Raw genomic sequence first — 108,603 nt, 5'->3', positions numbered from 1 at the left:
CCAGCTCCCTCCCCAACACCGAGTTGATAGACGTGGCCCCCAACCTAGACGGCTCCTGGGCTAAGTTCGAGGCGGGGGCGGGCCGCTGCATGTTCGCCTACGTCCCCTTCCTCATCGGCAAAGGCCTCCAGCTTAGGCCCGCCGGCGGCGGCACTATGTACTGGGAGCCGTACACGGCCGAGGCGGGCGGGAGGACCTACTACGTGTACGTCTTCAAGCCGCCCTACGACTTCGCCGAGGACCCGCCCATCAAAGCCGTGGCCGTCCTCCTCGGCCCGCCGGCCAAAACCATCAGAGTGGGCCACTTCGAGGCCTTCGTGGCCTCCTACACGGAGCTAGGCAACTGCGTCATAGAGTCGCTGAAGAAGATGGATCTGTCGAAGTACGGGTTTATCAAATGAGGAGCCGGCTAGAGGCTTGACTTTTGGAGGATCTGGGGAGCTACGACTTCTAGGCATCGGGAGTCTGAGGGGGGTTGCCCAGCTCTTCGCCAGGGAGGAGGCGGTGGTGGCCGGGTCTGAGGAGACGGCTGAGGTGTACAGGCTGGCGGGCTGCGGGGAGGTAGAGGTGGTTAAGAGGGGCGGCCAGCTGGCGCGGAGGGGCGACGTTGTGTTGCGGGCGGTGGGGGAGGCCCGGTGTCTACACGCCACCTGGAGGACGGCCCAGGAGGTCGTTGCCTGGGCCCCCAGGGGTCGCCACGAAGACGAGGAGGCTGGTGGAGCTGGCGCGGCGGGTCAACCCAAGGGTCGTGGTGGCGGCTACGCGGAAGACGCCGCCCGGCCTGAGGGCCCTGTATCACAAGGCGGTGCTGGCGGGAGGGGGTATGGTCCACAGGTGTTACCTCTCCGACGGCATACTCGTCTTTAGAAACCACTTGGTCTTCCTGGGGGGCTCTGCAAAAGGCCGCAAAGGCGGCGGCAGTTAGGCCAGCCGGCGTGGAGGTGTCTATTGTCGAGGAGGCCGTTGAGGCGGCGAAGGCGGGTTTTAGCTATATCCAGCTGGAGCGGATGACCCCGGAGGAGATGGCGGAGGCGGCGGCGCTTGCGGCCCTCGCCGCAGTCGGCGCGGCAGTAGTCGTCCTAATGGCGAGAAGGAAAACTTAGCGATCTGCTTGACGCTATGGGACATATTTTGCCTTACGATAGAGGAGTATTATGCCGGCTACTGCCACCGTGGCGGTTGCTATTAAGGCTATTTTTACAATAGCCCCCTCTCTGACTGCCAAGCCCTCTGTGAGCTTTTTCCTTTCTCCCGCATACGTGGCTTTTAGTTTTTCAAGCTCCGTAGACAGTTCGTTTAGCTTTCTCCCCAGTTCTACAGCTCTCCTAGTCCATGTGTCAACCTCTTCACGACATATGCTTAATTCGCCTTTCGTTTGAACCCTGTCTTTAGGCACTAACAATTATAAACTTCTTTTATTGCTGTCGGAGCTTAGCAATTGCTGTAGCCGGAGTATAGCCTGTGAAACTAGCCAAGTTTGATAACGATCTCATACCCCCCGACTATCCCCGTCCTTATGTGTAGCCGCTCTGGCTTCTCACCGGCTGGTATTTGGAAAAGCACGTCGCCTTCGGCAGCGGAGCCGGGAGCCACACGCGCCGTGGTGTCTAACGCTCTAAATTCGACGGCAGATTTTTATAACCTCGTCAGAGACTCTCCACATGAAGTCTAGGCTGAAGGGGTATATCCTCTCATAGCTCCTCCTGGCGTCTGTAACAAGCACAAAGCCGTATATAGGCGGCGAGTTAGTTTCTCTACCCACGTTTTCAACTCTCAACCTGACGACTACGAGCTTGTGGCCTTCCTTCGCCTTGTAGTAACTACTATCGCTTCTAATATACGCCGCCTCTCTCACATCCACTGCGGTGATAACCCAGTCCCCAGCTTTCACCCCCCGGCCTAGAGTCCCCGTCAGATTCACAACCTTTGACGCCTCTCTGGCGGCCTCAGCCAGAGACCATAGGGCGATGTGTACGATGAAAGTGCCTAATAACGCCAGGAGAGAAAATATCATCAACACCACGCCCAATATCAATGGCAGTTTTGCAGACTCTCTCTTTGTTACCATATACGCCCCAATGACTATGCCGGCGATTGCAAAGAGATACCCCAACAAAGCAGACGTAGCCCACGCCACTGGAAACGCGAACAGAGCTAGAAAAAATCCCAGGAGAAACAACACAACAGCCTTCCACACTCTCATAATACCTACAGATTAACGTAGATTTATATTTGAGACTACAACAGTCGAGCTCCGAGACGTCATGGAAACCTATAGTGGCCACCGCAACGGAACCGCTCGCCTACGCCATCTTGGGGCCGAGAGACGTGTACGAGAGACGTGGGAGCTCGTTGACAAAGGCAAGGTCATACAAGCCAGAAAAGTTCTATAAAGTTGGCAGAGATGGTTGGCCGAACTACATAACCCTAGGAAAACCATGCAAAGTCGGGGAGGTAGAGCGCGCTGAGGCTATATAACGCGGCTAAAGAGCTGGTCTTAATATATGACGGCGTCTACAGGTCTTAGAATATATGACGTGTTGCACATACGCAGATTCCGGGCTCTCAGCTGAAGACGTCAAACGCAACATAGGCCCTAGAGGACATCGTTGCAATACTCTGGAACAAAGTCAGAAAGACATAATCCACAACTTAATCGCCGTTGTACAAGCCGCTCTTAACGTACGCCGCTCTCCGATTGAGTCTGTATTACAAGCCCTATCGACTTGGCCGGTGGCCGCCGCCTCCCACAGCTTAGTCTCTCTATGCCTTGCCGCGCCCCGCCGGGGTCTAGCGGGGGCTTCGCCGAGGTCCCTCCGCCTATCTGCAGGCGCCTACGGCTTCGCAGAGGACCTTGGCATCTCCGGCCAGGAGTATGCCGCTGGCGATTTCCTCGGCGAGTCTGGTGCCCGCCATCTTTCTGAGCTCCTCCACCGTGTAGACCCGGGGCTCTAGGTCGATGGGAAACGACGGGTCGAGGAAGTCCGGTATCCTGTCCATAGGCCTCCTCCCGTCCTCTCTCACCACTATCACCACGTCGGCGTCTGAAAACGCCGTGTAGTCCCCCCTCGCCAGAGAGCCGATAAGAACCACCGCCAGGGCCCCCCGCTCCACAGCCCACCTAGCGTACCGGAAAAGCTCCCTAAACACCCTCTCCACATCTAGTCTGAAGAGCCTCACCGACATATCTCACAATCCTCTCCGCGGCGTTGACGGCGCCCTCAGCGTCCCCCCTGGTGAAGTAGTCCATCGGAGCTCCCTCGGGGTGCGCGTTGGGGTATCTAGACGGTATGTAGAACTTGTCAAGCCCCTTCGCCGCATCGACGAGGTCGCCGGGCGGCTTGACGTGCGCCGGGAGGCCCGCCAGAAGCCTAGAGACGGAGTGGCCCCACGCCTCCACCCCCAGACATTGGTAGAGGGCCTTAACCGCCTTCTCAGCGGCTTGATGCGCGGCGAAACACGCCCACTCGTAGTCTCCAAACTCCAGAGACCTCCTGGCGTGCTCCAGGTCGCGGAGGGCCTGCCTAAACCAGTCACGCGCCCTAGACACCACACAGCTGTGTACACACCGCTTTTTAAAAATCTCGTCGCTGTGTACAAACATCGACGAGATGCCTCCGAGTCCTCAAACAGACGGAAAGCTACTGCAACTCTTCAGCGTTCCTCACCCCCAGCTCTCTATATACGGAGCGCTTTATCCTCCCACCTCGACCAAACCCCGTGCAGAAGAGCCACATACTCCCCCAGCTCCACAAAGAGATAAACTCCCCTTTAAAAAGAACTTAATAGAATTTCCGACGTAAACGTCAACCCACAAACCGATGGTCGCGGTGCCAGAGGCGGCGGCCTCCGGAGCCGTCGGCAGGATGGATTTCGCCCCGAAAGGCTTATATAAGGGGGCGGCGGATTGAATGTGGCTGAGAACTTAATTGCGGTCGTTTTGGGCAAGGCCGCCAAGGAGGCCCTAGAGACCGCTGTGCAAGCCTATCTGCAGAAGAAGATCTCGAGGGAGGACTTCCAGACGGCCCTCCTCCTCGTCACCGTCAAGATGATGGGCGACATGAACAAAAAGTTGGACATCGCAAACAAAAGGCTGGATGATGTGAATAGAAAGTTGGATGACATCAAGAAGGACATCGCCGCTATAAAAGAGAACATGGCCCGGGCCAGAGAAGAGCTGGTGAGAATCAGGGAGAACATAGCAAGTGTGGGCATCCGAATATAGGTCTCGCCGGATCGGCCGGTTTGCACAAAACACTCCACGGCAAACACCGCAGTCAACACAAAAGGCGGCTAGACATGGGCGAGGACGTTCATCTAGCATTCTCCCACCTCCCAGTCGCTGGGCAGTCGCTGATGTAGCCTTGCTTCTCTTTCTTGTTGTGGTAGGAGGTAATGATCAGTTTAACGACCCTGCAGTCCGGAGGTAGGGACTGGTCTTGTACGACCCCCTCCCTGCCCTAAAGGGCGAGGCTTGTAGTTTGCGTTGTCAAATCAGAGAGGAGGCACCGGCTCAGAAGTTGCTGAAAAGACGACGTTGGTAGCCCCCCACGTAGAGCCTGTCCCCCTTCTCTGAATGTCAAGACGCCTTAGACGGCCGCCCCCTCGCGGCGGTGGAGCGGAGGAGGACCTAGAAAACCCCCCTCGGAGCCAAAGAGCGGCTAGCCGGGCATGCCGGCTGTGGAGATAAGCACACCCCCGCCCGGCGCGGCCGGGAGGCATCCCCTCAGCCTGACGCCGAAGTGTCGTTGTGGAGTTGGAGAGGCGCGGATTTGTTTTTAAATTTCGGCTCACCCAGCTAGACGTGGGCCTCGACTTGAAACGGGAGCTTCTGAGGCCGTTGAGGGAAGACGAGGAGTTTAGATATGCGGTGGTGGGGTTGCTGGGCATCGCGGACCTGAGGACGTCCCTGGACAGCCTAATCAAGGCCGTGGGCGAGCTGAGAGACGTCGTGGCTAAACACAGCGAGGAGATCGACAAGCTGAGGAGCGCAGTCGAAGAGCTGAGGAAGGCCGTGGAGGCGTTGACTGAGGACGTCAGGAGGCACAGCGAGGCCATACACGCCATGCAGAACAGCATCGAGAGGCTGACGTCGTCGGCGACGGCGCTTGGCTACCGCCATGGGTTGTTCACCGAGGAGGCCTTTAGGGAGTCCATCAAGTAACTGCTTGGCGACCTGCTCAAGATCTACCAAATCAAGCGCTGGACTTACTACGACGGCGAGGGCTTCGTGTCCGGCCGCCCCTCGGCCATCGACGTTCTCATCAGGGACGGTGAGCACATCCTCGTCGAGTACAAGGCCAGTATCGACCGCGGAGACGTGGCCGAGCTATACAGAGAGGGCCTCCTCTACGAGAGAGTTAACAAGGTGAGGCTCAAGCTCCTCACCGTAGGCCCGGCGATTAGAAAGAGGGCCCTCGAGCTGGCCAGAGAGCTGGGCGTCGAGGTAAGAGCCCCCAAGGTGGTGTAGCACCCACAAGGCGGCCCCCAGCCGCGGCCCGCCGAACAGTCCAACGCGTCGACGCATAAAACCCACCGCATGCCCACCGGGCGTAGCAGGCGATGGCGGAGGAGCGCCGGTTGCCGCCGCCAGCCGGGCCCCCCACGGCCAGGGGCGGCGCCAGCCGCCACGTTGAGCCGGCGGCGGAGGGGGACCGCCCTCTGCACTGGCGGCCCGTCGCAAGGCCAGGTCAGCCAAGCTGACGCAGGGGCACCCAGCCCGCTGGGGCAGCCGCCGGCCTGCGGCGGAGGCCCAGGCGCCGGGGGCCTTGAGTCGCTCCGCGGCGGCTTTTGCTAAAAGCGGCTGGCGGCCCACCACGGCGGCCTGGAGCCGGGGGAACAGTTAAAAGGCGGCGGGCGACTGGTAGTATGCGGCGACACATGGCGGCTCTAGGCCTAGAGAGGTTCTTGAGGGGCTTGGCCACGGGCTATCTGGCAGTCGTCGTGCCCCTCCATCTGAAGAGCTTGACGGGGAGCGCCTTTGCGGCGGGGGCGGCCGTCGCGGTGGCAAGTCTCATCTCTCTGGGCTCCTCTGTGCTCTACGCCGCGTTGGGCGACGTGGTGGGCCACGCCAGGGGCCTCGCCATAAGCGAGACCGCCTTCGCCGCCGCGCTCCTCGTGTTGGGCGCCGCGAAAAACCCCTGGGCGATCGCCGTAGCTCTGGGACTCGGCGGCTTGGGCATGTTGGGCCCCGGCGCCGCCAGGGGTAGCTTCGCGCCCCTCGTCATGGCGCTGGTGAGGAGGAACGCCCGCGGCGCCCTCGAAAGGACGAGGGATCTGGGCGTCATAAACTTCCTCTCCACCTCAGGCGGGATCGCCGGCTCGCTCCTCGCGGGCTTGTTGAACCTGCGTGAGGCCGTGGCGTTTTTCGCCGGCTCAGTCTCGGTGGCCGCCCTCCTCGTGCTACTCCTGCTGGGGCGCGACGAGGCACTGCGGCGCGTAAACCCCCTCGCTGGAATCGCCAAGAGGGCCGACACCGTCCGGGTCTACTCCCTCAGCCAGCTCCTGGCGGGAGTAGGCGTGGGCCTCTCCAACCCCCTACTCTCCCTGTGGATAAATGTCTACCTGGGGGTGGGCAGGGCCGCCATCGGCGCCATCTTCGCCATGGGCAACCTAGCCTTTTCCACCGCCTCGCTCCTCGCCCACGCCCTCGTCAGAAGGCTCGGGATGGTCAAGGCCTCGGCCGTGAGCAGATTCGCCTCGGGCGCCCTACTGGCCGCCCTCCCCCTGGCCCCCAACGGAGCCACATTCATCGCCCTCTACATGCTCTACAACGCCATGGTCGGCATAGGCGGAACGGCGCGCTCTTCCTACATCTCGGGCGCAGCGGCGGAGGGGAGCGAGGCCACTACCCCCGCGGTGGCCAACATACCCATGAGGATAACGGCGACGCCCTCAGCCGCCCTAGCCGGATACCTCATAGAAGCGGACCCCGCCCTCTTGATGCCAATCGCAGCCGCCTTCACAGCAACCGCAGGCTACCTATTCCTCAAACTAAGAGAAGAAGACGGAGCCTAGCGACGACACGCCGCAACCCCCTCCGCACTACTGTGAAGGAGACCTCCGCATAACACGCCGACGTCTCCGCACGGCGCCCCCCAACAGCCAAGGCGAGACTTAACGCGAGATATGGCAATATTCTCAAGAGGCAACAACCGCCGCGTCTACACACGGAACCGGCTCACTCCGGCGGTAGATAGCCGTGTCTACGAGAGGCCGCCTAAGACGAGGCCTAGCTCCCTACCAAGTTGGCCCAAGGACAACAGCGTTCCATAGTGCTCCTAAAGCCCAGGCCTATGGCTTGCCTACTGCCGAGGGCAACACCCCAAATGACCCCAGGTATCAGCACTTGCATCTCATCTTCTCTCGCCAACCAGATCTCGTGCCCACAGCTAGCCATCGCGTGCCCCCTCCTAAACACGCGAACATACTCCTCATGATAGCCAAAAGCACCCACCTCATCTTCGACACGGCACTCCCACCCACTCCCTAACCTGCCTCACCCACCCCCCTCTGCCAACCGCCAACTCGTACTTACGCTCCATAAGCTCGGCCACCACCTCCGCAAGCCAATTCTAAAACTGCTAACGCACCGTTGCCTTACTCTTAGGCATCCCCACACCCCTCCCCCTAACCTTAACATCAGTAGGCACACCCCTCACCTCAACAACCAAAAGTCCCCCCTCTATACGCCACAACCTCTGGCCCCGACCTGACGCCCAAAAACACAACATATAGCCAGCCCCCACTAGAAACCTCCGCACAACCTCAACAACCTCACCCTCCCGAAACACACACAACTCCCCAACTACCAAAGGCGATGTGAAAGCACAATACCACCGGCCTAGAAGACCCCCATGGCTTATCATAGTGGCGTATAAGCTCGGGCTCGTCAAGAAGCTAGATGTTAAGTTCATCCGTTGGGTGCATGAATACGTCGATCTTGCCGACCTCCGGTGCCCCAGGTCCAGCTGCGTCGTGAAGGTAAAGTACGACGTAGGAAGGTCGCTCTACGGCTTCTACGGCACCGCGAAGTACGTCGTCCAAGACGACAGATACATGGACAAGCTCTCGTACTATGTTTCACTTGCCAACTTTCTGGGCTTGGGCAAGAGCCGCAGGATTGGGCTAGGCGCCGTACAATTCGGAGTAGCCGTAGGAGACGGCCGAGAGTCCCACGGAAAGAGCTGAGTCATCGCCTATAAGAAATATCCAACTGCTTATCGCACACAGAGCTCGGTCGGCGTCATGTGTGCTCTACTATGAAAATAGCGCTGACAGCGTTACCCAACGCGGAATGTCAAATCGGAGCTAGCATGTGGAACAGACTTTTGCCGTATTAAGCCGTAAAATGTCTGTCCCTTGGGGGCGCGAAGCAACGTTTACACTTTTCGCATGTCGTATTTACGCCTAGCTCGTTTGGGCAGATGTACTGGCTGTATTTCTCCAGGGCTTGTCTCAGCTGTGAGAGTCTTCTGTGTTCTAGGAATATGATGAGTCTCTTGCCGTTTTGGGCGGCCCACTTAGCCAGGGCTTCTATCGTGGGGATCTGGCTCTTTGCGTCTTCGCCAGCGGCGAGATATGTAATGTGGTCGAAGTAGGCTCCGTATTTCTCATAGGCCTTGTAGTTGGCCCCGTCTAGAGACATGAGGACTACTAGGTTGGGTGGCCGCTCTGGCGACGCCGCCACTATGGGGAATGACCGCGTGTAGAGGTAGAACGTCACGTGGGGGAAGTCGGACGCCAGCCTCTTAAGGTAGCCCCAGTACCAGTCTGAGAATACGTCTCCGCCTACGTGAAACCTAATTATCTCCGCCCCCCTAAACTCCACGACGAAGCGGGTCCAGTCTCTAAGCCAGCTGTAGCCCTCCCTCACGACGTGGATGAAGTTGATGTACTCCCTCAAGAGGTGTAGGGGGTTGTACCTGGCGATGTTTATGTCGTAGCATACCAGCCCCCTCCCGCGGTAGAGCCCGGCGGACCCCGGCCTCCCGCAGAAGGTGGCGTAGGGGCATGTCAGAACCGGCGGGAGGTCGAAGGTCCATATCCTCCCCACCTTCCTATTGCCGGGGACATACGGCATTTTGGGCACCGGCATGCCCCCCGAGATCCTCCTCTGGATTTGGACCAGTTGGGCGAGCTCCAGCTCAGAGCGGGGCGGCCTGTAGGCCCCACCTCTGTAGAGCTCCCAGGCAAGCTCCCTCAACGTCCTTCCGCCGATGCGTCTGTCAAATAACGTTAACACATATTAGATCGGCTTTTAATTTCAACTTTATGTGTTTTATAATAAGGGGCACGGCCACAAACTGGCACTTCGCGCTATCGCAGATCGCCGGCGAGCTCAAGCCGCGCTATCCAGACCAGTGCGATCCCCAATGTCTAGAGGTTTTAAAGGCAAAGAAGAAAGATGGCAAAATCCTATGGGCGTTTGCCCAGTATAAGGACTTTAAGAAGCTAAAGGAGACCGTTGAGAGACTGGGGGAGGTGTATGTGTTGGCAGTGCCAACGTCAAGTGGATCGCCGGGGTGGTACCACTCAAGGGTGGTAGCTATCGGCAGAGTTTCGAAGGAAGACCTTGTGGATTGGTGCCGGTGCGAGTACTGGCCTGACAGACGCGAAGAGGGGTGGAACTACAAATTTTTCATCGATGTCCTTGCCTATCTAGAGGGCGGGGAAGGCTTTCTGCTTAAGATTGAGGCGCCTGGGTCGCTTCACGAGGTGGACTGTAGGATAGTTGAAGCTGTCTTAGATCTGGCGAGGAGGAGCGGGAACTATGTTGTACCTAGGTGTAAAGGCGGCGTAGAGGTGGCCCCCTTCAAGATGGCCGTTGAGGAGCTACGCGGCATGTATCCCGGCGTGGCAGAGAAGGTGGGGGCGGCGCTGTACGCTGGTAACGTGTTGCTTGTCGGTCCGCCAGGGGTGGGGAAGACGACGTTGGCAGTGGAGTTTGCCAAGAGGCTGACGGGGGGCGACTATATCTTGGCCACTGCGAACGCGCTGTGGTTTAGGCGTGATGTGGTTGGAGGGGAGACCATAAGGGAGGGCTCCGTCGTCTGGAAGAGCGGCTTGTTGATTAAGGCGTACAACAGGGCCGCCAGAAACTGCGGGAGGCCCCTTCTCCTCATAATCGACGAGATAAATAGGGCAGATGCAGATAAGGCCTTTGGCGAGTTCTTCTCTATCTTCAGATCGCCGAGTCCCGAAGACTGGGAAATACCCAAGACGCTGGTGGAGGAGATCGAGGGATATGGCGATAAGGCCGACGAAGAGGCGAGGGCCTTCCTGCGAAACTATAGAGAGATGGGAGACGCCCCCCTCAAGAGGATCAGGGTGTTAGCTACGATGAACACACGCGACGTTAGAAACTTGTTTCTGCTGGGGGAGGCTCTCTTGAGGAGATTCACTATCGTGAGATTCGAGAAGATCGGAGAGGATGTTCTAAAGGCCGATGGCGAGCTCTACAGCGCATATCAGAACATGAATAGAGGTGGCGACATTCCGCCCAGCGCGTTAATTCACGCCAAGAGGCTTAGAGACGCATACAAGGTCCTGGGTCTTGCTGAGCCGCGGGCTGAAGAGCTGATCGAGATGTCGTCTGGAGGATTCGCCCTGAGGAAGAGACACAGGGCGTAGCCCGTGGGGTCCGCTGAGTGGCGGCGTAGAGATAGACGGTTGTTGGAGCTGGCGGCGCGTTGGTATGTAAAACACTACGTCGAGTGGAGAAAAGTCACGAAGCTCCTGGGCGAGTCGGAGGAAGAGAGATACGCAGTAGTCTCTGCGTTGTTGGCCGTGTTTGTAAATGCGATGACGGGAGTGGTGAAGGCCGCACTTAGAGACCTCTTGGTTTATAGGGAATTCGCTGTCGTATACGGTGACGAGATCTTCGGCGCCTTAGACGTGGGGAGGACTGTGGCTGTTCTTCCTGCGGGAGTATATGCCTCGTTGACGTACCTCCCTTCGCTTCAAGCGCCTGAGTATGGGATACTGCGGCGCATGGCCTTGAAAGTATCGAAGTGGGGGAGGGAGGCCGCTGTCGACGAGGAGGTGATGAAGGCTGTCAAGAGGCTAAGGCGGATCGCCAAGAGGTTGCCCAAGGCGTATGGCAGAACGACAGTAGACGTAAGAGAGGGGCCGCCTTGGCTGAGACAGGGTTGGGCTATCTACAGGGCAGCCAAGGCGCTTGTGGAGGGAGAAATATACGTGGGGAGGAGGAGGGGCGTTGGAAAGGCGTTGAAGTTCGTCAACTGGCGCCTATACGAGATGTATATAGCTATGCTTGTGTTAGAAGCCCTACGGCGCTTGGGTTGGAGGACGGTGGGCGTAGACGTGGAAAAACGCGCCGTCTTAGTTGAAAGGGACGGTAAAACCCTGGCGGTGTATCTTAACAGAGCGTTGCCGCACCACTCCATAATAGAGGAGGTCGCCGGGGACGAGGTGAGGGGGAGGCCGGATTTAACTGTCGCAAACGCCGATGTGAAAGCTGTGGTGGAGTGCAAATACTCAGACAGGCCGGGCTACATCGCAAGAGGCCGCTTTCAAGTGATGACATATATGTGCGAATACGGTGCAAAAATTGGGATATTGGTATATCCAGCCGTGTCGGAGGAAGAGGCTGAGGATGAAGAAGAGGAGGCGGCAGTTAGATGGGCAAACAGCGGCAAGCCGATCCGTATGAAAGACGGCCGCGCCATATACCCCCTGAGGATAGACCCGGCTTATGGAGCTACCGCAGATGAGGCCAGGGAAAAACACATCGGCGATGTGATGAGACTGTTGGAGAGGTCATTATAAGATTTATATATCTATGTAGTGCTTTTCATGGATTTGCTTAGAGTTTGTGTGGCTCTGGTGGGGGTGGCGCTTCTCATCATCGCGTTGGTGGCCCTGGCCTTTTATCTTGATGTGCGGGGGAGGATGGCGGCTCCGCAGGCGCCTTTTTCGGCCTTCTGCTATGGGGGTATGTGGTGGTGTCTGCCTACGTGGATCTGCGTAATGTGACTGTGGCTGATGGGTCGGGGAGGGTGCTCTGCGCCTTCGACTTCTTGAGGGCTGGGTCAGAGAGGGTGTGTAGGGTGGGCAACGGGACTGTTGCCGTGGTGGAGGCGGGGGGCTACAGTAGGGTGGTGGTGTGCCCCGGGCCGCCCCGGCCGGTAAGAGATTAAAACTCCTCTCTTTTTCCCACTATGCTTAGGGTGGAGAGGCAGGGCCCTGTGGCTAGGCTTGTCTATAAGTCTGGAGATAGAGAGGCTGTGGCGGTGGGCCCCGTGTCTGACCTCCCTACGCTCCTCGGCCTCTTTGTGGCTCAGATGGCGAGAGAGGGCTTCACAGCCGAGGACATCTGCTCCGCCCTGAGGAAGGCCTTGGAGGAGTTGAGGGTAGAAAAAGGGGGCTAGGCCTTTTTCCCTCTGTATCTGGTGAGAATTACTGCGAGCGCTACAATGAGTATGGCCAGTATGATTAATCCGCTTTCTATCATCGGGCTCTCGGATGGCTTGGAGGTTTGAGTAGGTGTGAATGTGGCGAGTTGGGATATTTCGGATGCTATGGCTTGGTATTTTTCTCTAGCGGCATCTCTCCACGCGGCGTATATCTTGTCGCGGTAGGCCGGATCCTTGAGCTTGTCGTTGATCTTCATGGCGTACTCCAGCGTCAGTTTGACCATCTGGCCGGTGTCGGGGTCCTTGAAGGTGACGGGCTCGCCCAGGCGCCGGGCCAGCTCCAGGGCCTTGGCTCTGTCTATCCTCCCGCCGAGGTAGGCCTTGACCAGCTTGGCCCAAGTGTCCTGGAGGAGCTGGGCGTTGTCCGTCACAGCAGCGTCGAAGTAGTACATCACCACGTTCTCGGTTGCGAGGGCCAGGGTGTCGTTGAAGTTTATAGTCCTGAGGTGGAGCATGTAGTCGTAGACGGCCTTTAGGTCGGCCCTCTTCTTGCCCTCGGGCGTATCGAAGGCGCTGGGGTTGACCGGCATCCTGTTCACCTTGGGGTCAAACACCACCACCTGCCCCTGGGTGATGACCCAGGCCACGAAGGCCTCGGCCGCCCGCCGGCACTTTGTGCCCTTCACCACGGCGATGGGGTCCCCGTTGACGGAGGTGTCGTTGGGCACGATGTACCTCGTCGCCGGGTTCTGGAGCTGGGCCGTGTAGCCGAAGAAGTCGATGGTCCACCCGGCGCCTATCTCGCCGGCGATCACGGCGTCTCTCACGCCCTCGCTACTGCCGTATATCCTGCCGTTGGCCGCGGTGAGAGTAATCACCCTCCACCCCTCGTCCCAGCCGTAGGCCTGGAGGATGATTTCGGCGATCCTCGTGTTGCTGGTGGACTTAGTCAGCGACGAAAGGCCGGCGGCCGGGGTACCCCTCAGCACTGCCTTCCCGTACTCAAACGAGGCAAGGTCTGCCCAGCTCTTCGGCTCGGGGAGGCCGAGGTCCTTGAGAACCTGCGTGTTTATGGTGATGCCGAAGCTGGACACGGCCCAGGCCACCCAGTAGACCTTGCCGTCTGGCCCAACGCGCATCATGGGCATCCCCGCGATGGTCTTGGGTATCTGGGCTAGCGCGCTCTTCACCTCGTCCCCCTCCAGCGGCAAGAGCAAGCCGTCTTTATACAGCGAGTCGAAGAGCGTCGGCCCCCCTCCCCACGCCACGTCCGCCTGGCCGGCCTGGATCAAGGCCCTCCACTGCGCGGCGGGGACCGGCTTAAACACCACGTCTCTAATGCCGTATCTCTTTGCCACGTCGCTCTGTAGGAAAAGTTTTCTCGTGGCGTCTAGGATATCGGTTGGATGTCTCGTTATCACCACAATGGTGTCGCATGTTTGGGGTTGTGGCGCGGTAGTGGCGTTTATATTTGTTTGGTTTGTCGATGGGACCTGGGCGGCTACGAACGCTATCAGCATCAAAAAGGCGGCTAGACCTACGGTTAGGTCTCGGTTCATGGATTTTTCTTACTCCATAGATTTTAAATGTTATCTTGCGATAAGCGCGTCAGTACCTAGAGGACGAAGCCGTATCTTGTCTTGAGCACCTTTGTGGTTAGGGCTATGGCGGCGGCTTGTATCACCACGAGGACGAGGCCTAGGGTGGCGGCTTCCTGGACGCCGTAGAGGCCGCTTTCGAACCTCTCCAGCATGAAGGCTGTTATAGGCATGGCGGTGTCTTGCCCCACGCCTTTGAGGGCGCCGAGGGTGACGCTGAGGGATACCTCGCTGGTGACGTAGACGAAGCCTATCAGCGCCCCGCTGAGTATGTTGGTCTTGAGGAGGGGCACCAGTATTCTCCTCAGGACGCCTAGGTAGCCGTCGCCGAGGTTCATGGCCACCTCCTCCATGGAGGGGTGGATCTGCTGTAGCCCGGCGTATATGCTACGGACTACGAAGGGGAGCTTTCTGACGGAGTAGCCCACGATTAGATAGAGCTCGGGGTGGCGGAGGGGGTCGAGGGCTTGGGCGAGGGCGGGGGCCGTGGGCTTGAGAAATGTCGACACTTGGAGTGAGGTGAGGAAGTAGGCGTAGGCCACGACGAGGCCAGGTATGGCTATGGGCATCGTGGCCAAGGCGTCTAGGGCGTCTGCGGCGGGTCCTCTAGATCTAGCCGCGGCCAGAGCGATTAACAGCCCTATACCCACCATTATGAGGGTGGCCGTAACTCCGTAGTAGACTGTGTTTATCACGCCTCGGAGGAATAGTGAGTTTTGGAAAACCTCGGCTATGCGGTCCGCGGCGTTTTGTAACGAAGGCGCCTCTGGGAGTGGAGTAGTAGTCCACCTCTCTGCGAAGACTAGCGCTATTGCGCCTATGAGGGGGGCCGCCGCTGTGAGGACTAGGGGAAAGGCGATTAAATATATTGCGGCTTTGCCCAGGGGGCCTGGCCTGTAAACCCTCGGCCTGAGCTGTCTAATCAACATGGCGTATTGTCTCAGCCCGACGTATTTCCTCACGGCAAGGAAGGCTGTTATTGAGATTGTGAGGAGGATCAGGGCGAGGAAGGCCGCAGTTGGGCTTATCTGCCCACGTAGTTGGTCTAGAAACTTAGAGTAGACTTGGTATGAGAGGAGTTTCCGAGCGGCTGGGTCGTCTTGGAATATTATGGGGGCTGCCACATCGTCTATGGCGAAGATAAAGACGAGGACGAAGGCGGCGGCGAGACCTGGCGTGGAGAGGGGGAGCACTACGTCGCGGATTGTCCGCCGTTCGTCTGCGCCTAGATTCGCAGCCACTTCCTCTAGCGTTGGGTCGACTCGAGTGAGTGCGGCGTAGATATTTAAGTACGCTATGGGAAGGAACATTAAGATCTGTACGACAGCTACGGCGGCTAAGCCAGAGATCTCTATCCGGAGGGGGAGGAAGGCGCTTAGTATCCAGTTTAAAGTGCCCCAGCGTGGGTCTAAAAACTTCCTCACGACGTAGGCTGTGGCAAAGGGCATAACGATTAGGGGGAGGGTGGCTAGGAGGCCTAGGGCTGTTCTGCCGGGGAAGACGTATTTGGCGAGGATGTAGGCGAGGGCGAAACCCAGCGTTGTGTCGACGGCGGCGACGAGGAGGGCGACCCAGAGGCTGTTTATAATCACACCGAGGTCTGGCCCCCGTATTACAAGAGTAGGCGGGTCTGTCGGCCTGATATATATTGCGTTAGAGAAGGCGTCGGGAGAGAGGTTTATGTAAAAGGGGTCTGTTATCGATGTGTATATCTCGCCTATCCCTGCGAGGACTTGCCAAAAGATAAAGACTATCGGCGCCACTAAGAAGAGCCCTAGGTATGTATACCCCAATGTCGTCGAGAGTTTGATAAATCTCATGTCTTAAAAGCCCACGCTCTGGCGATTTCTATTTGGATCTCTTCGCCGGAACGCGCCGGCGGCTTCGGCCCCTCGGCTTTGAGCGTCTTGTTGCTACATCTCAGAGTTGTCTGGTAGAATCTGCCTAGGAACACTACGTCTTCGATAGAGCATCTCACGCCGCCGGATCCCATATATATATCCTCTGGCCTTATTACTACATACACCTCGTCTCCTTGCGAAACTTTCTGTGGGGCCTCTGCTGTTATAATAAAGCCGATGTCTATTACGGCAACTTCTCCCTTGGCCTCTACGACGCGCCCACGGAATAGGTTTGACCTGCCTAGAAATGTGGCGACAAAGAGGTTTTGAGGCTTATGGTATATCTCTTCGGGGGTTCCCACTTGTAGTATTCTCCCGGCGTTCATCACAGCAACGCGGTCGGCTACGGCCATAGCTTCTTCTTGGTCGTGTGTGACATATAGCGTAGTGATAGAGAGTTTTTTTGCTATTTTCCTAACCTCTTCTCTAAGCTCCACCCTGAGTTTTGCATCTAGATTTGCCAGAGGCTCGTCTAAGAGGAGGACCTCTGGCTGGACTACCAACGCCCTCGCCAGAGCCACCCTCTGTTGTTGCCCCCCAGACAGTTGGAAAGGCCTTCTATTGCTTAATTCAGCAAGCCCCACTAATTCTAAAACCTCCTCTACCCGTCTCTTTATCTCCCTCTCTGTAAGGTTAAGTTGGTTTTTCTTTAAACGGAGGCCGTAGGCGACATTTTCAAAAACTGTCATGTGAGGCCAGAGGGCCCAGGTCTGGGGGACTATCGCCGTGTTTCTCTCTTGGGTTGGTATTTTTGTAACATCGCGGTCGTTGAAGTATATTCTGCCGGAGGTGGGCTCCTCTAGCCCGGCCACGAGACGGAGGAGTGTGGTTTTTCCACAGCCAGACGGCCCCAACACGGCTAGTATCTCCCCGTCGTTTATTACGAGATCTACGTCATCTACAGCCACTACTCTGTTGTCAAAAACCTTCCGAAGTTTTTCAAGACGTACAATAGTCACATTGTCAATATGGCTAAGATATATAAACTATGGCCTGCGAGTTAAGTATATAAACAGTGTCGTAGATGCTGCCATGACATTTGTCTATCCAGACGCCATAATCTCCACGGCGGGTCATGTCGACCATGGGAAGACCCAGACTACATATGCTTTGTCTGGCGTGTGGGTTATGAAACACAGTGAGGAGATTAAAAAGGCCATGACTATAAAGTTGGGCTATGCCCAAGTCGGTATTTACGACTGCGGCGAAGAGTATTACTATACAGACGGCATATTGATAAACAACAAATGTCCAAACGGCTCTGAGCCCAAGCTTGTTAGAAGAATTTCTATATTAGACGTGCCGGGGCATGAGGTGTTAGTGGCGACTATGGTCTCTGGCGCAGCTGTTGTAGATGGAGCTGTGCTTGTAGTAGACGCCTCCCAGCCCGCCCCCCAGCCTCAGACAGTGGAACACTTCGCCGTCCTTGACATTATCGGCGTGAGGAGGCTAGTTGTCGCACAAAATAAGATAGATCTGGTGGCCAAAGAGAAGGCGTTGGAAAACTACGAACAGATAAAGAAATTTCTAGCTGGGACGTGGGCAGAGGGGGCTAAGATAGTGCCTATTTCTGCTCTACATAAAGTAAATATAGACGTCTTAGCCACCTATATCGCCAAGACTGTGCCGCCTCGTGAAGCAGAACTTGGAAAACCCGCGAGGTTTTCTGTACTCAGGAGTTTTAACGTAAACCCGCCGGGCACTCCCCCCGAGAAGCTCAGAGGCGGAGTACTCGGGGGCACTCTCCTCCAGGGGGTGTTAAAAGTTGGAGATGAAATCGAGATTAGGCCTGGGCTAAAGGTGGATAAACCCAAGCCCGGCTACCAACCGATAATGACAAAAGTCTTGAGTATTGAATACGGCGGTTATAAAGTAAATGAGGCGAGACCCGGGGGGCTTGTCGGCATTATGACTGGCCTAGACCCAGCGCTTACTAAGGCAGATGCCCTCGCTGGGGCAGTCGCTGGAAAACCCGGCGCCCTCCCCCCCGTGTGGACTACTGTTGAAATAGATACCAAGCCCATCCCTAGATCTATAGAGGGTAAGACAGAGCCTTTTAGACAGGGAGAAGTTGTATTAATTGCCGTGGGCCCCGCCACAGTGTTTGGCGTAGTACAAGCTGTCAAGAAGGATTTGGTTACTATAGCTTTGAAAAAAGCTGTATGTGCCGAACAGGGGTCAAAAGTTGTTGTTATTAGACAGGTCAGAAATAGGTGGATTGTGACAAACTACGGAGTCTTAAAGGGAGGCACAGTAGCGCTCGAATAGCCGCATTGGGCTCAGTCCGCGGAATAGATCTCACCAATCGAGAGGGGGCAAGTCGTCTTCATTGCCATATGGACTTAAATGTATATATTTGAATTTTCATATTCTTAGTGTGTCTACTTAGGGTAAACCACGCCGGGGGGCCCGACTGGGCGGCTGTGGGAGTGTTGCTAAGGAGCGGAAAAGTGCTGTTAATTAAGCGGGTGGAGAGAGATGGAGACCCCTGGTCTGGCCATGTCGCATTTCCCGGAGGCAGGTGGAGACCTGGCGAAGATCTTTTGGGGACAGCCGTTAGAGAAATCGAGGAGGAGGTGTCTATACAAGCAACAGACGTCGCAGGGGCCCTCCCCCCGTTTTCTCCAAGAAACGCACCCTGGCTTAAAGTTGTCCCATTTATATTCACGAGGTGGGTCGGAGAGCCTAGGCCAAATCCGAGGGAGGTTAGAGAGGCGCGTTGGGTTGGCAGAGATGAGCTTAGAGAAATCACTTGGAGGGGAGAGACCGCCTTTGAAACAGGCGGGTGGATCGTCTGGGGCCTCACCTACAGGATTTTGAAAAAACTTATCGACTGCGGCTTGTTTTAACTATTCATAGCGCAGAGCGTCGACAATATTGAGTCTACTGGCTCTGTAGGCGGGCGGGAGCACGCCGAGGATATTGGCGCCGATCACCACGGCGGTGGCCGCCCCAACCGCAACTGGCGATATGGCCAGCTTGAGGTATAGGCCGGGGCCTAGCGATATTGGGATAGCCGAGGCCGCGGCCAACACGGGAAGCGCCGCGACTACGCCGATCCCCATTACTATGAAGGTCTCCAGCAGTAGCATGGCTATGACGTGTCTCCTCTTGAACCCCACTGCACGCATGATGCCTATCTCCCTAGTCCTCTGGAGGATAGATATTGTCACAGTGTCGTAGAGCCACATCGCGGTGACCAACGAGCTGATGCCCGCCAGCACCCCCAGGCCCACCTGTACAACAGAAACCAGCTGGCCGACCTGCCTAGCCAGAGTTTGGGGCGTGATCACCACGGCGTCTGGGAAGTAGGGCCTCAGCGCCTGGGCCAGCGCCTCGGCGGCCTGGGGGCTCCTGGCCGCTATGTAGAGGATTATATACCTCCTCTCCGGGTACAGGGCGTTGTCTGCCAACACGTCTGCGCCTCCGATAAAGCCCGTTGACTCGAAGGTGCCCGCCGCCACCACCTCGACGACACTTCCGTCGCTTTTCGTCAGCGTCATGGGGGACCCGGGCGCCGCCGGCCTATCGCCGGCCATACGAACGCGGCTGTTTACCATCACCAGGGGCCCTCCGACGTAGAGCTGGCCGCTTCTCAAAGCCTCCTTAGGCAGGAGGAGCCCTAGGTACTGAGGCGGAATGTAGTACACCGTCACGGCGCGCTCCGTCCCGTCCGGCAACCTGAGTACTCCAAAGTCCTGTGCTATGGGTATCACCACCCCCTCCTTCGCCACAGCCGCGGCCGTGGCCGCGTCCGCCTCCGTGAAATAGCCCCTCTGGGCCATAACCCATACTGTGTTTAGGCCTAGTTGCTGGAAGGCCGACTCCACAGCCGACTTCGCCATCTCCCCCACAGACAGCGCCACGGCCAGCGCCAGAAAGGCCACGAAGACGCCCATAGCCGCAAGTGCCGACCTTCCAGCCCTCTCTCTGACAGACTGCCAAGCCAGCCTAGCGAGGTCTGGCAACACGCCCCCTCCACAAGCCGACCACCACTACCGCGGCTTCCAATGCTGTGAGCGCGGCCAAGACGAGCCACGTCTGTTCCGACCCGCCGCTCTGCTGAGGTGGTGTGGCGGCAGACGGCGCGCTGGCGTTGACGTAGAGAGCTACGGCGCTTCGCGCCGCGTAGGACCCCCCAAGACGTCTTTGTAAATAGCCGTGATGGTGATATTGCGCAGCCCCGCCCCGTCGGCTACTAGGGTGAAGACTGCGTCTTTGCTCCCCTGCGGCTGTATTGCTCCCAGCGGGGGCGGGGCTTTTACAACTTTTGCGCCTGTTACATTTACAACGACGTCTCTCGCATCGACTCCCCCTGCGTTAAAGAGCCTAACCGCCAGGTAGAACGGCTCTCCTGCCCTAGGCGTCTCCGGCACCACCGAGGTCTGTATGTAGAGTTGCGGTCTCTGGAGCGCCACTAGGTAGAGAGTCCCGCTGTATTCGCCAGAAACCTCCGAGGCCAGGGTGTAGGCGGCTCTGTAGCCAATGGCCACGTTCCCCACCACATCTGCGGGGATTTGTATGGGGAGCTCCACGGCCCCTCCCCGGGCTCCGAGACGGAACGTGGTCTGTGGAAACACCGCCCCAGACACTGGGTAGAGGGTGATCACGAGATAAGATATGTTCACCCTAGGCGTCACCGTCACCTTCACCACATGACTACCGCCGGCCGCCACCTCCTGCGGCTCAACATACACCTCTAGAGGCGCCTTCTGCGACGTCACAAGCGCCACCGAGCTTCTCGCAGTGTAGCCCCCAGCAGACACGGCCATGTCGATGGTGACGACGCCGGAGGTGGGGATGAGCAGAAGGTCGACTCTCGTCGTGCCGTTTCCCGAAAATCTGACAGGCGTCCCCGTGAGAGAGGCCGCCCCGGCGACAGACAGCTCCCCCACGTAGGGCCCGGGAGCTGTGACGTAGATAGACACCTTGTTGATGTCCCCCGCCGTCAAAACACCCGGTTGCGCAGTGACGTTGAGGGGAAACGGCGAAATTGGGTATACGGGCAACTGCAGCTCTGCTCTGTCCACCGCCCCCGTGTCCAGCTGGACGGTCACGGGGACGGTGGCGTAACCTCCTGCGGCGCAGACAGTAGTGTACACCACGCCGTGTCCCCCGGTCAGCGGCGCGGACCCGTCAGGCGTATACACCGTGCCGTTAAGGGGATGGGGTAGGACACCGAGATGCGCACCCTCCCGCACCCCCCGGCCGGAAGCCACAGGGGGTAAGCCTCTAGCCTAGGGGCGGGCCTCGGCTGTACAGAAAGAGGCACTTGCCTAGAGACGGCGACCTCCCTCCCCAAGGCGTCCCTAGCCTTGACGGTGACCACAAGCGATGCCGAGTAGTCCAGCGGCGCTACGTCTAAATACGCCGTGAGATTGTCGACGTCGCCATAATACACCGCGGGACTGTAGAGCCTTGCGCCAACTGCCGAAACCTCCACAACCCCCAGGTAGCGGTAGCTGTCCCAAACCCTAAGCAGAATCCTCCCCTGGCCCCCAGATATAGAGAGCCCACGGCCTCCGCCTTGGGAGGCGGGTAGTTGGGCACTTCCACCTCTAGGTAGTCCACCCACTCTACGCCGTCTGTTAAAACCCCAGACTTGTACCTATACCTCGACTTAAAAACCACGGTGCAACCTTCCCTCTGCCCCAGCCTGTTGGCTCTTACTTTCAGCACGGCCTCAAACACGCCGGGGCCGGCCGAGGCCGCCCTATAGGGCTCTGCCTTGAGGCCGCACCTAGAGAGCGAGATAGAAACGTCTATGTGCTAGTCGGCGAGGTAGTAAGACAGCTTGAGCAGACCGACGTCGCCGGGGTATTTCGGCACGTCTATCCACTGGCCCCCGAGAAAAAGCTGCTCCACGGCAGGTTGAAAAGCCACCGCCTGGCCTAGGGCTAGGAAGACGCCCGCCAGCAGGACCAGAACCGCCCTAGGCACGGCTCTTACGCTCCAGCAGCCAAGCTAGGAAGATAGGCCCGGCTAAATCCAGTGCCCACTTTGCTTATAGATACGCCACGGGCGGAGTCGGCACACCGGGAGGAGGATGTACTACCAAACTAGGCGCAGCAAATATTAGGAGAAACACCACGCCGAAGAGAGCGCCCTTTGCGTACCAAGGCATCTTCAGCCGCTCCCATAAGACGGCCAACACAACGCCGACGATAATATATATAATTAGGCCGACGATTAATCCGCCTACAATTGTCAAAAGATTTCTACAGTCGTTTGTGCCGCCCGACGGGCTATCTCTGGCGAAGCTCCCTGCGCGATCGCCTCGCGGTATATATAGTCGGCCAACTGATTTTTTATAGCGTCGATCCCGAAGTAGTCGACAATTCCCGTGGCGAGGCCGACTATGAGCCCCGCTACAAGGCCCCACTTGGCGCCCGTGGAGAGCTTCATACGTCAATAGGCGCCAGTATATATAACCTTTGCCAGTTGCATCACGCCGTTGTAGACGGCGGCGCTATGCCAGAGGGCTAGGGCGAGGGCGGCGTAGTCCAGCCAGGGGTAGCGCCTCCTCCTCAGGGCTAGGTACAGCACGCCGGCGTTTTTGCCGGCCGCCACCAGCCATATAGACTCGGGGTGGTGGTTCACGAACCGCAGCATCACCTCGTAGGCGCCGAGGTGGCCCACGGCTATGTAGGTAAGGAGGGCGTCGAAATATATGAGGAAGGCTAGCGCGGCGTAGACCAGAGGCCGCATGTGGCTGTATAGAAGAGTATATATATTAGTTTCGGGAGTTTTTACGTGTCTTGTGAAACTGAGGCGCTTGGGAGGTACCACATGTTGGAGGGGCCCAAGATCAAGATTAGGGCCTCGGCGGCCCGGGCGCTGATAGAGCGGCACTACGGCGTGGCGGGCCACGCCACAGTAGAACTCTGTAAGTGGACTAAGGAGGCGCTGGAGACCGGCAGATCTTGCTACAAGGTGAAGTTTTACAACGCCCCCGCCGGCGGATCCCACAGATGTGTTGAGATGAGCCCCGTGGGGCTGGTCTGTAGCAACCGTTGCGTCTACTGCTGGCGGCCTACTGAGGAGTTCGACGCATTCCAGCTAGAGGAGAGGTTCTACATGGAGCCGGAGGAGATCGTGAGGGAAGTCCTCGAAGAGAGGAGACGGCTTCTCTCCGGCTACTGGGGCCACCCACAGGGGAGGTATAGGATAAAGGAGGCCCTCGAGCCGACCCACTGGGCCATCTCCCTTTCGGGGGAGCCCACCATGTACCCCAAGCTCCCCCAGCTGATAAAGCTTGTGAAGTCACTCCCCGCTACGAAGTCGGTCTTCCTCGTCACCAACGGCCAGCACCCCGAGATGCTGAGGCGGCTCGTCGAGGAGGACGCCCTCCCCACCCAGCTCTACCTCTCCACCAACGCCCCCAACAGAGAGCTGTACTACCTAATAAACGTCCCCGTCTACCGCCGCGAGGACGCTTGGGAGAGGTGGCTGGAGTCGCTGGACATTCTCGCCAAGATGCCTACCAGGACGGTCCTTAGGATTACCCTGATCCGCTCTCTGAACTACGACGAGAGGTACATACCCGAGTTCGCCCAGATAGTCAAGAGGGGCAACCCGCACTTCGTGGAGGTCAAGAGCTACATGTACCTCGGCCACTCCACCCAAAGGCTGAAGAAGGAGGACATGCTAAGCCACCAAGAGGTGAGGGAGTGGGCGTTTAAACTTCTGGCGGAGCTCGAGAAGATAGGCGCCAGGTTTAGATACATGGACGAAGACGAAGCGAGCCGCATCGTCGTGATCCAGAACATGGACCGGTACGTCGACAGGTGGATCGTCCCCCCGGGCAGGTAGGGCTGTGGGGCTGGAGGACTGGATCGAGCGGGCGGTGTCCTTCATGAAGATGGCGCGGATGGCGTATAACGCCGGCGTGTACAACCTGGCGTGTTTCAACGCGCATCAGGCGGTGGAGATGTTGCTGAAGGGCGTTGTCACAGACGCCGTGGGCTCGCACCCCTTCACCCACAGCTTAGTAGAGCTCCTGGATGTGCTGAAGAGGCTGGGAAGAGAGGTGCCGGAGGAGGCCTATAGGGAGGCCGAGTGGTTGGAGCCCCACTACATACTGGCGAGGTACCCCTCCAGAGGCGTAAAGCCGTACGGCCCAGGGACAGCCGCTCGCTGTATTTCGGCCATGGATATCCTGATCTCGCTGGTGGAGAGATGGTCTGGGAGATCCTTGCCGAGAGAGTAAGGGAGTATCCCCAGAGGTTCGCCCAGTGCGTGAGGGCGATAGTGGAGAAATACAGCGGCGAGGTCTCCGTCTTTCTCTTCGGCTCTCGGGCTGCCGGGACACACGGCGCGGCAAGCGACTTCGACATCCTTGTTGTGGTCCCCAACTACGGAGACTACTTCGACACGGCGGCTGAGCTCAGAAGGCTCTGCCGGGGCGTCCCCGTCGACATAGTCCTCTACGCGAGGGAGGAGCTCGCGGTAGACGGCGTCTTGGCCCAGATGCTGAGGAGCTGCAAAACACTACACGACGGCCTAGGGCTGGGCCTCTGTGTAGAACATAAATAGAGATCTCCTTACTAAAGAGTTATGGAATACGACGAGGTGTCGGCGGGCGCCGTGGTATTCTACAGGGGGGAGGAGGTGGAGTATCTCCTCCTCCACTACCCCGCGGGCCACTGGGACTTCCCCAAGGGCAACGTAGAGCCGGGGGAGACGCCGGAGCAGACAGCGCTGAGAGAGATCAGGGAGGAGACGGGGCTGGAGGTAGAGCTCATCCCTGGCTTTAGAGAGGAGGTGGAGTACGTCTACACCAGAGGGGGGAGGAGGGTGAGGAAGAAGGTCATATTCTTCTTGGCGAGGGCTAAGTCTAAGGAGGTCAAGCTGAGTTGGGAGCACACAGGCTACGCCTGGCTCCCCTTCGACAAAGCCTTGGCGAGAGTGACCTACGAGACGTCCAGGCGCGTCCTTGCCAAGGCGCACCGCCACGTAAAAACACTGGATGGCGTGTAGATTAGCCGAGACGCCACCTCTCCCAATGCCGTGGTAGGCACTCCTCAAGCAGCCCGTGGTGGCAACGCGGAGACATTAGCAGGTTCCGCTACTTCGGTAAGACTAAAAAGTCTTAAATAATTTCCCTTCGAGGTATGTGGGCTGCATCAAGGCTGAGGGCTTGTCAAGAGGTTTGGCTCAGTTGTGGCCCTTAGCGGAGTGAGCTTCGAGGTGGGGTGCGGTGAGTCGGTGGCCCTCCTCGGCCCCAACGGCGCTGGCAAGTCCACGACTCTCAGAATCCTCGCCGGTCTCTTGAAGCCGGACGCGGGGAGGGCGGCCGTCTGTGGCTATGATGTACAGGCGAGGCCTAGGGAGGCCAAAGCGTGCCTCGGCTTTCTGCCCGAGGACGCCGTGCCCTTCCTAAACTTGACAGTTAGGGAGAACCTCCAGTTCATGGCGGTGCTCCGGGGCCTCCACGACTCGGCGGTGGACGAGGCGCTTAAGCTCCTCGGCATAGAGGAGCTGGCGGACAGGCCGCCGCCTCGATCTCAAGGGGCAATAGGCAGAGACTGGCCATCGCGCTGGCTGTGATGCATAAGCCAAGGGTCCTCCTCCTCCTCGACGAGCCTTTGAACTACCTCGACATCCCGGCGCAACAAGACGCCATCAAGCTCTTCCAGTCGCTGAAGTCGTCGGGGTCGGCCATACTCGTCTCGACGCATATAATGTCGGTGGCCGAAAGGCTCGCGGACAAAGCCCTAGTAATAAACAGGGGGAGGATAGTCTGGCAAGGGCCAATGGACGAACTTAGGGAGAAGGCGGCCGACGCGGGCGAGAGGATAGAGGACGTGGTGGCCCGCCTGATGAGATGAGGTTCCTCAAGCTGGTGTACTACACCATTAAACAGACCCACTCAAAGTGGAGCTTAGCTTTCGAGATAGGCATGTTCACCTTAATTTCTGCAAATACACTGTGGGAGGTATATCACAACCCACAGCAAGGTACAGCTTCCCTGCCCATGAGCGTGCCATTCTTGCTACTATCGTTGTACCTGGGTTTCTCTATCGTGGCGATCTTCGGCGGCATAACGGCGAGTAAACAAGACCTCGACTTCGTCTTCGCTACGCCTGTAGATCCAAGGGCGGTGCACCTAGCTAAAGTCCTCTCCTCCTCCATAGATTTGGCACTATTTTACTTTATTATCTCTTTCCCAGCGATGGCGTTGAACTTCTCGCCGGTTGGTCTCCTTTTCTACTTGGCGACTTGGCTCTCGTTAAGTTTTACATCTGCATTTGCGGTATTAACCGCTTCCTATCTGTCCAGCAGATTAGCACGCGTTTTCTACGTCGGCATACTGCCCGCTCTCGTCTTGTTGCTATTAGTAGCCCCGGAGATCTCCCCGTTCCTAGGGTTGTACTATCCGTCTCCTCTCCACGCCCTCGAGGCGATAATGTTGACCGTGGCGTATCTCGCAACTGCTCCCTATAAGAGGATCGAAGATGTGGCTACGAACGCATACGGCATATTGGCCAAAGAGCAGGCGCTTAAGTTGGGCAGGAGGGGAGAGAGACCACAGGCTTTGCCTAAGACCTTCTGGGGGGCCATATGGCACACCTCTGTCAACGCGGTGGTGGACGTATATGATACATCTCCCGAGGGGTCTATAGTTCGGCGTGAGAAGAGTTTTAACGTACTCAAAACATTTATGCCGATCTCAGCGGCGGCCGCCGCAGTATATGCCTTTCTTTCCACCGCCCACATTACAAGCGGCGTCGATTTATCAATAGCTGGGTTTATTGTTGTTAACTTTCTGCTGCTTTTCGTTTTTCCAGCTCTACACCAGGCGGTTGCCCATGAAAGGCTCTGGATTAGTATTTTGTCCGGCGGCTTGAAGTACCTGCGGTATAGGATGGCGGCTAGGACCATTATCACGGCTTTGCTATTGGTCCCGTGGGCGGCTGTGTTTTTGGCGCAGAGCGCCGTCTTTCCGCCGTCTGCCTTCTTAGCGGTTGTCTTGGCGTCGGCGGCGCTTGTAGCCCCCAGTGCCACCTGGCTCATGGCCTCCGTCAAGCCGCCCCCGCAGATGAGGGAGTTGGAAATTCCCATCACAACGCCTAAGCTCTCGCTATGGAACATCCTCCAGCTCCTCGTGGTGTTCCTCTATTACTCCTTCGCACTGTCTCCCTACGTGCTGGCGGTGGCTGTCTACTTCCTCAAGCTGGAGTTCCTCTGGCAGATAGCCCTGATAGACGCGGCCGTTGTGCTGTCCCTCTCGGCGGCCTTCTTCTACGTCGTGGTTTTGTCCGAGAGGGGGGCTCCGCTGTGGAGCTGGGCTGTGAGCAAGCTGTCGGAGAACGGCTACGTGTGAGAGCTCCGTAGCAAGGCCTTAGTCGTCTCCAAGAGCTTCTCTATCTGTGGCGCGGCGGCTTTGACGTGTTCTACAGCCAACGCGGCCTCGTGGAAGCCCCATACGTGTAGGTCGTACGCCACGCTCCAGCCGATGTTGATCTGGGGCTGGTTCAACATGGCGCTGAGGGTCTTCGCCGCTCTGGCCAAGAGCTTAGTCCACCATCTCCCCTCTCTCCTTGCCTCAGCCGCCTCCGGAGTCTTGAACCACGTAGCCAGAGCCTTTACGCACTCCTCAGCGGCTTTATACAGCTTCTCGCTTGCCTGCACGGGGTCGCCCCTCTCGACGTACTGCATGGCCTCGGCGTAGAATCTCTCTGCAAGCCTAACCCTCTCCGCCGCCTCCTCAGGCGGATCCAATTCAGACAACAACTTGTCTAAAACCTCGGCCTCTACGTCAATGCCGCGTCTAGACAGCAGTTCGTAGACCGGCTTCGGGATCTTGATTTCTACAAACTCCACGTTTCATGCCACGGGTTTATAAATAAATAACGCCGTGACACAACCTCTGCAGGATGCCGGAGTACAACCGGAAGCCCCGCCCTTCAGGTAGGAACTGTTTTATATTCGTGTCCTCCCGCCACCGTGGATTGGGGGAGAATTGCCTTGTGGTTTTACGCCGGGTTTTTCGCTGGCGCGTTGTCGACGGCTAGTAGAGAGGGCGCCTACGCAAACATCGTCCTCTTTCCTGTGTTGATTTTCGCGGGAGAGGACCCCTTCGCCGTGTTGCTTGGCTTTGCCATCGCGGCGGCTGTGGCGATAGCGCTAAACCTAGCCGCGTCCCGTAGAGCGATACAAGGGCCGATATTCCGGGTGGGGTCGCTCACGGCGCTAGCCGGCGTAGTCGCCGGATTCCTAACCTTCCTACTCCTCCCCTTCTCCATCCTCAAATACCTCGTAGCCGCCGCCATGTTCGCCACCGGCGGAAAGCTACTGGCAGATGCGGCGTGGGGGAAGAGGGAGTTCTACCTCAAGCACCCGGCGGCCCGAGCCGTGTTAAACTTCGTAGTTGGCGTGCTAGATGTGTTTATTGGAACAGCGGCTAGTTTTGCCCTCGCGAGGGCGTTTGTTAGAGAGCTTGAAGCCCTCCTCCCGGCGGCTAGGGTTGGGGAGGTGGCCTTAAGCGTAGAGCTTAAGCATCGGGTCGTAGTGGAGGCTTCGTGGCGGGGCTGGGGATATTCCTCGGCCAGCGCCTCGTAAACTGCGCCGGAAACCAGCGGCTTTTAGACGCCGCCATGGGGCTACTCATAGCGGCTACGGGCTTCGTCTATCTCTTGATGTAGGGCATATCTGAGAGGTAGCGGCATGTGACGGTAGAGGTTGAAGGACTTTCACCGACTTTGTCAAGAGGAGACGGGGCAATAACGACGTCCCTACGGTCGCCGGTGAGGTTCACGAACTGAACGACGTATATCTCTGTGACGATAACGCCACGGCTGGCTATCTTCCGGCGACAAAGTTATCAATCAAAGCCATGTGGTTGAGCCATTGGGGGCAAAAATACGTTGCGCCCCGCCCGAGGACCCCGGCGCCACCGTGCCCCAGGCGGGGCTCTCGGCCGGGGAGAAACGTCTCATCTTCTACACGACCTTATATGTTTTTCAGGCTCTGGAGGTCTATGAGGTTGGCCTCCTCTGTACAGTGTGTGAATTCTCTGTTGAATATGGCGTATTTCACCCGCTAGCCGGGGGCCTTCGTCTCTGTGTATGAGACAAGCTGTCTGGTGGTGCCCTCGGTCACAGCTCTTGGAGTTGACGGAGAGGTGGAGGTGGGGCCTTTACTCGGGGAACTTCAACACAGGGGCGGTCTCGCCGACCCCCGCCGTAGATAACTGCCAGGAGGGGCTTCCTCAGCCGGCTCAGTAGAGTCAGCTCCTCTCTCATACAGATAACGTTTAATAACGCCGACGAGTTAGATTTTGCCGTGTAGATACCACTGAAGTATTACGATGTTCTTCTCCACGGTTTCTGGGTGTACTCCAAACTCTTCGGCTGTTCTAATGGAGTCGTATCTAAGTCCGTGTTTTTTAGCGGCGTAGTATAGGAGGGCGGCGATTACGCCCTCTGGCTTGAGGCCGTCTAACGCGCCTTTAGACTTGAGGAAGTTGTAGAGGTTTTTTACCTCTTCTGCAATAGCTACGCCGTATTTCCCCCTCACTTGTTCAAGTAGTTGCTCAAAACGGTCTTTAGGATATCGAAAGCCCTGTTGGTATAATTTGCTATACCACTTAAATACACAAAGTAATTGAACTCCATATTTAGCCGCTATTTGCTCAAGCGGTGTAGAGTCGCCAGTTTTCTTTATACATAGGTACTCTGCAGCCGCGAGTAGACATTTATCGTCAGTACCTGTCTTAGAAATTACTTCTTCAATACAACGGAGAAGTAGAGTTTTTTCCGTATCTCTTCTAAACCAGTATGAAAACATCAGAATTTTAAAGCGGCTTCTATATTCATAGGCGGTAGGTCGTCAGGGCTTATTTTTATCTCTAACAACTTAAGTCCGTCTTCTGTAATAAATTTAACAGCTTTTTGTATGTCGTCGTCATTGGATATACTCATTGCCTCTATGTTAAATGCTTCAGCCAATTTTACAAAATCTGGATTTGTATGAACTGTACCGAAGATTCTCCCCATTTTTTGAGCTTTTTGCCTCATGTAGAGAACTCTATATGAGTTATCATTTACAACAATGATTTTGACAGGGATTTTCTCTCTTGCCGCAGTTTCCAGATCCTGTACTGTCATCATAAATTCGCCATCGCCTAATACAGCGTATACATCTCTCTCTGGCGATGCAAGTTTTGCGCCAAGAGCAGCAGGGAAGGCAAAACCCATAGCGCCGAGATTAAACGCTGCAATATATCCTCTTACGGCTCTAACTTGTATAAAATCAAAGGTATATACAATGTGCATACCTTGTCCACCTACCATTATGAAATCTCTCGGCAGTGCCTTGTTCAACATATAGAAGAATTTCGATGGATTAACAAAACCTGTGTATTTCCTAGACAGAGCCTCGTCTAAAAACAGTTTCCAACTCGCACGAAGCTCCTCTATTTCTTTAAACCATTCTTCATGTGGACGATATTGGAGGTCTAGAGATAATAGTTTTCTCAAGAAATCCACGGCATCTGCATAGAAGTAGAGAGTATAAGAAATCGGCTTTTTTGTAGCTAATGGGTCTAGGTTTACCGCTATTATGTCTCCCCTAGGCATATAGTTATAGCCGTATGTAGATGTATCAGAAAGTCCAGCTCCTATAGCAAGTACTAAGTCTGCACGAAGTAACGCCCCATCTGCAACTATATTACCTCCGCCGAAACCTACTTTACCTAAGAAGAGCGGGTGGTCTTCTGGAAATGCGCCACGTCCATTTCCCGTTACTGCAACAGGGATATGCCACCTTTCTACGAGTTGAAATAATAGTTTTGCGCCCTCTTCGTTATTTATACCACCGCCAGCTAGTATAATAGGTCTTTCTGCCCTTTTCAATATCTCAACAACCTGAGATATGCCATCAGAGGACACCGTTGGTGGTGGCGTTATTTTTAATGTACATTCGGAAAACTCCGAGGGCAGTGTCCATACGTCTTCTGGAACTTCTACAAAAACTGGGCCTTGCGGTGGAGAGACAGCGAGCGAGTAAGCCTCAGCTATTATTTTTGACGCCTCTAAAGGTCTGTCTATTCTGTATGTAGCTTTTACTATAGGTTTAACGATATCTCTCTGTGGAACTTCGAGCCAAGAGTCGAGACCTGCGAACCTCCTTTTAACAGCCCCAGCAATAAGTAACAGCGGCGAGACATCTTTATACGCATTTGCCAATGATATTAATGAGTTAAGAAAACCGGGGCCTGCATGTACGGCGGCGACACCTGGCTTATTTGTGATTCTACCCTCAGCATCTGCCATAGAGACAGCCACTTGCTCATGTCGTGTTGAGACGTATCTAATTCCGCTATCTCTTAACGCGTCGATAAAGTCTAATATTGAAGTACCAATAAGCCCGTATACTCTTTTTACCCCCAGATGTTTTAAACAAGCGACTACAGCTTCTGCAACATTCATGGCATATTTACAATATTTTCAGGTTTGAGACCGACCAACGCCTTTGCCACGTTTTCCAATGTTATGTTTATTATGCGCATTCTCGCCTCATTTGTAGCACCTGCTATGTGTGGAGTAACTATCACATTAAATCCCTCTCTGGCCACTTGAATCAGCGGGTGGTCAGACGGCGGAGGTTCTACAGAAAAAACATCAACAGCAGCGCCGGCAATCCATCCATCACGTATTGCCTTAGCTAAGGCATTTTCGTCTACAATTTCACCCCGCGAAACATTAATAATAATAGCGTTGGGCTTCATTATTCTTAGTTCTCTTTCACCAATCATGCTCCTTGTCGTAGAAGTAAGAGGAACATGGATACTTAAAATATCGCTCTCAGAGAGCAACTTGTTGAAAGGTCTATATTCAATACCCATATCCTCTATATCTTTTTTCCTCTCGATATCGTAGTATATAACCTTGGCGCCAAGAGCCTTAGCTCTAACGGCCACCTCTCTGCCTATTCTCCCCATGCCAAGTATACCCCATATTTTGCCATAAACTTCGCCAATTATATTCATAAGTTCGCCTTGCGTCCAAGATCCGTTGACTAATTTATTATGTGCATATATCGCTCTCTTTAAAAGCATCAGGGCCAACATGATGGTATGTTCGGCTACAGAAATCGCATTTGCACCGCCTATATTTGCCACTGGGATTCCTCTTTTTGCACACGTTTCAACATCGATATGATCGTAACCTGTACTCGGTTGTTGAATAAGCTTTACTTTTCTCATCTTTTCACAAATAGATTTATCAATCTTAATTCTAAAGGTATAATCGCCAACTACGACATCAGCATCGGCAACATGTTTCACTACCTCGTCGTAGTTAGGCTCAAAAATTGTAACTAGGTCTATATCGTCAAGCGAAATGCCGTATTTCTGTGCCACAGGCGTAAACCACATTTTTAACAAAGCCTCAGGTACTGGAGATAAGACAACTACCTTATACTTTCCCATTATTTTTTATATGTCAAATTATATTAAAATATTCATTTAAGTATATGTAAAGAATATGATATATTTAAATAAAATGAAATTTTTAAACATAATGTATCTTAATATAAGTAGTTCAAGCAATATTTAACTAAAGTTAAGAGCTTTTTAAAGTTATATATGGTATACCTTTCTATGTTAGTGTCAACCACTCTTAAGAAGTACGATCTTGATAAACTAACCGTAGCCACAGTGGCGTCCCACACTGCATTACAAATTCTGAGGGGGGCAAAGAAATATGGTTTTAGGACTATTGCGATAGCGGGTAGAGCCGACGTCGCTGAGTTTTACCAACAGTTTAACTTCATAGACGAAGTGTGGACTGTAGACTTTAGAAATTTTGTAAAAGCGGCTGAAAAACTGGTAGAAACCAATGCAGTTTTTATACCACATGGCTCTTATGTAGAATACGTCGGCTGGAGACAGGCGCTGGAGGCGCCGGTTCCCACCCTCGGCTGTAGAGAGTTAATCAAGTGGGAGGCAGATCAGTACAAGAAGATGGAGCTCCTCCAGAGGGGCGGCATCCCCACGCCGAGGGTCTACAAGTCGCTGGAGGAGGTGGATAGGCCCGTCATAGTTAAGCTCTTCGGCGCCAAGGGGGGCAGGGGGTACTTCCTCGCTAGAGATAGAGAAGAGCTGAGGAGGAGGCTGGCCGGCTTGAGCGACTACATTATCCAGGAGTACGTATTCGGCGTGCCGGCCTACTACCATTACTTCTCCTCGCCGGTCTACGGCAGGGTGGAGGTCTTTGGCGCAGACATTAGGTACGAGTCTAACGTAGACGGGAGGACCTTCGGCTGGGTAGAGCCCACTTTCGTCGTCGTAGGCAACCTCCCCCTGGTCCTTAGGGAGTCTTTACTCCCAACGATATGGAAGTACGGCGTCCAGTTTGCCAAAGCCGTCGAGGAAGTGGTCGGCTGCAGACTGGCAGGGCCCTACTGCCTGGAGTCTATAATAAGAGACGACATGTCAATCTCAGTCTTCGAGTTCTCTGGGCGGATTGTGGCTGGGACGAACATATACATGGGCTACGGCTCGCCCTACTCAGTCCTCTACTTCGACAGGCCTATGGACATGGGGGAGAGGATAGCCCACGAGATAAGGGAGGCCGCCCGGAGGGGCCGCCTAGAGGATCTCTTCACGTAGTAATTTCAGGGAGTCTCCCTTGCTCGGCGGCTTCGCGGATCTCCATAGCTATCCTCCTCCCTATCGATATCGGTTTGCCGAAGTAGAGCTTGGAGTACTGCCCCCCGATCCCGATGTATACGTTGGTGCCGCCGCCTATCCTCGGCGCGACGTCGTAAACCACGAGGTCCAGCTGGGGCGTCACAATGAACTGAAGGGTGAAGGGCCCGATCACCCCCGGGGGGACGAGACGGCGGGTTGCCTCCACAAATCTGTAGCCGATGTCAAACACCTTCTCGAGGAGGGACTCTCGTATTGTCGCAGGCTCGTGGCCCACCTCTATATACCTCACCTCAGGGTCTACCTCCAGCTGGTCTCTGGCAGGCAGGCGGAACACCCCATCTAGGTTGCTCTGTATCCTCCTGTCGAAACTGTGTAACTCAAGCCGTCTCCTCATGACTGAGTAGAAGTAGTTGGCGTTGAAGTGGGCCCCGAGGACCAGCTCCTCGATGGAAGACCGCTCTAAGTCCTCCAGCTTTATCACTCCGGCGTCTGCCAGACGTTTGGCCTTTCTGTATAGGTCGTCGCGGTCGCGGGCAATGAAGAACCCCCTCTCGACCCTCCTCTCCGCCTCTGGCATCTTGACGATAACTGGGCGATCCACCTCGTCCGGCTTAAAAGTCCTAGGCCGCTTTATCCCTGCCTCGTCTAGCAAACGGTAGTAGTTCTGAGGCCCCGTCCTCTCCTCCCACCTTAGTAGGAACCGGTTCCCGAAGATCGGCACTGGGAACTCTCTCTCTATGGCGTCGTAGCCCACATATACTGCGAAAGATCTATTTGGGACAAAAACCGCCTCCTCGGCCTTTAATAAGTCTACGATCTTCAATATGTCTCTATAGTCATCTAATACAATTAGCTTGTCTACCACGGGGAACTCTCTGTAGGCTCTCTCCCTCCCCTTCTTTGCTATAGCCACTGTCTTCAGCCCTTCGTCTCTGGCGCCATCTAACACGTCTAATGCGCTATGGGACGCCAACACAGCCACAGAAACCATAGACAGAAGTAAGCAACAGTTTATAGACATTTCTTTGTATAATATCATTTAAATAGTTGTAATCTCCTAACGAGAGATGGATCTACTCTCTCCCCTCTCCGCCATAGTTTTGACGTATAGAGAGGTTGACACAGATACGCTTGGAAAAATTGGCGAAGCAATGCGTAAATGTCTTGAGCAAATGGGGCGGGGCACGCCTATATACGTCTTACATACTTGTGGCAGAGTTGAAGCCTATTTGTACGGCGCCTCGCCAGAGGAGGTACAGACCGTGGCAGAGACCTACAGGAAATATGTCGACTCTGTACGTATAATCGCCGGCGTCGAGGCGGCGCGCCACCTCTTCCGTGTGGCGGCTGGGCTGGACTCTATGTTGATCGGCGAGACCGACGTACTTGGCCAGCTGGAGGAAGCCTTTGACAGACAGGTAAGAGCCGGCTACACCAGAGGCTTGCTGAAGACTATAGTAGAGAGGGCCGTGCGGGTGGGGAAGCGGGTGAGGACGGAGACCGCGATATCTAGGGGGCCCAGGGGGCTGGGCTCTCTTTCAATAATCTACGTGTCGCGTCTCCTCGACTTGAGACAAGCCAAAGTCGCAGTATTGGGAGCTGGCGCAGTCGGCGCCGGGCTAGCTATGGAGCTGGCGGCCAGAGGTGTGAAAAAGCTCTACATATTAAACAGGACTTTAGAAAAAGCTAAGGAGGTTGCGGCTAAGACGGGGGGAGAGGCCAGGCCGCTGACTAAGGAAGAGGTAGAGCGCTGTCTGAGAGAGTGCGACGTAGTGTTCTCCTCAGTGCACTCCATGGAGTATATAATAGATAAAATACCAGAGGGGGTCTCTGTAAAAGTAGTGGTGGACCTCGGCGTCCCCCAGACCGTGGCGCCTGGCCTACCTGTGAAAGTTGTGCGGATAGAAGACCTCAGGGAGATAGCGGAGCAATACAACGCAGAGAGAGTCTCCGAGATAGCCAAAGCCGAGGCCATAGTCGAAGAGGAGCTGGCGATACTACCCAAGCTCCTCGCCAGGAGATATATAGAAGAGACAGTCTCCACTTTTATTGAAACGGCTATGTTGGCCGCAGAGGAGGAGGGGGCTAGAGCCGGTTGTAACACGGCGACTCTGGCCGCGAGAACCACGGTGAAAAGAATTCTCCTACCCCTTGTAGAGAGGCTAAAAAAGATGGCAGAAGACGGCCAGATAGAAGAGGCTGTAAAACTAGCGCAGATGCTGTCGCAGACCATCGGCAGAAAAATATAAAAACTGTAGGAGAGTAACGCAAGGGGCCGTAGTCTAGCCTGGTAGGATAGGGCTTAAAGCCCTCTAAAGCGCGGTTCGGGTCCGCGTGATCCCGGGTTCGCGGCGGAGCCGGCCCACAAATCCCGGCGGCCCCACCACTCACACATCGCTCTACTATTGCCCAAGCGCGGCCTGGCCTATATAGACGTTGGCCATCTGCAAGACGCCATAGGCGCGGCAAAACTTTTAACTAGATGCGCCGCCAGTTGTATGGCCATAACGCTCTCTCCCGCAGTGGCAGAGCTTTTGAAGAGGGCGGCTGGGGACCGGGATGTAGAGGCTTTTCTCGCAGATCTGTTGGCCGGGAGGCTCGACCCGCCCGAGCGCGTCGAGCTGTATCTCCGCCTACACGAGAAGTACCTCAGGGAGGCCGAGGAGCTGTATAGAGGGGGCGATCTTGTACAAGCTGGCGAGAAGTACTGGGGCGCAGTCACAGCCCTGCTGAAGGCGCTGGCCGAGAAAAGGGGAGAGCCACACTACAGCCACAGAGACTACGCAGTGCTAATCGACAGACTGTACAGAGAGACAAAAGACAGAGAACTCGTCACAGCGTTCGCCATGGCGGAAAGGCTACATGCCAACTTCTACCACAACTTCCTCTCGCCGGAGGGTTTTGAAGTCCACAGGGAGTCCGCGCTGAGGCTCGTGGAGAAGCTAAAAAAGCTGGTCGAGACCTAGGCGTCTACTACCTCGGCTATAGTGACTAGGGGCTTGAAGACGTAGTCCTTGAGATAGTGAACAAACGCGGCTCTGTAAACCCTAAGGGCGTACTTGGCGCCCGGGGCGGCGTCTGTTGAAACCTTTGCTATATAGTTGGCAACGGCTCCATACGCCTGGAAGTTGAAGCCTGCGTGTAGTTTCTTTATAAGAGACGCCACCGTGCTGGGGACTTTGTTGGCGATGAGATCGCCAACGGGAAGGCCCACCCCTAGTGTTCCACCGACGTCTAGAAGAGGCTCATTTTTCATAATCTCGAGGTACCAAAGTGTGTTATAATCTCCAAATTTGCCATCTATCCCCGTGTAGGTGCGGGTCTCCGCGGGGCTGATGGAGGTCGGCATCTTTGGGATGTAGCCAACCGACCTAAGCGCAATGTCCCCGTTTTCAAAGGCGAGGTTTAGCATGTATAAACTGGCGCGTGTGTCAACCACATTGCATGTGTAGATATCATATACGTCGTAGCCGATGACCCTCCATATTGAAGAGTAGAACATCACAGCCGCCGACTGCCCGTCGGCGGGGGCATAGCCTCCGCTACCTTGCGATATTAGATTGCCCGTGCTCCAGCTGTACTCTCCGGTTATTCTAAGCTCTGTGCCCCACTTCAAGCTAAGTGCACCGTAGGCGTTTAACTTTAGAGCGCTACCGTCTACTTTGTAGCCAAACCAGATATCTTCGCCGAAGGCTTTTGAAGACGAGTCTTTTAGGGCGACTGCCGGCACGTAATCTGGATCCGTAAGATCGACGTCTGATATGTAAAACACCTTGGCCTCTGGACAAGTCGCAAATCTATGGCCGGCGCTCCTCCTGGCGGCCCCCCTCACTCTATATACTCTGCTCCTCAACGCCGGCCTCTCAATTACGTCTGTGTAAAACAGCGGCTCCGCGGGCGCGGTGGGCAGTATGGTAAACAGGGCGTGTTCCGTCGACGTGGGATTGTCTCTCCTCAGCTGTTCTTCAACCCAGCTCTCGGCCTGTCTCTTAACTCTCCTCTTGTCTAGCCTAAGGACGCCGTCTTTTACAGCCACTTCCTCCACAACGCCATCTGGCTCCCACACTAGAAGTGCGTTGAAGTCTACAGGTCTGTCGAACTTGTCTACGAACTTGAGCTCTACCACGTCGTCGTTGCTTGCGAATTCAGATACCCGCTCAAACCAGTAGTTCCTCGTCTGCGGCCTCGCCGCGTTTTTCAAGACGCCTAGGAGTTGCCAGCCGCCAACCGCCGCAACCGCGCCTGCCACGCCCAACATGAGGAGTCTCCTCCTGGTGATCCCCCACCCCATAGCCGGGAGAATCTACCTTTTTTACGTTCGTTTTTTGTTGTTTTTTCTATTGTCTACTGCCGTAGTTTTTGAGGACGAGTTCTGGGAATTTTCTGCCGTAGATTATCCTCATCGCCTCTCGGGCCTTGGCTATGGCCTCCGCCGTGGTGTCTGCTGTGATGTTTACGTGGCCCATCTTGCGCCTGGGCCGCGCCTCCGCCTTGCCGTACCAGTACACCTTGCCAAGCCTCTCCAGTTCCCTAATGGGTGGGCTGGCGACGCCCAGTAGGTTCACCATGGCGGTGGGCGCTAAGGCGCGTGGCCTCCTGAGGGGGAAGCCGGCGACTGCTCTGACGTGGTTTTCGAACTGGGAGGCGTCTGTCTCTAGGGTCCAGTGGCCTGTGTTGTGGACGCGGGGGGCGATCTCGTTGACGAGAATCCTGCCGCTTCTGTCTTCGAAGAACTCCACGGCGAGGACGCCTACGTATCTACGCCACTCCAGGATCTTCTCCACGTATCTATAGGCCTCGGGCGGCGCTTCGGCGGGGGCGTAGTTCCACACCAGAATGCCCTGGACGTAGTAGTTCTGGGCGGGCGGGTAGAAGTACACGTCGCCGTCTTCAGACCTAGCCGCTATTATTGAGAACTCCCTCGCGATGTCTACGTATTCCTCCACCAGGAGGGGGCCCTCCGCGGGCGGCCTCTCTCTGGGGAGCAAGTATTGGCCCTTGCCGTCGTAGCCGCCGGAGGGCACCTTGGCGACGGCCCTCCCCCACTTGGCCGCCAGCTCCACCGCCTCTGCGCCATCTCTAGCCACAGCCCAGCGGGGGGTCGGCACTCCCAGCTCGCCGAGCGTTTCCCTCTCCCATATCCTACTCTTCTTCACCCTAAGGTAGTCCAGATGGGGTCTCAGCTTACCCAGTTTGTGGGCGTATTCTGCCACCTCCCATTCCACATTTTCAAACTCGAAGGTGACGTAGTCCGCCCTCTCTACCTCCCGCAGCGGGTCGCTCGCCTTAATAGCATATTTATACGCAGGGGCTCTGGGGTCTGGGTCGTAGACGACAAAGTCCAGCGGCAGTCTGGCGGCTGCCCAGGACATCATAAGTGCCAGCTGGCCCCCTCCGAGAACCAATAGCCGCATGGTTTCTATTAACTAGCTGTTTTATAAAAATTCCGCAACCGCCGAGTTTTACCCCCTAGATTTTTATTTTATGGCTTAAAATCGCCTAAGAAGCTTTTTGAAAGAACTTCATCGCGCATTTGTGCCATATGTTTTTTCACTTTCTCTTTCACCTCGGGGTATTTTATGCCTAAGATTCTAGCTGCGAGAAAAGCCGCATTTGCAGCTCCGCCTATTGCCACAGTGGCTACGGGAGTGCCCCTGGGCATTTGGACGATAGACAGTAGCGAGTCTAAACCGCCGAGGTGTTTTGTCGGTATGGGGACGCCTATGACAGGCAACGGCGTATATGCCGCAGTCATGCCTGGCAGATGGGCAGCCCCTCCAGCCCCGGCTATAATTACATCAAATTCCTGCTCTGCCTTTTTAGCAAATTCTGCCATAAAATCTGGCGTCCTATGGGCGCTTACTACTCTAGCTTCATATGGTATCTCTAACATCTTTAAAACTTCTAGAGCCTCTTTCATAACCTCTAGGTCGTTTATAGACCCCATTATCACAGCCACCTTCATGTCCCAGGTGACTTAGACCAATTTATACCTTCCCCGGTAATATTTTAAACATATGCGTAAAATCGCCTACGTCCCTTCAATAAAAATCCGCAGTATATTTAACCGAGTGATTAAACTTTTATAACAGCCAGTTCCTATACCCATGGGTTTAACACAACGCGAGCTTGAGATAATACGTGAGAGACTAGGGAGAGAGCCCACAGCCGCCGAGTTGGCCTTTTTCACGTCACATTGGTCTGAGCACTGCTCCTACAAATCCACCAAGATGTGGCTCAGAGAGCTCCCCGGCTCTGCGCCGTGGGTTGTTAGAGGAAGGGGCACAGACGCCCCGCTTGTAGAGGTGGCACACGGTCTCTACGTCAGCTTTAAGATAGAGTCACATAACCACCCTAGCGCCGTCGACCCCTACAACGGGGCAGCTACCGGCGTCGGTGGGATAATACGAGATATCCTAACCGTTGGAGCGACGCCGATAGCTCTTCTCGTTAATCTACACTTCGGCCCTCCCGAGGACCCCCACGCCAAGTGGATATTTTCTAACGTGATTAAGGGTATCTCTGACTATGGCAACCGGGTCGGGGTCCCCGTGGTGGGCGGCGAGACGTGGTTTGACGAAGATTTTACATACACTCCCATAGTCCTCGCCACTTGCGTCGGGGTGGTTGAGGCAGAGGCTGTGCCGAAGGGTTACGTAGAGCCTGGGGACTACATCGTGGTGGCGGGCCTTGGGGCAGACAGAAGCGGACTAGGCGGCTCGGCCTTCGCCAGCAAGACCTTGGAGGGGGGCGAGGACCTCGGCGCAATACAAGTGGCAGACCCCCTAATGGGAAAAAAGCTAATCGACGTAGTGAAAGAAGTTAGTAGATGTGTAAAGTTCATAAAAGACCTGGGAGGTGGGGGCTTGGCCACAGCTCTCGCCGAGCTTTCTCACTGGTTTTCCCTAGGGGTGGAGTTCCACCTAGACAAGCTACATGTACGAGATGCATCGGCCTTGCCCGAGGAGTTGCTCATAAGCGAGACACAAGAACGTCTGATCTTCGTCATTTCTCCACGAGATTTGCCATATCTAGAGGAGGCGTTGAGAAAATACGAGGTTCCATACTCTATCCCAGGGCGTTTTGTAAAAAGCGATAGAGTATTGGTGATGTGGAAGGGCGTTAAGATAGTCGACATACCTATTTCTCTAGCAGATGGAGCGCCGGAAATCCTCTGGCCCCAAGAGCCTTACCAACCATCCGATATTCCCGAAATCCCCGAGCCGCCTATAGACAAAGCGATAGATGTTGTCTTGTCCTCCCCCAATGTAGCTAAGAAAGAGTCCATATACATGCGCTTTGATTTCGATGTAGGAGTTAGGACGGCAGTAAAGCCGGGGGAGGGAGACGCCGCAGTGTTAAAACTCTATCAACGTGGGCAACTGGGCCTTGTAGTAAAGGGAGACGCCAATCCGAGGTACACCTTCTTAGATCCGAGACTGGGGGCCGCCAACGCCTTTGTAAAAGCCTATAGAAACGTCGCCGTTGTGGGCGGAGTTCCCCTCGCCGCCGTAGACTCTATAAACGTGGGGAGTCCCGAGAGGCCGCAAGTCTACTGGCAGTTTGTACAAGCTGTACAAGGCCTAAAGGAAGCCGCAACTGAACTTGAGGTGCCTATTGTAGGGGGTAAAGTCAGCCTATACAACGAATACATGGGCCGTCCCATAAAGCCGACAGTTGCCGTGGTCGTGCTTGGCAAAATTGACGACGTGTCTAAGGCAAATAGAGCGCTTTGGCACGACGGCGATAAAATATACATCTGGGGCGTTACAAAAGGTGAAGTAGGGGGGAGCGAGTATTTAAAGAGAGTACATGGGATACTTGCTGGAAGGCCTCCTAGTATAGATTATGCGGCTGAAAAAGAAATTGTAGCGGTTATACAGAGCTGGCTTGGGAAAATAAGTGGCGCTACTGACGTAGGACTCGGCGGGTTAATTACGGCGTTGGCAAAAATGGCTATAAACAGCGGCATAGGCGGCGAAATAGATGTATGTAAAGCCCCGGCAGAGACTACAAGACTAGACTATCTATTATTTAGCGAGTCGAATGGCCGTTTTATAGCAGCTGGAGCAGAGGGGCCTGGCGTTGTAATTGGCGAGGCATATGGCGAAGAGTTTGTGGTTAAATGTGGCGGGACGTTGATATATAAGCGGGGGGTAGAAGAGCTTAAACGTCTAATGTCTCTTTGATATGTGTGGCATAGGCGCAGCGTGGGGTAAAGGGGCGGGGGCCGCGGTGGTAAAAATAGGCCTTTGGCTATCACATAGAGGACACGAGGGCGTTGGATATGCATATTTAGAGAACGGCGCGGTGAAATTGGGGAAACCCCCAGAGGATACGCAAGCTGCGTTAGTACACGTTAGATACTCCACCTCGGGGCCCTACGGTATGTCTTTACAGCCGGTGTATGTAAAATACCGAGATCTAGAAATTGCAGTTGCTTTCAACGGCACAATCGTGAATTTTAGACAGCTGGATAACACGGCGTCGTTTGACGGCGAGGCTTTAGCAAAAAGTTTGGCAAGAGAGATGTGGGAGAGGGGGGTTGTAGAAGGCGTACAAGAGGTGTATAAAAGGATAGTGGGGGCGGCGTCACTTGTGGCGCTTACTCCATGGGGTATACTTGCAGTGAGAGATCCGCATGGGATAAGGCCGTTGGCCTTAAGCCACGATATAGATGGCGTAAAAATCGCGTCGGAGACTGTAGCGCTTGAAAACGGCATAGAGTTGGCGCCTGGCGTCGCTATAATGTATGGCGATAGAATATCTACTTGGAAGATAGACCCAAAGCCGACGCGACTATGCGCGTTAGAATATGTATATTTCGCCCACCCTGCGTCAAAACTTGGGGGGAGACTTGTGGCAGACGTTAGAAAAGCCCTAGGCCGCGCCCTGGCGGAAGATGAGACAGAAGAAGGCGATGTAGTTACCTACGTGCCTGAAACCGCACGGCACGCCGCGTTAGGTTTTGCCAAGAGGTTAGGCCTAGAGGTTGTAGACGCCGTGGTGAAAAATAGATTTTCTGGCAGATTATTCATAAGGCCTCCGAGCGAGAGAAAACCAGAAGAGGCTTTTTATGTAGTGAGAGATTTTATAGAAAAGAAAAGAGTATTTCTCATCGACGACTCGCTCATAAGAGGTACAAATATAAAGGCCATTATATGGATGTTAAAAAAAGCCGGCGCGACTAAAGTACATGTGAGAATAGCGTCTCCGCCAATTAGATGGCCTTGTTTCTATGGAATGGATTTTCAAAAAAGAACAGAGCTTATAGCATGGGGAAGAGATGTGGAAGAGGTGAGAGAGATAATAGGCGCGGATACCCTTCGTTATATCTCCATGGAGAAGTTTAGAGCTATCCTCGGCGATGTCGTATGCTACAGCTGTTTCACCGGCGTATATCCCCATGAAATAAACATAGATTGGGCTGAGAGAGAGCTTTCTAGGAATTTTAAATGAATAGTTAAAATACATTAGGAAAAACCGTGGAAATTAACGCAATAGTTTATATATCTGTTTAAATTTCGTGACTGTGAAAATAGGAATTCTGGCGTCTTGGAGGGGTACAAATGCAAAAGCTATATTTGACCATGTAAAACTAGGCGTCTTAAGAGGGGTAGAGCCTGTGTTGTTGATATATACAGACGAAAATGCGCCAGTGAGAAAGATAGCGGAGGCCTACGGCGTAGAGGCTGTGTATATACAACACAGGGGGGTCGCCAGGGCGAGGAGAGAACAAGAACTAGCAGACCTTTTGAGACAATATGGCGTAGACTTAGTAATACTGGCTGGCTACGACTACATATTGGGGTCTTCCTTTATTGAACAATTTAGGTGGAGGATATTAAACATCCACCCCTCTCTTTTGCCATTTGCCGGGGGTAAGGGGATGTATGGTTTGAGAGTCCATATGGAAGTGTACAGGGCTGGCGTAAAAATCTCCGGCCCCACTGTACACCTAGTAGATGAGTCTGTAGATGGAGGCCCCATTCTAGATCAATGGCCTGTATACATAGGGGATATATACGGGCTTGACCTCCCATATGAAGAAAAACTAGCTATACTAGCCGATAGAATTTTGATATATGAACATAGGCTCTACTCAAGAGTAATACAGGCTGTGGCAGACGGCTTGCTGGAGGTAATTAGCGAACGTGTAAAATATCCCAAGGTGATAGAGGAGGGGGGCAGGATTAAGTATGAAGAAGAGGAAGTTGAGGTGGCTAGAGCTGTGTTAAAAACTGGCGAAGGCTGGCTTAGAGAGTGGCGTGAGAGACAAAGAGTCTATGTAGAGTATCAGCTTAGAGAGTGGCGTGAGTCTGGAAAGCCCATGCATTTGATATGTCCCCATGGTTGTTTGGATTAAAGGCGACAGACTACATACAGAAACTCTGGAGTGGGCTAGACGCCACGTGAAAGAGTTAGAGCGCTATGGAGTTACTCCAAAGCTAGCCGTACTCCTTCTAAACGACGACCCAATAGAGTTGGAGACGCAACATAGATACGTATCTCTAAAGGCAAGAGATATTAAGTCTATAGGAGGTGAGGTCGAGCTTTTCGAGCTATATAAAGAGCCGCCGGAGAAAAGAGAGGTTGCGGCGTTGAAATTAATAGAGAGGTTAAATAACGCAGATGATGTAACTGGCATATTAGTCCAAAAGCCTCTGCCGCCGTACGTAGACGAGACAAAGATTTTTGAGAGACTCTCCCCTCTAAAAGACGTAGATGGCCTTACCCCCGAAAATAAGAAACGGCTAGTGACAGGCTTCGACTTAGATAGAGATATCTTGCCTTGTACACCCGCCGGTATACTGGAGTTATTTAGACAATATAAAATCGACGTCAGAGGCAAGGACGTCGTTGTAGTTGGCAAGGGGACTTTGGTGGGGTTTCCACTCTCTATAATGTTAATGCAACTAGATGCAACAGTTACAGTTCTCCACGCCCTGAGTAAAGACAGAAAATATTACGTAAGAAATGCAGATATTGTAATTTCCGCAGTGGGGAGGCCGCCGGAGCTATACAGCGACAACCCCTGGAAGCTCACTGGAGATTTTATAAAAGAGGGCGCCGTAGTAGTCGGCGTAGGCGGCAAGGTTGACCCAGTTACAAAAAAGTGGTATTTCGACGTTGATGAGAAAAGCGTAGCTGAGAAAGCGTCTTATCTAACGCCAAATATCGGCGGCGTGGGACTTGCCACTAGAGCTCGCCTTGTGAAAAACCTCATAATTACGAGCTATATGGTTGCAACACGCGTCGCCTCGCCTAGACTTCTCGCTCTTTAATGCCTAGGAGCTCTCTAGTGAGTATAAGTAGTTGTTCATACCTCTGTAAAAGCCCTTTTACATCGCCTGTCTTCCTATAGTATTCTTTATCTAGGTGTTCGCCATTACACAAAAGTCTAAAGGTGTCGCCGCTTATCTCATCAATAAGTAAAAACTTTCCACTACGTCTACCAAATTCAAACTTTATATCTATAAAATCGCAATTAGCTTTATTATAAAGCTTTCTTAACGTCTCTGCCGCTTTTGTTGCAATTTCGGCGATTTCATAGATTTCGCTTTCTTTTAATATGCCGGCTTCTACAGCGTCTTGCGGCAATATGAGAGGGTCGTGGAGTCTGTCGTCCTTTAGGTGGAGTTCTACAAGCGGTTTTCTAAACTCTTGCAGGGGGGCTACAAGCGGCATTCTCCTCAAGTAGCTACCATATGCCTTAAATCTAACAATAACCTCCAGTGGTATTACATCTGTCTTATAGACTTCTAACGCATTTAAATCCACCATTTGTATGAAATGATTTTCCACGCCTTCTCTACTTAGGTATTTAAATAAGATGGCGGAGAGAGCTGCAGAAAGCGCGCCTTTGTTAGGCGCTGTGTCTCTCCTAGCTCCATCAAAAGCCGTAACTTCGTCTTTAAATACCAACACCAACGTGTCTCCCCTAGAGTAAACTCTTTTGGCTTTCCCCTCATAGACCAACTCCATATGTACTACTGCGCTATGTCTTTTAAATATTCACTTTTAATGAAGATGGGATTTCCCGCGTCGCCCCCAGATATTTTTTCAATAAACTTTTAAATAGACATATTCGTCTCGCCATGGACAAAGTGTTAGTCGTAGGCGACGGCGCGCGAGAACACGCCATTGCCTGGTCATTAGAAAAGTCGGGGGTTGCCGTTGGCGCCGTGATTTCACATCTAAACCCCGGGCTTGTAGACATTACAAAACGTACCGGGGGGAGGGTCTTCTTAGGAAGCCCCGTGGACCCCCATTTTGTGGTTAAGGCCGCTGAGGAGTTCTCTCCTGACTTAGTTATCATAGGCCCAGAAGAGCCGCTTTTCGCAGGGGTGTCTGATGCCCTACGTGAAAAAGGGTTTAGAACTTTAGGCGCCTCTAAGAGACTTGCTATTATTGAAATGCGGAAAGACGTCGCCAGAGCTCTACAGTGGAAGTATGGAATACCCGGGAGGTTGATATACGGCGTATTTAAAAACATAGAGGAGGCGTATAGCTTTAGTAAAGCTCTTGGCGCTGTGGCGATAAAGCCCATTAGACAAGCCGGTGGCAAGGGGGTGAGAGTGATCTATGGAGATGCCAAATATCTGGAATTTGACGAAGCGTATAGAAAAAGCGCTGAAGACATAATGAAACAACTTTCTAATTTTAGGGATGTTGACGCCGCAGTGCTTGTAGAAGAGGCTGTATGGGGTATCGAGTTTACAATACAAGCGTTAACAGACGGCGAGACGCTATTCTTCTTCCCGCCTGTACAAGACAATCCACATGCATATGAATATGGCGTAGGACCTGAATGCGGCGGCATGGGGACAATCTCGCCGTTGCCATTCTTGGAGGAGGGAGAGGTAGAAGAAGCTAAGAAGGCTGTAGAGTTCACTGTAAAAGCCTTGCGTGAGGAATTCGGCGAGAGATATGTGGGCGTAATCAGTGGACAAATGATGTTGACAACGCGCGGCCCCGTCATAATTGAGTACTACAGCAGGCTGGGAGACCCAGAGGCACTTAACGCCCTCTATCTCTACGAGGGAGACGCCTACTCTCTGTTTAGTCTTGCCGCCGATGGTAAACTTCACAAGGCTGAGAGGAGGTTTAAGGAGGAATACACAGTGGTTAAAGCTCTTGCCCCCCTGGGCTATCCACATAAAAGAAATATAGCCAAGGGGAGGAGGGTATATATCGATTGGGACGTGATCAAAAGAGAGGGATGTCTCGTCTTCTTCTCGTCCGTTGAAGAGAGAGACGGCGCCTATATCACACTTGGCTCTAGGGCACTTGAAATCCTCGCCCCGGGGAAGACGGCAGAAGAAGCTTATCTTAAGTCGGAGAGGTGTATGTCTGCGGTGAGGGGAGACGGCGTCTACTACCGCCGCGACATTGGCTCGCCTGAGTATATGTCCTACATGGCAACTAAGGCGGGCAAAATAAGAGCTGTCTACAAGTGGAGAAGGGAGAGAGGCTTAGACGGCAAAATTGCGATATGGGAGCCGGGGGTGGGGCTGAGAGAGTATAAGCTATGAGGTACCTCGTTTACTTAAACATAGCCTACAAGCGGGGGATTAGGGATCCCGAAGGCGAGACTATCCAGAGGGAGATCTTCGAACGCCGTGGCGTTAGTATAGAGGTGAGGGCGGGGAAGTGTCTAGTATTAACTATCGAGGCCTCAAGCCCGGAGGAGGCCAGAGAGAAGGCGTTGAAGCTGGCGTGGGATATGCGCTTGGGCAATCCAAACGTCCACATGGTAGAGGTGGTGAGAGTGGAATATGTATAGAGTGGCTGTTTTAAAATTTCCCGGTACCAACGGCGACTATGATGTGTTGAGGGCGCTGAATTTAGTAGGTCTCCAGGGGGAGATTGTGTGGTATAGAGACTACGCCGCGGGGAAATATGACGCGGTTGTGTTAGCCGGCGGCTTCAGCTACGGAGATCGCCTCAGGGCTGGGGCAATAGCGGCACAGACAGAGGCCATAGAACAGCTAAGGAGAGACGTAGAGAGAGGGATCCCCGTGTTGGGCATATGCAACGGGTTCCAGATACTAGTCGAGGCCGGTCTTCTCCCAGGTGCGCTGGCCCCCAACGAGCCCCCCGGCTTTATATCGAAGTGGATTCAGGTGGCCGTAGTAGATGTGAAAACTCCCTTCACCCATCTATACGAGCCGGGAGAGGTGGTGTATATGCCTATTGCCCACGGCGAAGGTAGGTACATACCGTCGGGGCCCTATACCCAAGCCTTTAGATATGTGGAAAACCCCAACGGGTCTCACAACGCCACCGCTGGGGTGAGTAACGGAAACGTCCTCGGCCTAATGCCGCATCCCGAGAGGGCAGTGGATAGAGATATCTCCAGAGGCGGCGTCGGCGGCTTAAAGCTGTGGCTAAGCCTAAAGAGCTGGCTCAAGGGGTGACATGTCGGTGGGTCTCTTCGCGATATATAGCTTCGGGGGCCCCGTAGAGCTTTGGTCTATGGTATACTACGGCCTTAAGGCTTTGACAAACCGCGGCGACTTCGCCGAGGCGTATGTATACAACGGCGGGGTGGAGAGGGTCGAAGTGGACCTCTCTAGAGAGGTGGAAAGATCTCTCCGCGGCTCGGCGGCGGTCGGTTGCGTCTCGCCTAACGGCGGCTGTTGTAGAGAGGTAGAGGGCGGCGTGAGGTGTTCAACTAACGACGGGGGGACATACGTCGAGTTACGGAGAGATGGGGTTGTGGCAGCTAGACGTGGCGAGTCTCTATGGCATCTAACCCTCGGCGCACATGGGTTTGACTACGCCATAATCTCCACAGAGAGCGCGGCAATCGAAATCCTAGGCGGTGAGATCAGAAGGTCGCTACGGCCGGGGGAAATCATAGAGGTCAGCGAGTTGTATCTAAGGTCAAGAGGCGGCGGAGCCAGCGGCCCGCTCTGCGCCCTTGAGTTTATATATATGGCAAGACCCGACAGCAGAATAGACGGCGTTGAGGTGGCTTCTGTCAGAGAGAAAATTGCTAAGAAGCTCGTAGAGAAGATAAGCTACACACCAGACGTAGTTGTGGGCATCCCAGAGACGGGTTCATATTACGCCGCCCATATAGCTGCTGCCCTTGGGAGGCCCTATCTGCCTGCCTTTGTCGCAACGGCGAGGGGGAGAAGCGCCTTGTTAGACGAAGTGAGAGATAGGATGGCCGTCATACAGCTGAAGGCTAACGTCATAGAGTCAGCAGTGAGGGGGAAGAGGGTGCTCCTAGTAGACGACAGTATGATAAGTGGCATCACCATAAGGCTTGTGGCGCAGATGCTACGTCAGAAAGCCGGCGCCCTTGAGATATACGTGGCGGTAGTGGCGCCTCCACTGAGGAGAACGTGTCCCCACGGCGTGAAAATGCCACCGGAGAGCCACATGATCTATAACGCCGTGCCGCCTGACGAAGTTAAATACGCCTTGGAGGTAGACGGCATAGTCTACCTATCAGCCGACGAGCTAGAAGAGACCTTGAAAGAGGCCGGGGTCTCGGTCTGCACCCTCTGTATGAGACCGAGACGATGAGGTATAGAGACGCCGGCGTAGACCTAGACAAACACTGGGCGGTACACAAAGCGGTGTCTCAATACCTCGGAGGCGCCAGGGGGATTTACACAAGCTCTCTAGAGGTAGGCGGCGCCAGACTTACGCTCCATGTAGACGGCGTGGGAACAAAGGCAGTGTTGGCGCTAGAGTTAGACAGACTTGAGGTAGCTGGGAGAGACTGTGTCACAGTAAATGTAAATGATATAGTCTGCGACGGCTTTAAGCCGCTGGCCGTTGTGGACTATGTAGCTGTAGAGCCCCAACACCTAGACAAGGTGCCCAGGGTCGTAGCCGGCGTTGCTTCCAAAGCTGGCGAAGTCGGCGCTCAGCTCTTGGGCGGCGAAACGGCAGTTCTGCCGGGAGTGATCTACGGCATAGACGTAGTCTGCACAGTCCTTGGGATAAAAGCCGCGTACACAAGGCCGCCGGCCCCAGGCGACGTCTTGATAGGTCTCCCATCCACAGGTCCCCACGCCAATGGCTACAGCCTGCTACGCCGACTGTTTAAGCCAGAGGAGGAAGTCTGCGGCAGGCCAGCGGCAGAGCTACTGCTGGCAGAAGTCGCCGACTATAGCCCCGTGTTGAAGGCCATGGAGGAGGATACAGTCGCCGGAGCGGTCCATATCACGGGGGGTGGGTATAGGAAGTTGAAAAAGGCGCTCGGCAGCCTGGGGGCAGAGGTGGCCTTCGACGTTCCATGTCTCTTCAGAGAGATTGTCAAGAGGGGGGTTGAGCCACACGAGGCTTACCAAGTCTTTAACATGGGCATAGGCATGGTTGTCTACACGACTAAAGACCGGCTTGGAGAGGCGCTGAGAGCTCTAGAGCCCCTAAACCCGAGACCCATCGGCGAGGTTAAACAAGGCGGTGGCCTATTGGTAAATTCCATAATAATATAATTGAGGGGGTTGAAGCTGAGAATGTCCTTTTGGGAAAAATGTTTAACTGTGTTGTGGAATCAGAAGAGGTGCGGAGGCGAGTGTAGGGGTGGTTGTGGAAGTTAGCTTGTTGTACAACTTCTTGGCCTATATCAGCGGCACGTTGTCTCGGTTGTTGTTGAAGCCGCAAGTGGGGCGCCGCAAAGGGGGCTATTGGTAAACCGCATAGAGATCTAAGACAACGGGCAAAGCCCTTCTTAGATACTCGATAAAGCCTGGTTGCTCTGCGAGAGGCGGGAGTAGCTGTGTCTTACATCTGCTGTATCTCCTAGCGATTTCGTTGTATATAACGCCCCGCGTCAGAACCACCGGCGCCGCCGTGGTGACGCAAGGCGCCGAGTCTATGTTTGGCTCGCCGTAGAGAAAGACAACAGGCAGGCCGGTGTGGCGGATCTGCCCCCCGGCGTCTGGCCCGTGGAAGATGTAGAGGTCAGCTCCCAACCCCCTTAGATAATCCACAAACCCCGGCCAACCGAGGAGGGGGGGCGCTTTGACAGCCGCCACCTCTAGCGCCTTCCGGTAGTCGCTACCCTCTGTGATAAATATAGGCACGCCCAGCCCGCCGCCTCTGTATCTCGGTTCCGCCGCTTCCAGAAAGGCGTAGGAGACACCCAGGGCCTTAGCTATCTCTGCAACCTGTGTATTGTGCATAGAGTCTCTAGAGCCGTGGAAGATCAACACTACAGCGGCTTGACGCTCTCTCGCCAGCCTTATGGCCTCGCGCGTTGCGTCTACCACGACTTCGCGGATTATACATAATTAAATAAATTTCCACAACTGCCTCTGGAGATCCAACGCTCAACGCGGGTCTCTGTCCTCGTCCACATGCGCGAGGGCTCTACTCAGCCGGCTTATGTGGGCATGAATCCTCTCAAGCTTCTGAATCCGCCTCCTCTCGGGGAACTTCAGTAGCTCCACGACTCTGCCATCAACAACCAGCCCAACCTTTATGTAGTGGTCTAGGCGGCTCCGTTAAACGTCCAACTTAGAGTTGGGAACGAGAAAGATACAAGTAAGGCCGTCTTCGTCGACTTAAAGAAGGGCGTAGTCTAATCTGAGACATCGTGGTAGACGCGGCGCGTGAAATCATAAAGTTGGCCAGAGAGCACCAAGCCGCCGTCGTGGTTGACGCAGTGGAGGACGAGAGTTACCGGGAGCTGAAGGAGGGGGACAGTAGCGGAGTGAAGAAACACTTCCTAGACGGGCTTGGGCAGTTGAGGAAGATGTTGAAGGAGTTATCCCAGTGGTATGGCATTCCGTACTTGGAGGAACGATTGTATTCGACCATCTGCCCCCGCTGTGGCGCGAAGATGGAGGAGCTGAATAACAGGCGGATACAATGCCCCGCCTGCGGCTTCGGGGCACATAGAGACAACGTGCCGCTGATATGGGCCAAAAAGAGGTACTGGGAAATCCTCCAGAAACAACCCGCTTTTTCAGCGACCACCACACTTTTAACCTCGTAAGTTTCCTCATTTCATGAGCCACTACCCCGGCTCTGGGGCCCGGCGACCAAGGGACACAGCCAGCCCCCAACGACCCGAGCCCCCCGGGGAGGCCGGGCGCTACAAAGGGGGGCTGTAGATGCATGCTGGATCCTCTGCTAGTGGGTCTTTGAAATAGGCGAAGGCCCTTGCCCTTGAGCCCCCACATATGTCTTTGTATTTGCAGACGCCGCATCTCCCGCCGAATTCGCCGCGTCTCATCTTTTGGAGAAGTGGGTGCTCTCTATATATCTCCACCAGGCTCCGTCTTCTGACGTTTCCCAGGGGGTAGGGCAAGAAGCCACTTGGATATACAGTGCCGTCGTAAGCGACGAAGATTATGCCAAAGCCGTCACGTGTGGGGACTATGGTAGGGTCGATCCCCCTTCTGGGCGGGCCCATCAGCTCCCTGAGCCGCTCTACCAGCTTTTTATATAGCGAGCTGTCGTAGGTCTTGCCCTCTAGTCTCTCTAGCTTTGCCCTTCTATAAAACGGCGCTTCCACAGTCCTCACTTGTAGGCCGTATGTAGAGACGTCTACGAGAAACTGCACAGCCGCTTCGTACTCCTCCGGCGTGATGTCAAGCTCCTCTTTTGCTCTGCCGGTGACTATTAGGAAGAAGACCTCCCACGTCTTCACTCCCAAGTCTGTAATTAACTTGACAACTTCTGGGAGCTCGGTTAGAGACTTTCTCCAAACGACAGTATTTACCTGGACTTGTATCCCCATGTCAACTGCCGTTTTTATAACTGCCACAGTGTCGCGAAAACTTCCAGCGACCCCCCGTAGCTCGTCATGTGTCTCCTCTCTGGCGCCGTCTAAACTGATAGAAATAGACTTGACGCCGTGTTCTCTAACGGCTTTAAGCGCCTCTTGGTTTAAGTTAGGCGAGACGGCTGGGGCAAGCGACGTGGGGACACCCAGCTGGTTTGCGTAGTCAATGAGGTCAAACAAGTCGTTTCTCATAAGGGGATCTCCCCCTGTGATCACTAGTAGCGGCTTGGGGTCGCCAAAAGACGCCACTTGTTCAATAAGTCTCTTCCCCTCCTCTGTGTTTAACTCCCCGGGCAACGGCTTCAGTATTGCGTCTGCCCTACAGTGTTTACAGGCAAGGGGGCAGGCCTTGGTAGATTCCCAAAACACAATGAGGGGGGCGCTGTGAAACCTCTCAATGAGCTTCTTAACCTCTCTCACGTCTACTTCCCCACTTGGCTTTTTAACTCTGTAAAAGCTTTTTCAAGAGCCGCCAAAGTGGTCTCCACGACGTCGCGGGTGTGTGCCGCAGAGGTGAAATTTGTCTCGTACTGCGACGGCGCTAGATATACGCCGTGTTTAATGGCTAGCTCGTGTAGCTTGAGGTAGAGCTTTTCGTCGCTTTCTCTCACGTCCTGTGGCGTTTTCACATCCCCCCTCTTGAAGTAGAGCTGGAACATGGAGGCGATTTGTTTAACCACTACGTCGAAACCGGCCCTCCCGGCGATATCTTCTATGCCCTTTGCCAGTCTTTCTGCGGCCTCATTGGCAATTTTATACGGCTCTCCCTTTTCCAATTCCTCTATAACTGCGAGCCCTGCCGCCACGGAGACCGGGTGGGCGTTGTAGGTGCCCGCGTTATAGACTGGGCCGCTTGGTGCCACCATATCCATGACGTCCGCCCTTCCCCCGAATATACCTATGGGGAAGCCGCCCCCGACGACCTTCCCCAGCGTGGTCAAATCTGGCCTTACGCCGAAGTGGCCCTGGGCCCCGGAAAGCCCAACTCTAAACCCAGTCACCACCTCGTCAAAGATGAGGAGAGCCCCCACCCTCTCCGTCTCTTCTCTCAGCGCCTTTATGAACTCGCGGTCGGGGATTATTAGGCCGTAGTTTGCCGCTATCGGCTCGACGATGACGGCCGCAAGCCTCCCGCCTATTTCCCTAACTGTCTTCACAAAGGCATCGACGTCGTTGTAGGGCACAACGGCGGTGAGCTTTATGACGTCCTGCGGCACCCCCGCGCTCGTGGGGATTCCCCAGGTGGCTGCCCCAGAGCCTGCTTTTACAAGGACGTAGTCATGAGAGCCGTGGAAGTTGCCGTCGAACTTGATGATGACATCCCGCCTCGTGTAGCCTCTGGCAAGTCTCACGGCGTTCATCGTGGCTTCAGTGCCGCTGTTTACGATACGCATTTTCTCGATGGAGGGCACGTGGGCTTTTATCCTCTCGGCGTAGGCAACTTCCTCCTCTGTGAGGAGAGCGTAGATCCACCCCCTCTCCAGCTGTTGCACCACCGCGTTTTTTACGCGGGGGTGGGCGTGGCCTAGTATAATCGCGCCGAAGGCCATGCAGTAGTCCACGAGCCTCCCCCTGTCTGTGTACAAGTAGGGCCCCGAAGCCCCCTTGGCCACGAGGGGGGCGGCGAGGTGTTTAAGAGCTCTAGCTGGGGAGTTCACACCGCCTGGGAAAACGCCCCTAGCCCTTTCAAATAGCATACGACATATTCCAAATAGTTTTAAATCTATTTATAGTGAGTCTTGTGGGGAGGGTCTACGTCGTGGGGGCAGGGCCGGGCGACCCCGAGCTCATCACGGTCAAGGGCCTCAGGCTATTAGAAAATGCAGACGTCGTACTCCACGATAGACTTGTGGCGCCTGAGTTGTTAAAACGCGTAAAGCCCGGGGCCGTAGTGATTGACGTGGGTAAGAGACCAGGCGGCGCCGGCCCCACGCAAGCAGAGATAAACGAGATGCTCTTCAAATATGCACAGCTATATAACACTGTGGTGAGACTCCACGGGGGGGATCCCTTGGTGTTTGGGAGGGGGTTTGAAGAGTGTGAATACCTTGTGGCAAGGGGGGTTCCCTGTGAGTTTGTCCCCGGGGTTACCAGCGGTTTTGCTGCTCCTGCACGTTATTACATACCTCCGGTAGTTAGAGGCACTGCGAGCTCCGTTGCGTTAGTCACAGGGAGAGAAGACCCCTCAAAGGGCTTGCGTCAAGTAAATTTCAGACGATTAGCCAACGCCGTAGATACTATAGTCATATATATGGGCGCCTCTTCTGCTGGCGAAATAGCTATAGAGCTCATAGAGGGCGGCTTGTCTGGAGAAACTCCCGTCGCCGTGATAAAATCCGCATATTTTAAAGATGAAGAGTTCTATACCACTACACTAAGCCGTCTCGGCCCTGTGCCAAATCCAAGTATAATAGTCGTGGGAAGGGTCGTAGAGAGGGGGGCTAGGCTATGGGAAGCGGCACGGAGATTGTTGTAGTTAGAATTAAAGAGGGACGTTGCCCCAGCGGCGCATACTGTATATCTATAGGTAGGATAATTCCACGCCCTGATGTTGTTATTCCAGACGGCGACTACTTAGTCATCATGAGCCCCTCTGTGGCTTATTCGATAAATTTAAGCAACGTTGTAAAGAAGTTCAAATGTGTTATATGTGTAGGCCCTTCTACAGCAGAGGCTGTCGGCAACTGTATAGTGCCAAGAGAGTATACGAGCTATGGCGTAGCGCGGTTACTGAAGGAGCTCGCCCCTGGCAGAGTCGTCGTCTTGAGGTCAAGCGCCGGCAACGAGGTGTTAAAGACGTTGGTGCCAAATGTGATAGAAGTTCCTGTCTACGACATCGTATTAGATAGAGACAGGATAGAGGAGGCGGCAAAAGCCATAGTCACGGCAAAAGCTGTGGTATTTACAAGCTCAACCGCCGTAGAGACGATAGCTAAAGCTGTAGACCTCACAGGAAAGACCGTAGTTGCAATCGGCGCCGTGACGTCACAAAAATTGACACAACTGGGAATACCACATATAACGGCGGGTGAAGCTACAATAGAGGAGGCTGTAAAAACGGCGAAAAAAGAGTTGGAATTATTTAAGCCCAAGTAGTTGTTTAACCGCGTCTATAAGTTGGTTAGTGATACTGCTCGTAGCATTTTTAAAGCCGAGTATTTGATTTACGGCGTTTTGAACTACGCCGGTTACCGTAAGTGCAAATGCGCTCACAAGCGCCACTGCTACCAACAGTAGTAACACCTCCTCAACAAGTATCGAACCTCTCACATTAATATACTACAGTTTATAACCAACTTTGTCGACAACATAGCGATGTCGTTCTGTCCAGTCAAATTTCTCCAATAATCGCAAATTTTACACATATTCATATACCATTCTTCAGATCCAAGAAAACAGCCGTATCCAAGTTTTTACATTTTCAACCTTAGTTGAGTGTCCAATAAGATACTAAAAAATACGATTGACCATGGCGACATTTCAAAACTGCGAACGCCATTTAGAACTAGGGCCAAATAACAACTCATTCCCCAGTTCATTGACCATTTAACTTTTCTTCTTAGAAAACTCTCTTACATGAACCACACCCCCAGCCCTGGGGGTGGCCGGGCTTTGCGGCTATTCCAACCAGTCTCGCGGTCGTCTACTATGCGGTTGCAGGCGGGCCCGAGCCCCCTGGAGACTCGGGCACCACAAAGGGGTTACTTATTTTATAAAGCTCAGCGACGTATGTAAAGGCGCCCAAAGATATAAAAACAAAGTAGATGTGAGGGATGTGCGCATACCTCTTTGGGTCGAGGCTTCACGTCTAAAAGTTCTAATACTTGGCGGAGGCTCTGTGGGGACGCGTAGAGCTAAATATTTTCACACAGCGGGCGCCAAGGTGAGAGTTATTGCAAGAGACGTCACGCCGGAGTTAAAATCCATGGGAGTAGAGATAAAATATGCGGATCTCAACGTCTACGATCCCACCGAGGATATAAAATGGGCAGACATAGTAGTAATCGCAGTTGATGATCAAAGACTTGCAGAGAGACTCTTTAGACAAGCTGAGGCGTTGGGCAAATTGATAAACGACGCCACAGATGCCACACGTACACATGTGGTAGTGCCCTACGAGAGAGAAATCGCAGGACTAAGAGTAGCAGTCACTAGCGAAGGCGCGGCGGGCACGCCGGCTAGACTTTCACTAGACATAATAGAGGGCTGTATTAAAGAAAGCTGGATTCCAGTATTCTATAGTGTATATAGAGAGCTAAAGAACGAGGCAAAAACATTGATAAAAAACACAAAAACAAGACTACGCTTCTACCAAAAGTTAGTTGAAGATGAAAAATTTATGAAATATGTAAAAGAAAAAGACGAAAAAGCTGCAATTAAACGGGGAAGAGAACTGCTACACTCTATCCTAAATGAGGAAAAGGCCGCCTAGCCCTAGGGCGCCTAGGGACTCACCCGTGCCGTCATTTGTAGTCTCTGGCGGCAACGAAAGTAGTTAACAACGTGGCCAACATGTGCTTCTCAACGCCGCCTTTACGACGGCGTCGCTCAAGACAAGCACCACTGCGGCCATGGCCACCACGGCGAACCAAAGAGCGGAGCGGATTCACATCAGCGAAGCCCATAGACTGTCGTTATAACAACGTTACTCTCTTCATTTCAGATGGTGTAAAAAACACATTTTAAAACTTTATTATCAGGGTGAAACGTTTTGACATTCGATGGGGAAAAGACCCGGTCTGATATATGAAGAGGGCATTCTGCACCGACGTGAAGTGATGATCCGCCAGTGGCCTAACGGTGAAGACCTCACCCTTTGCTGATTTTAAGTTCCCACAACATATAGATTTTAGATGATGTACAGAGGTGGCCCCCTCAGTGATTTTATGAACGAGGGTTGGGGGTGCTGAAAAATATTTTGATTACTTCGCCAGTTTATACAATAGCTCTCTAAGTACTATATGTTTGTTAAAGTTGCCTGTCTTTATCCACCTCCCACATGCTCTATATGGCGCGAGGATGTATACGCCGTGGCTACACACTGCCTCCTCCACCGCTATGTAATATGGTTTCGACACCACGAGTATAACTGTGGAGTTTTCAATAAGCTTAGCTATAGCGTTTAGAAGGCCAACAGATCTAGCCCACTTCTTTATTTCCTCAGGCGACCTCCCGCTTAGAGTCACATCATACGGCTCTAATACTTGATTCTCATGTACCAACCCATATCTAGCAGATATTATATACAAAGCGGCGGGAACCCCAGCAGATCTAACCTCGTCCAACACTTTTACAATTCTTCTCACAGAAGGCCCTCTATATAGCTCTCTAGCTGGCGCGGCAACTCTAAGCTTTTCGGCAGTACAGTTGGTAACAATTGAAAACACATAGCTATATTAATACCAAAATTAAAGATGACGCCATGGATTTCTTGACGGCGGTTGTATTGGGGGTAGTTCAGGGAGTGTCCGAGTGGTTGCCCATAAGTAGCAAGACGCAGGTTATGTTTGTCTCACAACTACTACTGGGCGTAACGCCTGAGCTCGCCTATTCGCTGGGACTCTTTCTCGAGGCCGCGTCGGTATTAGCCGCATTGATATATTTCAGACTGGTATATCTAAAGATTTTGAGGGGGTTTCTTGGAGACGCCGAGGGAAGAAAATGGCTGACTTACATAATAGTAACCACCGCCGCAACAGGCGCCGTGGGAATACCGCTTTATATGGCGGCAAAACGCTACTTACTCCTAGGCGCAAGCGCCGGCTGGCTTATGGTTGTACTTGGCGTCGCAGTCATATTTAACGCAGTACTTCTTCAGAGAGCCCGCTCGGCGGCAGGGCTTAAAACCTTTAACGACATGACTCTCGGCCACATGGCGTTGGTAGGTCTAGCCCAAGCCCTATCGGTGTTGCCTGGCATAAGCCGCTCTGGCATAACCACAACAACATTGTTACTACTCGGCTACCGGCCAGACGAAGCTTTTAAATCTTCTTTCGTCTTAGTGCCAATTGCAGGACTCGGCGCCACAGCCTTGGCCTACCTCTCAGAAGGGGGCGCAGTGGCCACTCCCGAAGCTATTACAGCTATGTTGATAGGGCTTGTAGTTAGTCTTGTAACTATAAAGGCTCTGCTAGAATTTGCAAAAAGTAAACATGTCACACTTGTGAATATAGTAGTAGGCACTTTGGCAATAGCCGGAGGAATTACGAGAATTCTACTTAGTTCTTAACGTAGATATATACCTCCTAGCGCCGTATATCAACAACGCTTCAAGCGGTATCTGGGCCCACTTGACGAGTATCTGGCCGAGAATTATCTGAGCTTCTGGGCCAAAGGCCAGCGATATAAACACTGCCGTGTCTACCACTTGCGAAATAAGAGAAGAGCTATAAACCCTAGCCAGTATGTGGAGACGGGGCCACTTAGTCACGATGTAGACGTCCACTGTGGAGGATATGAGGTATGCGGCGAGGGAGGCAAGCGCAATTCTGGCGGAGGGGGTGATTACCGAGTCCACCACGGCGGCTCTCTCAGCAAACCACGCCGGCGGGGGTAGTTGTGCGGCGGCCCAAGTGGCGAAGGCCACCGCCGCCTGGAAGAAGAAGCCGAGCCTCACGGCTCTCATGGCGAACTGCCTCCCGTAGAAAATCGCCATGGCGTCTAACACGGCGACGTTAGTCATAAATATGACAGTACCCGCAGGCGCAACGCCAATGCCGTAGTCCACAAGTTTGTTAGCAATAAACTGCGCCGCTGTGAGCGTGCCGAAGAAAAGGCCTACAAGCACCGTGTCTATCTTCTCTTTCCATAGCCAAATTAAAAGTAGGTAGATTAAGTATAGAACAACTCCGTAGACCCAAGCTTGAAATACTGCTAGCATAAACGGCGGGCTTTACCTCAGCTTAAAAATTTAAAGCAGGCATTTGTCGAACATGTGGATTTTCTCACCACAGTTAGAAAAACTGTCGAACTCCGGCTGGCCACAGAGCCGCCGCCCCCCACGAGAACAACTCCATTACTAGACTTTACAAAAGCCCTCAGAGACTTCGGCATTATTGCAGAGTATAAACGTGCGTCGCCCCGCGGCGTAGTTAGACTAGACCTCCCGCCCTGGGCTTACTTCGCAGAGCTATACAGCTATGTCTCGGCCTTCTCCGTCCTCACAGAGCCCTTCTGGTTCCTCGGAGACTATCGCTTCATACCTATAGCCAAAACCTTCAAGCCCGTCCTCATGAAAGACTTTGTAATAGACAAGAGACAGATAGAGATGGCGTATGGCTATGGCGCAGATGCCGTCTTAATAATATACCGGCTTGTAGATAGAGAAAAGGCCATGGAGCTCGCCGAATACGCCCAGAGACTAGGTCTCACCCCCCTGGTAGAGGTGGACAACGTACAAGACGCCAAAGAGGTCGCCACGTGGGGCGGAAGGGTGGTAATCGGGATAAACGCCAGGGACCTCCGCACTTTAGAAACAAACCTCATAAGGGCCTTTGAGATAGCCAAGTCGCTAAGAGGAGATGTAGATTACATAATTGAGAGCGGCATTTCCAAGCCGGAGGAAGTGGAGAAGGCTTGTCTCCTATATGCCAGGGGGGTGTTAATTGGCACAGCTCTTATGAAAAACCCCGCCTTGGCAAAAGAGTTAAAGACGGTAGCTGAAAACTGTGTTGCAAGACGCTAAATGGATAAGCTAAAGGCTGCGTTAACCTCGCTTATTGCAGGCATTGCAGTAACTGCACTTAAGATAACGGCGTGGCTACAGAGTTTTTCTGTGGCGGTACTTGCAGACGCAGTCCACTCCGCAGTTGATTTACTAGCGGTTGCTATTACATATCTAGCAGTTAAAACTAGCGTAAAACCTCCAGACGAAGAACACCCATACGGCCACTACAAAGCGGAGACATTAGGCGGAATAGGTGGATCTCTAGCAGTAATGGCGTCTGCAACTTTTATCGCATATGAGGCATTTACAAGACTAGTGCGGTGGGAGCCATATACGCCCAGCTTAGCTGGCGTTGTTACAATGGCTATAGCCATAGCGGTAGATTTCAATAGAGTAGTTGTCCTCCGCAAATTTAGAGGAGTTTCAAGAGCTCTCGAAGCAGACGCCCTCCACTTCTCCACAGACCTCGCCTCATCTTCTGCCATACTTGCACTACTTATCTTCGGCATAATTTCTGAAAAGTATGCGCCAGAAGTTTTCACACGTTGGAGCCCGGCGATAGATATCGCCTTAGCCGCCGCCATAACTATATACTTCATAAAGCTAAGTCTTGCACTACTTAAATCATCTATAATTGAGCTATTAGACTACGCCCCACCTGATGTTGTTATAAAAACGCGTCAACTTGCACAAAGAGTCGCCGGAGTACAAGCTGTAAAGACTGTAAAAGTAAGAAAGGCCGGCGGAGTATACCACGCCGATGTAACAATAGCAGTAGATGAAAATCTCACAGTTAAGGAAGCTCACGAAATTGCAGACCAGGTAGAGAAGACTCTAAAAGAAGAGCTAGGTGGAGACATCGCCGTACACGTAGAGCCGCACAAGCCTAGCCAGAGGCCTGAGGAGACTCCTTCAGCTGCTTCTCGATCTCCTCAAGAGCCTTCTGGACCTCCTTCTCGATCTCCTCGATAGGCTTCGGCGGCGGGGTGGTGGCGAGGGCGTAGCCGACCCACGCCAGTATTCCCAAAACGGCGGCCACAGCCGCGAAGGCAGTCAGCTGGAGGATAAATAACTGCCAGGGCGAGAAGAAGACAAGCCAGCCATACAACACAATGCCAACAACCCCAGCCACAACAAGCCCCAAGCCGATAGCCTTATCTCTATGCATGACTACAAAAAACCCCGGGTTTATATATGTTAAATCATCTAAAGCGGACAGCTCTGATGAAGTGTATAACACAGGACGTAATAGAGATAGCCAGCAAGCCCTATGGGAGCTGTGAGGCCGAAGTAGCCGAACCAAATAGCCACTACCTCAAAAATAGACACCAAAACCGCCAAGATGAGAGCTGTCGCCGCCGCCTCCTCAAGGGTATAGACCCCAAGAGCCATGGCGAGACCGGGGTAGAAGGTGCTGTAGAGCGCTTTCTCCCCAACAATAACGCTGACCCCCTCATCGTCCTTCCCCTTAGCTATGAAGATAAGCCCCACGATAGACTCGGGAATCACTGTGGCTATGGGGACGAGGATTATGGAGAGGGCGAGCTTGTCAAGTCCGGCGGCTGCCCCCAGATCCTTGATCCCACCTACGAGCCACTCGGCGCCAAACGCCATTGCCAAAAGAGCCGCCGCAGTCTGCACCGCCGGGTTCTTAAGCCAGAGGGAGACGCCGGCCTTCTCCACCTCCTCCTCTCTAAGCATAAACTTGGCATATAGGAAGTAGAGGACGAGGAGGAAGACTCCATACAGCTGGCCGAAGACGCCGTAGCGCTCCGGGTGGAGAAACAAGATGGGCAAGAGGGGAATGGTAAACACAAGCAGGGGAACGGCCACAATGCGGTGGACATGCGGAAGCTTGTACCTCCTCCTCCCTAGAGCCCACGCCGTTATGCTTGTCAAAATGATGACGGGGTAGATCACAGTAGCCGCCATAAACGGCTGAGCCACTATAGACCCCCAAGCGATCTCTATCTGCCCCCGCAGAAGCGCCACGGTAAAGACAGCCAGCTCTGGGCTTGAGGTTATGATGGGGGCGAAGATAGCGGCAACCCCCACCGCCGCGCGCCTATATCTCCAAGATATGTAGTGAACTAATTGCTCAATTAACACACCAGCGAGGATAGTCAGTAAAATACCAACTACCACTCCAAAAGGCCCAATTGAGGGGACTAGAGACACCTCTGCCATAGGGCCTGGAGAAGAGACGCTTTTTAAAATTAGTGGACCGGCCGGGATTCGAACCCGGGATCACCCGCGCGCGAGGCGGGCATCCTTCCGCTAGACTACCGGCCCTGTTTTGCAACACATGTAGCTTAAAAACTTTATCCATGATTCACTCTCTGTGCACAGAGCCGTGAAGAAAACGGAGGATGTAAACCGATGCCGTGCACAAGACTTAAATATCCCACACGATCCTACTGCCATGGCGACGAAAACTCTCTACCTTGCGGCCGCCCTGTTGGCCATCGCAGCGGCCGCCCAGACGATGCCAAAGATTGTGGTGTCGTTCCCCGCCTATAACGTCGTGCTCAGCGAGGCTTTTCCAAATGCAGACGTCGTCCTCATCACAAAGGGGGCGTCGGACCCACATGAGTACCAGCTGACGGCTGAAGATCTGCAGATGCTCGCAAGTCTTACTCCACGCGACGTCGTCGTCCTCTCCATGCACGCGCCCTTTGAGCAGAAGATCGCCGAAATGGCTAGAGACAGCCAGATAAAGGCCAAGGTCATAGACCTTACAAAAATCCAGCAGTATCTAACGTACGACAACGGTGCGGTGAACCCCCACGACCACGGCATATACCCGCCCAACGTCCTCAAGCTGGTAGCCGCCGTGGCAAACGCCATCGGGCTAAAGCCAGACCTCACCTTCCTACAGAAGCTACGGGAGCTCAACTCGACGTACTGCTGTAGATTCAGTGGAAAAGCCGTGGCGCTGACCCCAGCCGCACAGTATATACTCCACTGGCTTGGATACAGAGACATAGCTGTCCTCATCAAAGAGCCAGGCATGCCACCCACCACCCAAGACCTCCAAAAGGCCCTCCAATACGCAAAAGAGGGCGCCCCAGTCCTAGCTGCCGTAGTGCGCGGAGAAGCTCTACGTATAGTAGACCAGTTTAGACAGAAAGCCCAGGAAGCCGGAATAAACCCCCATATAATCACGGCAGACTTCTCCAAAAACTACATCCAGACCCTAGAAGCTACAGTTAGACAAATAGCGGCGGTTGCCCAAATGTCCTCAGCTACCGAAACCACAGCCAAACAAGCAACACAACAGAACACGGCGGCTACCCAGACGACGCAGCCAGCCGCTGGCCCAGAACTGACCATCCCAATCGCAGTAGCCGCCACAACCATCGTGCTATTTGCCGCAACTCTACTCCTCCTCAGGAGGAAAAAATAATAGGTTTTTTCACCGTCTGTCCCTAGGCGCAACAGCCTAGGGACTTTCTCCCCGCCCACGCCTTCATCAGTAGCCAGGCTACCTCGGGTGTGGGGTCATTGGGCATGGGGCCGGGCGGCACGCGGCCCTCCTCGGGCGTCCGTTTTTCGATGTTTATCACGGCCGCCATATACGCCTTCCGCACTTGAAAAGCCTTCCCCGCTGCGTTTCTCACTAGGCCGCGCCGTAGGAAGTCAAAAGCCGGCCTAGTCTCGACAAGAGATGTCGTTATGCTAATAGGCGAGTGGAGGTTTTAAAGCTACGTGTTGGATGGACGTACGAGCTTGACAAAGCTCTACTAGAGCTTAGAAAGGCGTTAACCCTCGGCAAGTGAGGAGCTGGTCTCGTGGATCTGGAGACTGGGTACTGGTCAGTCGGCGTTTACTGTAGGCAAAAAGTTTACTAAGGTGTTAGAACTTTGGAGTTATGTATAAGCTGTTGCTTCATGTAGATAGCGACGATCCTGCGCCGATGTCTATCGCGTTGTCTAATGCAGAGAACTTTCTTGCGGCTGTTGGGCAGGGCGAGGTGGCTCTGGTGGCTAACGGGCCTGGGGTGAGACACTTCGTCAAGGGGTCCCAGTTTGGGAGTAGAATCGCGTCGCTGGCTAGGAGGGGGGTCAAGTTCTACGTCTGTAACAACGCGCTTAGGAACTTGGGGATCGACCCCACGTCTCTTGTGGCTGAGGCTGAGGTTGTGCCTGCGGGTATTGTAAAAATCGTGGAGTTAGTCCAGCAGGGCTATATATACGTCAAGCCTTAGTCGCAGGGTTGGTCTGGGGGGCCGTAGCCCCCTCCGCCTGGCGTTTCTATTATGACTTCGTCGCCTTCGTCGAGCTCCACGGTGTCTGACCTTATGGCGACTTCTCCGCCCCTCCTCCTCTTGACTACGACTCTTGCCGGCTTTCCGGGGCAGCCGCCCTCTAGCCCCCATGGCCGCGTGTCGAAGCGGCTAGCTATTATCGAGAGGGTGGCCGGCGCCAGCGTCTTGAAGACCCGCACTATTCCGTCTCCACCTCTGTATCTGCCGGAGCCTCCGCTCCCCTCGCGTATCCTATAGGCGGTGAATTTGATGGGATATGTCCTCTCTGCGATTTCTATGGGGGTGTTTAGAGTGTTTGTCATATTGACGTGGACGCCGGAGACGCCGGGGCTGTTGGGACGCCCGCCTGTCCCGCCGCCTATTGTCTCGTAGTAAGACCAGTATCTGCCTCTCCAGACGCCTCCGATCATCACGTTCATCATTGTGCCAGAGCCTGCGGCGGGGATCCTCCCTGGGAGGGCCTTGGAGAGGGCCATGAAGACGGCGTCCGCCACCCTCTGGCTGGTCTCTAGGTTGCCGGCGCCTACTGCGGCGGGTTTCACTGGATTGACTATAGTGCCCAAGGGGGCCTCCACCTTTATAACGCTATAGAAGCCGTGGTTTGTCGGCACGTCGGCAGCCAACGCCGCTCTAACTGCGAAAGACACCGCGGAGTAGGTCACCCCGAAGACGGCGTTTATGGGGGCGTCTACCTGTCTCGCCGTGCCTGTGAAATCTACCCTCACTCCGCCATCTCCGACCTCAAGCGTGACTCTTATGGGTAATAGCTCCCCCCTCCAGTCTAGGTAGTCCACTGCGTCGAATCTGCCGCGGGGCCACTTGGAGATTTCGCCTAGGGTCAGCCTCCTCCCGTATTCGACAGCCTCTCTCCAAGCGTCTAGCACCTTCTCGCCGTAGCGTTCAAATAGCTCCCTCACTCTAGCCGCGCCGACGCGTGAAGCTGCCAACTGAGCCTCTAGGTCGCCTTTTGCGACTTCTGGCGTTTTGAAGTTCTCCAAGATGAAAGATAGGGCCTCTCTATTTAGCTGTCCTCTCTTCAGTATTTTTACGGGCGGTATGACGACCCCCTCTTCGTATATAGTCTTCGCACGTGGATTAAGCGACGCAGGGAGGGGCCCTCCTACATCTACATAGTGTGCTTTTGAGGCTATGTAGGCGACGAGTCTCTCCCGCCAGTAGACTGGATACAATACGAGCACGTCGTTGAGATGAGTCCCGGCGATGTACGGGTCGTTGGTTAAAACAGCGTCGCCCTCTTCCAGCACCTCTCCTTCCAAGGCCTTTAGTAAGTTTATAATTCCGATATGGAAAGAGCCTAGGTGGACCGGTATGTGCTCGGCCTGCGCCACGATGCGGCCTTCTGCGTCTACCACCGCGACGCTGTGGTCCATACGCTCTCTGATGTTGGGCGAGAATGCAGAGTTCCTCAGCGCGATCCCAGCCTCTTCGGCGATGTACTCAGTGGCTTTGTATATGATCTCCCACCTCATAGTCTCAGCTCCAGGCCGTATCTCTTTACTTCCGCCTCCCACCTCGGCGGCACCACTGTGGTGGAATAGTCTTCGACAATTAACGCGGGGCCTCTCACCCGGTAACCCAGCGGTAGCTCCGCCCTGTTGTAAACTGCGGCTTTCGTCCAGCCGTCGAAATACGCCTCCTTTTCCCACGGCACTGGACTCCCCCTCTCCGGCGGCTGTGGGAGCTTCGGCTTTTGTCTCTTCACGATGGCGAACACGCGTATTGTCACAACCTCTATCGGCTTGTCTAACACAAATCCGTAAGTCGCCTTGTGTTTCTCCTCGAAGGCCCGTCTGACGGCCTCGGGCGTGAGATCTTGGCCTAGTGGGATCGTGAGCTCCCAACCCTGCCCCACATATCTAACGTCGGCATATCTCACGTAATAGTCAGGGCTGTATCTGGCCAGCTCCTCTTCCAGCCGTCTAAACCCGCCCTCTAGGTCTCTGGGGTAGGCCATCCTAGCCTCGAATCTAAAGTCCGCCATGAGCATGCCGAGAGAGGTGAACACCCCAGGCAGAGGGGGCACCACCACGCGACTTATGCCGACCTCCTCGGCAAGCTCAGCTGCGTGTTGTGGCCCCGCCCCGCCAAAGGCCATGAGCACAAAGTCTTCTGGGTTTAGACCTCGCTCCACCGTGACTAGCCTTATGGCTCTCGCCATTTCCACATTTACCAGTTTTATTGCGTCTGCAGCTACGTCGACGGGGTCGCCCAGTTTGCCTAACGCCTCTACGGCGGCTTTTGTATTAAGCTTCAGCGCGCCCCCGGCCAACACCTCCGGAATTCTGCCAAGGGCTAGGTTTGCATCTGTGACCGTGGGCTGGGTGCCTCCCCTGCCATAAGAGACGGGCCCTGGGTCCGCCCCGGCGCTTATGGGCCCCACCCTGAGGGCGCCTCCCGCGTCTCTCCAAATGATCGTCCCCCCGCCTGCGGAAACTTCAGCGAGGTCTACAAAGGGGAACCTCACAGGGTAGCCCGAGCCTTTGACAAGCCTCCCTCTGTGGCTCTCCCCGCCCACCTCATACTCTGTAGTTATAGAGGGCTGGAAGTCCACCACCGTGCCGGCCTTCGCCGTCGTTCCTCCCATGTCGAAGGAAATAACTCTGGCCTCGCCCGCCAGCTTGGCCAACTCAGCCGCGGCGACGACCCCAGCCGCGGGGCCCGATTCGACAAGCTGTACAGGCCTTCTGGCGGCTTCCTCTACCGTTACAAGCCCGCCGGAGCTAGACATAACGTAGAGCGCCCCGCCCCTACCCTCTACGAACTCCCTCAGGCGCGACAGGTAGCGGCTTACCAGCGGCATTAATGCTGCATTTACCACCGCAGTGGAGAAGCGCTCGTACTCCCTAGGCTCGTGCGCCACCTCATATGACGCAGTGACGTAGCTAAACCACCTCTGGAGCACCTCCTTGGCGGCCTTCTCGTTGCTGGGGTTTACGTAGGAGTGGAGGAAGGCCACTGCGGCGCTCACGGCGCCCATGGCCTTAGCCCTGGCAGCCAGCGTCTCTACCTCTGCGGGGTTTACAGCCTTCTCTATTGTGCCGTCTGCAAGTGTTCTCTCGTCGACTTCAAACCTAAGCTCTCTCGGCACAAGCTGACGTGGCTTGGCAAAGTAGAGGTCGTATAGCCTAGGCCTGTTCTGCCGCCCTATCTCTATGACGTCGCGGAAGCCCCTCGTAGTAAACAGTGCCACCTTGGGAAGCTCAAGCCCCACTTGGCCAAGGAGGGCGTTTGTACCGATGGTAGATGCGTGTAGAACTTCGTTGAAGCCCATCTGCGAGAGCCCCATAATCACAGCCTTCTCTGGCTCTCTGGGGGTGGAGAGTATTTTCAAAGTGATTATGTCTCCTCTCTCGTCTACTGCGACGAAGTCTGTAAAGGTCCCTCCGACGTCTACAGCGACTATTTTCATTTCTTTACACGGAGGGCGTATGTTAAAACTCCTACGAGGCCTAGAGTTGCCAATATGGCTAGGTAGACGCCAGCTAGAAGTCTATCGACGCCCATGATTACAGTCATCACATATGGCGCCGTCCCTGCAAATACCGTGTTGCCAATTTGATAAGCAGAGGAGACGCCGGTGGTTCTAACTAGAGTGGGGAAGAGCTCGGCTAAGAAGGCGGCTTCTGGTGTATACACTATCCCATGGGCGAGACCGGTGAGTATTGCCACGGCAAAAAACATAGGCACGTTGGAAAGAGCTTGGTTTATAAGTAGCGCTCCGATGATAAATAAAACGATTCCCAGGGTAATAGGCACTACGTTTCCCACTTTTTCTGCAACAAAGCCGCTGGCTATTATTCCCAGTAGGTCAAAAACTGCGAATAGTACAATTGCTAAAAACCTCGTCGGAGCGTCAACGAGCTTAAGCGCGCTTGCTATATTTGGAAGGAAGGTGTTCCCGTAGTAAAATACTGCCCCAGCTGCGCCGGCGAGTAGGATACCGACCAATAACTCCTTCCAGTATTTTGTAAACACCGCCGCCACAGGATTTTCAATTTGCATAACGGTTTTTCTAGCCTCTATATATTCTAGTGTTTCGCCAAATTTAAACCTGAAGAACAAGCCTATAACTACTAACACCAGAGATAGGAGAAACGCAACTCTCCAACCCCACGCCGAGACAGCGGCGTCTCCAAGCACGTAAGTTAATATCAACATTACGCCTGCCGCCAGGAGGAGACCTAGGGGCACCCCGCTTTGTACAAACATCATAAAGAGACGTTTTCTTCTCACGTTTTCAAATAGGTAGTTTACAGCGGCACCCCACTCACCCCTAGTGCAAAACCCTGGAGTAATCTCAGTACTATGACAACAGCTGTGGCAAATACCCCCCACTCCTTATATGATGGGACTAGGCCTATGAGAGCTGTGGCTAGACCTGCCGTTAGTAAAGTCCAAAACATGGCCGTTCTTCTGCCAAAACGATCGCCGACCCACCCAAAAAACAAAGCACCTAGAGGGCGTGCGAAAAATCCAAGCGCAAACGTTAGAAATACATTAGCAAGTTGCACTATAGGGTCTTTAGAGGGGAAGAAAGCAGCACCTACATATGTAGCAGCTACGGCGAAAAGAAAGGCGTCATACCATTCTAACACTGTCCCTGATGCTACGCCTATTATGAGACCGGGTCCGATACTTCTACTTGCCATGATATGAGATTTTACTTATTTTTAAGTATTACCACTATATAGATATCATAGTCACTATAGTGGGCATTTAATTTATCTATAGGTAATACTTATTGTACTGCAAAAAGATTTTAAAAGTCTATGATATCTAAAACAGAAAAACATAACTTTGGAATAGTGGTTTTGCTTTACTAGGGTGTTTATGATGCTTTTCCAGCGGCGCAAAATACAAAATATGGTCTCTTACTTTGTGCCTACGTTAGGGGTCAACTATTGGTAAAGTTGCTAATTGTTATGGCCGGCATGATTTTATTTATATGGGGGGTTTAGCCTAGGCGTGGAGAGAGCTGTAAAAAGCGCCGCTTGGATTACGGCGGCTACAGTCGTTACGACAGTGTCTGGTCTTGTATTTTGGAGCCTGGCGGCTAGGCTGGGCGGGAGGGCGGGCTTAGGGGCAGCGGCGTATGAGGTGGCGGCGGCTAATGTGGCTTCTGCGCTTTTAAATATCGGGCTTCAGAGTTACACGCTTAGGTTTGTGTCTGATAGAGGCGGGTCGGCGCTGGCCACTGCCTACACGGCAGCTGCTCTCCTCTCGCTGGCGGGAGGCGCAGCGCTAGCGGCGCTGGGCTTTGACTGGGCTCCTCTCCTTCTCGCATCTTCTCTTTTCTTCGCCGCATCTGCGGGAGCTCTCATAGCTTCTGGATTTTCCGCCGGCTATTTCTATTCGGCATTGACAGGGGCTGTGTTAAAACTAGCCCTGCCCTTTTTCGCCGCCCCGCTTTTTGCTTTTACAGTAGCTTCGATAGCTTCTGCAGCAGTCGCAGGAGTTTATGCAGCAAGGCGAGTTGGCTTATCTAAGCCGGGGGACTGGGGGGACTTCCTCGCGGCCGGCCTTAGTAACTACGCTGTGAATTTCTCAGTGAGTTTCGCCGTGTCACTTGGCGTTGTTATAGCTGGGGCGTTGGGGAACACGGGACAGGCCGGCGTTTTGTATCTCCTTGCCATGGCTGTCCTCGCCGCTTCTTCAGTCGCCGGCGCTCTGGCCCAAGCTAGCGTTCCTGTGATGGTGGAGGGCGGCACGTCGCTGGCCGAGAGGGGGGTTCGCATCGCCGTTGGTATTAACGTTCCGCTGGCTATTGCGGCGGCCGGTGCGTCGTATGTATTGATGTCTCTACTGGGGAGGGAGTATGTGGAGGATGCACCTTCGCTTGCGGCTGCAATGCCGGCGGTGGTAGAATTGTCTGCTATTTCTATGGCGTCAGCTATATACAATGTAGAGAAGAGGTGGCTTGACTTAGCTATACTTGGCGTTGTCGGTTCGGCTTCTGTAGCTGTGTCCTCCGCCCTTCTGCCCCCGGGCGTTGCCCTAGCCGTAGGGTTTATACCGCCGTTTTTAATCTCGCTTAGGGCTGTGCCGCAGGCACCGCTATTGATAGGCCTTGGCCTCACAGTTGTTTTTACGCCTGTCGCCTATATATCTGGTGTATTAGGCGGTCTTTTGGCGGCAGCAGGGGCGGCATCTGTATTACACGTCCTGGGTGTGTTTAATGTCAGAGATTACATCCGCCTGGCGAAAATCGTACTGTCTAGAAGTCCGTGATATTTTTTGCCCTTCTGGGCGGTCTCGCGGCTGGGGGGAGGTGGGGGGCGGCCTACGGAGTGTTTGCAACCTATATCCTCTATGTTTTGTACGGCTTGAGCCCCCCTCTGGGGGTCGTCGGAGCGCTTGTTGTTATCGCCGCGGCGCGCGGCCTGCGGCTTGACAAACTTACTCTCTACGCCCTTGCGACGGCTTTTGGCAAATTTCTCCTTCTGCCGCATCTGGCAAGCCGCCCCATCCCGTACTACGAGGCTCTGTGGTACGCGGCGCAAGTTTCGCCAGAGTGGAGGACCTACGCCCCGCTTACCTACCTCCCTCATATGCCGCCGCTTGAACTCGCGCTAGAGGGAACGCTCTTCGTCGTCGGCGCCGCTGCCCTAGCCTCAAGGGCGTTGGCCGAGGTGTGGGGACGTGGGGCTGTCTTCTGGCCTCTCTTGGCGCCTGAGCCGCTAGTGTTTGGACATTTTGCCATGGCGATGCCGCTGGCGTGGATTGCGGCATATTTCGCACGGCTGAGACGCTGGGAGTGGGCGCTTGTCTCTGTGGCGTTTGCCGCCGGCTTTCACATCTACGGCGGGGCGGTGGCTCTGCTCTTCGTGGCGTTGTATGGCACGCCTTGGGCGCTCCTACTGGCGCCTTTGGCATTGCTGACCCCCCAGTCTTGGGTTCTCATCTCGCTCCTCTGGCGCATACCGGGGACAGACCTCCTCTCGGTTCTGGAAAAGGTGGCTTTTAGGGCGGAGTGGTTTTGGTACATAAAACTGGCGGTGGAGCTCGCCGTTGTTCTGGCGGCCGCAGCCTCTGCGGGGAGAGCAGGCGTCGTGGCTTTAGTAGGGATTTTGGGGGCTCTACTCACTGCGAGAGCGCCCCAAGAGTACGCCGGGTTTGTATATAGGCACTTCGCCGTAGTACTCCCCTTCTCCAGGCCGAGGCCTCTGTGGGCTTTCGCACTCCTCGCCTTCGTGCCGTATCTTATGCAGGTATATTTCTTTGGCCTAGACTGGGGCTGGGCTGTGAGGTATGCCCAGTCTTTTGCTTGTGGCTGTCCAGTAGAGGGCCCTGTGGAGTCTGCATATAGACTTATATACTTAAAAGACTAAGTTTTCGGCCTCTTGTGTGTATAACTGTTGTACTTCCAGTTTTAAACGAAGCTGAAGCACTTCCGAAGGTAGTGGAGGAGCTTAGGGCGGCTGGCTTTAACAATATCTTAGTGGTAGACGGAGGCTCCACAGACGGTAGCGTCGAAGTGGCGAAGAGACTCGGCGTTAGAGTCATCAGCCAGATGGGGAGGGGTAAGGGGATGGCGGTGAGGACGGCCCTTATGTACGTCGACACTCCCTATGTCGCTTTTCTAGACGCCGACTATACCTACCCGGCGGAGGACCTCAAAAAGCTGTTGCCCCTCCTCCGCCATTACGACGTCGTCCTCGGCGCGAGACGTGGAGAGATGCCCCTGATATATAGGCTGGGAAACAAGGCCTTGGGCTGGCTATTCCGGCTTCTCTTCGGCGTAGATATAAGAGATCCTCTCACCGGCATGTACGCCGCCAGGACAGAGGTACTTAGAGATGCCGCTCTTGAGGCCAGAGGCTTCGATCTAGAGGTGGACCTCTTGGCGAAGGCGCTTGCAAATGGCGCCAGAGTGGCCGAAGTGGAGATTGGATACAGGAGGAGGGTTGGTAAGAAGAAGCTCAAGCCTTGGCACGGGCTTTCCATCGCGCTAAAATCCCTCTCGCTTGCCTACCGACTAAACCCCACCCTGTCCCTCTCCCTCCTCGGCTCGTTTCTTCTCGTACCTGGAGTTGCCCTAGGGTCGTGGGTGGCATATAGGTTCTTCTACCAGGGAGTTCCCCACTACATGTTGGGTCTCTTTTCTCTAATCCTCATAATGCTTGGCGCTCTGTCTATTGCATTGCTCCCCCTAGCCACAGCTGTGTTGAGACTTCAAGCCGCCGTGAGGAGGAGAGATCTGCGCCTCCCCACGGACTGTCTCCCGCCCTTGCCCGAGCCTACGCCGCTGGCGACGCCGGCCTTAGCTAAGTCGGAGGGGGGCGAGACAGAGACGCCGCTTCTCCACGTGGGCAGGGGGCTTGTTCTATCCTTCATGGCGCTTTTGGCAACAGCAGCCTATTACCTCGGGGTTGGAGACACCACGACTGCAAACAAGCTGGCTGAGTGGGCCTACTACGCCCTGGCGGGCGCCGTCGTTGCTCTGCTTATAGACGCCGCGGTGGTCAGCCGCCGTGAACAGCGAGAAAGTCAGACATTGGGAAGTCATGGATAACGCGCTGGGGCGAGCCGGATATGTCAAGGGGGCGACCGTCTATCTGAAGAACTCCAGACACCTCTCTCGGCGATCCGTCGGGGGCGAGACAAAGCTTCCCCTCGAAGGCGAGGGTTCTACTAGCGAGCTGTGTAGGCCTGAGAACGACTCTGTAGCACCCCCCGCCGAGATCCTCTATGTTAAGTCTCCCCTCAGCCTTAAGCTTGAGGTAGAGCGATATGGCGTTGATCTCTTGTGAAGTGCAACGGCCCCCTGGGTCGCATACGACCACTCGCCAGAGGTTTACTGCGAATTTGTAGCCATGGACTACGCCATAGGCGTGGCTCCCATCTGCTGCCACAAAGCCCCAGGGGAAGTAGGCAGTATAGATGCCGGCCCTCAGCCGCTCCAGTAGGTCTATGGGAGGGGCTAGAACCACAATCAAGGCGGTCGCAGTGAAGGCGACTGCCGTGACGGCGGTGATTAAGTGGCCTCGCATTGGCTATATAATGCTTCTCCTATATATTCCTTACTTATATTTCTACCTCCAGCAGCTATGGCTTAACGCGTCGTGGCTCCCCCGGGGGGACGACTACCCTATACACGTCTACTTCGCCCTTCTGCTTAGGAGTGACCTCGTCTCCCTCTTCACAAGCCCCGGAGAATACCCCGGCATTCCCCACCTCCTGGGCCTCCTCTCGGGGGACCCCCTGGCGCTGGGGAGGGCCTTCGCCATGTACGCCGCTGCACTGGCCGTCTTGGGGGTGGCGCTGTATGGGCTCTACTTTAGAGCTGTTGGAATTCCGGCGCCTTTCCTCGCCTCGTTCTACCTCGTGACGGCGTCTGTGAGAACTCTAGCAGGGCTTATCGACGGCCAGATAGCAGATAAGACAGTCCTCCTGGTGTTCGTCCCACTGTCGCTCTACCTCTACGCCAGGGGGCGGCCGGCCGCCGCCGTCGCCGCCCTAGCGCCGTCTATATTCACAAATTATCTCGGCGTTGCTTACGGCGGGCTTCTCTTGGTGATGTATGCCATTTACGGCGGGAGGAGGGCCCGGCTGGCGCTCATGATCTACATAGCCCTTGTGGCAGTGTTCCTCTGGCATAAGGCCCTCTCCGTCCTAGAACTGGCGGGGCAGGCAGCCTCTGCGCCGCCGATGCCCTGGGACCCCGCGTGGGGTTTGGTCTACGCCTTCTACGGCCCCTCTCCCGCCATCCTAATACCGCTTGCCATCCTGGGGCTTAGGAAGAGAGCTGTGGCTCCCTTAGCCGCTGCCTCCCTCCTGTTGCTCGTCATAGGGGCGGCGAGCTCCGCCTACGGAGAGAGACTATACAGAATAGCGGCGCTTCTATTACCGGCTTCGGCGGTTGCTTCTGGGTGGGCGGGCCTCGCTGTAGCGGCGTATTCCGCCCTCCCGGCCGCGGGGGGCTGGGCGTGGGCTCTCGGCGCCGTGCCGGGGCTCTATCAGCTTGTGGATAGGATCACGCCGAGTCAGCTCGACGCCTATCACGCCGTGCTAGAGACGCTCCCGAGCAACTCGACCGTTGAGGTGCAGTGGAGCCTAGACCCATGGCTCCTCCCCTTGGCCTACGCATACAGACCGGACATCAAGGTGTACTTGACGGCTTGCCAGTGGACGCAGGCCGATTTCTACGTCTATACGCCTCCCGACCCCCGCCAGTGGTACATGCCGTGTATACGCGAGGTGGGCCCGCCACCAGGCGTGAAGATAGCCAGTTGGGGCAACACTACCCTCTACAAGAGGTGAAAGTCGCCATATTCTCCGAGTCTCTCTGGCCGTTGGGAGAGGGCGGCGCGGAGCTCGCTACGTACCTCTACGCGAGGTTGCTTACCGAGTTGGGCGTCAAGATTAGGGTCTACGTGAGGCGGGGAGGCGCGAGGTGGGAGGGGCTTGAGGTGGTGGAGTTGGGGGGCGCCGGGACGAGGAAGTTCCACGCCCCACCGCTGGGGGCGAGAAGGGCATTGGAGTGGTGTGACGTGGCCTACTTCGCCTCGGCCTACTGGGAGCTGGTGCCTCTGGCAAAAAGGATGGGAAAGAGGACAGTTGTCCACATACACAGCTACGACCCAGCCTGTCCCGTGGGGACGCTTTACAACGCGAGGGGGGGCTACGTCTGCCGCCCGGAGATGAGAAGGTGCTGGGGGTGTATATACCTCCAGGAGAGATCGTTAGGACGCCCCTTCTGGAGGGCGGTTGCCTCGCAGGTGTTAAACGGCTTGTTCAACCCGCTGTTTGCCGAGGCCGTGAGGCGGGCGGACGCGCTGGTGTTCGTATCTGAGGCGCAGCGTAGGCTCTTCGCCAAACACTTCGGCGACATGCCTAAGAGCCACGTGGTGTACAACCCTGCACCTCCTCTACCGCACCTCCCGCCCGGCGGGAGGGCAGTGGGCTACTTCGGGGGGCTAAGCCCTTGGAAGGGGGTCTATGTGCTGTTACGCGCATGGGCGCGCCTTGGCGGTAGGGCAAGACTGTATATGACGCGGGCCTCCGCCTTGAGGAACCGTCCTCCTGGCGTAGTGGTGCTCGGCGACCTAACGCCGGGGGAGCTGGAAGAGGTGCATAAGGCGGTGTCTGTGGTGGCCGTCCCCTCCCTCTGGTGGGAGCCCTTTGGCTATGCCGCTCTTGAGGGCTTGGTGAGGGGACGCATAGTCGTGGCTTCAGACGTCGGAGGTCTTCCCGAGGTGGTGGGGGACGCCCCTGGGGCTAGGCTCGTCCCGCCGGGCGACGTAGAGGCACTGGCGGAGGCTTTGGAGTGGGCTTTAGGAGTAGACGTGGCGGAGCTGGGGGTTAGAAATAGGGAATACGCCTTTAGGAAGTTTGACGGGGTTAGGCTTGCTGAACGGCTTCTAAAGGTTTTGGAGGGCTAGCGTATATATAGGGGATTGATAACATCTCGGCCAACTCTTTAGTTGCAGCAGCTACGTCCTCGGGGGCTAGGTCTCTGACGTCGTATTTGCCGAGGGCAGAGACGGCCATCTGTATTTCTAACTTTAGCGACTCTATGTACTTCAACACGCCCTCCTCTCCCTTTGTCAACGCCGCTATTAAGAAGGGTCTTGACATGTAGACCGCCGTTGCGCCGAGGGCAACCGCCTTGACCACGTGTCCGCCGTTGTAGAGCCGGCCGGCGATGAGGAGGGAGGTCTTCACCCCCGCCTCTCTAGCCGCTTTTATGTACTTCAGCCCCACGACCGCGGGGTAGCCCAGGTCCTTTAGGGCGACGGTGGGGGCCATCCCCGTGCCGCCCTCCTTCCCGTCTATAACCACGGCGTCTGCCCCCTCTCTGCTTGCCACCTCTATCACCTCGGCGGCGTCTCTAAAGGGCCCTAGCTTGATCCAGATCTTCGCCTTTGGATAGGCCGTCTTCATAAACCTTATGGCGCCCGTCAGTATCTCCCTTGTGAATGTGCCCGGGACGGAGTAGCGTGTGGCGTACTTCCCGCCGTCGTAATCTATTAGATACTTCTGCCTCAGCTTTTCCGCCTGCTCCTTGGGGATCTTGATGACGCCGCCGAGGCCGGGCTTGGCCCCCTGCCCCACCTTTATCTCGAAGCCGATCCTCCCCTCCTCCACGTACTGCTCCAGGTCCTTATCGCTGTAGACTCTGTTCCACAACTCGTCGTAGGCGTCCTCCACGCTCTGTTGGATAAACACCCCGCCGTGTTTCCCCATGTTGGTCAAATAGGCCAGGAGACGCTCCTTGAAAGAGGGATGGCCCCGCGTGATCCTCCTAGAGTACCCCCTCACCGTGGCCACGTTTTCCCCGATGCCGAGGGGGATGCCCGCCTTGGCGGCCGCCTTCGCTATAGCGATGGCTGTTTTGCTGGCCACATCTGTAGAGCCCATGGACCCCACCACCACGGGCATCGACGCTGGGAAGCCCCCCACCAAAGTCTCGGTGTTGACGTCAGCGAAGGTGGGCTCCCGGAGCAACTCGGCGGCTTTCTTCAGCCTGAGGGGGGTGAAGGCGGGAGGCATCAGCAAGATGTCGTCGAGAGTGTAGAAGCGGGGGCATCCCCGCCTGTGTACCCCAGCGCCGAGTACAGCGCTTCCATATGAGGCGAGGAGGCCGAAGGGGTACACCGCCTCTTTGCCTCTGAGCGCCCGGTAGGCTATCTCGTCCACTGGGTAGTCCTCGAAAAACTCTCTGAAGCCCCTTATCCCAAAGTAGAGTCCCCTAAGCCTAAGGATGAGTTTGGCAAGTAGAAGCATATGCGGCGGCGCGGCCACTATTTTTCTATAATACGTACACAAAATACAGACAAGCCGGGGACATAGAGGTATTTGTTACCTAGATACGCCGGGCGTGGCGGGACATTGTCTCGAAAAGCCGGTCTTTAGGCTAGAATTTTACCACTACTGTTTTCCCGTTTTCTAGAGGCTTCCAGCCTTCGCGTTGGCCTAGGGGCTCCGAGGCAATTATGCCGTCTTTCTCCACAGGCACAAAGTGGGGGTGTTCGCTCCCTCTGTAGGTATAGAAGATGGCTAAGCCTGCGAGGTCTACAAAGACAAAGTTCAGGACGGGCTCCTGGGGGTCTAGGTAGGGCTTTGCTAACTCTGCGGCTTTCCTCACTGCGGTCTCGTCTCCGCCCAACGCTATTATTGCCTTGAGTAAAAGCTCGCTGTCTGTAGAGCCGTCTAGCTCTCCCACTTCAACTCCTTCTTCTCTAAGGGCGGCTTTGTACCGCTCTCTGTCTATAGTGCCATTGTGAGCTATGGCGTATCTCCCCCTCACGATGGGGTGGGTGTTCTCTAACGTCAGCTCACCTACCGATGCCAACCTGCTGTGTAGTATATACAGTATATATCCGTCTGGGGGCTCTACATAGTCTTCCCATATCGGCCTAGTGGATTTATATAGTCCGTAGGACCCTGGGCGTGCCCAGAGCGCGCCCCAGCCCGACCCGTGGCTCCAGCCCATTGTCCGGTCCCTCCTGGACACCTGGACAAAATCGAGGAGGATGTCTCTGGGGGGTTTTCCAAGGGAAAAAAGAATTCTACACATTAAACAGTGGTTAGATACTGCTCGTACTCCCAAGGCGTGATGGTATTCCAAGTCTTCTCCCACTGGTATTGTTGGACGTAGCTCTGCCACTCTGCTTGCTTCACGCCGAGGTAGGCCTTTACGATCTCGCTTGGTAGTTCTCTCGCAATTTTGCCCTCCTCCATGTATTTCAGCGCGGCGCCGAGGTTAGGCGGCGTCTCTCTGACGCCCTGTAGGTCGTAGGCCACCTCTTGGACGGGGGGCGGCGGCTCTATCTTGTTCTCTAGGCCTTCCAGCCCCGCCAGTACCATGGCGGCGAAGGCTAGATACGGGTTCATGGAGGGGTCTGGGTGTCTGTACTCAATCCTGTTAATCTTCCCGCCGTAGTACGGCACGCGCACCATGGCGGAGCGGTTGCCGAGGCCCCACACGACGCGAGTAGGCGCCTCGTGGTGTGGCACTAGGCGTTTGTAAGAATTAACGGTTGGCGCCACGATCGCGGATATAGATATGGCGTTGTTTAATATCCCGCCGACGACCCACTTAAGCTCCTGGGTTGGCTCTTTCACCGAGGCCATTAAGTTCTTCCCGTCTTTCCACACAGATATGTGGGTATGGGCGCCGCTTCCATTCATGCCCCAGAAGGGCTTTGGCATAAAGGTGGCGATGTAGCCATATTTAGCGGCTATGGCTTTTGCCATAATTTTAAACACCAGTATTGAGTCTGCTACTTTTAACGGGTTGCCGTATGGGATATTTACCTCGAACTGGGAGGGCGCCACCTCGTGGTGGGTCTTAGTCTCGCCGAGCCCCGCCGCGGCAAAGTTCTCCATAATCTCCTCTACTACCTTTCTAGTTGCTTCCGGCGGCACGTCGAAGTAGCCAGCTCTCTCCGGTAACTCCGGCGGGTTGCCCCGCACGATGAAGTACTCTATCTCTACGCCGATTTTAAACTGATAGCCGCGTTTCTCTGCCCTCTCGAGTACTTGCTTAAGCACGTTACGTGGGTCTAATGGAGATGGCGCATTGCCGTCTAGAGTGTTGGTGAAGACATAGGCGGCCTTCCCGCCGTTCCAACTCTCCACATATACGGCAGATGGGTCAACCACGGCAACAAAGTCGCTTCTGTTCACAGTGCTGTAGGCGGGGATAGAGGAGCCGTCGTAGGGAACGCCGTCGATAAACGCATCTCTAGCCATGTCGATTGGCATTATATCGACACGCGGTCTGCCGTAGATGTCTACAATTACAAAGTAGACGTATTTAACGCCCGCGCCTTTTAACACCCTCCATATGTCTAATCCCTCTACCTGCATAAACCGCGGAGATGTGGGGAATATATGTTTTTCGGATAGGCTATTTACATACGTCGGCGGAATATTTAGAATACAAAACCAAAAAACCAGGGGGATCAAAGTATGCTATACCATAAGCCCCTGTTGTGCGTTGTAAAAATTCTAAGATTTTGCTAGACGATTTTAAGCTCAATAACGCGGTTATCTATCACAACGGCGCTTTTCTTAAGCTGAAATTTATACATGACGTGCGGTTTTGTAACCACAATGTAGGAATGTATCAAAACGTCGTCAGGCGGCACTTCGTTTGTCACTAATACAACACGTAGGCCAAATTTTGCGCTTTCAAAAACAAGATGGCGTACCACCTCCCCCCTCTTGAGGACGTTTTGAGCCTCGTCGACTATCAACAGTTTCCTCGGGCGATGCGACACGCCACCTCTCTGCATTCTATCATAGAGCAAGGCGAGGACAAAAAGAGAAATCATCACTTTCTCTTCGTAGAGCCGGAGCTTAGAGAGGTCAATGACAACAGTTCTCTTTAGCTTAAGTAGGAGATCCAGGGGGACCTTCCCCCTTTCGAGAACTTCTACGATATACTCCAGTCTCCTGGCGATGGCGGCGCGCATCTCTACCTCCGCCCTAGACGTGACGAGAAAACTCTCTAACGCCTCAAGTACGTCGCCGATTTTTCTAATCTCGGCGTTTCTAATAGCTCTATAGAGAAAGTAGATAGAGGGCTCGTTAAGATTTAGAGAGAGACCAATTATCTCTGTGAGAAGTTTCTTATCAAAATTTCTAAAGTCGTATTTTAGAAGTCTAGCATCTACCCTAAGCCCTACGTCATACTCCCCAACCCAGTCGAGAATAAGCGCGGGGAGGCCAGACCTCTTTACAATCTTCTTCGCCAAGCGGCTCTTGCCGCTACGTGTCGGGCCTAGAATAACCACATGTCTATCAAGAGGTAGAAAAACGGGAAGCCCCCACCTCAGCCCTACAAAAACCCCGTCTTGCGACAGGAGGAGAAATATAAAAAACGCAATAGCTACAACCTCCCACACATATACCTTTTAAAGATTATAAACAAATTACGACCGCGCCGTCTGTCCCTAGGCGCAACAGCCTAGGGACTTTCTCCTCGCCGTCATCGGCATCCACGGTACCTCAGGCGTGGTGCCGAGCGGCACGCGGCCCTCCGCGAATGCCCTCTTCTCGATGTTTATCACCGCGGCGATCCCCTCCCGCCTTAGGGTTTCAATCAGTTCCATGAACTACTCCACCGTGAGGTATTGTTCTGTTTGGCCCATAGATACGTACGGCATGGGGAGAAGAGTCTGCACCTCGGCGGCTTTTGCACAAAGCCCAGACCGCGGCGCCGAAGCGTAAGACAATACGCCACGCCGCCGGCCGAAGACGCCGATAACTATGGGCAGAGGCATCAAGAGCTAATAGAGAAGACAAACCCCGTCCCGGCGACTACCTCACTCTCAACCTTGTAAGTTTTCTTGTTTCATGAACGACGTCTGGCCCCTAGGGCGGCAGACGGGGGTGCGAAGACAGATGCAAAATAAACAACTAGCGGCCGGCCCCATATGACCCGCCCCGGTGCATCCGAGACGGGCCCCTGAGTCCCCCAGGGAAGGGCCAAGAGAGGTAGGGAGACGTTCCTCCCGAAAATAGCCACTACGACAAGTCTAGCTAATGGCACTGGCTTCTTCCAATGTAATTAAGTATGTCAAGGTTTTCAAGACCCTCTAGCTCTACAGTTATAGTCCGGTCTGTGACGTCGCAATAAAACTCCACAGCCAGCTTCAGTCCGCCCCTCCCCCTAGACACTCTGTAGACCCCCTGGTGGCCGCCTATAAAAATCGCCTCGCCCTCCCCCACCCGCCGGCCCGGCTTCGCCTTAATCTTCAAGACGTAGGCCTTGCCCCCGTCTCTCACAAAGTGCATAACTTCTCCATCTCTTACCCACTTGACGCCATTTATCTCTCTGTGTCTAAACACGTCAGAAGCCATGGGCATTATAACAATCCGCCAACTCGGCGGCGCGCTGAGAACTAAAAAGTTATACAACCCAAGGACTCGGTTCCCCACGGCGATGGCGTGCCAACTGAAGTCAGTGAGCATGGTATTCAGACATGAGGTCGAAAATCTCGTGTTCCTTCACCGCCTCCTTTCTAATTTCAGAAAACATGGGATAGGCGTAGGGTAGGAGGCGTAGTGAGTAATAGCTGGTTAGGAGGGGGACTCCCAAGAAGTCGCCGAAGAGGAGCACGCCGATTAATAGGTTAAGCTCCTTATTTAACTTCGCCGTCTCGCGATAGAGGTCAAGGAAGAGGAGGCCAAAGAGAAAATCTCTCAGCGCCCTCATTTTACCAACTCATTGATAAACTGCCTAAGTCTGTCAAGCCCCACGATGTCCTCTGGGAAGAGTCTCACGACGGCTAATATATGGGGCGAGAAAGACTGTCTGATAATTTCAAGGTTTCTCTGTTGCTCTTCGTACTTGCTTCTGAGGAAGCCGGTGGCGTCTTTAGCCGCTTCCTCCTCTGGAATAACCATATTGACCACAACCCCGCCGAAGGGGATCTCGTACGCTTTCACCATCTCTATAAATCTCTGTACCACAGAGATAGAGAGTATAGTGGGTATCGTGACGAAGACAAACCGCGTCTGAGCAGGGTCGGTCAGCACCTTCCTCACCTCCATATAGCGGTTGTATAAGTCCTTCAGCTCGGCCAACACAGGGTCCCTCTCTATCTCCTCCCTAACCTTCTCCTTGCGGAAAGATAGCTGCTCCTTAAGGGAGAGGGTCTCCATCCTCATTTTGATAGTCCTCTGAAGCCAAGCGCCGTAGAGCTTGGAGAGACCGATCAGCCTCACCGCGTTGGCCACAGCCGCCATGTCGAAAATAACCCTGTCGAACTTCGGCCCCTCCTTGAGAACCACGTCCATCATCTTGTCGAAAGAGGCCGCCTCGTGGAAGGCTGGGTTGGTGGTGGCTATGTCTATAAGCGGTTTGATGTCCACAGACAGCTCCGCCATCTTAAGCATCTCCCTAAGCAGGGTAGATATTCTTGCCTTGTACTTCTCCACAATGTCGTCGTACTGCACCTCCACAGCCCACAGATTTCTCACCCCACGCACCTCCTTAACCACGCCCCCCGAGAGGTCTTGGCCAAAGACAGAGGAAAGGGAGTGCACCGGGTTAAAAGAAGCTAATAGAACACGCTCCCCTGTCTCAGCTAGATATAGCGCAGTAGCCGCCGCAACCACAGTTTTGCCAACTCCCCCCTTGCCGCCGAAGAAGATATATTTAACCCGCTGGCTGAGGAGTTGTTTCATATATACTCCTCAAGCCCCCTCTTTGGTTGCCAAAGTTCTTCTGCCACAGCCCTTAGCGTGTCGAGGCCCTTTGGCTCCCTATTTAACATAGGGACTACGGCGACGACATACTTGCCAAATTTATCGGCGATCTCGGCCATATACCTCCGTTGCTCCTCTACCTTACGCCTTATATAGAGAGGCGCGTCTGGACTTTTGGCAAGCTCAGGCGGGTATACCTGATTAACTACAATCCCCGTCAGTTTAAGCCCAAGAGACTCAAACATCTCCAGCGCCTTCTCCGTATCTATAATAGTCATTTTCTCAGGAGTCATAACCATGAGAAACGCCGTGGTCTCAGTATTCATGACAATATCTCTAAACTTCAAAATACGCCCCCTGATATATTCAAGCTCTTTTAAAATCTCGTCTTCATACGTCAATTTCTGTCTCTTAAGCGACGCAGCCACCCGGCCGTATTCATAGGCCTGTCTCCTAAGCTCAGTAATCTTCTCCACCCACTTGCTAATGACATCTGCAATGGCGATCATCCTAATCCCGTGGCCAAAAGGAGGCATATCGAAGACATAGTAGTCGTACCTCCCCTCAGACACCACGTCTACCATGGCGTCGTAAACGGCGCTTTCGTACATCGCCGGCTCAGCCGCCGCGCTGTCGATATACTCCTCGATGTCTGGAGGAAGCTTATCAAGGCGGTACATATCGACGATCTTCTTCTTGATGGAGGCCACGTACTCGTTAATCTTCTTGTCGGCGTCGATCTCCATCACGTAGAGGTTCTCCGCCAGCTTAACCTCCCCCTTCCCAAACACGTTTTGCTCAAACACGTCGCTTAGCGACGCTTGAGGATCTGTGCTAAACACAAGCGTCTTCTTCCCAAGGCTAGACAGCTTAACCGACGTCGCCGCGCTAAGCGTAGTCTTCCCAAGCCCCCCCTTCCCCGCGTAGATAAAGACCTTAAGGCGGGGGTTCCTTTCCAGAAGACCTCTAAGCCCAATCATGTTATTAGATCCGTGAAATCCCTCTCCCTAAGCATATATCGCTTCCAGTTCTGGATATTGGGGAAGACGTACGGCACAAGCCTAAGGGAGTAGTAAGGCGGGAGGATCGGAATACCCAACATATCACCTAGCGTAATAATCATAAATAGGTTGTCGATCTGCGCCTTGATCTTCAAAATACTTGTCGATTGGCCATGGACGGTAAGCCCCTCTACCACCTCTCTGATTCTGTCTAAGAAACCCATAGGAAAAAGAAGATAGAGATATTTATTTTTGCTTCCGATATTTAGTCCAACCAGTTAAAAGATAATAAACCATAATGGCGCCTAGAACTAACAACAATGCGCCAAAAGCTGTGGAAAGTAGATTGGAGATTTGTACTACAGTTCCGCCATAGAGCTTAGCAACCGCCACTTGGATGCCGATGGGTTTATTCATAGAGGCATACAGCCCATAGACGTAGGTTTCCCAAGCCAGCGCTGCCAACGTGGTTATTGCCATAAATGTACCTGGGATAAACACATAAGCAGTCGGTCTCTTTATGCTGGCTAGAAATATCGCTATAAGGAGAAGCGCAAGAGCCGCTAATAGCTGATTTGTGCCGCCAAAGAAGATCCACAAGTTTGTCCAACTACCTACAAAAGCAAGAAAGCCCGCTAAAGCCAAAATCACGAGAGGAGATATGTACTTGTTGCCAAGCGGGCTGTCTTCAAACAGCTCGGCCATAATCAGTCTAAACACTCGGATAAACAACATCGACGTAATTAACCCCATTACCGTCACAAATATACCATATAGGATGCTCATATAAATAGGCGGTATGTTAAACAGTTTCGAGGTTAGGAGAGTTGCCCCTTGGACATAGGCAGCAGCGCCAGCAGGCGGTTGCGAGAGAACCATAATTGCCGCAATAGAGGATAGGGCCACGGCTCCTTCGGTCATCATAGCGCCGCCACCCACCGGGAGGGCGTCGGTCTCATACTCCAGCTGTTTAGAAGTTAAGCCTGAGGAAACGAGACTATGCCAACCAGAAATTGCGCCGCATGCAATAGTGACGAAGAGAATTGGCCAAATAGGCCCGCCTTGCGGGTTAACAAGCGGATCAACAAACAGATTTTTCATCGGCGTCTGCTGTATTGTTAAACCGGTTAGCGGTGTAAATAGTGCTGCTAATAGAACCAACACTAGGGCTATAATCGACGGCAAATAGCCGACATACACTGTTGGCAAGAGGAAACGCGGCATGGGAGTAACAGCCGCGATGTAATATAAAACAGAGAGTATAATGAGCCAGAACAGCACAGTGTTTGTGCCAGGCCATGTCAACTTTGGGTCAAAGCCATAGGTCTTAAAGAAGTCGGGGCTGTCGAGAAAGTTTGTGCCAGGTTGTTGTGCCGCGGGGACAAAAACCACAGTGAAGTACCCCACAAATACTATCGCCAGCGCAATCAACGTTGCTACGAGGACGTCCATCCTCATACGGAATATCAAGTAGCCGAAGACCACTCCGCCAATTAACACAAATAAGACAGCTGTAAAAGTTCCAGGCACTCTGTTAAGTACATCGATAATAACCCATTCAAACACTGCCGTAATGATAATTAAATAGAATATGATGTAAATAAGAAGGATTTTCCTTGCCCTGTCTCCCAGTAGCTTGTAAGTGATGGGGCCCATGGATCTGCCCTCGTTTCTAACCGACATCATCATTGCTGAGTAGTCTTGAACCCAGCCGATGAACATATTGCCAAATATTACCCAGATAAGCGCCGGCACCCAGCCGAAAAAGAGAACCGCGGTGAGAGGCCCAACTATGGGGCCTAGCGCGGCCACGGACTTGAACTGGTAGCCGAAGAGGACGTATTTAGACACGGGGAAGAACTCTACGCCGTCAAAGTACAGTCTCGCCGGCGTTGGCCTATTGGGGTCGGACTCCCAGATCTTTCTATCTACCCACTTTGCATAGAAGCGGTAGGTCAAAAAATAGAGCAGGAGGCCCAGGAGTATATATGGGGCTGGGGTGTTAAACATGCTTTCTAGATCATACAATTTAATATATGTTGTTTAGACAGTTGACGAAAGTCAGCCGCCGGCTGGGCTGACCTGTATTAATTTCTCCACAAAAGATAGTGCAGATTCTACAGCCTTCCTACAGTCTGTGTAGGGAAACAGTAGCTGTAGGACTCTCCCCGAGGCGGTAACCCTCCAGGCCCCCACCTCCTCTCCCGCCCTAGCCGCCGCCTCCACCACCCACCGAGGCCCGGACAGATTCACCACGTAGAAAGCTCCCACCCGCCTCCCAGACCCCCTTCTAGACGCGTCGAAAGCCCCCAGATCTACGTCGGCAGCAAGTCTCACTACTGTAAAGCCCCTCCTGCCGGCTACTAAAGACGCCGCCAAGTTAAGTGGATTGTCCCAGGGAAGTCTATTTATAAACACCTCCACCCGTCTCCCCCCACATCTTAAGTCAACATATAGAGACGAAGCGCCTCCCAGCCACCTGGCCGCCTCGCAGCCACAACGGGAGACAGCCTTCCGGTTTATCCACCTAGCCGCCGCCGACGCGCCAAGATACCACCCGGCGAAGAGGAGAACCGCCAGTAGTACGACGTCTAGCTCGGACACTTAAGGCTGGGAACCCCCCTAAATATCTATTTCTACGCCGACGCCCCCCACTCGCGCCGCCGGGTCGAGGGCCTCCGCCGAGCTCAACACCCTCCTCTCCCTAAGAGAGATGTGGCTTGCTCTCTTCTCCAGGCCCGCAGTGGCCCTATGCGCCACAGACACAGACGATAGAAAGAGAACCCAGGCCAAGCCCCAGATAAGGGTCGTCCAACGTCTGGAGAGAGATTTCGAAAAGGACCTCCTCAACCTGGCGAAAGAAGTGGCCAGGGATGTACGTGCCACCCGCGCCGGGGGAGCCCTAGCCTACGTCATAGCCACCGGCGGCTTCAAGCCAGAGTCCACCTATGCGGTGATAGCCGCATATCTCGCCGGCGCCAACGGAGTTGCATATACGAGTTCTTCATAGAGACCGTCCTCCTTCCCATGATACCCCTCGACATCGCAGACGCGATGAAGAAGTTCCACCACGGCGAGATAGACGAGGGGCTCCTCGCCAGAGCCCTAGGCCTCGACGTACACCACCTAGAGGCAATAAGGCCTACTCACCCGAGACAGAGCCCTAAACCCTCTCCTGGCCGAGCTCCTCGGCGAGACCTAACGCCAGCCGCCGGATGCCCTCCCCTCTCTCAGCGCCTCGGGAACACATCAGGCGGGCCGGCCCAGCTGCACAGCGCGGTCTACGCCGCCGCATCCCCAGCAAAGCCGCCGGCACACTATCCCGATCCGCGACGGAGACCATGTGGCCAAACCTCTCTTTCTAATTCTCGCCGCTTGTCAAGAGAAAACATCCTTAAGGCCGCTGCTTGCCCTCGTCAACACTTCCCGACGTCTTGTGGCGTTGTAATGCCGCTGGGAACCGGCGACGTATAAGCAGTGCAGTCGGATACTTTAGTAACTTAATCCTAATCTGAGGGGCGAGGTTTCAAGCCCGAATAATCGGGTCGGATTATGATGTACAAACGCATTCTAATCTAGGGACTTCACTTCTGTTGCTACACGCCGTTTGAGCTTGGGACAGATTTCTTCTTCGCGTTTATTGGGAAAGCTTCTGCGTTTTTATATACGCGAAAGGCTTAAATATGCATGTGCACATCTGCGGCGGTGGTGCTAACAAGCGGGTGCCCTGCCTTCTAGATATTTGACAAGCTTTTCTACAAGTCCCCCGTCGTATACCACGCGGGCTATCTTACCGTTTTTTAACTCGAGGCGTTTTATAAACGCCGGAGAGAGACCGCCGTGGGCTAGGAAATTTCTCGCAGTTCTCTGGTCGACTCCTCTCTCCGCCAGCCGCCTCCTCTCTTCTTCAACTTCTTTTTTCGCCTCGGCTAGGCTTTCGCTCAATATATCTACATAGCTTTTATCTTCAAGATGTTTCAAAACCTCCTCTTTGTGTCTCCAGACGGCGAGCCACAGCTCTGGCCAAACTACTGCATCTAGGCCGTACATCGTGGCTACTACCTTCTGGAGGAGGGCGACTTCTTGTGTCGCAGTTTTTAAAACTTCAGAGATGTATATCGCGCCGCGTCTCTCATATTCTCTAGCCACTGCGGCGAGATAATCCACAAGCGATGCGGCCGCCTCGCCGCTGAATATATGGCCTAGCTCTTTCCACACTTGATACATCACCACGTCTACAACAACCTCCGCCCGCTGGTGTTCATATCTAACCACGTGGTTTTCTAAAACTGGCCTAGACTCCATAAGTCTCGGAGGTTGTTCAGGCGGGCCGAAGGTGGGCTCCCATCCGTCGTATATAGCGCCGGGGAAGCCCAAGGCCGCCGCGCCATTAGACATAAGCCATATCATTCTACCAAAACGTGTACACCTCGCCCTGCCCACCGCCGTTAAATTACGGAGGGCCGACACCTCTCTAACTCTTTGTAATACCGTCTGTAGCCCAGACACGTCTAGTATTTTTAACTCTGGCGTCGTCTCCACCCGCGGGGGGCGTACAGCTGAGATACAAGTCTTCTCCTCTACGTCAGCTGGATACGGCTCAGAGTTGACTAAGACAAGTCTATTCTCCATCCCCCGGCCAATCGCGGCTGCGACAACGGCGTAAAGCGCCGAGACTATGACAAAATTTAGGCCGTGGGTTAGGTCTAGAAAGATAAACGAAGCGCCCTCGGCCCCCTCCCACACTGCTTTAAACACGTCTACAAATATGGCCTCGGGAGTCCCCTCAAATTTCCAGCCGTAGTACAGCCCCATCCCAGGGACAGATATAACTCTCACCTTAACTCCCAGCTCCTCTGCCCACTTCATATACTGCTCCACGGCGCGTCTCCTCAAATCGCCGCCCTCCCCTGGGTTAACTACAGAGTCGGAGCCGACTACTAAAAGGTCGACGTCTAAACCAGTTAGGTATTTAAGTAGAGACCCGGCGGAGGTACAGCCGACAAATCTAGCAGACCTCCCCCCAAATGCCCTCCCACCCAATTCCTCAGCTACATACCTCGCCCTCTTCCACGCAGGCGGGTACCCCCACACACTCACTACAAAAACCCTCACATCTAGAGAAACACAGTCATTAAAAACAATGCCCTCCCGCCAGATGTCGTTTCCAGGCTAGTTGAGACCGTTTTCGCAACCTAAAGTTTGTCTTCCCTTGGGCTATTTCGCGACAGAAGGTGAGAAGATGTTAGATACCCACATCTGTCGGGGCGCCTGCCTAAAACATCTTAAACATCTCACGACGGCGCCCGGGGGCAAACGGATATCGCCACATCATCTACACGTTTCTCAAACGTCCCCCTATCTTTCTCTCGGCCCCTCCCTGGGGGACTTAAGGGCCCGCCTCGGGTGTGCCGGGGCGAGGGGGCGGGTCATTCGGGGGCCGGCCGCCAGTTGTTTATATTGTAACAGTTTGGTGCCCCCGTCTGCCGCCCTGGGGGGCCATGCGTCGTTCATGAAACAGAAAACTTACGAGGCTAAGTGGGGTGGTTGCCGGTGCGGAAGAAGCGGGTTGTTTTGCCTTTTCTATCAGTTCTCAATACTTCTTCTCTGCCCAAATCACGGACACGTTGTCTCTATGTGCCCCGAAGCCGCAGGCGGGGCAACGCTTGAAGCGGCCGTTTTCCTCAACCATCTTAGCGCCGCAACGGGGGCGAACGATCGAATACAGTCGCTCCTCCAAGTACGGAATGCCACACCACCGCGCCGACACCTTCAACCTCTCTGGCCGAGGCCATCGAGGAGTGTATCAAGGCTTTGACGGAGAGATACAGAATGACCGCGCCACCTGTCCCTACGCCTAGGGACTTTCTCCTCGCCCACGCCTTCACCGACAGTCCAGCTGTCTCGGGCGCGGGGTTGTGGGGCCCTTCTCTAACGCGGGCCTCATAACACGGCCCTCGTCGGGGTTAATGGGCGGCGAGATATCTTCTGCCAGGACAATTTTCAAGTTGACCTGCCCCGTTCTTATAACACACGTCTCTATTTATCATTCTTCACCACTCTGCCATGAAAATATAGACCGCCGGGCATCCCGCCCCAGAGGGCGAGACTTATTGCGGTTACCAAGGATCACAGGTTCTGCGCCTGCTGTAAGTTCTGCCAATGCCGATAGAAGATCACATATCTCGGTAGTGTAACGACTTGTATCTCACCTCGGCACCTCTTTTCAACATGCCCAATACTCAGGATTTTCACGTCTCTTGACGTCCGACCTGCAGACTCTCAACATCTTTTATTATTACCAACAAGCCATGCGTCAAGTTCGAAACAGGCTTAAAGGTCGTAGCTCCCAGAGCTACTACAGTATTTTTGCCCCACCTTCGTCAACAAATACACGTAGAGTGTAATATAGTAACGTCCGCAGACATGTCTCCTTGAAGGGGGAGGGAATCCGCCGCTGATTTATATATAGCGTGTAAAACGGATTTTAAAGAGGTCTTGCATAAAGATCTTTTTATTTTCTTTATAGCTTAGCCTATATGTAAATTTAGCCAGCGCCGCATCGGCTAAAATAGCTCTATCATATCTACCGCGTATAACCAGGGGGCCAACAACTCTAGGCCTTAGTAAGACATATAGCGTAGTTGCTGCCGCAAGCGCCTTCTCTTCTTCTGGCTTCAATCTCGCCTCTTTGAGATGGGCTAAAGTGAGGGCGAGGCCCGGCGGCTTTGGGATATCTACGCTTAACTTTCTCCCCACGGCCTTATGTAGATGAACTACGTTGACTCTACACCCCAACTTCTTGGCTAAGTACTCTGCTGTTGTCTCGTGGTACCAGTCGCTGTGGATTAAGACATCTCCACTGGCGTATTTTAAAACTCTGGCGATCTCCCTAGCCCTCAGCTCGCTTCTAAACTTTATCCTCGACGCGTCTAGCCTGGCGTATTTAGCCGTATAGACTACGATGTTTTCAAAATCTTTCCTCAGGAGAGCCACGTTGTAATTCTTAGAGACATTGCCTAGGGCGGACTCGATATAGGCAATGTACTTCTCAGTTGGGTCGTTCACATCTAGTCTACCCATCAGCGCGGCCATCCTAATCTTCATCGCAATCGTGCCGTAGGGATCAGACGGAATTACCTGAACCCCCTACTCTCTAGTCTCCTCAAGCTATTGTAGAACTCCCTGGTATATATTGGGTCGAAATATTCAATCTCGTAGAAGAGAGAGTCTAGATCTATCTCCCCCCTTAGAAACTTTCCAACTCCCTCTACATTGGGAACCTCGGCTATCACAACGTCGTACTGTTCTGCCAACTCGACGAAATACCCCACGTACTCTGTACGCTGTGGTGTAAAAACAACTGAAATCATAACTAAAATGACTATTGTATATAAATCTATGATCGACTAGCCACATATCCCGTCGCCACATTTCTAGACTTTAGAAGTCTTGCCAAAAAGTCTTAAGAAGGCTTTGTAATGAGATATGCGTCTCATAGTTGCGTTGGCTACTGCGGCTATGGTAGCCGCCATTTTTGCCGCGCTGTGGCTATTTGTTTCACAGCAGCTCTTCGGCGAGAAGGACTTTGAGACTAACTACAGTGTACGCCCCTTGTCACTAAAGGAGCTAAGTATTTGTCTACATAGCTTTAAAAATTCACCCCGCCCTAAAGGCGAGGTTTTAACCACAAACAATCGAGTTAGTTTATGATTGCCACCTCTCGTGCTAACTATAGTAATGATCTGAACATAACTAGCGCACAGTTTGAAACTCCCTCCTTCTGTCTCTGCGTTTCGATTAACTTCACAAGCTGATCAACTGTGAGGTATTATTCAGTTTCCACTTTATGTGTTTAACCCATGGACACATATAATACGTGGGAGAAAAGCTTGTACCTCGGCGTCTGAATAACCGTAGAGACAGAATTCCGCTGTTGTGGACAAAGAGGAGGTACTGGGAGTTGTTGGAAAAAGCAAAACAACCCACTTCCCCCTCTCAGCAACCACCACACTCTTAAGCTCGTAAAACTATCTTACCTACGAACCGCTACCCCAGCCCTGGGGCCCGGCGACCAGGGGGCAAAGCCAGCCCCCAATGACCCAAGCCCCCTCGCCCGCGGCCGCCGAAAGGCGTCTCCGCGGGGGGCCCCGAGCCCTCCGGAGAGGGCCGGGCGCCACAGGGGGCTCTGGTACCCCGCCCTATTCACGTAGTCGGCTATGAATTTTTATATTTGCACATCTCTTTCTAACATGGAGTTTAAGCCGGTATATTACATGGTGTTGGAGTCTCTGGCACGTGGGGCAAAGTCGGTAGATGAGCTTGCAGATGAGCTCGGCCTAGAGCCCCACGATGTGGAGGCTGTCTTAAATACGCTAATGGTAGCTGGGTTTGTAGAAAAGGGAGAGAGAGGCCTTTTGTTAAAGAGAGTTGTATATAGCCTAACGCCACAGGGGTGGAAGACGCTGGCGGAGTGGAGACAGAGGGCTAAGGCAGAGTTAGAGAAAGCCGCCGAGCTGAGAAAAGCAGGCAGAGAGGAGGATGCAGACCAGATCCTCCAGCTCTATGAGCCCGCCATACCCCTCATGTTTGCTGCCGGCATCCTAGACACAGCCCTACTCACAGCTCTAGCGTTAGAAGAACTCGAGGCGACAGACGGCTGGGATCAAGACGTGGCTTTTTAAACCCGCTTTTTGAGCAGAACGCAGATAGGTTTACAGCTGAAAGCCCCATCAGGACGGTGGTCAAAGTCGCGCATATGGAGCTGTCTTTAATTTAGCCTATTGACAAGAGACAGCGGTTTTCGCCGCATGTCTAAGTAATGGATCCGCCGGCTTGTATACGTCGTCTTCTTTCTCCAACCACCCCTCTTCCACCAGCGTCTTTAGGAGTCTAGACAACTCTGCGTCGTACACGGGGCCTTCTTTGATCTCTAGATACCTCTTTATCTCAGACCACGTGGCCCCTTCGGCCGCCGCCTGCATTATGTAGATGTACCTCCTGCTCTGCCTCAGCTGTACGAATCTGCAGAACTCGCCCCAGGCAAGACGCGCCGCCTTCTCCAGCACCTCGGCGATGAGAGACTCTGTGAGTCTCCCCGCCCTAACTGCCTCAAGGCCTAGATAGGCCAACCAGCCGATGACGCCGTCTAGCTTATCGACGGCTGTCTCCAGCGCCTCCCTGGTGTATCTCACACCTGCCTCCTCTAGGCCTTTTGTGAGAAACTCCTTAGCTCTATCTCTGGGGAGCGGCCTCACCTGGATTGTGTATATATAGCGGCCGTACATCGGCGAGTGGGGGTCGTCCGGCCTTAGGAGACGGTGTATAAGCCCGACCTTGGAGCCGGTGAGGAGGAAGACGACGTTGGACAAGTTGTCATATGCCCAAGCGAGAACCGGCGTGAAGGAGCCGCCCTTCAGCTTATAGAGCTCCTGCGCCTCATCTATGACAAAGACGACACGGACCCCCTCTGACTCAGCCCACTTGTCCAAGGCCTTCAACAGCTCGGCAGGCGGAGGCCTACGCTTGCCAACGGCAAAGCTTATCTCCAGGCCCGCCACGGAGACGCCGGAGATCCTAGACAGCGTCTCCAAAAGCCTTCTAGACCTCGGGAGAGCGGACTTCAAAACGCCGTAGAAATCGTCCCAAGTGACATAGGTACGCCACTCGAACTCCCTCACGTCTACGTAAACCCTAGGCAGATTCCACGTCGTTGCTTTTGCAAGAGAGGTTTTCCCAACCCGCCTCACCCCCAGAAGTGCGACCACCCTCCTCTCCCTCAGCGCACTCCTCAGCTCCTCCAACTCGGCCTCTCTATCAAAAAGCTCGTCAGGCCTCTCCACAGGCCCTTCCTTAAACAACATACCTCCCTAGTAACTAGGGAGGTATAAAGTTTTAATAACCGGCCACGCCGGCGGCAGGCGCCAGTAGCCGGCTTTAGAGCTTCCATAAGAAATTCGGCATATTTTTCGGCGTCTTTTGTTTCCTATGGGAAACAAAGTAGATTTAGTTAATTTAGCAACTATGTACGTATATGTGGATGGGCTGAAATCTCTGTTGGTTATGGAGGGCGCATGGGGGCAGGCCGGAAGTTTCACAAGACAAACCCACGGCGTTGTGCCCAGCCTCTCCTCAGAGCCGGCGAAACCCGCCCTCCTCTCCCGGGACTGCGACATACGCGGCGCCCGCCGATACGTCGACTACGGTGGCTGTCTAGGGGCTTTATTGAAGTAAATCCGCTATTGACGCGTCTTGGCCCGCCGTGGTGGCGCTGAGCGGTGTCGCCGCAAGGCGGCGTTGGGAGGCTTGGCCATGACCTTCGCAGCCAGAGCCGTCGCGAGCGATGTGTTGACCCTCGCCGGCGTCATACGCCACTGATACCACCCCCAAGCCCTATCTCTGCCGGAATCGTGGCGTTGGTGGCGACGCCGTGAGAACCGCCGTAAACCCGTTTTTCACCCACCCAACCCTATTCTAAATTCTGCGCTCACCAGTTATGAAGCAGTGAAAATGAAGGCAGTAAACCACAAACATGTAACCCGCCTTAAGGGAACCCTCGCCCTTTAGGGCGGAGAGGAGGTCAGATGGTTAAGTTAAACGGCGAAATCCCGTAGCAGAAAGAGTCCTCATGGTAAACGTTAACACAAGGCCCAAGAAGCCGAGGACAGCCGGATACACTAAAAGCGGTGGCTAAAGGCCAGTCAATGCCTTAGTCTCCGCCCCGTAGGGTAGACATGGGAGGATATATGGGCGGGCCAGCTTGATTGCCTCGGCGAGCCAAGCATCTTGTTGGTTATATAGTTTTATACAGTAGCCGGCCTCTCCGGGGTCTAGCGACCAGTTTTTCACACGGCAAAAAATCGGCAGAATCGCGCCGAGTTTTACATTGTCTTCTATCCAGACGCATCTTACCGCAAAGGCGCCTAGTTGTGTAAGTGTTGCTGGAGTCTCCGAGTCCCAGTCTCCGCTCCTCCCCACGGAGATTACGCCCAGCCTCCTAAGATCGTTGTATGCCATCGCCGGCAACACGCCGAATTTTTTCAAAAGAGGTTTTTCAACCTCCTCCAGCTCCCTCTTGTGTACAACTCCCCGCGTCTTGGCTAGATATCTCAACAACACGCCATAGACAGCAAATCCGTCAGCGCCGGCCTTATCTAAGACTTGGAGCTTGTCGCCACTGTAGTGTGGCATTAATCTAGTTAAAAATCTGAGTATAAACACATTATTCACTATATTAAAAACCGACTGAAGCGCCTGACGTCTCCCGGATTTTTACGAGCTGTAGTATTTTAAAATTCCCTGTACTGCCATTTGGAAGAGGTGGTAATGCGCCTTTAGTTTTTTTAACTCTGGGTAGACGCGGCGGAGGTCTTGATCTCTCTCAGCTAGGATAGACTCTAGCTCTGCAGGCGTGAGTTTTTCTCTGGCGGCTTCTTCCGCAGATCTACTCCATGTCTCTAGTTGAGATAGATGTCTATTTAAGAGGTCGACGGCGTTGTCTAAAAGATCGTGGTGGGTATATGCGACGTATCTAGGCCTTTTTGAAATCAGCTTCTTGACACTTTCTATATACATGTCGAGTCTAAGCGGCTCCATTGTAGTTGGGATAATGTAGTCAAGCGACTTTACGTATATGCCGGCGGCATCTCCCACCACAAGTATATCCCACGGCTTTATGATAAAAGACTGGTGGTGGCTCGCATGTCCAGGGGTGTGGACAACCTCAACCTCTATGTCGCCTATGTTTACAACCTCACCGTCTTCTGTATTTTTGGCGTTTCTACTAGGCACTTCGAGAGGCCTTCCATACAACTCGCCGAGCCATCCCATGGCCTCTCTCGCAGGCACCCATATTATATCTGGGTTGGGAAGCACCTTAGCACCTCTAGGGTGTACGTAGAATAAGGCCTCTGGATTTAACTCAGCCAAGGCCCCCGAGCCTCCGTAGTGGTCTATATGTACATGTGTAAGAAATATATGTGAAGGAGGTTTTCCAAGAGTTTTAACAGCAGTTACTAGATCTGCTTTTGAACACGCAGGCCCTCCCTCAAAAACGGCGAGATTTCTCCCGGCGTCTACCACATATACAGACACGAGATTGGAAAACCCCCCGGGCTCTAGATCTATCTTATAAACGCCCTCTAGAACTCTAGCTATTTTCATACTAAGACTTTAATAAGCACTTATAACAGTTACCTTCTCTAGTAAGTGACAAAATATTAAAGCTTGTCAAGAAGCTGGTTGTGTTCGCCTAACGCAGGCGCGGGCCCCCCGGCTGGAGCTATGGAGCGAATTATCTCGCCTAGGTCTACCCCGTGGCAAACCTCTTGTATAGTTCTAACTGGCGAAAGCGGTATATCGAGTTCGGCCGCTTTTTTCAACAGCTCTATACAGTTAACTTTAGCAAGCTCTCTCTGCACCTCTTCTACAGCCTCTCTATCATACATTCTACTTTCCAAATCTTCTCTACCAATTATTGAGACAAAACGCCGCCAGAACTTTTCCTCCACTGCGCCAAGCGCCACAGATCCGCCGGCGCATTTATACACATTGTAAAACGGATAGCCCCCAGTGAGGTGTAGATCGCCTATATGTTTCAACTGTGCAAAGTTGAGCAGATTGAGCATATATGCCGTAGTCTCCATAGGCACTTCAAAATATCCAGCTCGGCCAGTCGCCACCGCAACAGCCGCTACAAACGCCGCCGCCAAGCCCGTGGCGACGTCTACACACTGGGGCACTGGCGGCCTATCGCCTAAGTGGCCTGCAACGGCGGCGAAATTTATGTCATGCCCAGGCGCGTCTGAATTTTGATATCCAGAGACTGCGACGTATATAATATTGGGGTTAATCGATTTTAACACGTCGTATGAAATGCCGAGTCTCTCCGCGGCAGCACGGCGAAAACTAGTCAACACTATATCTGCCTTTTCGATAAGTCTATAGAGACGGGCTCTATCCTCCCCCCTCTTCAAGTCCAATACCACGCTGTATTTACCAGCGTTAAGTATCTGGAAAAGTGGAGGTATATAGACTCTCAAGGGGTCTCCCCCAGGGGGCTCCACTTTAAAAACCTCAAACCCCCACCCCACGAGCAGTCTGCCGGCAAGCGGCGCTGGGTATAATACGGCAAGCTCCACTACTCTATACTTCGCCATACGTCAACTAGCTCCTGGGGACATCTAGTAGATTTCAACCTTCCCCCCTCGTTTTCTACACACACAGCTACAATATGGCCTGTAGCAGACAACGCGCCGGTCGTCTCGTTGTAAATCTCAAAGCCGTATTTAACTGCCTTCTCCCTAATCTCCAACGGCTTTAAGACAACCCTCGCCACATCGCCTCTTCTTAACGGCGATTTAAATACGGCGTAGGCCTCCACACGCGGCATACGACTGTGTATTTCCAAAACGCCCCTGGCCCTATAGAACTCCTCCTCGGCATGTTCAACTAGGCTAAAGAACTCTGAAAAATGGACTATTCCAGCCGCGTCAGTTTGAGACCAATAGATGTAAAATCGCACCTCAAACGGCATAATTAATGTTTACCAGATGTTTTTATCTTTCTACATAGCAAAAACAGGCGCCCTAAAGCTCTGCGCTACCTCTGCCTTTTCAACCTGAGCCGGCGACGTGTTTTACGCTTTAAATCCCCGCAATCTTCTCCAAAACATTTATAATGTCTAGGCCGATGTCCCTAATGCCAAAGGTTGTCAAGCGTTCAGGCGCCGAGGAGGAGTATATAGAGGACAAGGTATATAACTCTTTATTAAAAGCAGGCGCCACAGACGAAGTTACAAGAGAAATTGTTAGAGAACTCGGCGAATGGGTGAAGAAAAGGGGGAGGGTCTCCAGCGACGAAATCAGGAGGTTTGTCCTAACTCGTTTAAGAAAGCTAGAACCCGAAGCCGCCGACGCGTGGGAGTTTTACGACAGAGTTTTCAAAGGCAGAGTCACATTTGACAACGGCAAGGTGGTAGTGGTGGAAAAAGGCCGCCTATACCTAGGTAGAAAGATTAAAGACGTGGGAAGCAAGGGGCTTAGCAACGCAGAAGAGGTGAGAGGAATCTTAGACGAGCTTAGAGAAGATATGGAGTATGGGCTATCTCCCAAGGTGATAAACGCGAAGCTTTACGCTCTGTTTATGGGCGTCCTCCATAAGAAAGATATGCCAAAGGAGGAAAAAGAGAAGGCTATAGAGCTCATAAATGAGTTTAGGAAACAACTTGGCTGGAAGCCCTACGAGTTGAAGAAGCCCCTGTAGCAGGTTACGCTTAATTACCCTCATTTCCATATCTCTGGACTTAACACCAGCTTTTTCATGCGCCCTATGTGCTGTCTTATGGCATCTACTCTCCAACACCCAGGGTATCTGCACTATATGTCCCAGCTTTCGCAACCTAACTATTCAGTGCCAGGGGACTCATCGTTTATAAGTGTGGCGTCCTACAGCTTTATAGATGTTACTACAGGCTTGTTTCCTGAAGACCCCTTGGAGAGTGTCGGAGAATACACCTTTGGATTACATACCACATGTTCATGTAGTACATCTTCAATGCGGCAGACGAGGGCTTTAAGAAGTTAAGACTCCAGTTGGCGTAAGTAGCTGAATACTGTCTTGACGAGTCTCTTTATGTCGTCAACCACTAGGTCGATGTGTAGATATCTGCCGAACCCGGATTTGTCTAGTCCGTTGTATTGAAATTTGGAGGTTGATGGACACGTTTGTAAGGTCGTAGAGCTTTATCCCGGTGGTGTGTGCCTTCGCCACGGCGGGTATAGACGCCGCTATGAAGTCGGCCGTCTCTAGTGGCTCTCACGCCGTGGAGCCGCTCTGCCAGTCTCTCCCGGCGGCATGCCGCCAGAAGCGCCTTCCACGTCTAGAAGGCCTTACCGGTGGCGTCTCTATAGAGACCCTCCTTTAGAAACTCCAAGGCCAGCTCAGCCTCGTACCTAGCTCGAGAAGACGCCCCTCCTGTACCCCCTCCGCGCTCTACCAGAGCCTGGTCACATATTTATTTTGTCAATTTTTTTAAAAAAGGCTGGCGACATATCCTAAGTATAGACAGTAGTATAGCAAATACCGAAATAGAGGCGTATATGGCGATAGAGGTTCTAACGGCGTCTAACCCTCCCATGTTAGATAAAATGCTGGCGGCCAAGGCCGCGCTAAGCGACTGTCCTGTCAGTCTTGCAGTTGCCACAACAGCCGAAGCCAACCCCCTGTCTCTTGCGTCTACTGAAGACATTATGATGTTTGTGTTAGGCGGCACGAAGAGGGCTAGCCCGAGGCCGAGCAACGCTAGCTCTAATCCCAATGTGTGGAGCGGCGTCGAGAAATCTAGCGTTGACATCATGGCAAGAGCTGTGGCGACTAAGCCGAGACCTGCGGCAGAGATAAAGCTTGGCTCAACGCGGTCGGAAAGCCAGCCCGATACGGGAGAGAAAGCCGCCATTAAGACCGGTTGAGACATCAAGAGGAGGCCGGCAATAGAAGTGGGGAGGCTCCTTAAGTGTAGATAGTAGCTGAGTACGAAAACCACGGCGTAGGTAGCTGCGTAGTTTAAGAAAGCCGCCGCTACGGCCGCCGAGAATTTCAGATTTTTAAACATGTCTAGGCTTACCAAGGGGGCCGGCACCTTGGATTCATATATGCCAAAAGCTATAAGTAAGATGAGTCCCATGGCAATTAAATATGGGGAGGTCGCGCCGAGTAGAAGTGAGAAAAGCGACGTTGAGAACAAAAGTGCGCCGGCTAAATCGTACCGCCCCGCCGCCTTATCTCTAGCTATACCACGTGCCATGATAAAAGAGACAATAGCCACAAACGTGGCTATGGCGAAGATAAAACGCCAGCTGTAGGAGGCTAAAAAACCGCCTACGGGAGACCCCGCAGTCAGTCCGATATATACAGCGAGTGTGTTTATCCCAATCGCCCTCCCCCGCTCTCCCGGTGGAAATAGGGAAGTCAATATGGCGTTGTTGCTACCAAACACAGCCGCTGCGCCAATGCCGACGAGGACAAACACAGGTATCAAAAGCGGATAGCTCAGCGGCTGTGTTAAAAAAGCCGTAGCTACCGTCAATAGAGCCAAGCCGGCTTTATACACAAGCGTTCTCCCTATTACATCTGCTAGGCGGCCCAAGGGTATTACGGCGGTGGCTGTAGATAAAGTAAGCACCAGTTGGAGAAACGCTATTTTGTCTATAGAAACGCCTAAGTCAGACGCCATAAGAGGCGCCACTGTATTTATTGCATTGCTTAGAAAAGGCATGACAAAGGAGCTCAAAGCTATAGAGACGAGGGCTGCCGCCTTTCCCATGGCCAAAAACCTACGTGATAAATATAACCTTTTCCAACCTATACTTACCAAGGCCGATAGCTCTTGAAATCCCGACGCCAGTTAACTCGCCGAGCTTCAACAGAGATAGCCACATCCCCACATCGCCATATATAGCCAGACGGGCTCTGCCATAGAACACAGGTACCTTCCTCGCCTCACCGATGTTAAGCCACCCAGTCTTGATGCGCATGCCGACGAGCTCAAGCGCCGTGGGGGCCCGATCCGCCAACTCCTTTAGGCTGACGCCATAGAGTTGGTAGTAGGTTTTGGCCAGGCTGTAGGCAAGTCTCTGGGGAGAGGGGTAAAGGACGTCTCTCCCGTGGAACATGAAGGTGGTGGGGTAAAACACCAGCTCAACCACCGCCATGCCATGTCTCTCCTCCAGCTTCCCGTCGGCAGGGACTATGTCGACGCCCGAGACCTCAAGCACACAGCCCACCTCCACCCTCGGCTCGGCAGCTAGAGAGTCCAAGAGGAGTCGGGCGTCGTGTTCTGAAAGCAGAGCTCTGAGCTCAAAGGCGGCCCCCGGCTCGAAGGCCTTCTGCGACCCGTCCAGCCCCGAGAGGACGGGCGCGCCGCTGTGATACAGAGGGTGGGCGAAGACCCTCCCCTTAGGCTCTGCCACCCTCCGCAGAGCTGTGAGAAAAAAGTTATACACCAGAGACCCCGACCAACCCGTGAGAAGACATGGGGTTGCCCCCCTCGCCCTCACCGAAACTACTACAACCACAGAAACTGTCTAGTCAATATTTAAAACAATCTAGCGGTGTGTCTCTATGCGTATTCAGTCTTGCAAGGCTAAATGACGAGCTAGATGACGCGCCTAGAGAGACCAGGGAAGTGCTGTATAGAGGGGGCGTGGCGGTATTGGACGAGTTACAGAGACTCTCCCAGATCTACTGATCTTTCCTCCTAGGCCGGCTACGGAACCTTGGTGCCAACAACCTCGTAGAGAAAGTCTTCGGGAAACGGCCCCCTTCTGGGCCGCTCGGCGCTGTCCCTCTATAAAGATCCGCGGCTCTCTTTGTAGATAGCTATGAGGAACGGAAATAACGACATTATTGACAATTTCAACTAAATTTTATACAGAAGCATAGAAAAATATAGTCTATTTGAATATATACAATGTTTTTGGTTTTTCACCAGGTTTTAAAGGCAAAATCAATACTCCGAGAATTAATAACGCGATATATAGCAAGATAGAGCCGGCTACTATCTCTATTTCAGAAATTGACGGGACATAGTGAATAGAGCCTAGATGAGCCCAATTGTTTAAACTAAGTGCCAAAGGCGCCTTTTGAGGCTCTATTATTAGGTCGTATTTATCTACGAAACCTGCTATGACGGCCAAGACGGCGGCTGTAAGCAATAGCGGGAGGTTCTTTCTGTAGTAAGCCGCCACTGCCAGAATAAACGGCGCTATAAGCAATAGCAATAACTCAAAGATTGGGAAACTCGGCGAGCTTAGGATTAGCCTATATGCTTGCCACGCCGCCGGGTTATACCAAGCGCTTATAATCATCCAGCCTTTTATAAAAGCCAATACAGGTATTGCAATCATTAGGATTCTTGCATAATATCTAGCTACGAAATCTCTCACATTAAGTCTCCCAGCATAGAAGCTTATGAATATGACTTGGCCCGCTGCGCCGATAGCTATAGCGCTTGCTATAAAATACAACGCCATGTGAGGTCCGTACCAGCCGGGTATTGCAACCACATTGCCAAAAAGTTGGCCTAGGTTACTGATATAAACTATAGTGACCACCAACACCGCTAGGGCTATGCCCAACTCCAACTTCCGCATCTCTCTCAACTTCTCAGATACGCCACTCCTGATAAAATATATCAGTTCTATAATTAGAGTTAGCGCAAATAACATATGCAACGTAGCCATCCAAGTTATTCCAGATTTGTACTGGAAGAATAGAGAAATACCGTTTTCATAATGCACAAATATATTTACGGCAGATAGCGGATTACGTAGATGTGATAGTATCATTATCCACGCAGGGACTATTGTTATCAAAGAGAACCACACCCCCAACTTTATGATTTTCTCTAGTTCGTTATTCGGGCCTCTGTAGTTAAATACTGTATATATCGAATTAACTATACTTGAGCCGGTAGCCATCAAGACAAAATAAACTTCACCAACCACCAAGAGACCCCACGGTATTTCTTCAACAGATCTAGCCAAGTATCCCAGCAATATTAACAAGGCCCCGACTACCGCCATGCCAAACCCTATGAAAACCAGATAGAGCGCTCTCATGGCCCCACCACTATGTAATACTTGGGCTCTGTCCCCAAATTTTCCAAAAGCCTCACATATCTAGACCTAGCAAGTCTCTGCGATATTTCACTAGCTGGGTTATCGATATCTCCAAACGCCCTCGCGCCTGCGGGACACACGGCAACACACACCGGCTGTTCGCCTCTTGCTACTCTCTCTTGACACTCCTCGCCCATACATTTAACAGGAGCCCACACCTCTTCGTAAAACCACCTAGCTAGGTAGGGACAAGCCACCATACAGTATCTACATCCAATACACAAGCTGTAGTTAATTTTAACAAGGCCATCTGAGTCCTTATACGAGGCGCCTGTAGGACACACGGTTACACACGGCGGATTTTCACAATGTTGGCACTGAATTAAATACAACATAGGCCTCGGCCCCTTTGAGATTTCTACTTTTCTAATATTGCTCATAAGCCAATTCCACGTTATATTAACTCTCCCACTACTGCCATAATTCGCCGCATTACACGCGGCAATACACGCACCACATGCTATACACTTTGATTGATCCCAGAGGTGGGCTAGCCGCGTCATAGCCTCCTCACCCTAACCGTGGCGTTGGTGGGGGCGGACCCAACCACAGGCTCGATCTTCCCAGTGGCGAACCACTGCGGGTTAACGCCCTCCCTCAGCCAGGCGAAGTCGCCGTTAATAGAGCCGGATCTCCTGCCTCCTATGAAGGAATACGTGAAGAGAACCCCCTCCCTAACTCTATTTGTCACTTTGACTCTAGCCACAGCTTTAAAACCTGTGTCGATACCCTCGAGCTCTACTACATCGCCGTCTCTTATACCCAGACGTTCCGCATCTTTTGGATTCATCCAGACAGATCTATCGGCGAGGAACCTGGCGTTTGGCGTAAAGGCGAAGTGTGCAGAAACCACCTGGTCCTTCCCGTTGACTAGGTAGAACTCGTTGGGGGCTTTCGGCGGGGTATACAGCGGAGGTCTATAGTCGGGGAGCGGGTCGAGGCCGTATTTAAGCGCCGTGAGGGAGTATATCTCCACCAAGCCGGTGGGCGTGCCGAGCTTCGTCTTGTAGGGCCTAACGCCGTACTCCTTGCGCTTCAGTACCACGAACCCCTTCTCCTCCAGTTGCCGCTTGATCTCGTCCAGCGGCATCTTAAACGCGTCGGCCACCTTCTTCAGCGCGGCTTCCACCAGTTGCCTCTCCCACTCTTCAAAGGCGTGGGGGTCGGCGTATCTCTCGTCGTAGCCAACAAGCTTAGCCCTCTCTGGGAAGGCCCTTCTCACGATCTCCATCAAGATCCACGGACCGTGTCTGGCGTCTACCCCAGGCGGTGGGTCAAGAGCCTTATGTGACATCTGGATAGCAGCGTGGAGAGTCCACATAACCGTGGTAACCTCCTCCCTCTCTAGAAACATGAGATCGGGGAGGATGTAGTGGGCGTAGTCCACATGGTCTTGCGGAAAGATGTCAATTGCAACTACCAGCTCCAATTTCTTTAACGCCTCCACCGCCCTCTGGTAGTTGGGATCTCTCTGCAGAGGAGCACTCCCAATTATAAACAGCGCCTTTATATTCTCTCCAGCCAAAATTGCGTCATACACAGTGTTAAACGTCGAAACAGCCAACGGATACTTCTGCATATCTAACCTCTTACCAGCCGGCGGTTTTATGTCTGTCACAGCGAGTATGTCAGGAAATCTGGCAGACTCTTGAAAACAAAGGCCGCCTTGTTTATCTATGTTGCCAACTAAGGCGTTTAAGATGAGGACTAGGCGGTATGTGTCGAACTCGTTGCCGTTTTTCGCAGCGTACCATCCGTCCTCAACTACGCCTCTGCTCACTGCGAACTCCTCCGCAATTCTTGCGATGGTGTCGGCAGGGACCCCAGTGATCTCGGAAGCCTTCTCCGGCGGATATTTAGAGACGCGCTCCTTGAACAGCTCGAAGACGGTCTTGGCCCCAGCCAGCTTCTGCCTCGCCTCGTCCGTCAGCTCAAGGGCGGGATCCTTTGCCTTCCCGAGAGGCGCCGGGGCGTTAGCCGCGTTGTCCCACACGACGTAGTCCCCGTCGACGCCCACCTCCTTGCCCTCCAGCGGCTTGCCGTCAGGCTTTATCAACATAGGCGCGTTGGTGTAGAATCTGAGGAAGTCCCCGTCGTATAGCCTCTTCGAAATTATGACATAGGCCATGGAGGCCAAGAAGACCGCGTCTGTGCCTGGGATAATCGGCACCCACTCCACAGAGCTGTAGGCAATGTTGGGAGCCCTGGGGTCAACCACAACAACCTTGACCCCCCTCTCCCTCGCCTTAGCTAACCTTCTCACAAGTCCCATAGCTGCATCGAGGTTCCGGCCAACCAACAAGAGATACCGCACGTTTTCGTAGTCGGGATCCCACACAGGAGGCCCCCCGCCGCCGAGGACGGCAGTTCTCGCCGCCGTCGAGGCGGAGTGACAAGTGCCCTCGTGGCCTATGAGATTCGGAGTCCCGATCAACGCGGCGAAGAGCGGGAGGAACCAGGAGTGGACGTCGTGTCTCGTGATGACCACGCTCTCGGGGCCGTACTTTGAGACTATCTCCTTGAGCTTCGCCGCGATTTCGTTCAAGGCAGTGTCCCAGTCAACCTCCACGAAGCCGTTCTCGGTGCGTTTCAAAGGCTTCTTGAGGCGGAGGGGGTGGTTCCACATCTGAAGCGCCGAGGCAGACCTGGCGCAGAGGCCCGGCTGTGGGTGCTCCAGGTTAGGCAGTATGTAGCGGCGGCCCTCATGCTCTATGTACAAAAGGCCACAACCGGCGCCACATGCCGAACACCTAACAGGAACTATTCTTTTAGCTGTAGGCGGAGCGTTGGCGACATGTTGCGTAGTTCCATATGTAAATATGCCAACTGCAGAAGCTGCAATAGCCGCGGTGGCAGACGCCTTCAAAAAGTCTCGTCTAGTGATCATGCAACTCTCCACACCTACTGATAAAAATCTTGCTCTTCCAAGACGACGTAAATATGTACAAAACATATGAGAGATGCGCATATTGCATACTATACTTTATTAACTACGCATTATACATGCGGCGTGTTGAGAGTTGTTAAATACTTCTGGCACGACCTCCTGCCGCCTCTGCCGGAGGGGTGGTGCCCCGTGCTGAAGAGATATGTAGAGCGTTGGCCCAAGCCGCTTACCCCATACGCCGTGGCAAAAGAGGCGGAGTTAAGCACCTCTGCCGTCTACCGCGCCGTCTACGCCCTTGCAAAAAACCGGCTAGTCCTCCCGGCGGGCAGAGGCTACCAAGCCACAGTGAAGGGGGCCATAGCCCTCCTCGTAGAAGAGGAAGACCCCCGCTGGCTTGACGCAGTTAGAAAGATCTGGGGGGTAGAATTAGACGCCACAGCCGTAGCGTTTTACCTAGCCGCGCTTGGAGCCGCAATACGGAAGCTGGGCTTTACTATAAGAGAAGCATATATATGCAACTGGGCCGCCAGCCAAGTCTACATAATAACTCAGCTCGACCGTCTGAGGCTGCCCCCTGCAGTGGAGGAGACAATAAAGCCACTACTATGGATTCCAGAGAAGACACACCACAGCTGTATTAAATATAAGTAACATCGCTAATTTCTTACTGTGTCTAGATCTACAGTACCAGTAGAAGGAGATGTAGCTAGAGAAGTGGCATCTCTTGCAAAAAGCCACGGCTTTTCTATTATTAGACTAGCCACAGATGCCCTCAGACTAGCTGCAGAGATGTTGAAAAGAGGAGTAACTCCGGCCAACGCCCTCGAGATGTATAAATTATTTGAGAAAATAATAGCATTTGACGTCGTGCCCGTGCCTCTCTCCTTTTTCGAACTCCTAGCAAAGAAGTGGGATATATGCAACGACCCAGAGACGGAGAGTTATCTCAGAGAGACTGGGGAAAAGTTTGCCAAAACGCTTCTGTCTGAATTTAAAACCTTCGGCGAGTTGATAAGAGCAGCATCTCTCCTATTTGCCCAGTTCCCCACGGCGCGATTTAATATAAGTAAAGCTGGAAACATCTGGAAAATATACTTCGCCCCGGCCGGCCCCCTCTCTGCCAAATGTCTCGTATATTTCGCCGAGGGGGTAATTAGGCAATTTGGATGTACAGCCAAGATAACTCTCAACTCTGTAATTACAGCAGAAGTAGAATGTCCGGGAAAAATATTATAACTACTGTACAATTTTGGACATGCCGCGAGAATATGCACGCATTGCTATAGCTAGAGAGTTAGCCGAAGAGTTCTACCGAGGAGTTAAAAGTCTGGGCAGAAAACCAAGCGAGGTATTGGAATATCTTATAAAAACTGCAGTAGATGCGATGAACCACGGGATAGACCCAATAGACATGGTACACATATGCCGCCTGGCCAGAAGCCTAGGCCTAGGACGCGGAGGCTATGAAGCAGGCAAAGAGGCAGGCATCCTCCTCAGGGCCTACTACAGCCCCAGCGAATTTCTCGACATATTAACAAGAATAGGGCCGAAGGTTCTCCAAGCCAACAGAGTCGGGCCTTACACCTTCCGCGTCAACGACCGCGCGTCTAGAGAAACACTGAGGGGAATACTAGAAGGCATCGGATGTAAAACAGAGACCGACGGAGAGGCTATAAAAGTAGAGTGTATCTAAGCCGAAGTAGTTCCACAAGTCGATACTCCTCACTCTCGTGTACAATAATTATACCAAGTGGATAAGAAGAATATAAAAACTTTTTAAACTAAGGACATATAGATACGTGGAATTTACGGCAAAATTTACAAGCTTTATAAAACATATAAAAGCCCCTAGACTTAACCTAAAAAATTTTTTAAAAATCCTCCTAATTATAATTATTGTACTAGCTCTACTTTCTCCAATCATATGGTATTTCTACGAATACGACCCCAGAGCAAACATACTATGTAGTTTTTGCCACAACATATACCCACAACTAGACCCAATACACTCCAAATTTAACTGCCACGCATGTCACGAAACTACGCCCCCCACGCTATTTAACTCGATATATTACTATCTAACTGAACGCCCCTCTGACCCAGAAATTTTCAAAAAATACCACCCACTACATGGGATGTCAGAGCCCTGTCTTAAATGCCACAAAGAAGAGGAGTTAACAAACATACCACTCCACAGTACACACCTAGAGATAGCACTATCTCTAAAGACATGTGCAATATGCCACATACCTCACAACGGCACAATCCTACTAAAAACAGATGAAAAACCAACAAAACTGTCATATTCAAAACTATGCGAAGGATGTCACACATTAGACGATATAATTAAAAGACATATGCAATTCCACAAAGAACAATTTGTCTTACGCTTTGGCGACCAAATCTGTACAGAGTGCCACCTAAATAAAAAGTACAAACTACCAATATCCCCCCAGTGTCTAAACGGAATAGCCAAAGGCACAAGTTGTACCTCGTGCCACACCAAACTCAAGCCACCCGATATAACAGGGAAATCATGTCTAGACTGCCACTAGTCTTACTAATTATGCTAGCTACAACAGCCCTAGGGCTTCCGCCATTTGTTAAAATAAATATACACAACGTGACATATTTAAAAACTAATATAGATATACAAATAGATATAATAGTAAATAATACTAAGTATTTTGAAATATATGGCAAAGACGTATTTACAACACTAGTACTTACATACGAGTACCACTGTGGATTAAAACTAAACAATACAAAAATATACGTCTTAAAAAACCCAGTCGACTACATATCGATATCGGCACAGAGCTTATTCATAAATACGGTATGCCAAGAAAAACCTACAACATTAACAAAGATCAACCTAACTATAATACAAATACAGAGAAATGGCTATGTAGATAAAATTTTCTACGACACTATCAAATTAAATAAAACCATAGTGCCTGAGTGGCGCCTAGTAGACTTCAGAATAAGGACAGAAGTTATAGACCCCGGCCGTTGGATACGTTATACTCTTGAATATCCATACGGAGGCATCATCGCCATGCTTGATGTAATAAGTTGGGGCAAATTTAACCATTCAAATGCGGTAAGAATAGTATTTAGGCCGACCTACCACTTTATTACAAAATATCTAGATATAATACTATATGTAAATAACTACACAATGAGACTTCCGCCAGGTGGAGAAGTAATTATACCACAAGACATACCCATATACGGCAATATTACAAAACTTGAAATAGAACTAAAAGCGCTTATGAGAAGCGCCCTAGTAAATGTATTAAATAACACAGGATCTATAAACATCGTACCGCAGGAAAAAACCGAAGTCAAGATGGAGGGCATGGTGGCAGAGACCAAAGTCTTAGCTAAAGAAGTACAGCTAAGGATTGTGCTTACAGACGCCGTAAGTCCAGAAGGCCTAAAAACCACAATAGAGCCGGCAGGACCTACATACTATGTAGAAGTAGAAAAGCCCAACGTCTTAATCCTCCACATAACTCCCACAGCCCCAATACAGGGTAATCTAACTGTGAAACAAGACGTAGCAAACCTCGTGAAGAATGCCGTAATTCCGCTACCCGCCCTCCCTATAAAACCCGTTACGTTAAA

126 protein-coding genes, 2 tRNA genes and 5 pseudogenes (2 of these 133 only partly in view) are annotated in these 108,603 nt (G+C 53.4%); 65 read left to right on the top strand and 68 right to left on the bottom strand.

Annotation, left to right across the window (positions count from 1 at the left end; all coding sequences use genetic code 11):
• From ACZ49R_RS09440 to ACZ49R_RS09425, 4 genes and pseudogenes are all read left to right on the top strand, one after another.
• Positions 1 to 401: the 3' end of an ABC transporter substrate-binding protein gene (locus tag ACZ49R_RS09440; RefSeq protein WP_464732881.1), read on the top strand. Its footprint begins 601 nt before the window's first position; the window shows 401 of its 1,002 coding nt (coding positions 602-1,002); the start codon falls outside the window, past its left edge; its stop codon occupies positions 399 to 401.
• A 103-nt stretch (positions 402 to 504) separates the two neighbouring features.
• Positions 505 to 621, top strand: a pseudogene (locus ACZ49R_RS09435) (ModD protein); the annotation flags it as partial.
• Between the two features lie 94 nt (positions 622 to 715).
• Complete coding sequence (locus ACZ49R_RS09430) at positions 716 to 925, top strand: hypothetical protein (protein ID WP_464732880.1); 210 nt, start codon at positions 716 to 718, stop codon at positions 923 to 925.
• A gap of 10 nt (positions 926 to 935) precedes the next feature.
• Positions 936 to 1,103, top strand: a complete 168-nt coding sequence (locus tag ACZ49R_RS09425) for a hypothetical protein (RefSeq protein ID WP_464732879.1) — start codon at positions 936 to 938, stop codon at positions 1,101 to 1,103.
• A 14-nt stretch (positions 1,104 to 1,117) separates the two neighbouring features.
• On the opposite strand, the gene ACZ49R_RS09420 is transcribed toward ACZ49R_RS09425, so the two are convergent.
• The 5 genes from ACZ49R_RS09420 to ACZ49R_RS09400 form a co-directional block, all read right to left on the bottom strand.
• On the bottom strand, positions 1,118 to 1,396 hold the full coding sequence (locus ACZ49R_RS09420) for a hypothetical protein (protein ID WP_464732878.1): 279 nt from the start codon (positions 1,394 to 1,396) through the stop codon (positions 1,118 to 1,120).
• A gap of 71 nt (positions 1,397 to 1,467) precedes the next feature.
• Complete coding sequence (locus tag ACZ49R_RS09415; RefSeq protein WP_464732877.1) at positions 1,468 to 1,593, bottom strand: hypothetical protein; 126 nt, start codon at positions 1,591 to 1,593, stop codon at positions 1,468 to 1,470.
• A 22-nt stretch (positions 1,594 to 1,615) separates the two neighbouring features.
• Positions 1,616 to 2,203 (bottom strand): hypothetical protein, encoded by a 588-nt coding sequence (locus tag ACZ49R_RS09410; protein WP_464732876.1) that lies wholly within the window; start codon positions 2,201 to 2,203, stop codon positions 1,616 to 1,618.
• 617 nt (positions 2,204 to 2,820) lie between these two features.
• Positions 2,821 to 3,186 (bottom strand): nucleotidyltransferase domain-containing protein, encoded by a 366-nt coding sequence (locus ACZ49R_RS09405; protein WP_464732875.1) that lies wholly within the window; start codon positions 3,184 to 3,186, stop codon positions 2,821 to 2,823.
• Complete coding sequence (locus ACZ49R_RS09400) at positions 3,143 to 3,553, bottom strand: HEPN domain-containing protein (RefSeq protein WP_464732874.1); 411 nt, start codon at positions 3,551 to 3,553, stop codon at positions 3,143 to 3,145. Before ACZ49R_RS09400 ends, ACZ49R_RS09405 begins: the two co-directional genes overlap by 44 nt.
• A 360-nt stretch (positions 3,554 to 3,913) precedes the next feature.
• Between ACZ49R_RS09400 and ACZ49R_RS09395 the strand changes: the two genes are divergently transcribed.
• The 4 genes from ACZ49R_RS09395 to ACZ49R_RS09380 all read left to right on the top strand — a co-directional run bounded on the left by ACZ49R_RS09395 (position 3,914) and on the right by ACZ49R_RS09380 (position 7,017).
• Positions 3,914 to 4,225, top strand: a complete 312-nt coding sequence (locus tag ACZ49R_RS09395; RefSeq protein WP_464732873.1) for a hypothetical protein — start codon at positions 3,914 to 3,916, stop codon at positions 4,223 to 4,225.
• A gap of 579 nt (positions 4,226 to 4,804) precedes the next feature.
• The gene (locus ACZ49R_RS09390; protein ID WP_464732872.1) at positions 4,805 to 5,164 is read left to right on the top strand and encodes a DUF3782 domain-containing protein; all 360 of its coding nucleotides are present in this window, start codon (positions 4,805 to 4,807) and stop codon (positions 5,162 to 5,164) included.
• Between the two features lie 66 nt (positions 5,165 to 5,230).
• Complete coding sequence (locus tag ACZ49R_RS09385; RefSeq protein WP_464732871.1) at positions 5,231 to 5,470, top strand: hypothetical protein; 240 nt, start codon at positions 5,231 to 5,233, stop codon at positions 5,468 to 5,470.
• Positions 5,471 to 5,868: 398 nt separating this feature from the next.
• Positions 5,869 to 7,017 carry an MFS transporter gene (locus ACZ49R_RS09380; protein ID WP_464732870.1) on the top strand — a complete coding sequence of 383 codons (1,149 nt, stop codon included), beginning with the start codon at positions 5,869 to 5,871 and terminating at the stop codon, positions 7,015 to 7,017.
• 566 nt (positions 7,018 to 7,583) lie between these two features.
• On the opposite strand, the gene ACZ49R_RS09375 is transcribed toward ACZ49R_RS09380, so the two are convergent.
• Positions 7,584 to 7,793 (bottom strand): hypothetical protein, encoded by a 210-nt coding sequence (locus tag ACZ49R_RS09375; protein WP_464732869.1) that lies wholly within the window; start codon positions 7,791 to 7,793, stop codon positions 7,584 to 7,586.
• 28 nt (positions 7,794 to 7,821) lie between these two features.
• Here ACZ49R_RS09375 and cas6 (ACZ49R_RS09370) point away from each other — a divergent pair, with 28 nt between their 5' ends.
• Positions 7,822 to 8,190 carry a CRISPR system precrRNA processing endoribonuclease RAMP protein Cas6 gene (gene cas6 / locus ACZ49R_RS09370; RefSeq protein WP_464732868.1) on the top strand — a complete coding sequence of 123 codons (369 nt, stop codon included), beginning with the start codon at positions 7,822 to 7,824 and terminating at the stop codon, positions 8,188 to 8,190.
• A 148-nt stretch (positions 8,191 to 8,338) separates the two neighbouring features.
• On the opposite strand, the gene ACZ49R_RS09365 is transcribed toward cas6 (ACZ49R_RS09370), so the two are convergent.
• The gene (locus tag ACZ49R_RS09365; RefSeq protein ID WP_464732867.1) at positions 8,339 to 9,244 is read right to left on the bottom strand and encodes a GP88 family protein; all 906 of its coding nucleotides are present in this window, start codon (positions 9,242 to 9,244) and stop codon (positions 8,339 to 8,341) included.
• Positions 9,245 to 9,273: 29 nt separating this feature from the next.
• On the opposite strand from ACZ49R_RS09365, the gene ACZ49R_RS09360 reads away from it, so the two are divergent.
• Genes ACZ49R_RS09360 through ACZ49R_RS09340 form a run of 5 tightly spaced genes read left to right on the top strand, consistent with a single transcriptional unit; the run spans position 9,274 to position 12,392 of the window.
• Entirely contained in the window at positions 9,274 to 10,632 is a 1,359-nt protein-coding gene (locus tag ACZ49R_RS09360; protein WP_464732866.1) for an AAA family ATPase, read from the top strand.
• A gap of 3 nt (positions 10,633 to 10,635) precedes the next feature.
• Positions 10,636 to 11,790, top strand: coding sequence for a hypothetical protein (locus tag ACZ49R_RS09355; RefSeq protein ID WP_464732865.1), 1,155 nt, complete (start codon positions 10,636 to 10,638; stop codon positions 11,788 to 11,790).
• Between the two features lie 27 nt (positions 11,791 to 11,817).
• A complete protein-coding gene (locus ACZ49R_RS09350) occupies positions 11,818 to 11,997 on the top strand; it encodes a hypothetical protein (protein WP_464732864.1) in 180 nt (59 codons plus the stop codon).
• The gene (locus tag ACZ49R_RS09345) at positions 11,964 to 12,161 is read left to right on the top strand and encodes a hypothetical protein (protein ID WP_464732863.1); all 198 of its coding nucleotides are present in this window, start codon (positions 11,964 to 11,966) and stop codon (positions 12,159 to 12,161) included. The genes ACZ49R_RS09350 and ACZ49R_RS09345 overlap by 34 nt, the downstream gene beginning before the upstream one ends.
• Before the next feature lie 21 nt (positions 12,162 to 12,182).
• The gene (locus ACZ49R_RS09340) at positions 12,183 to 12,392 is read left to right on the top strand and encodes a hypothetical protein (protein WP_464732862.1); all 210 of its coding nucleotides are present in this window, start codon (positions 12,183 to 12,185) and stop codon (positions 12,390 to 12,392) included.
• On the opposite strand, the gene ACZ49R_RS09335 is transcribed toward ACZ49R_RS09340, so the two are convergent.
• The 3 genes from ACZ49R_RS09335 to ACZ49R_RS09325 are packed head-to-tail and all read right to left on the bottom strand — an operon-like array spanning position 12,389 to position 16,835.
• Positions 12,389 to 13,936 carry an ABC transporter substrate-binding protein gene (locus ACZ49R_RS09335; RefSeq protein WP_464732861.1) on the bottom strand — a complete coding sequence of 516 codons (1,548 nt, stop codon included), beginning with the start codon at positions 13,934 to 13,936 and terminating at the stop codon, positions 12,389 to 12,391. The two genes, ACZ49R_RS09340 and ACZ49R_RS09335, sit on opposite strands and share 4 nt — an antisense overlap.
• 56 nt (positions 13,937 to 13,992) lie before the next feature.
• Positions 13,993 to 15,795: an ABC transporter permease gene (locus ACZ49R_RS09330; protein ID WP_464732860.1), complete on the bottom strand. Its 1,803-nt coding sequence runs from the start codon at positions 15,793 to 15,795 to the stop codon at positions 13,993 to 13,995.
• Complete coding sequence (locus tag ACZ49R_RS09325) at positions 15,792 to 16,835, bottom strand: ABC transporter ATP-binding protein (RefSeq protein WP_464732859.1); 1,044 nt, start codon at positions 16,833 to 16,835, stop codon at positions 15,792 to 15,794. Before ACZ49R_RS09325 ends, ACZ49R_RS09330 begins: the two co-directional genes overlap by 4 nt.
• A 73-nt stretch (positions 16,836 to 16,908) precedes the next feature.
• Here ACZ49R_RS09325 and eif2g point away from each other — a divergent pair, with 73 nt between their 5' ends.
• Both eif2g and ACZ49R_RS09315 read left to right on the top strand, forming a co-directional pair.
• Positions 16,909 to 18,144, top strand: a complete 1,236-nt coding sequence (gene eif2g / locus ACZ49R_RS09320; RefSeq protein WP_464732858.1) for a translation initiation factor IF-2 subunit gamma — start codon at positions 16,909 to 16,911, stop codon at positions 18,142 to 18,144.
• Positions 18,145 to 18,251: 107 nt separating this feature from the next.
• Positions 18,252 to 18,725 carry an NUDIX hydrolase gene (locus ACZ49R_RS09315; protein WP_464732857.1) on the top strand — a complete coding sequence of 158 codons (474 nt, stop codon included), beginning with the start codon at positions 18,252 to 18,254 and terminating at the stop codon, positions 18,723 to 18,725.
• On the opposite strand, the gene ACZ49R_RS09310 is transcribed toward ACZ49R_RS09315, so the two are convergent.
• The 7 genes from ACZ49R_RS09310 to ACZ49R_RS09280 all read right to left on the bottom strand — a co-directional run bounded on the left by ACZ49R_RS09310 (position 18,726) and on the right by ACZ49R_RS09280 (position 22,584).
• Positions 18,726 to 19,847: an ABC transporter permease gene (locus tag ACZ49R_RS09310; protein ID WP_464732856.1), complete on the bottom strand. Its 1,122-nt coding sequence runs from the start codon at positions 19,845 to 19,847 to the stop codon at positions 18,726 to 18,728.
• A gap of 138 nt (positions 19,848 to 19,985) precedes the next feature.
• Positions 19,986 to 20,981, bottom strand: a complete 996-nt coding sequence (locus ACZ49R_RS09305; RefSeq protein WP_464732855.1) for a COG1361 family protein — start codon at positions 20,979 to 20,981, stop codon at positions 19,986 to 19,988.
• Between the two features lie 14 nt (positions 20,982 to 20,995).
• Entirely contained in the window at positions 20,996 to 21,451 is a 456-nt protein-coding gene (locus ACZ49R_RS09300; protein ID WP_464732854.1) for a hypothetical protein, read from the bottom strand.
• Between the two features lie 194 nt (positions 21,452 to 21,645).
• The gene (locus ACZ49R_RS09295; RefSeq protein WP_464732853.1) at positions 21,646 to 21,816 is read right to left on the bottom strand and encodes a hypothetical protein; all 171 of its coding nucleotides are present in this window, start codon (positions 21,814 to 21,816) and stop codon (positions 21,646 to 21,648) included.
• 64 nt (positions 21,817 to 21,880) lie between these two features.
• A complete protein-coding gene (locus ACZ49R_RS09290) occupies positions 21,881 to 22,087 on the bottom strand; it encodes a hypothetical protein (protein ID WP_464732852.1) in 207 nt (68 codons plus the stop codon).
• Entirely contained in the window at positions 22,084 to 22,281 is a 198-nt protein-coding gene (locus ACZ49R_RS09285; protein ID WP_464732851.1) for a hypothetical protein, read from the bottom strand. Before ACZ49R_RS09285 ends, ACZ49R_RS09290 begins: the two co-directional genes overlap by 4 nt.
• Positions 22,282 to 22,284: 3 nt before the next feature.
• Positions 22,285 to 22,584, bottom strand: a complete 300-nt coding sequence (locus ACZ49R_RS09280) for a hypothetical protein (protein WP_464732850.1) — start codon at positions 22,582 to 22,584, stop codon at positions 22,285 to 22,287.
• Between the two features lie 45 nt (positions 22,585 to 22,629).
• Here ACZ49R_RS09280 and twy1 point away from each other — a divergent pair, with 45 nt between their 5' ends.
• The 6 genes and pseudogenes from twy1 to ACZ49R_RS09250 all read left to right on the top strand — a co-directional run bounded on the left by twy1 (position 22,630) and on the right by ACZ49R_RS09250 (position 27,202).
• On the top strand, positions 22,630 to 23,688 hold the full coding sequence (gene twy1, locus ACZ49R_RS09275) for a 4-demethylwyosine synthase TYW1 (protein WP_464732849.1): 1,059 nt from the start codon (positions 22,630 to 22,632) through the stop codon (positions 23,686 to 23,688).
• 43 nt (positions 23,689 to 23,731) lie between these two features.
• A complete protein-coding gene (locus tag ACZ49R_RS09270; RefSeq protein ID WP_464732848.1) occupies positions 23,732 to 24,085 on the top strand; it encodes a HEPN domain-containing protein in 354 nt (117 codons plus the stop codon).
• The gene (locus ACZ49R_RS09265; RefSeq protein ID WP_464732847.1) at positions 24,055 to 24,411 is read left to right on the top strand and encodes a nucleotidyltransferase domain-containing protein; all 357 of its coding nucleotides are present in this window, start codon (positions 24,055 to 24,057) and stop codon (positions 24,409 to 24,411) included. The genes ACZ49R_RS09270 and ACZ49R_RS09265 overlap by 31 nt, the downstream gene beginning before the upstream one ends.
• Positions 24,412 to 24,432: 21 nt before the next feature.
• On the top strand, positions 24,433 to 24,855 hold the full coding sequence (locus tag ACZ49R_RS09260; RefSeq protein ID WP_011761848.1) for a bis(5'-nucleosyl)-tetraphosphatase: 423 nt from the start codon (positions 24,433 to 24,435) through the stop codon (positions 24,853 to 24,855).
• A 136-nt stretch (positions 24,856 to 24,991) separates the two neighbouring features.
• Positions 24,992 to 25,706, top strand: a pseudogene (locus ACZ49R_RS09255) (ABC transporter ATP-binding protein).
• Positions 25,703 to 27,202, top strand: coding sequence for an ABC transporter permease (locus tag ACZ49R_RS09250; protein ID WP_464732846.1), 1,500 nt, complete (start codon positions 25,703 to 25,705; stop codon positions 27,200 to 27,202). The pseudogene ACZ49R_RS09255 and the gene ACZ49R_RS09250 overlap by 4 nt, the downstream one beginning before the upstream one ends.
• Here the strand turns inward: ACZ49R_RS09250 and ACZ49R_RS09245 are convergent.
• Positions 27,193 to 27,702 (bottom strand): PaREP1 family protein, encoded by a 510-nt coding sequence (locus ACZ49R_RS09245; protein WP_464732845.1) that lies wholly within the window; start codon positions 27,700 to 27,702, stop codon positions 27,193 to 27,195. The two genes, ACZ49R_RS09250 and ACZ49R_RS09245, sit on opposite strands and share 10 nt — an antisense overlap.
• A 123-nt stretch (positions 27,703 to 27,825) precedes the next feature.
• On the opposite strand from ACZ49R_RS09245, the gene ACZ49R_RS09240 reads away from it, so the two are divergent.
• From ACZ49R_RS09240 to ACZ49R_RS09230, 3 genes are all read left to right on the top strand, one after another.
• On the top strand, positions 27,826 to 28,440 hold the full coding sequence (locus tag ACZ49R_RS09240; protein ID WP_464732844.1) for a hypothetical protein: 615 nt from the start codon (positions 27,826 to 27,828) through the stop codon (positions 28,438 to 28,440).
• Between the two features lie 276 nt (positions 28,441 to 28,716).
• The gene (locus ACZ49R_RS09235) at positions 28,717 to 28,950 is read left to right on the top strand and encodes a hypothetical protein (protein WP_464732843.1); all 234 of its coding nucleotides are present in this window, start codon (positions 28,717 to 28,719) and stop codon (positions 28,948 to 28,950) included.
• The gene (locus ACZ49R_RS09230; RefSeq protein WP_464732842.1) at positions 28,943 to 29,071 is read left to right on the top strand and encodes a hypothetical protein; all 129 of its coding nucleotides are present in this window, start codon (positions 28,943 to 28,945) and stop codon (positions 29,069 to 29,071) included. Before ACZ49R_RS09235 ends, ACZ49R_RS09230 begins: the two co-directional genes overlap by 8 nt.
• An 80-nt stretch (positions 29,072 to 29,151) precedes the next feature.
• Here the strand turns inward: ACZ49R_RS09230 and ACZ49R_RS09225 are convergent, their stop codons facing one another.
• The 3 genes from ACZ49R_RS09225 to ACZ49R_RS09215 are packed head-to-tail and all read right to left on the bottom strand — an operon-like array spanning position 29,152 to position 32,311.
• The gene (locus tag ACZ49R_RS09225; protein WP_464732841.1) at positions 29,152 to 29,667 is read right to left on the bottom strand and encodes a hypothetical protein; all 516 of its coding nucleotides are present in this window, start codon (positions 29,665 to 29,667) and stop codon (positions 29,152 to 29,154) included.
• The gene (locus ACZ49R_RS09220; RefSeq protein WP_464732840.1) at positions 29,667 to 31,310 is read right to left on the bottom strand and encodes a thiamine pyrophosphate-binding protein; all 1,644 of its coding nucleotides are present in this window, start codon (positions 31,308 to 31,310) and stop codon (positions 29,667 to 29,669) included. The genes ACZ49R_RS09225 and ACZ49R_RS09220 overlap by 1 nt, the downstream gene beginning before the upstream one ends.
• Positions 31,307 to 32,311 carry a 2-hydroxyacid dehydrogenase gene (locus tag ACZ49R_RS09215; RefSeq protein ID WP_464732839.1) on the bottom strand — a complete coding sequence of 335 codons (1,005 nt, stop codon included), beginning with the start codon at positions 32,309 to 32,311 and terminating at the stop codon, positions 31,307 to 31,309. Before ACZ49R_RS09215 ends, ACZ49R_RS09220 begins: the two co-directional genes overlap by 4 nt.
• Positions 32,312 to 32,488: 177 nt before the next feature.
• On the opposite strand from ACZ49R_RS09215, the gene ACZ49R_RS09210 reads away from it, so the two are divergent.
• Positions 32,489 to 33,493, top strand: coding sequence for a formate--phosphoribosylaminoimidazolecarboxamide ligase (locus ACZ49R_RS09210; RefSeq protein WP_464732838.1), 1,005 nt, complete (start codon positions 32,489 to 32,491; stop codon positions 33,491 to 33,493).
• Here ACZ49R_RS09210 and ACZ49R_RS09205 read toward each other — a convergent pair.
• Positions 33,486 to 34,526: a formate--phosphoribosylaminoimidazolecarboxamide ligase family protein gene (locus ACZ49R_RS09205; protein WP_464732837.1), complete on the bottom strand. Its 1,041-nt coding sequence runs from the start codon at positions 34,524 to 34,526 to the stop codon at positions 33,486 to 33,488. The genes ACZ49R_RS09210 and ACZ49R_RS09205 overlap by 8 nt on opposite strands.
• A gap of 76 nt (positions 34,527 to 34,602) precedes the next feature.
• On the opposite strand from ACZ49R_RS09205, the gene ACZ49R_RS09200 reads away from it, so the two are divergent.
• From ACZ49R_RS09200 to ACZ49R_RS09190, 3 genes are all read left to right on the top strand, one after another.
• On the top strand, positions 34,603 to 35,784 hold the full coding sequence (locus ACZ49R_RS09200) for a glutamyl-tRNA reductase (protein ID WP_464732836.1): 1,182 nt from the start codon (positions 34,603 to 34,605) through the stop codon (positions 35,782 to 35,784).
• A 22-nt stretch (positions 35,785 to 35,806) separates the two neighbouring features.
• Positions 35,807 to 35,921, top strand: a tRNA-Pro gene (locus ACZ49R_RS09195).
• Positions 35,922 to 36,033: 112 nt separating this feature from the next.
• Entirely contained in the window at positions 36,034 to 36,501 is a 468-nt protein-coding gene (locus ACZ49R_RS09190; protein WP_464732835.1) for a PaREP1 family protein, read from the top strand.
• On the opposite strand, the gene ACZ49R_RS09185 is transcribed toward ACZ49R_RS09190, so the two are convergent.
• The 3 genes from ACZ49R_RS09185 to purE form a co-directional block, all read right to left on the bottom strand.
• Positions 36,498 to 37,826, bottom strand: a complete 1,329-nt coding sequence (locus ACZ49R_RS09185) for a hypothetical protein (RefSeq protein ID WP_464732834.1) — start codon at positions 37,824 to 37,826, stop codon at positions 36,498 to 36,500. The two genes, ACZ49R_RS09190 and ACZ49R_RS09185, sit on opposite strands and share 4 nt — an antisense overlap.
• Positions 37,827 to 37,872: 46 nt before the next feature.
• Complete coding sequence (locus ACZ49R_RS09180) at positions 37,873 to 38,949, bottom strand: 5-(carboxyamino)imidazole ribonucleotide synthase (RefSeq protein ID WP_464732833.1); 1,077 nt, start codon at positions 38,947 to 38,949, stop codon at positions 37,873 to 37,875.
• Positions 38,950 to 39,017: 68 nt separating this feature from the next.
• On the bottom strand, positions 39,018 to 39,500 hold the full coding sequence (purE, locus tag ACZ49R_RS09175) for a 5-(carboxyamino)imidazole ribonucleotide mutase (RefSeq protein ID WP_011761860.1): 483 nt from the start codon (positions 39,498 to 39,500) through the stop codon (positions 39,018 to 39,020).
• A 142-nt stretch (positions 39,501 to 39,642) separates the two neighbouring features.
• On the opposite strand from purE, the gene purL reads away from it, so the two are divergent.
• The 4 genes from purL (at position 39,643) to ACZ49R_RS09155 (ending at position 44,820) form a co-directional block, all read left to right on the top strand.
• On the top strand, positions 39,643 to 41,724 hold the full coding sequence (gene purL / locus ACZ49R_RS09170) for a phosphoribosylformylglycinamidine synthase subunit PurL (RefSeq protein WP_464732832.1): 2,082 nt from the start codon (positions 39,643 to 39,645) through the stop codon (positions 41,722 to 41,724).
• A 1-nt stretch (position 41,725) separates the two neighbouring features.
• Positions 41,726 to 42,994 (top strand): amidophosphoribosyltransferase, encoded by a 1,269-nt coding sequence (locus ACZ49R_RS09165; RefSeq protein ID WP_464732831.1) that lies wholly within the window; start codon positions 41,726 to 41,728, stop codon positions 42,992 to 42,994.
• 73 nt (positions 42,995 to 43,067) lie between these two features.
• Positions 43,068 to 43,901, top strand: coding sequence for a phosphoribosylglycinamide formyltransferase (purN, locus tag ACZ49R_RS09160; protein ID WP_464732830.1), 834 nt, complete (start codon positions 43,068 to 43,070; stop codon positions 43,899 to 43,901).
• A complete protein-coding gene (locus ACZ49R_RS09155; RefSeq protein WP_464732829.1) occupies positions 43,885 to 44,820 on the top strand; it encodes a bifunctional 5,10-methylenetetrahydrofolate dehydrogenase/5,10-methenyltetrahydrofolate cyclohydrolase in 936 nt (311 codons plus the stop codon). The genes purN and ACZ49R_RS09155 overlap by 17 nt, the downstream gene beginning before the upstream one ends.
• On the opposite strand, the gene ACZ49R_RS09150 is transcribed toward ACZ49R_RS09155, so the two are convergent.
• Positions 44,801 to 45,520, bottom strand: coding sequence for a phosphoribosylaminoimidazolesuccinocarboxamide synthase (locus tag ACZ49R_RS09150; protein WP_464732828.1), 720 nt, complete (start codon positions 45,518 to 45,520; stop codon positions 44,801 to 44,803). The genes ACZ49R_RS09155 and ACZ49R_RS09150 overlap by 20 nt on opposite strands.
• 113 nt (positions 45,521 to 45,633) lie before the next feature.
• Here ACZ49R_RS09150 and purD point away from each other — a divergent pair, with 113 nt between their 5' ends.
• The 5 genes from purD to ACZ49R_RS09125 are packed head-to-tail and all read left to right on the top strand — an operon-like array spanning position 45,634 to position 49,995.
• Complete coding sequence (gene purD, locus ACZ49R_RS09145; protein WP_464732827.1) at positions 45,634 to 47,070, top strand: phosphoribosylamine--glycine ligase; 1,437 nt, start codon at positions 45,634 to 45,636, stop codon at positions 47,068 to 47,070.
• Positions 47,067 to 47,321, top strand: coding sequence for a phosphoribosylformylglycinamidine synthase subunit PurS (locus tag ACZ49R_RS09140; protein WP_011761867.1), 255 nt, complete (start codon positions 47,067 to 47,069; stop codon positions 47,319 to 47,321). The genes purD and ACZ49R_RS09140 overlap by 4 nt, the downstream gene beginning before the upstream one ends.
• Entirely contained in the window at positions 47,314 to 47,955 is a 642-nt protein-coding gene (gene purQ, locus ACZ49R_RS09135; protein WP_464732826.1) for a phosphoribosylformylglycinamidine synthase I, read from the top strand. Before ACZ49R_RS09140 ends, purQ begins: the two co-directional genes overlap by 8 nt.
• Before the next feature lies 1 nt (position 47,956).
• On the top strand, positions 47,957 to 49,075 hold the full coding sequence (locus ACZ49R_RS09130; protein ID WP_464732825.1) for a phosphoribosyltransferase family protein: 1,119 nt from the start codon (positions 47,957 to 47,959) through the stop codon (positions 49,073 to 49,075).
• A complete protein-coding gene (locus tag ACZ49R_RS09125) occupies positions 49,072 to 49,995 on the top strand; it encodes a phosphoribosylformylglycinamidine cyclo-ligase (protein ID WP_464732824.1) in 924 nt (307 codons plus the stop codon). The genes ACZ49R_RS09130 and ACZ49R_RS09125 overlap by 4 nt, the downstream gene beginning before the upstream one ends.
• A 189-nt stretch (positions 49,996 to 50,184) precedes the next feature.
• Here the strand turns inward: ACZ49R_RS09125 and ACZ49R_RS09120 are convergent, their stop codons facing one another.
• A complete protein-coding gene (locus ACZ49R_RS09120) occupies positions 50,185 to 50,685 on the bottom strand; it encodes a hypothetical protein (protein ID WP_464734117.1) in 501 nt (166 codons plus the stop codon).
• A 24-nt stretch (positions 50,686 to 50,709) separates the two neighbouring features.
• Positions 50,710 to 51,003, bottom strand: a pseudogene (locus tag ACZ49R_RS09115) (zinc ribbon domain-containing protein); the annotation flags it as partial.
• A gap of 89 nt (positions 51,004 to 51,092) precedes the next feature.
• On the opposite strand from ACZ49R_RS09115, the pseudogene ACZ49R_RS09110 reads away from it, so the two are divergent.
• Positions 51,093 to 51,500 (top strand): annotated as a pseudogene (locus ACZ49R_RS09110) (zinc ribbon domain-containing protein); the annotation flags it as partial.
• A 99-nt stretch (positions 51,501 to 51,599) separates the two neighbouring features.
• Here ACZ49R_RS09110 and ACZ49R_RS09105 read toward each other — a convergent pair.
• Positions 51,600 to 52,712 (bottom strand): TIGR04053 family radical SAM/SPASM domain-containing protein, encoded by a 1,113-nt coding sequence (locus tag ACZ49R_RS09105; protein WP_464732823.1) that lies wholly within the window; start codon positions 52,710 to 52,712, stop codon positions 51,600 to 51,602.
• Positions 52,713 to 52,714: 2 nt separating this feature from the next.
• On the bottom strand, positions 52,715 to 53,989 hold the full coding sequence (gene hemL / locus ACZ49R_RS09100; protein WP_464732822.1) for a glutamate-1-semialdehyde 2,1-aminomutase: 1,275 nt from the start codon (positions 53,987 to 53,989) through the stop codon (positions 52,715 to 52,717).
• 44 nt (positions 53,990 to 54,033) lie between these two features.
• Between hemL and cobA the strand changes: the two genes are divergently transcribed.
• Positions 54,034 to 54,768: a uroporphyrinogen-III C-methyltransferase gene (gene cobA, locus ACZ49R_RS09095; RefSeq protein WP_464732821.1), complete on the top strand. Its 735-nt coding sequence runs from the start codon at positions 54,034 to 54,036 to the stop codon at positions 54,766 to 54,768.
• Positions 54,741 to 55,388: a uroporphyrinogen-III synthase gene (locus ACZ49R_RS09090; RefSeq protein WP_464732820.1), complete on the top strand. Its 648-nt coding sequence runs from the start codon at positions 54,741 to 54,743 to the stop codon at positions 55,386 to 55,388. The genes cobA and ACZ49R_RS09090 overlap by 28 nt, the downstream gene beginning before the upstream one ends.
• Here ACZ49R_RS09090 and ACZ49R_RS09085 read toward each other — a convergent pair.
• On the bottom strand, positions 55,371 to 55,568 hold the full coding sequence (locus ACZ49R_RS09085; protein WP_464734116.1) for a hypothetical protein: 198 nt from the start codon (positions 55,566 to 55,568) through the stop codon (positions 55,371 to 55,373). The genes ACZ49R_RS09090 and ACZ49R_RS09085 overlap by 18 nt on opposite strands.
• 499 nt (positions 55,569 to 56,067) lie before the next feature.
• On the opposite strand from ACZ49R_RS09085, the gene ACZ49R_RS09080 reads away from it, so the two are divergent.
• Entirely contained in the window at positions 56,068 to 56,724 is a 657-nt protein-coding gene (locus ACZ49R_RS09080; RefSeq protein ID WP_464732819.1) for a precorrin-2 dehydrogenase/sirohydrochlorin ferrochelatase family protein, read from the top strand.
• Between the two features lie 490 nt (positions 56,725 to 57,214).
• Here the strand turns inward: ACZ49R_RS09080 and ACZ49R_RS09075 are convergent, their stop codons facing one another.
• On the bottom strand, positions 57,215 to 57,679 hold the full coding sequence (locus ACZ49R_RS09075; protein ID WP_464732818.1) for a DUF6884 domain-containing protein: 465 nt from the start codon (positions 57,677 to 57,679) through the stop codon (positions 57,215 to 57,217).
• 35 nt (positions 57,680 to 57,714) lie between these two features.
• Between ACZ49R_RS09075 and ACZ49R_RS09070 the strand changes: the two genes are divergently transcribed.
• Positions 57,715 to 58,521: an undecaprenyl-diphosphate phosphatase gene (locus ACZ49R_RS09070; RefSeq protein WP_464732817.1), complete on the top strand. Its 807-nt coding sequence runs from the start codon at positions 57,715 to 57,717 to the stop codon at positions 58,519 to 58,521.
• Here ACZ49R_RS09070 and ACZ49R_RS09065 read toward each other — a convergent pair.
• Positions 58,507 to 59,172, bottom strand: a complete 666-nt coding sequence (locus ACZ49R_RS09065; protein ID WP_464732816.1) for a queuosine precursor transporter — start codon at positions 59,170 to 59,172, stop codon at positions 58,507 to 58,509. The two genes, ACZ49R_RS09070 and ACZ49R_RS09065, sit on opposite strands and share 15 nt — an antisense overlap.
• A 54-nt stretch (positions 59,173 to 59,226) precedes the next feature.
• Here ACZ49R_RS09065 and ACZ49R_RS09060 point away from each other — a divergent pair, with 54 nt between their 5' ends.
• Together ACZ49R_RS09060 and ACZ49R_RS09055 are read left to right on the top strand one after the other, a co-directional pair.
• Entirely contained in the window at positions 59,227 to 59,976 is a 750-nt protein-coding gene (locus tag ACZ49R_RS09060) for an indole-3-glycerol-phosphate synthase (RefSeq protein ID WP_464732815.1), read from the top strand.
• On the top strand, positions 59,977 to 60,930 hold the full coding sequence (locus ACZ49R_RS09055; RefSeq protein ID WP_464732814.1) for a cation diffusion facilitator family transporter: 954 nt from the start codon (positions 59,977 to 59,979) through the stop codon (positions 60,928 to 60,930).
• On the opposite strand, the gene ACZ49R_RS09050 is transcribed toward ACZ49R_RS09055, so the two are convergent.
• From ACZ49R_RS09050 to ACZ49R_RS09040, 3 genes are all read right to left on the bottom strand, one after another.
• Positions 60,845 to 61,126, bottom strand: a complete 282-nt coding sequence (locus tag ACZ49R_RS09050) for a transcriptional regulator (protein ID WP_011761886.1) — start codon at positions 61,124 to 61,126, stop codon at positions 60,845 to 60,847. The genes ACZ49R_RS09055 and ACZ49R_RS09050 overlap by 86 nt on opposite strands.
• Before the next feature lie 38 nt (positions 61,127 to 61,164).
• Positions 61,165 to 62,145 carry a sodium:calcium antiporter gene (locus ACZ49R_RS09045; protein ID WP_464732813.1) on the bottom strand — a complete coding sequence of 327 codons (981 nt, stop codon included), beginning with the start codon at positions 62,143 to 62,145 and terminating at the stop codon, positions 61,165 to 61,167.
• Positions 62,146 to 62,178: 33 nt separating this feature from the next.
• Positions 62,179 to 62,250 (bottom strand) — tRNA-Ala (locus ACZ49R_RS09040).
• Positions 62,251 to 62,380: 130 nt separating this feature from the next.
• On the opposite strand from ACZ49R_RS09040, the gene ACZ49R_RS09035 reads away from it, so the two are divergent.
• The gene (locus tag ACZ49R_RS09035) at positions 62,381 to 63,364 is read left to right on the top strand and encodes a metal ABC transporter solute-binding protein, Zn/Mn family (RefSeq protein ID WP_464732812.1); all 984 of its coding nucleotides are present in this window, start codon (positions 62,381 to 62,383) and stop codon (positions 63,362 to 63,364) included.
• A gap of 22 nt (positions 63,365 to 63,386) precedes the next feature.
• On the opposite strand, the gene ACZ49R_RS09030 is transcribed toward ACZ49R_RS09035, so the two are convergent.
• Positions 63,387 to 63,578, bottom strand: a complete 192-nt coding sequence (locus ACZ49R_RS09030; protein WP_464732811.1) for a hypothetical protein — start codon at positions 63,576 to 63,578, stop codon at positions 63,387 to 63,389.
• Between the two features lie 251 nt (positions 63,579 to 63,829).
• Here ACZ49R_RS09030 and ACZ49R_RS09025 point away from each other — a divergent pair, with 251 nt between their 5' ends.
• On the top strand, positions 63,830 to 64,165 hold the full coding sequence (locus ACZ49R_RS09025; protein WP_011761890.1) for a DsrE family protein: 336 nt from the start codon (positions 63,830 to 63,832) through the stop codon (positions 64,163 to 64,165).
• On the opposite strand, the gene ACZ49R_RS09020 is transcribed toward ACZ49R_RS09025, so the two are convergent.
• Genes ACZ49R_RS09020 through ACZ49R_RS09005 form a run of 4 tightly spaced genes read right to left on the bottom strand, consistent with a single transcriptional unit; the run spans position 64,162 to position 68,895 of the window.
• Entirely contained in the window at positions 64,162 to 65,715 is a 1,554-nt protein-coding gene (locus ACZ49R_RS09020; protein WP_464732810.1) for a hydantoinase B/oxoprolinase family protein, read from the bottom strand. The two genes, ACZ49R_RS09025 and ACZ49R_RS09020, sit on opposite strands and share 4 nt — an antisense overlap.
• Entirely contained in the window at positions 65,712 to 67,655 is a 1,944-nt protein-coding gene (locus ACZ49R_RS09015) for a hydantoinase/oxoprolinase family protein (RefSeq protein ID WP_464732809.1), read from the bottom strand. The genes ACZ49R_RS09020 and ACZ49R_RS09015 overlap by 4 nt, the downstream gene beginning before the upstream one ends.
• Positions 67,652 to 68,458 carry an MFS transporter gene (locus tag ACZ49R_RS09010; protein ID WP_464732808.1) on the bottom strand — a complete coding sequence of 269 codons (807 nt, stop codon included), beginning with the start codon at positions 68,456 to 68,458 and terminating at the stop codon, positions 67,652 to 67,654. The genes ACZ49R_RS09015 and ACZ49R_RS09010 overlap by 4 nt, the downstream gene beginning before the upstream one ends.
• Before the next feature lie 38 nt (positions 68,459 to 68,496).
• Positions 68,497 to 68,895 carry an MFS transporter gene (locus ACZ49R_RS09005; protein ID WP_464732807.1) on the bottom strand — a complete coding sequence of 133 codons (399 nt, stop codon included), beginning with the start codon at positions 68,893 to 68,895 and terminating at the stop codon, positions 68,497 to 68,499.
• Positions 68,896 to 69,211: 316 nt separating this feature from the next.
• Between ACZ49R_RS09005 and ACZ49R_RS09000 the strand changes: the two genes are divergently transcribed.
• Genes ACZ49R_RS09000 through ACZ49R_RS08990 form a run of 3 tightly spaced genes read left to right on the top strand, consistent with a single transcriptional unit; the run spans position 69,212 to position 72,758 of the window.
• Complete coding sequence (locus ACZ49R_RS09000) at positions 69,212 to 70,474, top strand: hypothetical protein (protein ID WP_464732806.1); 1,263 nt, start codon at positions 69,212 to 69,214, stop codon at positions 70,472 to 70,474.
• Complete coding sequence (locus ACZ49R_RS08995) at positions 70,471 to 71,574, top strand: hypothetical protein (protein WP_464732805.1); 1,104 nt, start codon at positions 70,471 to 70,473, stop codon at positions 71,572 to 71,574. The genes ACZ49R_RS09000 and ACZ49R_RS08995 overlap by 4 nt, the downstream gene beginning before the upstream one ends.
• Positions 71,575 to 71,588: 14 nt before the next feature.
• The gene (locus ACZ49R_RS08990) at positions 71,589 to 72,758 is read left to right on the top strand and encodes a glycosyltransferase family 2 protein (protein ID WP_011761898.1); all 1,170 of its coding nucleotides are present in this window, start codon (positions 71,589 to 71,591) and stop codon (positions 72,756 to 72,758) included.
• Here the strand turns inward: ACZ49R_RS08990 and ACZ49R_RS08985 are convergent.
• Positions 72,709 to 73,236, bottom strand: coding sequence for a hypothetical protein (locus tag ACZ49R_RS08985; RefSeq protein ID WP_011761899.1), 528 nt, complete (start codon positions 73,234 to 73,236; stop codon positions 72,709 to 72,711). The genes ACZ49R_RS08990 and ACZ49R_RS08985 overlap by 50 nt on opposite strands.
• 10 nt (positions 73,237 to 73,246) lie before the next feature.
• Here ACZ49R_RS08985 and ACZ49R_RS08980 point away from each other — a divergent pair, with 10 nt between their 5' ends.
• Positions 73,247 to 74,506, top strand: coding sequence for a hypothetical protein (locus ACZ49R_RS08980; RefSeq protein WP_464732804.1), 1,260 nt, complete (start codon positions 73,247 to 73,249; stop codon positions 74,504 to 74,506).
• Positions 74,503 to 75,627, top strand: a complete 1,125-nt coding sequence (locus ACZ49R_RS08975) for a glycosyltransferase family 4 protein (RefSeq protein ID WP_464732803.1) — start codon at positions 74,503 to 74,505, stop codon at positions 75,625 to 75,627. The genes ACZ49R_RS08980 and ACZ49R_RS08975 overlap by 4 nt, the downstream gene beginning before the upstream one ends.
• Here ACZ49R_RS08975 and ACZ49R_RS08970 read toward each other — a convergent pair.
• The 12 genes from ACZ49R_RS08970 to ACZ49R_RS08915 form a co-directional block, all read right to left on the bottom strand.
• Complete coding sequence (locus tag ACZ49R_RS08970; RefSeq protein WP_464732802.1) at positions 75,587 to 76,972, bottom strand: glutamate synthase-related protein; 1,386 nt, start codon at positions 76,970 to 76,972, stop codon at positions 75,587 to 75,589. The genes ACZ49R_RS08975 and ACZ49R_RS08970 overlap by 41 nt on opposite strands.
• 130 nt (positions 76,973 to 77,102) lie before the next feature.
• Positions 77,103 to 77,765 carry a class II glutamine amidotransferase gene (locus ACZ49R_RS08965; protein WP_464732801.1) on the bottom strand — a complete coding sequence of 221 codons (663 nt, stop codon included), beginning with the start codon at positions 77,763 to 77,765 and terminating at the stop codon, positions 77,103 to 77,105.
• Positions 77,765 to 79,060, bottom strand: coding sequence for a glutamine synthetase family protein (locus ACZ49R_RS08960; RefSeq protein ID WP_464732800.1), 1,296 nt, complete (start codon positions 79,058 to 79,060; stop codon positions 77,765 to 77,767). The genes ACZ49R_RS08965 and ACZ49R_RS08960 overlap by 1 nt, the downstream gene beginning before the upstream one ends.
• Positions 79,061 to 79,212: 152 nt before the next feature.
• Positions 79,213 to 80,100 (bottom strand): ATP-binding protein, encoded by an 888-nt coding sequence (locus ACZ49R_RS08955; protein WP_464732799.1) that lies wholly within the window; start codon positions 80,098 to 80,100, stop codon positions 79,213 to 79,215.
• Positions 80,101 to 80,148: 48 nt separating this feature from the next.
• Positions 80,149 to 80,307 (bottom strand): hypothetical protein, encoded by a 159-nt coding sequence (locus ACZ49R_RS08950; RefSeq protein WP_464732798.1) that lies wholly within the window; start codon positions 80,305 to 80,307, stop codon positions 80,149 to 80,151.
• A gap of 430 nt (positions 80,308 to 80,737) precedes the next feature.
• Positions 80,738 to 81,169, bottom strand: coding sequence for a hypothetical protein (locus ACZ49R_RS08945; RefSeq protein WP_464732797.1), 432 nt, complete (start codon positions 81,167 to 81,169; stop codon positions 80,738 to 80,740).
• A complete protein-coding gene (locus tag ACZ49R_RS08940; RefSeq protein WP_464732796.1) occupies positions 81,159 to 81,413 on the bottom strand; it encodes a DUF7990 family protein in 255 nt (84 codons plus the stop codon). Before ACZ49R_RS08940 ends, ACZ49R_RS08945 begins: the two co-directional genes overlap by 11 nt.
• Positions 81,410 to 82,387 (bottom strand): ArsA family ATPase, encoded by a 978-nt coding sequence (locus ACZ49R_RS08935; RefSeq protein ID WP_464732795.1) that lies wholly within the window; start codon positions 82,385 to 82,387, stop codon positions 81,410 to 81,412. The genes ACZ49R_RS08940 and ACZ49R_RS08935 overlap by 4 nt, the downstream gene beginning before the upstream one ends.
• Entirely contained in the window at positions 82,384 to 83,388 is a 1,005-nt protein-coding gene (locus ACZ49R_RS08930) for an ArsA family ATPase (protein WP_464732794.1), read from the bottom strand. The genes ACZ49R_RS08935 and ACZ49R_RS08930 overlap by 4 nt, the downstream gene beginning before the upstream one ends.
• Positions 83,385 to 83,633, bottom strand: a complete 249-nt coding sequence (locus tag ACZ49R_RS08925) for a DUF7990 family protein (RefSeq protein WP_464732793.1) — start codon at positions 83,631 to 83,633, stop codon at positions 83,385 to 83,387. Before ACZ49R_RS08925 ends, ACZ49R_RS08930 begins: the two co-directional genes overlap by 4 nt.
• Positions 83,634 to 83,655: 22 nt before the next feature.
• Positions 83,656 to 85,419 carry a carbon starvation CstA family protein gene (locus tag ACZ49R_RS08920; protein WP_464732792.1) on the bottom strand — a complete coding sequence of 588 codons (1,764 nt, stop codon included), beginning with the start codon at positions 85,417 to 85,419 and terminating at the stop codon, positions 83,656 to 83,658.
• 51 nt (positions 85,420 to 85,470) lie between these two features.
• A complete protein-coding gene (locus ACZ49R_RS08915) occupies positions 85,471 to 86,013 on the bottom strand; it encodes a hypothetical protein (protein WP_464732791.1) in 543 nt (180 codons plus the stop codon).
• Between the two features lie 109 nt (positions 86,014 to 86,122).
• Here ACZ49R_RS08915 and ACZ49R_RS08910 point away from each other — a divergent pair, with 109 nt between their 5' ends.
• Positions 86,123 to 86,419: a putative CRISPR-associated protein gene (locus ACZ49R_RS08910; RefSeq protein ID WP_464732790.1), complete on the top strand. Its 297-nt coding sequence runs from the start codon at positions 86,123 to 86,125 to the stop codon at positions 86,417 to 86,419.
• 17 nt (positions 86,420 to 86,436) lie between these two features.
• Complete coding sequence (locus ACZ49R_RS08905; RefSeq protein ID WP_464732789.1) at positions 86,437 to 86,883, top strand: hypothetical protein; 447 nt, start codon at positions 86,437 to 86,439, stop codon at positions 86,881 to 86,883.
• A 237-nt stretch (positions 86,884 to 87,120) separates the two neighbouring features.
• Here ACZ49R_RS08905 and ACZ49R_RS08900 read toward each other — a convergent pair whose 3' ends face one another.
• From ACZ49R_RS08900 to ACZ49R_RS08885, 4 genes and pseudogenes are all read right to left on the bottom strand, one after another.
• Positions 87,121 to 88,524 (bottom strand): CRISPR-associated protein, encoded by a 1,404-nt coding sequence (locus ACZ49R_RS08900; RefSeq protein ID WP_464732788.1) that lies wholly within the window; start codon positions 88,522 to 88,524, stop codon positions 87,121 to 87,123.
• A 481-nt stretch (positions 88,525 to 89,005) separates the two neighbouring features.
• Positions 89,006 to 89,188, bottom strand: a pseudogene (locus ACZ49R_RS08895) (zinc ribbon domain-containing protein); the annotation flags it as partial.
• A 683-nt stretch (positions 89,189 to 89,871) separates the two neighbouring features.
• Positions 89,872 to 90,516, bottom strand: coding sequence for a hypothetical protein (locus tag ACZ49R_RS08890; protein ID WP_464732787.1), 645 nt, complete (start codon positions 90,514 to 90,516; stop codon positions 89,872 to 89,874).
• A 29-nt stretch (positions 90,517 to 90,545) separates the two neighbouring features.
• Positions 90,546 to 90,782 (bottom strand): hypothetical protein, encoded by a 237-nt coding sequence (locus tag ACZ49R_RS08885; RefSeq protein ID WP_464732786.1) that lies wholly within the window; start codon positions 90,780 to 90,782, stop codon positions 90,546 to 90,548.
• Positions 90,783 to 91,288: 506 nt separating this feature from the next.
• On the opposite strand from ACZ49R_RS08885, the gene ACZ49R_RS08880 reads away from it, so the two are divergent.
• Both ACZ49R_RS08880 and ACZ49R_RS08875 read left to right on the top strand, forming a co-directional pair.
• Positions 91,289 to 91,429 carry a hypothetical protein gene (locus ACZ49R_RS08880; RefSeq protein WP_464732785.1) on the top strand — a complete coding sequence of 47 codons (141 nt, stop codon included), beginning with the start codon at positions 91,289 to 91,291 and terminating at the stop codon, positions 91,427 to 91,429.
• A 232-nt stretch (positions 91,430 to 91,661) separates the two neighbouring features.
• Complete coding sequence (locus ACZ49R_RS08875) at positions 91,662 to 92,093, top strand: ArsR/SmtB family transcription factor (RefSeq protein ID WP_464732784.1); 432 nt, start codon at positions 91,662 to 91,664, stop codon at positions 92,091 to 92,093.
• Between the two features lie 96 nt (positions 92,094 to 92,189).
• On the opposite strand, the gene ACZ49R_RS08870 is transcribed toward ACZ49R_RS08875, so the two are convergent.
• Entirely contained in the window at positions 92,190 to 93,272 is a 1,083-nt protein-coding gene (locus tag ACZ49R_RS08870) for an AAA family ATPase (RefSeq protein ID WP_464732783.1), read from the bottom strand.
• A gap of 124 nt (positions 93,273 to 93,396) precedes the next feature.
• On the opposite strand from ACZ49R_RS08870, the gene ACZ49R_RS08865 reads away from it, so the two are divergent.
• Complete coding sequence (locus tag ACZ49R_RS08865; RefSeq protein ID WP_464732782.1) at positions 93,397 to 93,642, top strand: hypothetical protein; 246 nt, start codon at positions 93,397 to 93,399, stop codon at positions 93,640 to 93,642.
• Positions 93,643 to 94,098: 456 nt separating this feature from the next.
• Here the strand turns inward: ACZ49R_RS08865 and ACZ49R_RS08860 are convergent, their stop codons facing one another.
• From ACZ49R_RS08860 to ACZ49R_RS08845, 4 genes are all read right to left on the bottom strand, one after another.
• A complete protein-coding gene (locus tag ACZ49R_RS08860; RefSeq protein ID WP_464732781.1) occupies positions 94,099 to 94,599 on the bottom strand; it encodes a hypothetical protein in 501 nt (166 codons plus the stop codon).
• Positions 94,600 to 94,680: 81 nt separating this feature from the next.
• The gene (locus ACZ49R_RS08855; RefSeq protein WP_464732780.1) at positions 94,681 to 95,571 is read right to left on the bottom strand and encodes an MBL fold metallo-hydrolase; all 891 of its coding nucleotides are present in this window, start codon (positions 95,569 to 95,571) and stop codon (positions 94,681 to 94,683) included.
• A gap of 56 nt (positions 95,572 to 95,627) precedes the next feature.
• Positions 95,628 to 96,566: a CoA transferase gene (locus ACZ49R_RS08850; RefSeq protein ID WP_464732779.1), complete on the bottom strand. Its 939-nt coding sequence runs from the start codon at positions 96,564 to 96,566 to the stop codon at positions 95,628 to 95,630.
• Positions 96,548 to 96,943, bottom strand: coding sequence for an acyl-CoA thioesterase (locus ACZ49R_RS08845; protein WP_011761914.1), 396 nt, complete (start codon positions 96,941 to 96,943; stop codon positions 96,548 to 96,550). The genes ACZ49R_RS08850 and ACZ49R_RS08845 overlap by 19 nt, the downstream gene beginning before the upstream one ends.
• Before the next feature lie 164 nt (positions 96,944 to 97,107).
• Here ACZ49R_RS08845 and ACZ49R_RS08840 point away from each other — a divergent pair, with 164 nt between their 5' ends.
• Positions 97,108 to 97,671, top strand: a complete 564-nt coding sequence (locus ACZ49R_RS08840; RefSeq protein WP_464732778.1) for an ATP cone domain-containing protein — start codon at positions 97,108 to 97,110, stop codon at positions 97,669 to 97,671.
• 78 nt (positions 97,672 to 97,749) lie between these two features.
• Entirely contained in the window at positions 97,750 to 97,992 is a 243-nt protein-coding gene (locus ACZ49R_RS08835; protein ID WP_464732777.1) for a hypothetical protein, read from the top strand.
• 430 nt (positions 97,993 to 98,422) lie between these two features.
• On the opposite strand, the gene ACZ49R_RS08830 is transcribed toward ACZ49R_RS08835, so the two are convergent.
• Both ACZ49R_RS08830 and cas6 (ACZ49R_RS08825) read right to left on the bottom strand, forming a co-directional pair.
• Positions 98,423 to 99,730, bottom strand: a complete 1,308-nt coding sequence (locus tag ACZ49R_RS08830) for an MFS transporter (RefSeq protein ID WP_464732776.1) — start codon at positions 99,728 to 99,730, stop codon at positions 98,423 to 98,425.
• Positions 99,731 to 99,740: 10 nt separating this feature from the next.
• Positions 99,741 to 100,481 carry a CRISPR system precrRNA processing endoribonuclease RAMP protein Cas6 gene (cas6, locus tag ACZ49R_RS08825; RefSeq protein WP_464732775.1) on the bottom strand — a complete coding sequence of 247 codons (741 nt, stop codon included), beginning with the start codon at positions 100,479 to 100,481 and terminating at the stop codon, positions 99,741 to 99,743.
• Positions 100,482 to 100,519: 38 nt separating this feature from the next.
• Between cas6 (ACZ49R_RS08825) and ACZ49R_RS08820 the strand changes: the two genes are divergently transcribed.
• Positions 100,520 to 100,654 (top strand): hypothetical protein, encoded by a 135-nt coding sequence (locus tag ACZ49R_RS08820; RefSeq protein ID WP_464732774.1) that lies wholly within the window; start codon positions 100,520 to 100,522, stop codon positions 100,652 to 100,654.
• Between the two features lie 205 nt (positions 100,655 to 100,859).
• Here ACZ49R_RS08820 and nrfD read toward each other — a convergent pair whose 3' ends face one another.
• Genes nrfD through ACZ49R_RS08805 form a run of 3 tightly spaced genes read right to left on the bottom strand, consistent with a single transcriptional unit; the run spans position 100,860 to position 104,973 of the window.
• Positions 100,860 to 102,026 (bottom strand): NrfD/PsrC family molybdoenzyme membrane anchor subunit, encoded by a 1,167-nt coding sequence (gene nrfD / locus ACZ49R_RS08815; RefSeq protein ID WP_464732773.1) that lies wholly within the window; start codon positions 102,024 to 102,026, stop codon positions 100,860 to 100,862.
• Complete coding sequence (locus ACZ49R_RS08810) at positions 102,023 to 102,589, bottom strand: 4Fe-4S dicluster domain-containing protein (protein WP_464732772.1); 567 nt, start codon at positions 102,587 to 102,589, stop codon at positions 102,023 to 102,025. Before ACZ49R_RS08810 ends, nrfD begins: the two co-directional genes overlap by 4 nt.
• Positions 102,586 to 104,973, bottom strand: a complete 2,388-nt coding sequence (locus ACZ49R_RS08805; RefSeq protein ID WP_464732771.1) for a molybdopterin-dependent oxidoreductase — start codon at positions 104,971 to 104,973, stop codon at positions 102,586 to 102,588. Before ACZ49R_RS08805 ends, ACZ49R_RS08810 begins: the two co-directional genes overlap by 4 nt.
• A gap of 66 nt (positions 104,974 to 105,039) precedes the next feature.
• Between ACZ49R_RS08805 and ACZ49R_RS08800 the strand changes: the two genes are divergently transcribed.
• From ACZ49R_RS08800 to ACZ49R_RS08780, 5 genes are all read left to right on the top strand, one after another.
• Positions 105,040 to 105,624: a hypothetical protein gene (locus ACZ49R_RS08800; protein WP_464732770.1), complete on the top strand. Its 585-nt coding sequence runs from the start codon at positions 105,040 to 105,042 to the stop codon at positions 105,622 to 105,624.
• An 18-nt stretch (positions 105,625 to 105,642) separates the two neighbouring features.
• Positions 105,643 to 106,209: a hypothetical protein gene (locus tag ACZ49R_RS08795; protein ID WP_464732769.1), complete on the top strand. Its 567-nt coding sequence runs from the start codon at positions 105,643 to 105,645 to the stop codon at positions 106,207 to 106,209.
• Positions 106,210 to 106,228: 19 nt separating this feature from the next.
• Positions 106,229 to 106,666, top strand: a complete 438-nt coding sequence (locus ACZ49R_RS08790) for a hypothetical protein (protein WP_464732768.1) — start codon at positions 106,229 to 106,231, stop codon at positions 106,664 to 106,666.
• Positions 106,667 to 106,772: 106 nt separating this feature from the next.
• Positions 106,773 to 107,528 carry a hypothetical protein gene (locus ACZ49R_RS08785; protein ID WP_464732767.1) on the top strand — a complete coding sequence of 252 codons (756 nt, stop codon included), beginning with the start codon at positions 106,773 to 106,775 and terminating at the stop codon, positions 107,526 to 107,528.
• Positions 107,510 to 108,603: the 5' portion of a hypothetical protein gene (locus ACZ49R_RS08780; RefSeq protein ID WP_464732766.1), read on the top strand. 490 nt of this gene lie beyond the right edge of the window; 1,094 of the gene's 1,584 nt are visible here — the first part of the coding sequence; it begins with the start codon at positions 107,510 to 107,512; the stop codon falls past the right edge of the window. Before ACZ49R_RS08785 ends, ACZ49R_RS08780 begins: the two co-directional genes overlap by 19 nt.

The sequence above is a fragment of the Pyrobaculum organotrophum genome (assembly GCF_055384425.1).
The sequence above is the reverse complement of the archived record's forward strand: the minus strand, read 5'-3'. Positions and strand labels throughout refer to the sequence as shown.

Coding starts and splice junctions, on each gene's coding strand:
- eif2g (WP_464732858.1), top strand. CDS start 16,909: ATGACATTTGTCTATCCAGACGCCATAATCTCCACGGCGGGTCATGTC.
- purQ (WP_464732826.1), top strand. CDS start 47,314: ATGTATAGAGTGGCTGTTTTAAAATTTCCCGGTACCAACGGCGACTAT.
- nrfD (WP_464732773.1), bottom strand. CDS start 102,026: ATGAGAGCGCTCTATCTGGTTTTCATAGGGTTTGGCATGGCGGTAGTC.
- ACZ49R_RS09180 (WP_464732833.1), bottom strand. CDS start 38,949: ATGCGGCTATTGGTTCTCGGAGGGGGCCAGCTGGCACTTATGATGTCC.
- ACZ49R_RS08790 (WP_464732768.1), top strand. CDS start 106,229: ATGCCGCGAGAATATGCACGCATTGCTATAGCTAGAGAGTTAGCCGAA.
- ACZ49R_RS09280 (WP_464732850.1), bottom strand. CDS start 22,584: ATGCGGCCTCTGGTCTACGCCGCGCTAGCCTTCCTCATATATTTCGAC.
- ACZ49R_RS09215 (WP_464732839.1), bottom strand. CDS start 32,311: ATGGGAAAGTATAAGGTAGTTGTCTTATCTCCAGTACCTGAGGCTTTG.
- ACZ49R_RS08925 (WP_464732793.1), bottom strand. CDS start 83,633: ATGGGTTTCTTAGACAGAATCAGAGAGGTGGTAGAGGGGCTTACCGTC.
- ACZ49R_RS09185 (WP_464732834.1), bottom strand. CDS start 37,826: ATGGGGTGGGGGATCACCAGGAGGAGACTCCTCATGTTGGGCGTGGCA.
- ACZ49R_RS08945 (WP_464732797.1), bottom strand. CDS start 81,169: ATGCTCACTGACTTCAGTTGGCACGCCATCGCCGTGGGGAACCGAGTC.
- ACZ49R_RS08850 (WP_464732779.1), bottom strand. CDS start 96,566: ATGGCGAAGTATAGAGTAGTGGAGCTTGCCGTATTATACCCAGCGCCG.
- ACZ49R_RS08800 (WP_464732770.1), top strand. CDS start 105,040: ATGAGAGATGCGCATATTGCATACTATACTTTATTAACTACGCATTAT.
- ACZ49R_RS08965 (WP_464732801.1), bottom strand. CDS start 77,765: ATGTGTAGAATTCTTTTTTCCCTTGGAAAACCCCCCAGAGACATCCTC.
- ACZ49R_RS09140 (WP_011761867.1), top strand. CDS start 47,067: ATGAGGTACCTCGTTTACTTAAACATAGCCTACAAGCGGGGGATTAGG.
- ACZ49R_RS08805 (WP_464732771.1), bottom strand. CDS start 104,973: ATGATCACTAGACGAGACTTTTTGAAGGCGTCTGCCACCGCGGCTATT.
- ACZ49R_RS09260 (WP_011761848.1), top strand. CDS start 24,433: ATGGAATACGACGAGGTGTCGGCGGGCGCCGTGGTATTCTACAGGGGG.
- ACZ49R_RS08980 (WP_464732804.1), top strand. CDS start 73,247: ATGCTTCTCCTATATATTCCTTACTTATATTTCTACCTCCAGCAGCTA.
- ACZ49R_RS09005 (WP_464732807.1), bottom strand. CDS start 68,895: ATGGCAAGTAGAAGTATCGGACCCGGTCTCATAATAGGCGTAGCATCA.
- ACZ49R_RS08905 (WP_464732789.1), top strand. CDS start 86,437: ATGATACCCCTCGACATCGCAGACGCGATGAAGAAGTTCCACCACGGC.
- ACZ49R_RS09035 (WP_464732812.1), top strand. CDS start 62,381: ATGGCGACGAAAACTCTCTACCTTGCGGCCGCCCTGTTGGCCATCGCA.
- ACZ49R_RS09285 (WP_464732851.1), bottom strand. CDS start 22,281: ATGAAGCTCTCCACGGGCGCCAAGTGGGGCCTTGTAGCGGGGCTCATA.
- ACZ49R_RS08960 (WP_464732800.1), bottom strand. CDS start 79,060: ATGCAGGTAGAGGGATTAGACATATGGAGGGTGTTAAAAGGCGCGGGC.
- ACZ49R_RS09090 (WP_464732820.1), top strand. CDS start 54,741: ATGGGAAGCGGCACGGAGATTGTTGTAGTTAGAATTAAAGAGGGACGT.
- ACZ49R_RS09010 (WP_464732808.1), bottom strand. CDS start 68,458: ATGATGTTTGTACAAAGCGGGGTGCCCCTAGGTCTCCTCCTGGCGGCA.
- ACZ49R_RS09125 (WP_464732824.1), top strand. CDS start 49,072: ATGAGGTATAGAGACGCCGGCGTAGACCTAGACAAACACTGGGCGGTA.
- ACZ49R_RS08950 (WP_464732798.1), bottom strand. CDS start 80,307: ATGGAACTGATTGAAACCCTAAGGCGGGAGGGGATCGCCGCGGTGATA.
- purE (WP_011761860.1), bottom strand. CDS start 39,500: ATGAAGGTGGCTGTGATAATGGGGTCTATAAACGACCTAGAGGTTATG.
- ACZ49R_RS08875 (WP_464732784.1), top strand. CDS start 91,662: ATGGAGTTTAAGCCGGTATATTACATGGTGTTGGAGTCTCTGGCACGT.
- ACZ49R_RS08870 (WP_464732783.1), bottom strand. CDS start 93,272: ATGTTGTTTAAGGAAGGGCCTGTGGAGAGGCCTGACGAGCTTTTTGAT.
- ACZ49R_RS08840 (WP_464732778.1), top strand. CDS start 97,108: ATGCCAAAGGTTGTCAAGCGTTCAGGCGCCGAGGAGGAGTATATAGAG.
- ACZ49R_RS09225 (WP_464732841.1), bottom strand. CDS start 29,667: ATGTTTTCATACTGGTTTAGAAGAGATACGGAAAAAACTCTACTTCTC.
- ACZ49R_RS09055 (WP_464732814.1), top strand. CDS start 59,977: ATGGATAAGCTAAAGGCTGCGTTAACCTCGCTTATTGCAGGCATTGCA.
- ACZ49R_RS09150 (WP_464732828.1), bottom strand. CDS start 45,520: ATGGAGTTGGTCTATGAGGGGAAAGCCAAAAGAGTTTACTCTAGGGGA.
- hemL (WP_464732822.1), bottom strand. CDS start 53,989: ATGCTATTTGAAAGGGCTAGGGGCGTTTTCCCAGGCGGTGTGAACTCC.
- ACZ49R_RS09205 (WP_464732837.1), bottom strand. CDS start 34,526: ATGGTTTCTGTGGCTGTGTTGGCGTCCCATAGCGCATTAGACGTGTTA.
- ACZ49R_RS09405 (WP_464732875.1), bottom strand. CDS start 3,186: ATGTCGGTGAGGCTCTTCAGACTAGATGTGGAGAGGGTGTTTAGGGAG.
- ACZ49R_RS09335 (WP_464732861.1), bottom strand. CDS start 13,936: ATGAACCGAGACCTAACCGTAGGTCTAGCCGCCTTTTTGATGCTGATA.
- ACZ49R_RS09410 (WP_464732876.1), bottom strand. CDS start 2,203: ATGAGAGTGTGGAAGGCTGTTGTGTTGTTTCTCCTGGGATTTTTTCTA.
- purL (WP_464732832.1), top strand. CDS start 39,643: ATGGGTTTAACACAACGCGAGCTTGAGATAATACGTGAGAGACTAGGG.
- ACZ49R_RS09190 (WP_464732835.1), top strand. CDS start 36,034: ATGGCCATAACGCTCTCTCCCGCAGTGGCAGAGCTTTTGAAGAGGGCG.
- ACZ49R_RS09350 (WP_464732864.1), top strand. CDS start 11,818: ATGGATTTGCTTAGAGTTTGTGTGGCTCTGGTGGGGGTGGCGCTTCTC.
- ACZ49R_RS09015 (WP_464732809.1), bottom strand. CDS start 67,655: ATGAAAATAGTCGCTGTAGACGTCGGAGGGACCTTTACAGACTTCGTC.
- ACZ49R_RS08910 (WP_464732790.1), top strand. CDS start 86,123: ATGTGGCTTGCTCTCTTCTCCAGGCCCGCAGTGGCCCTATGCGCCACA.
- ACZ49R_RS09360 (WP_464732866.1), top strand. CDS start 9,274: ATGTGTTTTATAATAAGGGGCACGGCCACAAACTGGCACTTCGCGCTA.
- ACZ49R_RS08940 (WP_464732796.1), bottom strand. CDS start 81,413: ATGAGGGCGCTGAGAGATTTTCTCTTTGGCCTCCTCTTCCTTGACCTC.
- ACZ49R_RS08985 (WP_011761899.1), bottom strand. CDS start 73,236: ATGCGAGGCCACTTAATCACCGCCGTCACGGCAGTCGCCTTCACTGCG.
- ACZ49R_RS09200 (WP_464732836.1), top strand. CDS start 34,603: ATGGATCTACTCTCTCCCCTCTCCGCCATAGTTTTGACGTATAGAGAG.
- ACZ49R_RS09330 (WP_464732860.1), bottom strand. CDS start 15,795: ATGAGATTTATCAAACTCTCGACGACATTGGGGTATACATACCTAGGG.
- ACZ49R_RS08890 (WP_464732787.1), bottom strand. CDS start 90,516: ATGAAGATTAGGATGGCCGCGCTGATGGGTAGACTAGATGTGAACGAC.
- ACZ49R_RS09270 (WP_464732848.1), top strand. CDS start 23,732: ATGAAGATGGCGCGGATGGCGTATAACGCCGGCGTGTACAACCTGGCG.
- ACZ49R_RS08810 (WP_464732772.1), bottom strand. CDS start 102,589: ATGACGCGGCTAGCCCACCTCTGGGATCAATCAAAGTGTATAGCATGT.
- ACZ49R_RS09045 (WP_464732813.1), bottom strand. CDS start 62,145: ATGGCAGAGGTGTCTCTAGTCCCCTCAATTGGGCCTTTTGGAGTGGTA.
- ACZ49R_RS09025 (WP_011761890.1), top strand. CDS start 63,830: ATGTATAAGCTGTTGCTTCATGTAGATAGCGACGATCCTGCGCCGATG.
- ACZ49R_RS09250 (WP_464732846.1), top strand. CDS start 25,703: ATGAGGTTCCTCAAGCTGGTGTACTACACCATTAAACAGACCCACTCA.
- ACZ49R_RS09265 (WP_464732847.1), top strand. CDS start 24,055: ATGGTCTGGGAGATCCTTGCCGAGAGAGTAAGGGAGTATCCCCAGAGG.
- ACZ49R_RS09050 (WP_011761886.1), bottom strand. CDS start 61,126: ATGCATAGAGATAAGGCTATCGGCTTGGGGCTTGTTGTGGCTGGGGTT.
- ACZ49R_RS08835 (WP_464732777.1), top strand. CDS start 97,750: ATGGCATCTACTCTCCAACACCCAGGGTATCTGCACTATATGTCCCAG.
- ACZ49R_RS08865 (WP_464732782.1), top strand. CDS start 93,397: ATGGGAAACAAAGTAGATTTAGTTAATTTAGCAACTATGTACGTATAT.
- ACZ49R_RS09155 (WP_464732829.1), top strand. CDS start 43,885: ATGGTTGTTTGGATTAAAGGCGACAGACTACATACAGAAACTCTGGAG.
- ACZ49R_RS09220 (WP_464732840.1), bottom strand. CDS start 31,310: ATGAATGTTGCAGAAGCTGTAGTCGCTTGTTTAAAACATCTGGGGGTA.
- ACZ49R_RS09020 (WP_464732810.1), bottom strand. CDS start 65,715: ATGAGGTGGGAGATCATATACAAAGCCACTGAGTACATCGCCGAAGAG.
- ACZ49R_RS08855 (WP_464732780.1), bottom strand. CDS start 95,571: ATGAAAATAGCTAGAGTTCTAGAGGGCGTTTATAAGATAGATCTAGAG.
- ACZ49R_RS08930 (WP_464732794.1), bottom strand. CDS start 83,388: ATGATTGGGCTTAGAGGTCTTCTGGAAAGGAACCCCCGCCTTAAGGTC.
- ACZ49R_RS08970 (WP_464732802.1), bottom strand. CDS start 76,972: ATGCTTCTACTTGCCAAACTCATCCTTAGGCTTAGGGGACTCTACTTT.
- ACZ49R_RS09130 (WP_464732825.1), top strand. CDS start 47,957: ATGTCGGTGGGTCTCTTCGCGATATATAGCTTCGGGGGCCCCGTAGAG.
- ACZ49R_RS09165 (WP_464732831.1), top strand. CDS start 41,726: ATGTGTGGCATAGGCGCAGCGTGGGGTAAAGGGGCGGGGGCCGCGGTG.
- ACZ49R_RS09120 (WP_464734117.1), bottom strand. CDS start 50,685: ATGCACAATACACAGGTTGCAGAGATAGCTAAGGCCCTGGGTGTCTCC.
- ACZ49R_RS08845 (WP_011761914.1), bottom strand. CDS start 96,943: ATGCCGTTTGAGGTGCGATTTTACATCTATTGGTCTCAAACTGACGCG.
- ACZ49R_RS09340 (WP_464732862.1), top strand. CDS start 12,183: ATGCTTAGGGTGGAGAGGCAGGGCCCTGTGGCTAGGCTTGTCTATAAG.
- ACZ49R_RS08860 (WP_464732781.1), bottom strand. CDS start 94,599: ATGCCACACTACAGTGGCGACAAGCTCCAAGTCTTAGATAAGGCCGGC.
- ACZ49R_RS08920 (WP_464732792.1), bottom strand. CDS start 85,419: ATGTTTAACACCCCAGCCCCATATATACTCCTGGGCCTCCTGCTCTAT.
- ACZ49R_RS09070 (WP_464732817.1), top strand. CDS start 57,715: ATGGATTTCTTGACGGCGGTTGTATTGGGGGTAGTTCAGGGAGTGTCC.
- ACZ49R_RS08830 (WP_464732776.1), bottom strand. CDS start 99,730: ATGGGAAAGGCGGCAGCCCTCGTCTCTATAGCTTTGAGCTCCTTTGTC.
- purD (WP_464732827.1), top strand. CDS start 45,634: ATGGACAAAGTGTTAGTCGTAGGCGACGGCGCGCGAGAACACGCCATT.
- ACZ49R_RS09065 (WP_464732816.1), bottom strand. CDS start 59,172: ATGCTAGCAGTATTTCAAGCTTGGGTCTACGGAGTTGTTCTATACTTA.
- ACZ49R_RS08935 (WP_464732795.1), bottom strand. CDS start 82,387: ATGAAACAACTCCTCAGCCAGCGGGTTAAATATATCTTCTTCGGCGGC.
- ACZ49R_RS08885 (WP_464732786.1), bottom strand. CDS start 90,782: ATGATTTCAGTTGTTTTTACACCACAGCGTACAGAGTACGTGGGGTAT.
- ACZ49R_RS09380 (WP_464732870.1), top strand. CDS start 5,869: ATGCGGCGACACATGGCGGCTCTAGGCCTAGAGAGGTTCTTGAGGGGC.